The sequence below is a fragment of the Cryptosporangium japonicum genome (assembly GCF_039524755.1).
Classification (GTDB): Bacteria; Actinomycetota; Actinomycetes; order Mycobacteriales; family Cryptosporangiaceae; genus Cryptosporangium; species Cryptosporangium japonicum.
Genome location: NZ_BAAAGX010000022.1, coordinates 1 through 114,461, shown reverse-complemented (window position 1 = coordinate 114,461; position 114,461 = coordinate 1). Strand labels below are relative to the sequence as shown.

The 114,461-nt window shown below is 72.7% G+C and carries 101 protein-coding genes and 3 pseudogenes (1 of these 104 running past the window's edge); 49 read left to right on the top strand and 55 right to left on the bottom strand.

The features are described 5' to 3' along the window. The 4 genes from ABD437_RS27890 to ABD437_RS27875 all read right to left on the bottom strand — a co-directional run. Positions 1–917: the 5' portion of a glycoside hydrolase family 3 protein gene (locus ABD437_RS27890; RefSeq protein ID WP_425558264.1), read on the bottom strand. It extends 754 nt beyond the left edge of the window; the window shows 917 of its 1,671 coding nt (coding positions 1–917); its start codon is at positions 915–917; its stop codon lies beyond the left edge, outside the window. Positions 918–1,002: 85 nt separating this feature from the next. After that, positions 1,003–1,494, bottom strand: a complete 492-nt coding sequence (locus tag ABD437_RS27885; RefSeq protein ID WP_344651907.1) for a DUF3145 domain-containing protein — start codon at positions 1,492–1,494, stop codon at positions 1,003–1,005. A 111-nt stretch (positions 1,495–1,605) separates the two neighbouring features. Then, positions 1,606–2,478 (bottom strand): potassium channel family protein, encoded by an 873-nt coding sequence (locus ABD437_RS27880; RefSeq protein ID WP_344651906.1) that lies wholly within the window; start codon positions 2,476–2,478, stop codon positions 1,606–1,608. Positions 2,479–2,499: 21 nt separating this feature from the next. Then, positions 2,500–3,225, bottom strand: coding sequence for a hypothetical protein (locus ABD437_RS27875; RefSeq protein WP_344651905.1), 726 nt, complete (start codon positions 3,223–3,225; stop codon positions 2,500–2,502). A gap of 279 nt (positions 3,226–3,504) precedes the next feature. Between ABD437_RS27875 and ABD437_RS27870 the strand changes: the two genes are divergently transcribed. From ABD437_RS27870 to ABD437_RS27845, 6 genes are all read left to right on the top strand, one after another. Further along, a complete protein-coding gene (locus ABD437_RS27870; RefSeq protein ID WP_344651904.1) occupies positions 3,505–3,783 on the top strand; it encodes a hypothetical protein in 279 nt (92 codons plus the stop codon). Positions 3,784–3,864: 81 nt separating this feature from the next. After that, entirely contained in the window at positions 3,865–4,881 is a 1,017-nt protein-coding gene (locus tag ABD437_RS27865) for a LacI family DNA-binding transcriptional regulator (RefSeq protein WP_344651903.1), read from the top strand. Between the two features lie 84 nt (positions 4,882–4,965). Beyond that, positions 4,966–6,189: a sugar ABC transporter substrate-binding protein gene (locus ABD437_RS27860; RefSeq protein WP_344651902.1), complete on the top strand. Its 1,224-nt coding sequence runs from the start codon at positions 4,966–4,968 to the stop codon at positions 6,187–6,189. Further along, positions 6,182–7,051: a carbohydrate ABC transporter permease gene (locus ABD437_RS27855; RefSeq protein WP_344651901.1), complete on the top strand. Its 870-nt coding sequence runs from the start codon at positions 6,182–6,184 to the stop codon at positions 7,049–7,051. The genes ABD437_RS27860 and ABD437_RS27855 overlap by 8 nt, the downstream gene beginning before the upstream one ends. Next, positions 7,048–7,848, top strand: coding sequence for a carbohydrate ABC transporter permease (locus ABD437_RS27850; RefSeq protein WP_344651900.1), 801 nt, complete (start codon positions 7,048–7,050; stop codon positions 7,846–7,848). Before ABD437_RS27855 ends, ABD437_RS27850 begins: the two co-directional genes overlap by 4 nt. A gap of 10 nt (positions 7,849–7,858) precedes the next feature. Further along, the gene (locus tag ABD437_RS27845; protein ID WP_344651899.1) at positions 7,859–9,826 is read left to right on the top strand and encodes a glycoside hydrolase family 31 protein; all 1,968 of its coding nucleotides are present in this window, start codon (positions 7,859–7,861) and stop codon (positions 9,824–9,826) included. Here ABD437_RS27845 and ABD437_RS27840 read toward each other — a convergent pair. The 9 genes from ABD437_RS27840 to ABD437_RS27800 are packed head-to-tail and all read right to left on the bottom strand — an operon-like array spanning position 9,823 to position 20,552. Continuing rightward, on the bottom strand, positions 9,823–10,629 hold the full coding sequence (locus ABD437_RS27840; protein WP_344651898.1) for a metallophosphoesterase family protein: 807 nt from the start codon (positions 10,627–10,629) through the stop codon (positions 9,823–9,825). The genes ABD437_RS27845 and ABD437_RS27840 overlap by 4 nt on opposite strands. Positions 10,630–10,634: 5 nt before the next feature. Beyond that, positions 10,635–12,083: a rhamnulokinase gene (locus ABD437_RS27835; protein ID WP_344651897.1), complete on the bottom strand. Its 1,449-nt coding sequence runs from the start codon at positions 12,081–12,083 to the stop codon at positions 10,635–10,637. Then, positions 12,080–14,122 (bottom strand): bifunctional aldolase/short-chain dehydrogenase, encoded by a 2,043-nt coding sequence (locus ABD437_RS27830; RefSeq protein WP_425558262.1) that lies wholly within the window; start codon positions 14,120–14,122, stop codon positions 12,080–12,082. Before ABD437_RS27830 ends, ABD437_RS27835 begins: the two co-directional genes overlap by 4 nt. Further along, positions 14,110–15,279, bottom strand: a complete 1,170-nt coding sequence (gene rhaI, locus ABD437_RS27825) for an L-rhamnose isomerase (protein WP_344651895.1) — start codon at positions 15,277–15,279, stop codon at positions 14,110–14,112. The genes ABD437_RS27830 and rhaI overlap by 13 nt, the downstream gene beginning before the upstream one ends. Positions 15,280–15,291: 12 nt before the next feature. Next, a complete protein-coding gene (locus tag ABD437_RS27820) occupies positions 15,292–15,612 on the bottom strand; it encodes an L-rhamnose mutarotase (RefSeq protein ID WP_344651894.1) in 321 nt (106 codons plus the stop codon). A gap of 46 nt (positions 15,613–15,658) precedes the next feature. Continuing rightward, the gene (gene rhaS, locus ABD437_RS27815) at positions 15,659–16,732 is read right to left on the bottom strand and encodes a rhamnose ABC transporter substrate-binding protein (protein ID WP_425558261.1); all 1,074 of its coding nucleotides are present in this window, start codon (positions 16,730–16,732) and stop codon (positions 15,659–15,661) included. A gap of 30 nt (positions 16,733–16,762) precedes the next feature. Beyond that, entirely contained in the window at positions 16,763–17,797 is a 1,035-nt protein-coding gene (locus tag ABD437_RS27810) for an ABC transporter permease (protein WP_344651893.1), read from the bottom strand. Beyond that, a complete protein-coding gene (locus ABD437_RS27805) occupies positions 17,794–19,044 on the bottom strand; it encodes an ABC transporter permease (RefSeq protein ID WP_344651892.1) in 1,251 nt (416 codons plus the stop codon). Before ABD437_RS27805 ends, ABD437_RS27810 begins: the two co-directional genes overlap by 4 nt. Continuing rightward, entirely contained in the window at positions 19,041–20,552 is a 1,512-nt protein-coding gene (locus ABD437_RS27800) for a sugar ABC transporter ATP-binding protein (RefSeq protein ID WP_344651891.1), read from the bottom strand. Before ABD437_RS27800 ends, ABD437_RS27805 begins: the two co-directional genes overlap by 4 nt. A 223-nt stretch (positions 20,553–20,775) precedes the next feature. Between ABD437_RS27800 and ABD437_RS27795 the strand changes: the two genes are divergently transcribed. Both ABD437_RS27795 and ABD437_RS27790 read left to right on the top strand, forming a co-directional pair. Further along, positions 20,776–21,777: a LacI family DNA-binding transcriptional regulator gene (locus ABD437_RS27795; RefSeq protein ID WP_344651890.1), complete on the top strand. Its 1,002-nt coding sequence runs from the start codon at positions 20,776–20,778 to the stop codon at positions 21,775–21,777. A gap of 138 nt (positions 21,778–21,915) precedes the next feature. Next, a pseudogene (locus ABD437_RS27790) lies at positions 21,916–23,001 on the top strand (phosphatase PAP2 family protein); the annotation flags it as partial. 44 nt (positions 23,002–23,045) lie between these two features. On the opposite strand, the gene ABD437_RS27785 reads toward ABD437_RS27790, so the two are convergent. Both ABD437_RS27785 and ABD437_RS27780 read right to left on the bottom strand, forming a co-directional pair. Next, positions 23,046–23,783, bottom strand: a complete 738-nt coding sequence (locus ABD437_RS27785; protein WP_344651889.1) for a TetR/AcrR family transcriptional regulator — start codon at positions 23,781–23,783, stop codon at positions 23,046–23,048. Positions 23,784–23,804: 21 nt separating this feature from the next. Continuing rightward, positions 23,805–24,584: an HAD-IIA family hydrolase gene (locus tag ABD437_RS27780; RefSeq protein WP_035849806.1), complete on the bottom strand. Its 780-nt coding sequence runs from the start codon at positions 24,582–24,584 to the stop codon at positions 23,805–23,807. A gap of 33 nt (positions 24,585–24,617) precedes the next feature. Here ABD437_RS27780 and ABD437_RS27775 point away from each other — a divergent pair, with 33 nt between their 5' ends. Then, complete coding sequence (locus ABD437_RS27775) at positions 24,618–25,664, top strand: PHP domain-containing protein (protein WP_344651888.1); 1,047 nt, start codon at positions 24,618–24,620, stop codon at positions 25,662–25,664. Positions 25,665–25,666: 2 nt separating this feature from the next. On the opposite strand, the gene ABD437_RS27770 is transcribed toward ABD437_RS27775, so the two are convergent. Next, a complete protein-coding gene (locus ABD437_RS27770; protein WP_344651887.1) occupies positions 25,667–26,041 on the bottom strand; it encodes a DoxX family protein in 375 nt (124 codons plus the stop codon). A gap of 101 nt (positions 26,042–26,142) precedes the next feature. Here ABD437_RS27770 and ABD437_RS27765 point away from each other — a divergent pair, with 101 nt between their 5' ends. The 6 genes from ABD437_RS27765 (at position 26,143) to ABD437_RS27740 (ending at position 29,637) form a co-directional block, all read left to right on the top strand. Then, positions 26,143–26,358 (top strand): hypothetical protein, encoded by a 216-nt coding sequence (locus tag ABD437_RS27765; RefSeq protein ID WP_344651886.1) that lies wholly within the window; start codon positions 26,143–26,145, stop codon positions 26,356–26,358. A 45-nt stretch (positions 26,359–26,403) separates the two neighbouring features. Beyond that, positions 26,404–27,576: an XdhC family protein gene (locus ABD437_RS27760; protein ID WP_344651885.1), complete on the top strand. Its 1,173-nt coding sequence runs from the start codon at positions 26,404–26,406 to the stop codon at positions 27,574–27,576. A 111-nt stretch (positions 27,577–27,687) separates the two neighbouring features. Continuing rightward, positions 27,688–28,371: a lysophospholipid acyltransferase family protein gene (locus ABD437_RS27755; protein ID WP_344651884.1), complete on the top strand. Its 684-nt coding sequence runs from the start codon at positions 27,688–27,690 to the stop codon at positions 28,369–28,371. Next, a complete protein-coding gene (locus tag ABD437_RS27750) occupies positions 28,364–28,777 on the top strand; it encodes an STAS domain-containing protein (RefSeq protein WP_344651883.1) in 414 nt (137 codons plus the stop codon). The genes ABD437_RS27755 and ABD437_RS27750 overlap by 8 nt, the downstream gene beginning before the upstream one ends. A 21-nt stretch (positions 28,778–28,798) precedes the next feature. Then, entirely contained in the window at positions 28,799–29,299 is a 501-nt protein-coding gene (locus tag ABD437_RS27745) for a hypothetical protein (protein ID WP_344651882.1), read from the top strand. Further along, complete coding sequence (locus tag ABD437_RS27740; protein ID WP_344651881.1) at positions 29,296–29,637, top strand: DUF3817 domain-containing protein; 342 nt, start codon at positions 29,296–29,298, stop codon at positions 29,635–29,637. Before ABD437_RS27745 ends, ABD437_RS27740 begins: the two co-directional genes overlap by 4 nt. Here the strand turns inward: ABD437_RS27740 and ABD437_RS27735 are convergent. The 3 genes and pseudogenes from ABD437_RS27735 to ABD437_RS27725 all read right to left on the bottom strand — a co-directional run bounded on the left by ABD437_RS27735 (position 29,622) and on the right by ABD437_RS27725 (position 32,618). Beyond that, a pseudogene (locus ABD437_RS27735) lies at positions 29,622–31,363 on the bottom strand (bifunctional 3'-5' exonuclease/DNA polymerase). The gene ABD437_RS27740 and the pseudogene ABD437_RS27735 sit on opposite strands and share 16 nt — an antisense overlap. 48 nt (positions 31,364–31,411) lie before the next feature. Further along, the gene (locus ABD437_RS27730; protein ID WP_344651880.1) at positions 31,412–32,353 is read right to left on the bottom strand and encodes an aldo/keto reductase; all 942 of its coding nucleotides are present in this window, start codon (positions 32,351–32,353) and stop codon (positions 31,412–31,414) included. 10 nt (positions 32,354–32,363) lie between these two features. Then, the gene (locus tag ABD437_RS27725; protein ID WP_344651879.1) at positions 32,364–32,618 is read right to left on the bottom strand and encodes a DUF6158 family protein; all 255 of its coding nucleotides are present in this window, start codon (positions 32,616–32,618) and stop codon (positions 32,364–32,366) included. 243 nt (positions 32,619–32,861) lie between these two features. Here ABD437_RS27725 and ABD437_RS27720 point away from each other — a divergent pair, with 243 nt between their 5' ends. The 6 genes and pseudogenes from ABD437_RS27720 to ABD437_RS27695 all read left to right on the top strand — a co-directional run. After that, positions 32,862–33,239, top strand: coding sequence for an STAS domain-containing protein (locus ABD437_RS27720; RefSeq protein ID WP_344651878.1), 378 nt, complete (start codon positions 32,862–32,864; stop codon positions 33,237–33,239). A 10-nt stretch (positions 33,240–33,249) separates the two neighbouring features. Beyond that, positions 33,250–34,449 (top strand): phosphoglycerate dehydrogenase, encoded by a 1,200-nt coding sequence (serA, locus tag ABD437_RS27715; RefSeq protein WP_344651877.1) that lies wholly within the window; start codon positions 33,250–33,252, stop codon positions 34,447–34,449. A 47-nt stretch (positions 34,450–34,496) separates the two neighbouring features. Then, on the top strand, positions 34,497–36,461 hold the full coding sequence (locus tag ABD437_RS27710) for a SpoIIE family protein phosphatase (RefSeq protein WP_344651876.1): 1,965 nt from the start codon (positions 34,497–34,499) through the stop codon (positions 36,459–36,461). Positions 36,462–36,517: 56 nt separating this feature from the next. Continuing rightward, positions 36,518–36,964: a hypothetical protein gene (locus ABD437_RS27705; protein ID WP_344651875.1), complete on the top strand. Its 447-nt coding sequence runs from the start codon at positions 36,518–36,520 to the stop codon at positions 36,962–36,964. A 71-nt stretch (positions 36,965–37,035) separates the two neighbouring features. Beyond that, a complete protein-coding gene (secD, locus tag ABD437_RS27700; RefSeq protein WP_344651874.1) occupies positions 37,036–39,477 on the top strand; it encodes a protein translocase subunit SecD in 2,442 nt (813 codons plus the stop codon). After that, positions 39,477–40,643 (top strand): annotated as a pseudogene (locus ABD437_RS27695) (cation:proton antiporter); the annotation flags it as partial. The gene secD and the pseudogene ABD437_RS27695, both read left to right, overlap by 1 nt. A 481-nt stretch (positions 40,644–41,124) precedes the next feature. Here the strand turns inward: ABD437_RS27695 and ABD437_RS27690 are convergent. After that, positions 41,125–42,105, bottom strand: coding sequence for a pirin family protein (locus tag ABD437_RS27690; protein ID WP_344651873.1), 981 nt, complete (start codon positions 42,103–42,105; stop codon positions 41,125–41,127). A 79-nt stretch (positions 42,106–42,184) separates the two neighbouring features. On the opposite strand from ABD437_RS27690, the gene ABD437_RS27685 reads away from it, so the two are divergent. Beyond that, positions 42,185–42,709 (top strand): VanZ family protein, encoded by a 525-nt coding sequence (locus ABD437_RS27685; protein ID WP_344651872.1) that lies wholly within the window; start codon positions 42,185–42,187, stop codon positions 42,707–42,709. A 15-nt stretch (positions 42,710–42,724) separates the two neighbouring features. Here the strand turns inward: ABD437_RS27685 and ABD437_RS27680 are convergent, their stop codons facing one another. From ABD437_RS27680 to ABD437_RS27615, 14 genes are all read right to left on the bottom strand, one after another. Continuing rightward, positions 42,725–44,992 (bottom strand): bifunctional diguanylate cyclase/phosphohydrolase, encoded by a 2,268-nt coding sequence (locus tag ABD437_RS27680; RefSeq protein ID WP_344651871.1) that lies wholly within the window; start codon positions 44,990–44,992, stop codon positions 42,725–42,727. A gap of 290 nt (positions 44,993–45,282) precedes the next feature. Next, positions 45,283–46,263 (bottom strand): ROK family protein, encoded by a 981-nt coding sequence (locus ABD437_RS27675; protein WP_344651870.1) that lies wholly within the window; start codon positions 46,261–46,263, stop codon positions 45,283–45,285. 104 nt (positions 46,264–46,367) lie between these two features. Then, positions 46,368–46,757: a PPOX class F420-dependent oxidoreductase gene (locus ABD437_RS27670; RefSeq protein ID WP_344651869.1), complete on the bottom strand. Its 390-nt coding sequence runs from the start codon at positions 46,755–46,757 to the stop codon at positions 46,368–46,370. 34 nt (positions 46,758–46,791) lie between these two features. Then, positions 46,792–47,595, bottom strand: a complete 804-nt coding sequence (locus ABD437_RS27665) for a hypothetical protein (RefSeq protein ID WP_344651868.1) — start codon at positions 47,593–47,595, stop codon at positions 46,792–46,794. 2,963 nt (positions 47,596–50,558) lie between these two features. Beyond that, a complete protein-coding gene (locus tag ABD437_RS27660) occupies positions 50,559–50,957 on the bottom strand; it encodes a hypothetical protein (RefSeq protein WP_344651867.1) in 399 nt (132 codons plus the stop codon). Next, positions 50,954–51,385 (bottom strand): TadE family protein, encoded by a 432-nt coding sequence (locus tag ABD437_RS27655; RefSeq protein ID WP_344651866.1) that lies wholly within the window; start codon positions 51,383–51,385, stop codon positions 50,954–50,956. The genes ABD437_RS27660 and ABD437_RS27655 overlap by 4 nt, the downstream gene beginning before the upstream one ends. Next, on the bottom strand, positions 51,382–51,786 hold the full coding sequence (locus ABD437_RS27650; protein ID WP_344651865.1) for a TadE/TadG family type IV pilus assembly protein: 405 nt from the start codon (positions 51,784–51,786) through the stop codon (positions 51,382–51,384). Before ABD437_RS27650 ends, ABD437_RS27655 begins: the two co-directional genes overlap by 4 nt. After that, complete coding sequence (locus ABD437_RS27645) at positions 51,787–51,963, bottom strand: hypothetical protein (protein ID WP_344651864.1); 177 nt, start codon at positions 51,961–51,963, stop codon at positions 51,787–51,789. 9 nt (positions 51,964–51,972) lie between these two features. Next, positions 51,973–52,827: a type II secretion system F family protein gene (locus ABD437_RS27640; RefSeq protein WP_344651910.1), complete on the bottom strand. Its 855-nt coding sequence runs from the start codon at positions 52,825–52,827 to the stop codon at positions 51,973–51,975. Further along, on the bottom strand, positions 52,827–53,717 hold the full coding sequence (locus tag ABD437_RS27635; RefSeq protein ID WP_344651863.1) for a type II secretion system F family protein: 891 nt from the start codon (positions 53,715–53,717) through the stop codon (positions 52,827–52,829). The genes ABD437_RS27640 and ABD437_RS27635 overlap by 1 nt, the downstream gene beginning before the upstream one ends. Next, positions 53,714–55,216, bottom strand: coding sequence for a TadA family conjugal transfer-associated ATPase (locus ABD437_RS27630; protein ID WP_425558263.1), 1,503 nt, complete (start codon positions 55,214–55,216; stop codon positions 53,714–53,716). The genes ABD437_RS27635 and ABD437_RS27630 overlap by 4 nt, the downstream gene beginning before the upstream one ends. 1,180 nt (positions 55,217–56,396) lie before the next feature. After that, a complete protein-coding gene (locus ABD437_RS27625; RefSeq protein WP_344651861.1) occupies positions 56,397–57,215 on the bottom strand; it encodes a CpaE/TadZ family protein in 819 nt (272 codons plus the stop codon). After that, entirely contained in the window at positions 57,215–57,883 is a 669-nt protein-coding gene (locus tag ABD437_RS27620) for an SAF domain-containing protein (RefSeq protein ID WP_344651860.1), read from the bottom strand. The genes ABD437_RS27625 and ABD437_RS27620 overlap by 1 nt, the downstream gene beginning before the upstream one ends. Further along, the gene (locus tag ABD437_RS27615) at positions 57,880–58,482 is read right to left on the bottom strand and encodes an ATP/GTP-binding protein (protein ID WP_344651859.1); all 603 of its coding nucleotides are present in this window, start codon (positions 58,480–58,482) and stop codon (positions 57,880–57,882) included. Before ABD437_RS27615 ends, ABD437_RS27620 begins: the two co-directional genes overlap by 4 nt. Positions 58,483–58,922: 440 nt before the next feature. On the opposite strand from ABD437_RS27615, the gene ABD437_RS27610 reads away from it, so the two are divergent. Continuing rightward, positions 58,923–60,365 (top strand): glycosyl hydrolase family 28 protein, encoded by a 1,443-nt coding sequence (locus ABD437_RS27610; protein WP_344651858.1) that lies wholly within the window; start codon positions 58,923–58,925, stop codon positions 60,363–60,365. A gap of 43 nt (positions 60,366–60,408) precedes the next feature. Further along, a complete protein-coding gene (locus tag ABD437_RS27605; protein ID WP_344651857.1) occupies positions 60,409–60,735 on the top strand; it encodes a three-helix bundle dimerization domain-containing protein in 327 nt (108 codons plus the stop codon). 18 nt (positions 60,736–60,753) lie between these two features. On the opposite strand, the gene ABD437_RS27600 is transcribed toward ABD437_RS27605, so the two are convergent. Next, positions 60,754–66,180, bottom strand: coding sequence for a protein kinase domain-containing protein (locus ABD437_RS27600; RefSeq protein ID WP_344651856.1), 5,427 nt, complete (start codon positions 66,178–66,180; stop codon positions 60,754–60,756). A 168-nt stretch (positions 66,181–66,348) separates the two neighbouring features. On the opposite strand from ABD437_RS27600, the gene ABD437_RS27595 reads away from it, so the two are divergent. Beyond that, entirely contained in the window at positions 66,349–67,206 is an 858-nt protein-coding gene (locus tag ABD437_RS27595; RefSeq protein WP_344651855.1) for a 3-hydroxybutyryl-CoA dehydrogenase, read from the top strand. Here the strand turns inward: ABD437_RS27595 and ABD437_RS27590 are convergent. After that, positions 67,194–67,982 carry an SAM-dependent methyltransferase gene (locus tag ABD437_RS27590; RefSeq protein WP_344651854.1) on the bottom strand — a complete coding sequence of 263 codons (789 nt, stop codon included), beginning with the start codon at positions 67,980–67,982 and terminating at the stop codon, positions 67,194–67,196. The two genes, ABD437_RS27595 and ABD437_RS27590, sit on opposite strands and share 13 nt — an antisense overlap. 13 nt (positions 67,983–67,995) lie before the next feature. Continuing rightward, the gene (locus tag ABD437_RS27585; RefSeq protein ID WP_344651853.1) at positions 67,996–68,805 is read right to left on the bottom strand and encodes a helix-turn-helix transcriptional regulator; all 810 of its coding nucleotides are present in this window, start codon (positions 68,803–68,805) and stop codon (positions 67,996–67,998) included. A gap of 233 nt (positions 68,806–69,038) precedes the next feature. Here ABD437_RS27585 and ABD437_RS27580 point away from each other — a divergent pair, with 233 nt between their 5' ends. The 5 genes from ABD437_RS27580 to ABD437_RS27560 are packed head-to-tail and all read left to right on the top strand — an operon-like array spanning position 69,039 to position 81,834. Further along, positions 69,039–69,890: a DUF4132 domain-containing protein gene (locus ABD437_RS27580; RefSeq protein WP_344651852.1), complete on the top strand. Its 852-nt coding sequence runs from the start codon at positions 69,039–69,041 to the stop codon at positions 69,888–69,890. Next, positions 69,887–74,839 carry a hypothetical protein gene (locus tag ABD437_RS27575; protein ID WP_344651851.1) on the top strand — a complete coding sequence of 1,651 codons (4,953 nt, stop codon included), beginning with the start codon at positions 69,887–69,889 and terminating at the stop codon, positions 74,837–74,839. Before ABD437_RS27580 ends, ABD437_RS27575 begins: the two co-directional genes overlap by 4 nt. Next, a complete protein-coding gene (locus tag ABD437_RS27570; RefSeq protein WP_344651850.1) occupies positions 74,836–75,969 on the top strand; it encodes an ATP-binding protein in 1,134 nt (377 codons plus the stop codon). The genes ABD437_RS27575 and ABD437_RS27570 overlap by 4 nt, the downstream gene beginning before the upstream one ends. Then, the gene (locus ABD437_RS27565) at positions 75,956–79,498 is read left to right on the top strand and encodes a vWA domain-containing protein (RefSeq protein ID WP_344651849.1); all 3,543 of its coding nucleotides are present in this window, start codon (positions 75,956–75,958) and stop codon (positions 79,496–79,498) included. Before ABD437_RS27570 ends, ABD437_RS27565 begins: the two co-directional genes overlap by 14 nt. Then, positions 79,495–81,834, top strand: a complete 2,340-nt coding sequence (locus tag ABD437_RS27560; RefSeq protein WP_344651848.1) for a hypothetical protein — start codon at positions 79,495–79,497, stop codon at positions 81,832–81,834. Before ABD437_RS27565 ends, ABD437_RS27560 begins: the two co-directional genes overlap by 4 nt. A gap of 9 nt (positions 81,835–81,843) precedes the next feature. Here ABD437_RS27560 and ABD437_RS27555 read toward each other — a convergent pair whose 3' ends face one another. Further along, positions 81,844–83,079: an AGE family epimerase/isomerase gene (locus tag ABD437_RS27555; RefSeq protein WP_344651847.1), complete on the bottom strand. Its 1,236-nt coding sequence runs from the start codon at positions 83,077–83,079 to the stop codon at positions 81,844–81,846. A gap of 74 nt (positions 83,080–83,153) precedes the next feature. On the opposite strand from ABD437_RS27555, the gene ABD437_RS27550 reads away from it, so the two are divergent. Next, positions 83,154–83,984: an isocitrate lyase/PEP mutase family protein gene (locus ABD437_RS27550; protein WP_344651846.1), complete on the top strand. Its 831-nt coding sequence runs from the start codon at positions 83,154–83,156 to the stop codon at positions 83,982–83,984. A 150-nt stretch (positions 83,985–84,134) separates the two neighbouring features. Next, positions 84,135–84,623 carry an anthrone oxygenase family protein gene (locus ABD437_RS27545; protein ID WP_344651845.1) on the top strand — a complete coding sequence of 163 codons (489 nt, stop codon included), beginning with the start codon at positions 84,135–84,137 and terminating at the stop codon, positions 84,621–84,623. A gap of 46 nt (positions 84,624–84,669) precedes the next feature. Here ABD437_RS27545 and ABD437_RS27540 read toward each other — a convergent pair whose 3' ends face one another. Then, positions 84,670–85,011, bottom strand: a complete 342-nt coding sequence (locus tag ABD437_RS27540; RefSeq protein WP_344651844.1) for a YybH family protein — start codon at positions 85,009–85,011, stop codon at positions 84,670–84,672. Between the two features lie 70 nt (positions 85,012–85,081). Here ABD437_RS27540 and ABD437_RS27535 point away from each other — a divergent pair, with 70 nt between their 5' ends. Continuing rightward, complete coding sequence (locus ABD437_RS27535) at positions 85,082–85,984, top strand: LysR family transcriptional regulator (protein WP_344651843.1); 903 nt, start codon at positions 85,082–85,084, stop codon at positions 85,982–85,984. On the opposite strand, the gene ABD437_RS27530 is transcribed toward ABD437_RS27535, so the two are convergent. Further along, complete coding sequence (locus tag ABD437_RS27530) at positions 85,935–86,453, bottom strand: hypothetical protein (protein WP_344651842.1); 519 nt, start codon at positions 86,451–86,453, stop codon at positions 85,935–85,937. The genes ABD437_RS27535 and ABD437_RS27530 overlap by 50 nt on opposite strands. Positions 86,454–86,657: 204 nt before the next feature. Here ABD437_RS27530 and ABD437_RS27525 point away from each other — a divergent pair, with 204 nt between their 5' ends. Further along, on the top strand, positions 86,658–87,332 hold the full coding sequence (locus ABD437_RS27525; RefSeq protein ID WP_344651841.1) for a GntR family transcriptional regulator: 675 nt from the start codon (positions 86,658–86,660) through the stop codon (positions 87,330–87,332). 60 nt (positions 87,333–87,392) lie between these two features. Here ABD437_RS27525 and ABD437_RS27520 read toward each other — a convergent pair whose 3' ends face one another. Continuing rightward, positions 87,393–87,812 carry an SRPBCC family protein gene (locus ABD437_RS27520; RefSeq protein ID WP_344651840.1) on the bottom strand — a complete coding sequence of 140 codons (420 nt, stop codon included), beginning with the start codon at positions 87,810–87,812 and terminating at the stop codon, positions 87,393–87,395. 112 nt (positions 87,813–87,924) lie between these two features. Between ABD437_RS27520 and ABD437_RS27515 the strand changes: the two genes are divergently transcribed. The 3 genes from ABD437_RS27515 to ABD437_RS27505 all read left to right on the top strand — a co-directional run bounded on the left by ABD437_RS27515 (position 87,925) and on the right by ABD437_RS27505 (position 90,377). Beyond that, positions 87,925–88,560 carry a maleylpyruvate isomerase N-terminal domain-containing protein gene (locus tag ABD437_RS27515; protein ID WP_344651839.1) on the top strand — a complete coding sequence of 212 codons (636 nt, stop codon included), beginning with the start codon at positions 87,925–87,927 and terminating at the stop codon, positions 88,558–88,560. A gap of 75 nt (positions 88,561–88,635) precedes the next feature. Further along, positions 88,636–89,733 carry a sensor histidine kinase gene (locus ABD437_RS27510; protein ID WP_344651838.1) on the top strand — a complete coding sequence of 366 codons (1,098 nt, stop codon included), beginning with the start codon at positions 88,636–88,638 and terminating at the stop codon, positions 89,731–89,733. Then, positions 89,730–90,377: a response regulator transcription factor gene (locus ABD437_RS27505; protein WP_344651837.1), complete on the top strand. Its 648-nt coding sequence runs from the start codon at positions 89,730–89,732 to the stop codon at positions 90,375–90,377. The genes ABD437_RS27510 and ABD437_RS27505 overlap by 4 nt, the downstream gene beginning before the upstream one ends. Positions 90,378–90,386: 9 nt before the next feature. On the opposite strand, the gene ABD437_RS27500 is transcribed toward ABD437_RS27505, so the two are convergent. Next, positions 90,387–90,965 (bottom strand): hemerythrin domain-containing protein, encoded by a 579-nt coding sequence (locus ABD437_RS27500; RefSeq protein WP_344651836.1) that lies wholly within the window; start codon positions 90,963–90,965, stop codon positions 90,387–90,389. Between the two features lie 81 nt (positions 90,966–91,046). On the opposite strand from ABD437_RS27500, the gene ABD437_RS27495 reads away from it, so the two are divergent. Beyond that, positions 91,047–92,312, top strand: coding sequence for a M20/M25/M40 family metallo-hydrolase (locus ABD437_RS27495; RefSeq protein WP_344651835.1), 1,266 nt, complete (start codon positions 91,047–91,049; stop codon positions 92,310–92,312). Here ABD437_RS27495 and ABD437_RS27490 read toward each other — a convergent pair. From ABD437_RS27490 to ABD437_RS27470, 5 genes are read right to left on the bottom strand one after another with little or no spacing between them, the layout of a single operon-like run. Further along, positions 92,296–93,252 carry a DNA polymerase domain-containing protein gene (locus ABD437_RS27490; RefSeq protein WP_425558260.1) on the bottom strand — a complete coding sequence of 319 codons (957 nt, stop codon included), beginning with the start codon at positions 93,250–93,252 and terminating at the stop codon, positions 92,296–92,298. The two genes, ABD437_RS27495 and ABD437_RS27490, sit on opposite strands and share 17 nt — an antisense overlap. Before the next feature lies 1 nt (position 93,253). Then, positions 93,254–93,727 (bottom strand): gluconokinase, encoded by a 474-nt coding sequence (locus tag ABD437_RS27485; protein WP_344651909.1) that lies wholly within the window; start codon positions 93,725–93,727, stop codon positions 93,254–93,256. A gap of 32 nt (positions 93,728–93,759) precedes the next feature. Then, positions 93,760–94,191 carry a VOC family protein gene (locus ABD437_RS27480; protein WP_344651833.1) on the bottom strand — a complete coding sequence of 144 codons (432 nt, stop codon included), beginning with the start codon at positions 94,189–94,191 and terminating at the stop codon, positions 93,760–93,762. A gap of 9 nt (positions 94,192–94,200) precedes the next feature. Beyond that, complete coding sequence (locus ABD437_RS27475) at positions 94,201–94,641, bottom strand: helix-turn-helix domain-containing protein (RefSeq protein ID WP_344651832.1); 441 nt, start codon at positions 94,639–94,641, stop codon at positions 94,201–94,203. A gap of 36 nt (positions 94,642–94,677) precedes the next feature. Continuing rightward, positions 94,678–95,115, bottom strand: coding sequence for an HNH endonuclease (locus tag ABD437_RS27470; protein WP_344651831.1), 438 nt, complete (start codon positions 95,113–95,115; stop codon positions 94,678–94,680). Positions 95,116–95,201: 86 nt separating this feature from the next. Between ABD437_RS27470 and ABD437_RS27465 the strand changes: the two genes are divergently transcribed. After that, positions 95,202–95,651 carry a PaaI family thioesterase gene (locus tag ABD437_RS27465; protein ID WP_344651830.1) on the top strand — a complete coding sequence of 150 codons (450 nt, stop codon included), beginning with the start codon at positions 95,202–95,204 and terminating at the stop codon, positions 95,649–95,651. Positions 95,652–95,870: 219 nt separating this feature from the next. Here the strand turns inward: ABD437_RS27465 and ABD437_RS27460 are convergent, their stop codons facing one another. Continuing rightward, positions 95,871–97,556, bottom strand: a complete 1,686-nt coding sequence (locus ABD437_RS27460) for a glycosyltransferase 87 family protein (RefSeq protein WP_344651829.1) — start codon at positions 97,554–97,556, stop codon at positions 95,871–95,873. Between the two features lie 168 nt (positions 97,557–97,724). On the opposite strand from ABD437_RS27460, the gene zwf reads away from it, so the two are divergent. Continuing rightward, positions 97,725–99,215 (top strand): glucose-6-phosphate dehydrogenase, encoded by a 1,491-nt coding sequence (gene zwf / locus ABD437_RS27455; protein ID WP_344651828.1) that lies wholly within the window; start codon positions 97,725–97,727, stop codon positions 99,213–99,215. Here zwf and ABD437_RS27450 read toward each other — a convergent pair. Continuing rightward, positions 99,212–99,703 carry a metallophosphoesterase family protein gene (locus ABD437_RS27450; protein WP_344651827.1) on the bottom strand — a complete coding sequence of 164 codons (492 nt, stop codon included), beginning with the start codon at positions 99,701–99,703 and terminating at the stop codon, positions 99,212–99,214. The two genes, zwf and ABD437_RS27450, sit on opposite strands and share 4 nt — an antisense overlap. 16 nt (positions 99,704–99,719) lie before the next feature. On the opposite strand from ABD437_RS27450, the gene ABD437_RS27445 reads away from it, so the two are divergent. Beyond that, positions 99,720–100,628: an NAD-dependent epimerase/dehydratase family protein gene (locus tag ABD437_RS27445; protein WP_344651826.1), complete on the top strand. Its 909-nt coding sequence runs from the start codon at positions 99,720–99,722 to the stop codon at positions 100,626–100,628. Between the two features lie 3 nt (positions 100,629–100,631). On the opposite strand, the gene ABD437_RS27440 is transcribed toward ABD437_RS27445, so the two are convergent. Then, entirely contained in the window at positions 100,632–101,426 is a 795-nt protein-coding gene (locus ABD437_RS27440) for an SAM-dependent methyltransferase (protein ID WP_344651825.1), read from the bottom strand. A 105-nt stretch (positions 101,427–101,531) separates the two neighbouring features. Next, positions 101,532–102,335, bottom strand: a complete 804-nt coding sequence (locus ABD437_RS27435) for a DedA family protein (RefSeq protein ID WP_344651824.1) — start codon at positions 102,333–102,335, stop codon at positions 101,532–101,534. Positions 102,336–102,453: 118 nt separating this feature from the next. Between ABD437_RS27435 and ABD437_RS27430 the strand changes: the two genes are divergently transcribed. From ABD437_RS27430 to ABD437_RS27415, 4 genes are read left to right on the top strand one after another with little or no spacing between them, the layout of a single operon-like run. Next, positions 102,454–103,041, top strand: coding sequence for an NUDIX hydrolase (locus tag ABD437_RS27430; protein ID WP_344651823.1), 588 nt, complete (start codon positions 102,454–102,456; stop codon positions 103,039–103,041). Between the two features lie 9 nt (positions 103,042–103,050). Next, positions 103,051–103,368 (top strand): YciI family protein, encoded by a 318-nt coding sequence (locus ABD437_RS27425; RefSeq protein WP_344651822.1) that lies wholly within the window; start codon positions 103,051–103,053, stop codon positions 103,366–103,368. After that, a complete protein-coding gene (locus ABD437_RS27420; RefSeq protein ID WP_344651821.1) occupies positions 103,365–104,585 on the top strand; it encodes an RNA polymerase sigma factor in 1,221 nt (406 codons plus the stop codon). Before ABD437_RS27425 ends, ABD437_RS27420 begins: the two co-directional genes overlap by 4 nt. Positions 104,586–104,611: 26 nt before the next feature. Next, complete coding sequence (locus ABD437_RS27415) at positions 104,612–105,247, top strand: maleylpyruvate isomerase family mycothiol-dependent enzyme (protein WP_344651820.1); 636 nt, start codon at positions 104,612–104,614, stop codon at positions 105,245–105,247. A gap of 7 nt (positions 105,248–105,254) precedes the next feature. Here ABD437_RS27415 and ABD437_RS27410 read toward each other — a convergent pair whose 3' ends face one another. The 3 genes from ABD437_RS27410 to ABD437_RS27400 form a co-directional block, all read right to left on the bottom strand. Beyond that, positions 105,255–106,010 carry a DUF1707 SHOCT-like domain-containing protein gene (locus ABD437_RS27410; RefSeq protein WP_344651819.1) on the bottom strand — a complete coding sequence of 252 codons (756 nt, stop codon included), beginning with the start codon at positions 106,008–106,010 and terminating at the stop codon, positions 105,255–105,257. Positions 106,011–106,340: 330 nt separating this feature from the next. Then, positions 106,341–107,528, bottom strand: a complete 1,188-nt coding sequence (gene dinB, locus ABD437_RS27405; RefSeq protein WP_344651818.1) for a DNA polymerase IV — start codon at positions 107,526–107,528, stop codon at positions 106,341–106,343. A 30-nt stretch (positions 107,529–107,558) separates the two neighbouring features. Next, on the bottom strand, positions 107,559–108,431 hold the full coding sequence (locus tag ABD437_RS27400; RefSeq protein ID WP_344651817.1) for an LLM class flavin-dependent oxidoreductase: 873 nt from the start codon (positions 108,429–108,431) through the stop codon (positions 107,559–107,561). A 90-nt stretch (positions 108,432–108,521) separates the two neighbouring features. On the opposite strand from ABD437_RS27400, the gene ABD437_RS27395 reads away from it, so the two are divergent. From ABD437_RS27395 to ABD437_RS27380, 4 genes are all read left to right on the top strand, one after another. Continuing rightward, entirely contained in the window at positions 108,522–109,373 is an 852-nt protein-coding gene (locus ABD437_RS27395; protein WP_344651816.1) for an LLM class flavin-dependent oxidoreductase, read from the top strand. An 85-nt stretch (positions 109,374–109,458) separates the two neighbouring features. Continuing rightward, a complete protein-coding gene (locus ABD437_RS27390) occupies positions 109,459–109,827 on the top strand; it encodes a hypothetical protein (RefSeq protein ID WP_344651815.1) in 369 nt (122 codons plus the stop codon). A 19-nt stretch (positions 109,828–109,846) separates the two neighbouring features. Continuing rightward, positions 109,847–112,162: an alpha-1,6-glucosidase domain-containing protein gene (locus ABD437_RS27385; RefSeq protein WP_344651814.1), complete on the top strand. Its 2,316-nt coding sequence runs from the start codon at positions 109,847–109,849 to the stop codon at positions 112,160–112,162. A gap of 26 nt (positions 112,163–112,188) precedes the next feature. Beyond that, entirely contained in the window at positions 112,189–113,133 is a 945-nt protein-coding gene (locus ABD437_RS27380) for a LysR family transcriptional regulator (RefSeq protein WP_344651813.1), read from the top strand. Here the strand turns inward: ABD437_RS27380 and ABD437_RS27375 are convergent. Further along, positions 113,050–114,273 (bottom strand): MFS transporter, encoded by a 1,224-nt coding sequence (locus ABD437_RS27375; protein WP_344651812.1) that lies wholly within the window; start codon positions 114,271–114,273, stop codon positions 113,050–113,052. The genes ABD437_RS27380 and ABD437_RS27375 overlap by 84 nt on opposite strands. Positions 114,274–114,461: the final 188 nt, after the last annotated feature.

Here is a 114,461-nt window from a genome sequence, read left to right as displayed (position 1 = left end):
GCCTCGACGTCCAGGTGCCCGGACATCACGATGCGGCTCCCGGCGTCGATACCGGCCTGGAACGGGGCCAGATCGTCCTTCTCGAGCGTGGAGCGGTCCTGCCCCAGCACCGGGATCGCCTCGTGGCTGTCGACGTCGGTGTGGCCGTGGCCGGGGAAGTGCTTGAGCGCGGTGGCCACGCCCGCCTTCTGGTACCCGCGGACGGAGGCCACGACCTGACGGCTCACCAGCGCCGGGTCGGCGCCGAACGACCGGGACCCGATCACGGTGTTGCCGGGGCCGCCGATCACGTCCGCGTCCGGCGCGAAGTCGACGTCGATGCCGAGCGCCGCGAGTTCCGCGCCGGACACGGCGGCGGCCTGCTCGGTCAGCGCCGGGTCGTCGGCGGCTCCGAACGCCATCGCGGTGGGCAGCCGGGTGACCCCGTCGCGGATCCGGGTGACGGTGCCGTGTTCCTGGTCGACGCCGATCATCAGCGGGACGCCGGCGGGCAGCTCGGCGGCGGTCTTCTGCAGCCCGTCGGTGAACTTCCGCACCTGGGCCGGCGAGCCGATGTTCGACGCCGGGTTCGTGGGCGCGGTCGGGTCGTCGGAGGCGCGGCGCACCAGGATCACGCCACCGAGCCGGTACTTCGTGATGATCTCCGACGGGGTGCCGGCGCCGGTGCGGGCCCGGTTCAGCTCGCGCGTGGAGTCGCTGACCTCGTCCGGGTCGTCGCCGTAGACGAACGGCATGAGCATCTGCCCGACTAAGTCGACGTCCGCGAGCTTCGAGGCGATGGCCCGCGCCTGCGCCGCCGCGTCCCCGGAGGCGGGAGCGGCCCGCGACGGGGACGCGTCCGGCGACGACGACCGGTCACGCGTCACCCAGAGACCGCCGGCCACGAGCCCGACCACCACGACACCGGCGATCGCCAGGAACAGCGGTCGCCGGGATCCACCCCCGGGGCGGTCGAAACGGCTGGGGGCAATCCGAGCGTGACGGGCCACTGCCCCACCGTACTCAGCCCGTGCGGTGCAGCCAGGTGACCGGGGCACCGTCGCCGGCGTGACGGTACGGCTCGAGTTCGAGGTCCCACTCGGCGGCCAGGAGCTTCTCCAGGCCGTGCGCGAGCGCATCCGGGCCGGCGGCGGTGGCCAGCAGGCTACGCAGGCGGTCCTCGGACACCATGATGTCGCCGTTGGCGCTCATCGTGCTGCGGTGCACACCCCGGCCGGGGACGTGCATGATCCGCTCCCCGTCGACGCCGGGGCTGGGTTCCTCGGTGATCTCGAACCGGGTCATCGGCCACGCGCGCAGCGCGGTGGCGATCTCGCCGGCCGTCCCCGGGCTGCCGGTCCACTGGGACTCGGTACGCAGGGTCGTAGGATCGGCGTGTTGTGCCGTCCACTTCAGATTCACGGGCACGCCAAGGACCCGTGCGACAGCCCACTCCACATGCGGGCACACCGCAGGCGGGCAGGAGTGGACGTACAAAACGCCACGTGCTGACACCGGAGACCTCCCGAAGGAACGAGGTACGCCTTCCCCAACGCTCTCGTCCATCGATAGGTCGACACTCATGATGCCCTCGGGGCGGGTGTCGTGCCAAGCCGTTCTGCCCGGTCAGATGCCTAGATCATCGCGCGTCAGAGCCGGTTCTGTACCGGTTCTGCCCTTTTCGGCGTGTCGCGTGTCGTCAACTTGACCCACCACGTCGTCAAGTCGACTCTCCAAACGCTCCAACCGCTGAGACAGTTCTCTCACCGCGGAGAGCATCTCGGTGTCCCGATCGACCTCCTCCTCGACCGCGGAGGCGACCGCGGTGAACTGCCCGATGAACCAGGCCGCGATGCTGGCGGTGACGATGCCCAGGATCGCGATGCCGGCCAGCATGAGCACCGCGGCCATCGCCCGCCCCTGAGCGGTCACCGGGAACCGGTCGCCGTACCCGACCGTCGTCATCGTCGTCATCGCCCACCAGAGGGCGTCGGGGAACGTGCGGATGTTCGCGTCGGGGTTGTCGCGCTCGGCGCCGTAGACGGTCACCGCGCCCGCGAACAGGACGCCGATCGCGAGGATCGCGGTGTAGGTGCCGGTCCGCACGGCCAGGCTCTGCCGGGAGAGCCGCCCCACCATGCTGACGAGCCCCAGCAGCCGCGGCAGCACCGCGACGATCCGCAGGCCCCGGAGCGGAGGAATGAGGACGACGACCAGGTCCGGGAGATGATCCCGGACGAATCGCCCCCGTTCGGGCGCCAGCACGAAGCGGGTCAGGTACTCGACGACAAAAATGCCCCAGATCGTGACGTCGGCCCAGTGGAACCACTCCCGGGCCGACGCCGAGAGGTTCCGGTCGAGCACCGGCCAGACCAGCACGACGACGAACACCACGGAGAGCCCGAGCATGACGTCGTCGGTGCGATCGACGAAGCGCTGGTAGGCGCCACCTCGGCGGGCTCTCGTCAGCCAGCCGTCACGGGGCTCCCACCAGCGCATTCATCGAGTGTGCAAAAAAATTCAGCCCCGCGCATCAGCCGGTCGGCGCCGCGAGTACACCGCACCGCTCTCGGACTGGAAACTGGCCGTCTCCGGACCCGTGCGCTGCGGCCACCGCGGTTTGTCGTCGACCTCGCCGGGCAGGGACGCGGCCGGGATGTCCTGACGCTCGGGAACCGGCGGCAGCGCCTCGGTGGGGGTCTCCACCGGCGCCGCCGCGGCCTGCGTCTCCTTGGCCTTGCGCATCTCGGCGGCGAACTTCGCCAGCTCCGACTCCGAGGCCTTGACCTTGACCTGCGAGGCCTTCTCCAGGTTCTCGTAGAACATGCCGAGGTGGTGGGCCACCGCGCCGATCACCGCGGGCACCAGCGGCAGGATCCACTCGGTCCAGACACCCGGCGTGGCCGCCCGCGCGATGACGATCGCGGCCAGCGCGGCACCCGACCCCTTGGCCAGCGCGCGCAGGAACGCCATCGCGATCAGCACCAGCCCCGACAACCGGCTCGTGTCGGTGACGGCGAGCGCACGGGCGTCGCGTCGGCCGAGGTACATGCCGGCGAGCGCGGCGGTCACCGAGAACCCGACCGCGGCACCCCACATCGTGCTGCCGGAGACCAGCCGGATCGCCACCCCCGCGATCGCGCCGCTGCCGATGGCGATCGCACCCTGCATCCAGTCGACCTTCTGGCCCGGATACCAGTACTGCGTCTCCGCGTCGTCCCCGCGCTTCTTGACGTAACGACCCATGATCTTGTCTCCGATCCCGTCGCCACGGACCAGTAGAACCCCGAAACCCCAACCCTCGTCGCTGAGGGTGCCTATTCAATTCTGAAGAGTAGTTGTCAGAAAAGCACGAGCTGACGCCAAGTAAGTAGGGCTCACGTCCCGAAGGAACGTGAGTGAATCGGCTCGCGACCCCGCCTGATTACTCGGCGTCCCGACCTACTCAGACACCCCGATCATCCCGGCGGGCGCGCCGGTACCACCCGCACGAACTTTCGAACGCGAGTTCGATACGGTGCCTCTATGCAGCGCGAACACCCGTCAGAAAACAGTCCGGAACCGGCACGTGAATTCTGGGTGCGGGTCGCGATTGACGGTACCGCCCGAATTGTTCGGGTGGTGGCTCGTTCGCCCCAGGACGCGCTGCGCCGGTTCGGTCAGGATCTCCATCGCGGCGGGCGTCTGCAGTACTCCACCGCCGACGGCGAACTCGTTGTCGAGTGGGGCAACGTGGCCACTTTGGAGGTCGGTCCGATCGTCCGGGTCGTCCGTATCGTCGAGCGCCCGGACGGGCGGTCCTGAAACCCGACCCTTGCGCGGACGACGGTGAACGGCTTAACCTCGCCGCCATCGATACGCATCGATAGCTCCGGGGAGGTCGCGTTGAGCACGTTCACGAGCAAGGACGTCGCCCGCCTCGCCGGCGTCTCGCAGAGCACGGTCTCGTACGTGATGAGCGGCAAGCGCCCGATCTCCGACGAGACCCGCCGCCGCGTCCTCGACGCGATCGACCGCCTCACCTACGAGCCCAACGCCGGTGCCCGCGCGCTCGCCAGCCAGCGGACGACGGTCGTCGGGCTGGTGGTGCCGTTCGGGGTGGGCGTCGACACCACCGGCCTGCTGCCGTTCATCGAGACGATCGCGGGCGTCGCCCGTACCCGCGACCACGACGTGCTGCTGGTGACCGCGGACGAGGGTTCGGCGGGCATCCGGCGGCTGGCCGGCCGCTCGCTGTGCGACGCGATCATCCTGATGGACCTGCAGACCGTCGACGATCGCCTCGCGGTCGCCGCGAACGTCCGCACGCCGGTGATCCTGATCGGCGTCCCGGCCGACCCGCACGGCATGCACTGCGTCGACCTGGACTTCGCCGAGGCCGCTCGGCTCGCGGTCGGTGAGCTCGCCGCGACCGGCCACGACCGCCTGGCGCTGATCGGCCATCCGGCCGACATCGTGCACCGCGACCTGAACTACGTCCGGCGCTTCGCCGACGCCGCCCGGGCGGCGGCCGACGCGCACGGCCTGCCGCTGGAGGTCATCGCTCCGGTCGAGTGGGGCCGGGAAGCTGCCCGGGGCGCCGCGGCGCGGCTCGCGGCGATCGAGGCCCGGCGGCTGGGCGTCGTGGTCCCGGCGTCGAACACGGTTCAGCCGCTCCTGCACGCGCTGAACGCCCGTGGCCTGGTGCCCGGGCGGGACCTGTCGGTGATCGGCCTGCTCACCGACGCGGCGGCGGCGGAGGCCGAGCCGCCGGTCACGAACGTCTCGCTGGAGCCCAGGGACGTTTCCCGGCGGGCCATGGAGACGCTGTTCCGCCTGCTCGAGGACCGGACGGCGCCACCCCGGATCGACTTGATCACCCCGAAGCTCACCCGACGACAGACGGTACTGCCCGGCCCGTAGCTCTTCCCCCGGGTCGGGGCGCTCCCACGTGCCGTTCATCGATACGCATCGACGATCAACCCTCATCACGGAAGGACCCAGCTCATGGATCAGCGTCGATCGATGGTTCGCGCCGCGGCCGCACTGGCTCTGGCGCTCCCGCTCGCGCTCGCCGGGTGCGGCGGCGGAGGGAGCGGCTCGGGCGGCGACCCGACCAAGTTACGCGTCCTCGACTACTACAACAACGAACCCGACAAGGCCGTCTACACCAAGGTGCTCAACGCCTGCGCCGCCGAGAACAAGGTGACGATCCAGCGCGAGGCGGTGCCCGGCGACACCCTCATCCAGAAGGTGCTGCAGCAGAGCTCGTCCCGGACGCTGCCGGACGTCCTCATGCTCGACAACCCCGACCTGCAGCAGATCGCGGCGACCGGGGCGCTCTCCCCGCTCAGCGACTACGATCTGAAGGCCGACGGGTACGTGCCCGGCGTCGTCGCCGCGTCGACCTACAAGGACAAGCTCTACGGCCTGCAGCCGGTGACGAACACGATCGGGCTGTTCTACAACAAGGACATCCTGGCCGCGGCCGGCGTGCAGCCACCGACGACCTGGGAAGAGCTGCGTGCCGCGGCGAAGAAGCTCACCAAGGGCAAGCAGTACGGCATCGGGTTCTCCGCACCGGCCAACTACGAGGGCACCTGGCAGTTCCTGCCGTTCATGTGGTCCAACGGCGGGGACGAGAAGAACATCGCCACGCCCGAGACCGCCGCGGCCCTGCAGCTCTGGGTGGATCTGGTGAAGGACGGTTCGGCCTCGAAGTCGGTGCTGAACTGGACCCAGGCCGACGTCAACGACCAGTTCAAGGCCGGCAACGCCGCGATGATGGTCAACGGCCCGTGGCAGTTCCCGGTGCTCAACGAGGACACGAACCTGCACTACGACGTGGTGCCGATCCCGGCGCCGAAGGCCGGCGGCACCGCGGTGGCCCCGCTCGGCGGCGAGACCTGGACGGTCCCGAACACCGGCAACAAGGACAAGCAGAAGAACGCCGCGAAGATCGTCGAGTGCCTCAACAGCGACGAGAACCAGCTGCTGCTGGCCAAGGAGCGGCAGACGGTCCCGACGAAGACCTCGCTGCAGGACAAGTTCGTCGCCGACGTGCCGACCATGAAGGCGTTCAGCACGCTGGTGAAGGACGCCCGCGCGCGCACCGGTGAGCTGGGCGCCGACTGGCCGAAGGCCGCCACCAAGATCTACACGGCGGTCCAGGCCGCGTTGACCGGCGGCGCGACACCGCAGAAGGCGCTGCAGGACGCACAGAATGGTTGATTCACGTCGCCGGCACCGGGCGCTGGAAGTCCTGTTCCTGGTGCCGGCGGTGGCCTACCTGGTGCTGTTCTTCGGGTACCCGATCGTCAAGAACCTCGCGATGGGCTTCCAGGAGTACACGACCTCGACGTTCTACACCGGCGAGGCACCGTGGGTGGGGTTCGCGAACTACAGCGCGGTGATCGGCTCGTCGGTCTTCGGCCAGGCGCTGCTCAACACCGCGGTGTTCACGGTGGCGTCGATCGCCGGGCAGTTCGTGCTCGGCCTGGGGATCGCGCTGTACTTCCGGCGGCGGTTCCCGCTGTCGGGGCTGCTGCGCTCGCTGATCCTGCTGCCCTGGCTGATCCCGCTGATCGTGGCGAGCGCCATCTGGCGTTGGATCCTCGACCAGGACAACGGGGCGCTCAACCGGGTGATCCCCGGTAGCCCGGGCTGGTTGACCAGCACCTCGCTCGCGCTGATCGCCTGCATCATCGTCAACATCTGGATCGGGATCCCGTTCAACACGACGATCCTGTACGGCGGGCTGCAGGACATCCCGCCCGACCTGTACGAGGCGGCGGCGCTGGACGGTGCCACCGGCTGGCGGGCGTTCCGGTACGTCACCTGGCCGCTGTTGCGACCGGTGGTGAACGTCGTCCTGGTGCTGGGGCTGGTCTACACGATCAAGGTGCTCGACCTGATCCTCGGCCTCACCCGGGGTGGTCCGGCGAACGCCACCCAGACGCTGGCGACGCAGTCGTACCACCTGTCGTTCGTGGAGTTCGACTTCGGGCAGGGTGCGGCGCTGGGCAACATCCTGATCGCGATCTCGCTGGTGTTCGCGTTCGTCTACCTGCGCTCGGCCCGGAGGGAAGCATGAAGGGCTGGGGCTGGACGGCCGGCGGGGTGCTCATCCTGGCCGTGGTGCTGTTCCCGATCTACTGGATGGTCAACGTCTCGCTGCAGCCCTCCAGCGGGGCGGCGTTCACGCCGTGGGTGCCGGTCGAGCTGGACTTCTCCGGCTACTCCAAGGCGCTCCGCGACCAGGGCGGTCACTTGTTGACCAGCCTGATCATCTCGGTGGGCAGCGTCGTGCTCAGTCTGCTGATCGCGACGCCGGCGGCCTACGCGCTGGCCCACTTCCGGGTCCGCGGCGCCGGGATCGTGCTGCTGGGGGTTCTGCTCAGCCAGATGGTGCCGGGCATCGTCGTGGCCAACGCGCTGTACACCGCGTACAACGACCTGGGTCTGCTGAACTCGTACTTCGGCCTGATCCTCGCGGACTCCACCGCCGGTATCCCGTTCGCGATGCTCATCCTGCGCGCGTACATGGGCGCGCTGCCGCGCGAGGTGATCGAGGCCGCCTGGGTCGACGGCGCCGGACCGGTGCGGACCTTCCGGTCGATCGTGTTGCCGATGAGCCGCAACGCGCTGGTCACCGGCGCGCTCTTCACGTTCCTGTTCACCTGGGGCGACTTCCTGTTCGCGCTCACGCTCACCACGACCGAGGACGTCCGCCCGGTGACGCTCGGTCTGTACACGTACGTCGGAAGTTTCGTGAAGGACTGGAGTTCGGTGATGGCCACCGCGGTCCTCGCGTCGATCCCCGCGGTCGTGCTGCTCGTGGTCGCGCAGCGGTACGTCGCCGCCGGTACCACCGCCGGCTCGCTCAAGTAGGAGGCACACCATGGACGCACTGGAAGTCCGCTTTCAGCACGAAGTACTCCGGATCGAGCCCTGGGGAACCGACAGCGTGCGGGTGCGGTCCGCGCGGGAGCAGATTCCGGCGTCCGACGTGGGCGCGCTCCAGGACCGGCCCGAATCCGGGCCGGTCACGATCGGGGACGGCACGCTCGTCAACGGTGAACTGACCGTCACCGTCACCCTGCCCGAGGACGACGGCTACCCGTTCCCGATGGTGGCGTTCACCCGCACCTCCACCGGCGAGGAGCTCCTGGCCGAGGAGCGGGAGCACTTCTGGTGGCCGGGAGCGCGCGTGCACTACGGCAACCGGTCGGGCTCCGGTGAGCTGCACCAGCAGTTCAAGGCCTACCCCGGCGAGCGGCTCTACGGGATGGGGCAGCGCACCCACGGCCGACTCGACCACAAGGGACTCGCGCTGGACCTGGTGCAGCGCAACGCCGAGGTGTCGATCCCGTTCGTGCTGAGCAACCGCGGCTACGGTTTCCTCTGGAACAACCCGGCGGTGGGGCGGGTGGAGTTCGCCGACAACGTGACCCGGTGGACGGCCACCCAGGCGCGGGCCATCGACTACTGGATCACGGTGGGCTCACCGGCGTCGATCCTGTCCCGGTACGCCGACGCCACCGGGCACGCGCCGAAGCTGCCGTCGTGGGCGAGCGGGTTCTGGCAGTGCAAGCTGCGCTACCGCAACCAGGAGGAGCTCCTGGAGGTCGCCCGAGAGCACAAGCGCCGAGGGTTGCCGCTGGAGGTGATCGTCAGCGACTTCTTCCACTGGACGGCGATGGGCGACTACAAGTTCGACCCGGCGGAGTACCCGGACCCGGCCGCGATGATGGCCGAACTCGACGAGCTCGGCGTCCGGCTCATGGTGTCGATCTGGCCGACGATCTCGCCGCTGTCGGAGAACTACCCGAAGCTGCGTGACGAGGGGATGCTCGTCGGTACCGACCAGGGCGCGGAGTTCCACGCCACGATCCGCGACAAAGGCATGCCGGTCCCGATGCCGATCGCGTTCCACGACCCCACCAACCCGGCGACCCGCGAGTTCCTCTGGTCGGTGGCGAAGAAGAACTATTACGACCTCGGCGTCCGGGTGTGGTGGCTGGACGCGTGCGAACCCGAGCTGAACCCGGGTCACCCGGCGAACCTCGCGCTGCACGCCGGCCCCGGCGCGGAGACGATAAACGTGTACCCGCGGGACACCGCGCGGATGTTCGCCGACGGGATGGCCTCCACCGACGACCCCGAGACCGTGCTGCTGTGCCGCTCGGCCTGGGCCGGCTCGCAGAAGTACGCCGCCGCGGTGTGGTCGGGTGACATCCCCGCCACCTGGGACGCGCTGCGCCGCCAGGTGCGTGCCGGGCTGTCGATCGCGATCGCCGGCATCCCCTGGTGGACCACCGACATCGGCGGTTTCCACGGCGGTGACGCGTCCGACGAGGCCTACCGGGAGCTCATGGTCCGCTGGTTCCAGTACGGGGCGTTCTGCCCGCTGTTCCGGCTGCACGGCAACCGCGAACCCCGGATGTCGACCGGCTGGGACATGACCGGCGGGCCGAACGAGGTGTGGGAGTTCGGGGACACCGCGTACCCGATCATCAGGGACGTGATGTTCATGCGGGAGCGGCTGCGCCCGTACCTGCACGCCCAGCTGGACCGGGCGTCGTCGGAGGGGCTGCCGGCCATGCGTCCGCTCTTCGTCGACTTCCCCGACGACGCCACCGCGTGGGAGATCGACGACCAGCTGATGTTCGGACCGGACGTGCTGGTGGCACCGGTGCTGGAGGCCGGCGCCCGCTCCCGGCCGGTGTACCTGCCGGCCGGCGCGCGGTGGACCCACGCGTTCTCCGGCGAGGTGTTCGACGGCGGCACCACGATCGAGGCCGACGCCCCGCTCGAGCAGATCCCGGTCTACCTGCGCGACGGCGCCGCGGTTCCGGTGGCCGGCTAGAGGATCACCCGCGGCAGGCCGTGGGGGCGCGAGCGGGGCCGCCACTCGCGCGGGTAGCCGAGGGACACCTCCTCGAACGGCACGCCGTCGACGACGTCGCTCAGCGGAATGTGCAGGTGCCCGTAGACCACGGCCGCGGCCCGGTACCGCAGGTGCCAGTCCGCGGTCAGCGTCGTCCCGCACCACTGCGCGAACTCCGGGTAACGCAGCCGCTTGGTCGGGGCGGGGTGCAGTGGCCAGTGCGAGATCAGCACGGTCTGCCGGTCGGGCGGCAGCTCGGTGTCGAGCCGGGCCGCCGTCGCCTCGACCCGGGCCCGGCACCAGTCGCCGCGCGTCTCGTACGGGTCGGGGTGCAGTACCGCCTCGTCGGTGCAGACGACGCCGACGTCGTAGGCCTGGGCGAGGGCCTGCTCCCGGGTCTGGCCGTCGGGGCGGAACGAGTAGTCGTAGAACGTGAAGAGCGGGGCGATCGTCACGCCGTTGAACACCGGGTACGGGTCCTCGGGCGTGACGACGCCGAGCGCGCGGCACATTTCCACGAGCAGGTCGTACTTGGTGACCCCGCGCGGGGACCCGGGGTCCTTCGGCGAGGTCCAGAGCTCGTGGTTGCCCGGTACCCAGATCACTTTCGCGAACGAGAGCGTCAGCACCTTGAGGGTCCAGGCGACGTGTTCGAGCCGCTCGGCGACGTCACCGGCCACGATCAGCCAGTCGTCCTCGGCGAGCGGGCGGAGCGACCGCACGACGTCGCGGTTTTCCTTGTACCCGACGTGCAGATCGCTGACCGCGAGGAGGTTACCCACCCTCTTCAGGCTAGCCGAGCGGCGAGCGCGTCCCACTCGATGCCGGGGCGGGGGTCGTACCGCACGGTCGGCTGCGTCGCGGCGAGGAGCTCGCGGGCCGCCCCGAGGTCACGCACCAGGCCCGCGGCGCGGGCCTGGACGAGCACGTTCCCCAGCGCGGTCGCCTCCACCGGACCGGCCACCACGGGCAGGCCGGTCGCGTCCGAGGTCAGCTGGCACAGCAGCGCGTTGCGCGCGCCCCCACCCACGACGTGCACGACGTCGACGTCGTGCGACGCGAGCGTGGCCGCGTCCCGGATCGTGCGCCGGAACGCCAGCGCCAGGCTGTCGAGGATGCACCGGACGATCTCGGCCGGCGCCGACGGGACCGGCTGCCCGGTCTCCGCCGCGAAGGCCGCGATCCGCGACGGCATGTCACCGGGCGGCAGGAACCGGGCGTCGTCGACGTCGATCACCGTGCGTCCGGCCGGCACCCCGGCGGCGTCGGCGAGCAGGGTGGGGAGGTCGGAGCCCGAGCCGGCCCGCTCCCACCACCGCACCGACTCCTGCAGCAACCACAGCCCCATCACGTTGCGCAGATAGCGGACGGAACCGTCGATGCCGGCCTCGTTGGTGAAGTTGGCCGCGCGGCTCGCCTCGGTCAGCACCGGCCGGTCGAGCTCCAACCCGGCCAGGCCCCACGTGCCGCAGGAGATGTAGGCGAACCGCTCCCCCACCGCGGGCACACCGATCACCGCCGACGCGGTGTCGTGCGACGCGACCGCCACCACCGGGGCGTCGAACCCCACCTCGGCCGCGACGTCCGCACGCAACCCGCCGAGCCGGTCACCCGGCTGGCGCAGCGGTGGCAGCAGCTCCGGACGCAGGCGCAGCTCCGTCGCCAGCTCCACGTCCCACCGGCGCCGGTGGACGTCGAGCAGCTGGGTGGTCGACGCGTTGGTGACCTCGGCGCCCTGCGCCCCGGTGAGCCAGTAGCCGATCAGGTCCGGAATGAGCAGCAGCGAGCTCGCGGCCTGGTACGCGGTGCTGCTCCGGGCCGCGACCAGTTGGTACACCGTGTTGAACGGCAGGGTCTGCAGCCCGGTGCGCCGGTAGAGCGACGCCGCGCCGACCTCGGCCGCGACCGTGGCGGCCACCCCGTCGGTGCGCTCGTCGCGGTAGTGCACGGGCGCGCCGAGCAACGCGCCCTCGGCGTCGAGCAGGCCGTAGTCGACCGCCCACGAGTCGACGCCGATGCTGACCGGCGTGCCGTGGTCACGGCCGAGGAACCGGAGCCCCCGCAGGATCTCGGTGTAGAGGCCGGTCACGTTCCAGTGCAGCGTGCCCGCCAGGCGCACCGGCTCGTTGACGAACCGGTGCGCCTCGGTCAGCTCCAGGGTGCCGGGGCCGACCCGGCCGGCCACGACGCGCCCGGAGGACGCGCCGAGGTCGACCGCCGCGAACCAGGAACTCATCGCAGGAACGCCGCCGCGACGCCGGCGTCGACCGGCACGTGCAGCCCGGTCGTGTGCGTCAGCTCGCCGCCGACGAGCGCGAACGCCGCGTTGGCGACGTGTTCGGGCAGCACCTCGCGCTTGAGCAGCGTGCGCTGGGCGTAGAACTGGCCCAGCTCCTCCTCCGGCACCCCGTAGACGGCGGCCCGGGAGGCACCCCAGCCGCCGGCGAAGATCCCGGAACCGCGGACGACACCGTCGGGGTTGATGCCGTTGACGCGGATGCCGTGCTCACCGAGCTCGGCCGCGAGCAGCCGCACCTGGTGGGCCTGGTCGGCCTTGGCCGCGGAGTACGCGACGTTGTTCGGCCCGGCGAACACCGAGTTCTTCGAGGAGATGTAGAGGAGGTCGCCGCCCATGTTCTGGGCGGTCATCGTCTTCGCGGCGGCCTGGGCGACGAGGAACGACCCCTTGGCCAGGACGTCGTGGAGCAGGTCCCAGTCGGCCTCGGTGGTGTCGGCGAGCGGCTTGGAGATCGACAGGCCCGCGTTGTTGACGACCAGGTCGACGCCGCCGAACGCGAGCGCGGCGGCGTCGAAGGCGGCCCGCACCCCGGCCGCGTCGGTGACGTCGGCGGCCACCCCGATCGCCACGTCGGCGTTACCGAGCTCCGCGGCCGCGTCGGCGGCCTTGGACGCGTCCAGGTCGGCGATGACCACGCAGGCGCCCTCGGCCGCGAACCGGGCCGCGATCGCCTTGCCGATGCCGCTGGCCGCGCCGGTCACCAGCGCGATCCGGCCGACCAGCGCCTTGGGCTTCGGCGCCCGCTGGAGCTTGGCCTCCTCGAGCAGCCAGTACTCGATCCGGAACTTCTCCGACTCGTCGATCGGGGCGTAGGTGGAGATCGCCTCGGCGCCACGCATCACGTTTATCGCGTTGACGTAGAACTCCCCCGCCACCCGCGCGGTCTGCTTGTTCGCGCCGAAGCTGAACATCCCGACGCCCGGGACCAGCACGATCGCCGGGTCGGCACCGCGGATCGCCGGGCTGTCCTCGACCTTGTAGGTGTCGTAGTAGGCCTGGTAGGCCGCCCGGTACTCGGCGTGCAGCTCGGTCAGCCGGGCGGTGATCTCCTCGACCGTGGCCGTCGCCGGCAGATCCACCACGAGCGGGCGGACCTTGGTGCGCAGGAAGTGGTCCGGGCAGGACGTACCCAACGCGGCCAGCGGTGCGAGCTTCTCCCGGGAGAGGAACTCCAGCACGACGTCGCTGTCGGTGTAGTGCCCGACCTGCGGCTTGTCCGTCGACGCCAACCCCCGGACCAGCGGAGCCAGCGCGGCGGCCTTCGCCCGGCGCTCGGTCTCCGGCAGCGCCTCGAAGCCTTCCACGACGGCCCCGAACGGCTCGGGCTTTCCGTGCTCCGCGATGTAGGCGGCCGCGGTCTCGATGATCCACCGCGAGTTGGCCTCGGCCTCGTCGCTGGTGGCGCCCCAGGCGGTGATGCCGTGCCCACCCAGGACGGTGCCGATCACGTCGGGGTCGCCGTCCTTGATCGCCGCGATGTCCAGGCCGAGCTGGAACCCGGGACGCCGCCACGGCACCCAGGCGACCTTCCCGCCGAAGATCTCCGCGGTCAGCTTCTCGCCGTCCGCGGCGGTCGCGATCGCGATCCCGGAGTCCGGGTGCAGGTGGTCGACGTGCGCGGCGTCGACCAGGCCGTGCATCGCGGTGTCGATCGACGGCGCCGCCCCGCCCCGCCCGTGCAGGCAGTAGTCGAACGCGGCGACCATCTCGTCCTCGCGCTCCACCCCCGGGTAGACGCCGACCAGGCTCCTCAACCGGTCCAGGCGCAGCGCGGCCAGCCCGGGCTCCGTGAGCGTGCCCAGGTCACCGCCCGAGCCCTTCACCCACAGCAGCTCCACCGGGCCGCCGGTGACCGGGTCGACGTCGGTGCCCTTGGCCGAGGTGTTCCCGCCGGCGTAGTTGGTGTTGCGCGGATCGGCGCCGAGCCGGTTGGACCGGGCCAGCAGCGCCGCGACTGTCTCGTTCATGCTCCCCATCCAGCCTGGGTTCCGCCGACTCGCTCGGCGACGATCTTCTCGGCGTACCCGGAGCGCTTGTACGCGGCCATCGGGTCCGGGTCGAGCCCCTTCTCCTCACGCAGCGACGCCAGCAGCGGGCGCACGTCGGTGTTGTAGGCGTCCATGAACACGGCGTTCGCGCCGAGCACGTCGCCCTCGGCCTGCGCGGCGGCGAGCGCTTCGCGGTCGACGAGCAGCGCCTTGGCCGTCGCTTCCTGCACGTTCATCACCGAGCGGATCTGGCCGGGGATCTTCGGCTCGATGTTGTGGCACTGGTCGAGCATGAACGCGATCTCGTCCATCGCGCCGGGGTCGCGGTCGAAGCCGCCGCCGCGCAGCACCTCGAACAGGATGCGGAACAGCTGGAACGGGTCCGCGGCGCCGACCATCAGGTCGTCGTCGGCGTAGAAGCGGGAGTTGAAGTCGAACGCGCCGAGCTTCCCGGCCCGCAGCAGCACCGCGACGATGAACTCGATGTTCGTGCTCGGCGCGTGGTGGCCGGTGTCGACGCAGACCACGGCCTTCTCGCCGAGCGTCAGCGTGTGCGCGTAGGCGGTGCCCCAGTCGGGCACGTCGGTGGCGTAGAACGCCGGCTCGAACAGTTTGTACTCGAGCAGCATCCGCTGGTCGTCGCCGAGCCGCGCGTAGACCTCGGCCAACGCCTCGGCCAGCCGGTCCTGGCGGGCGCGGATGTCGTCCTGGCCCGGGTAGTTGATGCCGTCGGAGAACCAGAGCTTCAGGTCGCGCGACCCGGTCCGGTCCATGATGTCGACGCACTCGAGCAGGTGGTCGGTCGCCTTGCGCCGCACCGCGGGGTCCGGGTTCGTCACGCTGCCGAGCATGTAGTCGTTGTCCTGGAACACGTTCGAGTTGATCGTGCCCAGCGTGACGCCCTGGTCGGTGGCGTAGCGGGCCAGGTCGGCGTAGTCGTCGGTCTTGTCCCACGGGATGTGCAACGCGACGGTCGGGGCGGCGCCGGTGAACTTGTGCACCTGCGCGGCGTCGGCGACCTTCTCGTACGGGTCGCGCGGGACGCCGGCCTGGGGGAAGACCTTGAACCGGGTCCCGGAGTTGGCGAACGCCCACGAGGGCAGCTCGATGTGCTGGCGGTTGAGAACGTCGGTGACTCGGGACATGGCGCCGTTCTTTCAGTCGAGGTGGAACACTTCGGGGACGATCAGGAAGCCCTCATCCGGGCGGCGGCCCTCCAGGCCGAGGAAGAACGGCCCCATGTCGGCCTGCCAGCGGGCGTTGATCTCCTCACCGGCCATGCCGGCCAGCCCCGCTTCGTAGTCCTCGGTCTCCAGGTAGCCGATCAGGAGACCGTCGTCCTTGAGGAACAGTGAGTAGTTCGTCCAGCCGTGCTTCGACAACGCGGCCAACATCTCCGGCCACACCGCCGCGTGCCGTTCCCGGTATTCGTCGAGCCGGGCCGGATCGACCTGGCCCAGCAGACAGACTCGCTGCACGAAGGCTCCCCACGGGGGGCGCGACCGAGGCCGCGCCCCCGGCAACTCAGAAGTTGAATTGGTCGATGTTCTTGGCGTCGAAGACCTGGGGCGGGCCGAGGAGGATGGCGCCGTCCTTGCCGATCGTGTACTCGCCCAGCTCACCGGCCTTGAACTTCTCGCCTTCCTTACCGGTGATCTGTCCGGAGGCCAGCGCGGCGGCGGTGTACGCGCAGAGGTAGCCGAGCTTTCCCGGGTCCCAGAGCTCGAACTCCTTGACCGTGCCGTCCTTGACGTACTGACGCATCTGGTTCGGCGTGCCGAGACCGGTCAGCTGCACCTTCCCCTTGTAGGGGGACGACGACAGGTACCGGGCGGCCGCGGCGATACCGACCGTGGTCGGCGAGATGATGCCCTTGAGGTCCGGGTACGCCTGGAGCAGACCCTGCGTCTCCTGGAACGACTTCTGGTCGTCGTCGTTGCCGTAGGCGACCTTCACCAGCTGCATCCCCGGGTACTTCTTGAGTTCGTCCTTCATGAACTCGATCCAGGTGTTCTGGTTCGTCGCGTTCGGCGTGGCGGACAGGATCGCGATCTTGCCCTTCTCGCCGATCTGCTTGGCCAGCAGCTGCACCTCGGTGCGGCCCAGGTCCTCGGGGTTGGCCTGGTTGACGAACGCGTCCCGGCCGGCGACCGCGGCGTCGGAGTCGAACGTGACGACCTTGACGCCGCGCTGACGGGCCTGGGTCAGCGCCGGGACGATCGCGTTCGCGTCGTTGGCGGAGACGCAGATGCCGTCCTGGCCCTGCTGGGTCAGCGTGTTGATGTACTGCACCTGCGAGGAGGCGCTTGCGTCGGAGGGACCGACCTCCTTGTAGGTGCCCTTGAACTCGCCGACCGCCTTCTCGCCGCCCTTGTCGGACACCGTGAAGTAGGGGTTGTTCACCTGCTTGGGCAGGAACGCGATCTTCAGCCCCTCCTTGAGAGGAGCGTCGGGGTTCGCCGAGGCCGATGAGGCCGGCCCGGCCGAGGCGTTGTCGGTGGAGTCCTTGGTGGTGCCACCGCAGGCGGCCGCGGCGAGCGTCACCGCGACCAGCGCGGCGGAGAACGCAACGGTTCTCCGGGCACGGAGCAACATCATTGTCGGTCCCTTTCGGGTGGTGATGGGGGGTTAGGAGGAAAGTTTCCGGAGTCTCCAGCGCTCGCGGGCCCAGGTGACGGCGTTGGGCGCGAGCACGGAGAAGATCAGCAGCCCGCCGGTGACGAGCATCAGCGTCTCGGTCGAGACGTCGTCGAGGATCAGCGCGTTGCGCAGCACCCCCACCAGCAGCACCGCCACGAGGACGCCGGGCAGCGTGCCGCGTCCGCCGAAGATCGAGACCCCACCGAGCAGGACGGCGGCGACGACCGTGAGCTCCAGCCCGTTCGCGTTGTCGGCGCGGGCGCTGGAGAACCGGAACGTGTAGATCACCGCGGCCAGGCCGGCGAACGCTCCGGACGCGACGAACAGCCAGAACGTGATCCGCTTGACCCGGATACCGGCGAAGCGGGCCGCCTCCTTGTTCGAGCCGATCGCGTAGAGCGAGCGGCCGATCGGCGTCGCGTGCAGCACGATGCCGACGACGATCGCCAGCACGATCACCAGCACCGTCGGGTACGGGATCGGCAGGCTGCCCAGCGTCTTGGCCGGCCAGGTCGTGTAGGCGGCCGGGAAGTCCGCGACGGCCTTGTCGCCGAGCAGCACGTAGGCCATGCCGCGGTAGAGGGCGAGCGTGCCGATCGTCACCGCGAGGCTGGGCAGGCCGACGACCGTCACCAGGAAGCCGTTGAGCGCACCGGCGACCGCGCCGACCAGGATCGTCAGCGGGATGATCGTCTCGATCGACATCCCGGCGTTCCAGAGCACACCCATCAGCGCGCTGCACATGCCGAGGTTGGAGGCGATCGAGAGGTCGATCTCGCCGATCACCACGAGCAGCGTCAGGGTCAACGACAGGATCGCGATCTCGACGATGTCCAGCTGCGCGTTGGCGAGGTTGAACGAGTCGGCGAAGCCTTCGACGCCGAACGTCGCGACCAGCACCGCGAAGATCAGCAGCGCGGTGATCGCGCCTTCCCAGGACAGCAGCCGCCGCAGGGGCGAGTGCTCCGCGAAGCCCACCGGCTCCGAGGTCTCCTTCGGCGGAGGAAGAACCGTGGTGCTCATCGGGTGCCTCCCTTGGCGACATCGGCGGCGGCGTCCTCGCTCGCGCGCGCATCCGCGGCGGTGCGCGCGGCGGGCGTAGTGGTCGCGCCATCAGGGGGCGTAGTGGTCGCGCCATCAGGGGGCGTAGTGGTCGCGCCATCAGGGGGCGTAGTGGTCGCGCCATCGGCGGGCACGGCGGCGGCGCCGGTGGCGGGCGGAGCGGCGGCACCGTTGGCGGGAAGCGTCGTCGCGCCGCGGCTGGCCGAAGCGCGGAGTGCGCGTTCGGCGCGGAGAGCCAGCACCCGGTCGAGGGTGATCGCGAGGAGGAGCAGCGCACCGTCGATGGCCCGCTCCCAGAGCGCCTCGACCTTCAGCACGACGAGCGCACTGCCGATCGTCGACAACAGCAGGGCACCGAGCGCGGCACCCACGACCGTGCCGCTGCCGCCGAAGATCGCCACGCCACCGACCACGACCGCGGCGACGACGTTCAGCTCGAAGCCGGTCGCCGCGGTGGCGTCGACAGTGCCGTACCGCGCGGCCCAGAGCACACCGGCGACGCCGGAGAGCGTCCCGGTGAGCACGAACGCGACGAACAGGCGCCGGCCGACGGGGATGCCGGCCAGGCGGGCGGCGTCCGGGTTGGACCCGATCGCGTAGAGCTCGCGCCCGGAGCGGAGGTTACGCATCCCCCAGGCGGCCAGCGCGAGGAGCACCAGCGCGATCAGCGGCAGGATCGGGATGCCGAGCACCGAGCCGCTGCCGATCTTCAGGAACGCCGAGGGCATGTCGGCCGCGTTGACCTGCCGCCCCTCGGCGAGCCAGTAGTCGGCCCCGCGGAACACGTACATCGTGCCGAGCGTCACGACCAGCGCGGGGATCCGGCACACCGCCACCAGCACCCCGTTGATGACGCCGCACACCGCGCCGATCAGCGTGCCGACGACGAACGCGACCACGATCGGCACGTCGTGGTCGGCGAACAGCAGACCGGTGACGAACGCGGAGAGGCCCAGCACCGAGCCCACCGAGAGGTCGATGTTGCGGGTGACGACGACGAGCGTCTGGCCGACCGCCAGCAACCCGACGATCGCGGTGTTGAGCAGGATGTCCTTGAAGCTCTGCACCCCGATGAACCGCGGGTTGACGATCGCGGTGACGCCGAAGAGCAGGAACAGCGCGACGACGAGTCCGAGCTCCCGGGCCCGCGCCAGCCGCCCCAGCAACGCGGCCGCCGACCGCTGCCGTTCCACCACCGGTTCGCTCATGCCGCTCGCCGCCCCACGGCTGCGGACAGGACGGTCTCCTCGGTGGCGTCGGCGCGGTCGAGTTCGGCGGCGAGCCGGCCCTCCCGCATGACGAGCACCCGGTCGGCCATGCCCAGCACCTCCGGCAGCTCGGACGAGATCATCAGCACCGCGACGCCCTCGGAGGCCAGCTGGGAGAGCAGCCGGTGCACCTCGGCCTTGGTGCCCACGTCGATGCCCCGGGTGGGCTCGTCGACGATCAGCACCTTCGGGGCGGTCGCCAGCCATTTGGCCAGCACGACCTTCTGCTGGTTGCCGCCGGAGAGCACGCCCACGGCGTCGGAGAGCCGGCGGTACTTGAGCTGGAGGCGGGTGGCCCACTCCTTGGCGCGGGCCCGTTCCGCGCGGCCACCGAGCAGACCGAAGCGGGCCAGCCCGCCCAGCTGCGTCATCGTGGCGTTGCGCTCGATCGAGAGCTCCATGACCAGGCCCTGCTGGCGCCGGTCCTCGGGCACCAGCGCGAGACCGGCGTCGATCGCGGCGGTGGGGCGGTTGGGCTTGAGCGCCTTCCCGCGGACCTCGACCGCACCCGCGTCGTACCGGTCGATGCCGAACACGCACCGGGCGACCTCGCTGCGCCCCGAGCCGACCAGCCCGGCCAGCGCGACGATCTCGCCCGCCCGGACCTCGAAGGACACGTCGGTGAACACGCCTTCCCTGGTCAGCCGCGAGACCTTCAGCGCGACCTCGCCGGGCGTCGTGTCGATCTTCGGGAACAGCGCGTCGAGGTCCCGGCCGACCATCCGGCGGACGAGCTCGTCCTCGGTGACGTCGGCCAGCGGGTCGGACGAGACGAACCGGCCGTCACGCAGCACCGTGACCCGGTCGCAGAGCGCGTAGACCTCGTCCAGGCGGTGGGAGATGAAGACCAGCGCGGCACCGCTCTCCCGGAGCGTGCGCGCGACCGTGAACAGCCGCTCGACCTCACGCGACGAGAGCGCCGCGGTGGGTTCGTCCATGATGATGACGCGCGCGTTGAGCGAGAGCGCCTTCGCGATCTCGACCAGTTGCTGGTCGGCGATCGAGAGGCCGCTGGCCGGGCGGTCGGGGTCGAGCGCGACGCCGAGGCGGGCGAACAGCGCCTCCACCCCGGCACGCATGGCCTTGCGGTCGATCGCGCGGAAACGGCCGAGCGGCTGCCGGCCCATGAACACGTTCTCGGTCACCGAGAGGTCGCCGAAGAGCGTCGGCTCCTGGTAGATCACCGCGATGCCGGCGTCGCGCGCGGCGGCCGGGTCGGCGAACGTCACGTCCTCGCCGTCCAGGCGGACCACGCCGGCGTCGGGCTTGTGCACGCCCGCGAGGATGCGGACCAGGGTGGACTTGCCGGCACCGTTCTCCCCCATGAGGGCGTGCACCTCACCGGGGTAGAGGTCGAGCGAGACGCCGTCGAGCGCGCGTAACGCCCCGAACGTCTTGCCCACCCCCTCCAGGGAGAGCAGCGGCCGGGCGGGCTCGCTGTTGGTCACGGAACACGCTCCGTTGCAGGTTTTGGTCGCGACAGGAATGAATCGTTTCAACGCGGTGGCGCTGACCGTACGAGTGAGCGCCGTCACGTGTCAATGGTTTCGCCTGCGTGACATTCCTGTGACCGGGTGACACTCGGGGCGCCAAACGCCAGAATTGGTTGAGACGTTTCAAAAACCCCCCATCAGCCAGTACGCTCGCGCAGATCACCACGGGAGGCGCCAGATGGGGACGACGAGCATCCGCGAGGTCGCGGAGCGAGCCGGCGTGTCGGTCGGGACCGTCTCCAACGTGCTCAACCGCCCCGACGCGGTGGCACCGGCGACCCGCGAACGCGTCCGCCGGGCGATCGACGACCTCGGGTTCGTGCGTAACGAGTCGGCCCGCCACCTGCGTGCCGGTCGCAGCCGCACGCTCGGCCTGGTGGTCCTCGACGTCACCAACCCGTTCTTCACCGACGTCGCCCGCGGGGTCGAGGACGCCGCGAACGAGGCCGGGCTGGCGGTCATCCTCTGCAACTCCGACGAGCGTCGCGACAAGGAGCAGGCCTACCTCGACCTGCTCGAGGAGCAACGCGTCCAGGGTGTGCTGATCACGCCGGTCGATGTCGACGGCGACCGGCTGACCCGGCTGCGCCGGCGTGGCGTCCCGGTGGTGCTGCTCGACCGGCACGCCGGCGAGGGCGACTACTGCTCGGTCGCGGTGGACGACGTCCTCGGCGGTGAGTTGGCCGCCGCCCACCTGCGCGACCTCGGCCACGAGCGGATCGCCTACGTGAGCGGCCCGATGAGCCTCGCGCAGTGCGCCGACCGCTACCGGGGCGCGATCGCGGGCGGTGAGCTGGAGATCCTCGCCGGCACCGCGCTCAACGTCGCCTCCGGCCGGGACGCGGGCGAGCGGCTGCTCGGCCTGCGCAACCCCCCGACGGCCGTCTTCTGCGCGAACGACCTGCTGGCCCTGGGCGTCCTGCAGGTGATGGTGGCCCGCGGGCTGTCGGTCCCCGGCGACATCTCGATCGTCGGTTACGACGACATCGAGTTCGCCGCGGCCGCCGCGGTGCCGCTCAGTTCGGTGCGCCAGCCCCGCCATCTGCTGGGGCGCACGGCGGCCGAGTTGCTGGTCGCCGAGGCCGCCGCGGCCGAGCCGGGGCATATCCACCGCCAGGTGCGGTTCTCCCCCGAACTCGTGGTTCGGGCGTCGAGTGGACCACCCAAGGCCACCCTGTGACGAACAACATGTACTAAGCAACTTTGCAGAATCTGAAAATAAGTGCGACCGTAGCGTTGTGACCAGCAACGATGCGGGTCCTTCGGCTTCGCTTCGGAGACTACTTTGCATTGCGCAGTAGTCTCCCATGCGAAGGAGGTGGGCCCAGTGCGAAGTGACGTGGTGCAGCGCGCGTTACGCGAGGTGCCGTTGATCGCTGCGCTCTACCTCGCCTACGCCGGCGGACGGGTCATCGCCGCCGGTCACACCGGCCCCGCTTTCGACCACGCCGAGTCGGTGTGGGCGTTCGAGCGGTGGCTGCACTTACCGAGCGAGCAGGGCGTCCAGCAGGCCGCGCTGCACTGGCCCGCGCTCGTCGAGTTCTTCGGCTCCTACTACGCCGGGGTGCACTTCCCCGCGACCGTGGCCGTGCTGGTGTGGCTGTTCGCCTGGCATCCCGAGCAGTACCCGTGGTTCCGGTGGACGCTCGCGTTGCTGACCGGGTTCGCGTTGATCGGGCACGTGCTGTATCCGCTGGCGCCGCCGCGGATGCTCACCGACCACGGAATGGTCGACACCGCGCACGTGTACGGGCAGTCGGTGTACGGGCCGGTGGGCACCGGGGTGGCGAACCAGTTCGCGGCGATGCCGTCGCTGCACGTGGCGTGGGCGGTGCTGGTCGCGCTCGCGGTCGTCCGGGTGGTCCGGAGCCCGTGGCGGTGGCTCGCGGTGCTGCACCCGCTGACCACGGTGGCCGTGGTGGTCGTCACCGGCAACCACTACTGGCTCGACGGCGTCGTCGGCTGCGCGCTGCTGGTCGCGGCGCTGGCGCTCACGCGTCACCGGTCGGTCGCGGTCCCGGTGGGTCCGGTCCGCGGTGCGGGCCTCGCGGTGATGGCGGCGCTCGTCGAGAAGGCAGTGGTGGGGGTGGTTTCGGTGGTGCGGACGCACGCGTGGCCGATGGTGCGGTTCGTCGTGGTCGGCGGGGCGTCGACGTTGCTCTCGGTGGTGATCTTCGTGCCGCTGCTCGCGATCATGCCGTCCGCGGCCGCGAACACCGTGGCCGCGATCATCTCGACGCTGGCCTCCAACGAGGCGAACCGCTCGTGGGTGTTCCGCAGCGACCGCAACGGCGTCCTGCCCCGGGTGGCCGCGGCCGGCACCGTGCTGATCTCCTACGTGGCCACCACCGGTTCGCTGCTCGTGCTCGACCTCACGGTGCCGAACGCGAGCGCCGTCCTGGAACTGACCGTGATGCTGACGGCCTCCGCGGTGGCCGGCCTGGCCCGCTACGTACTGCTGGGCCTGCACATCTTCCCGGCTGCCCCGTCGGCGTCGGCCGCAACCGGCGGAGCGGTGGCGGCGGTGGCGCAGGGAGCGGGCAGCCCGGCGAGGACACAGTCGAACGCGCTGTCGATGGCCTCCTCCAGCGCACCCTGATCGCAGCGCTCCGGCGCCAGCGACATCATCGTCGCGCCGAGCGCGGCCACCGCCACCGAGGCGACCAGCCGCGGGTACGCGTCCCGCTCCGGGTCGAGCCCGGACCGGCGCGCGACGTCCTCGGCCAGTATCCGGCCGAACCCGCGGAACAGTTCGTGCGCGAGCGGCACCAGGTGCGGCTCGGAACGCAGGATGCGTGCCCGCAGCAGCGTGCGCTCGCGATGCCCGGCGTCCTTCTGCAGCCCGACCGTGCGCAACGCGGCCCGGAACGCCACCAGCGGATGCACCCCGTCGGGCTGCTCGGCCAGCGCCACGGCCAGCCGGTCCGACGGCCCGCTCAGGTCTCCCACCAGCACGTCGCGCTTGGTCGGGAAATGGTGGTGGAACGATCGCACGCTGACGCCGGCCGCCGCGGCGATCTCGTCGACGGTGGTGGCCTCGAAACCGTTCCGCGCGAACAGCTTCAGTGCGGCGTCCTCGACGACCTGGCGGTTGGCCAGCCGGCGCGCGACACGGCGGTCACCGGCCGGACGGATCGCCAGCCGCCGTTCCGAGCTTTCGCCGCGCCGCTCCATCTCGTCACCCATCGTGCCATGGGCGCACCCGGCTCAGACCTCGTCGACGAGATCCGCGACCGAGTTCAGGATGCGCGAGGGGCGGAACGGGAACCGGTTCACGTCCTCGGCGCGGGTGACCCCGGTCAGCACGAGCACGGTCTCCAACCCGGCCTCCATGCCGGCGATGACGTCGGTGTCCATCCGGTCGCCGATCATCACCGTGCTCTCGCTGTGCCCGTCGACCGCGTTGAGCGCCGAGCGCATCATCAGCGGGTTCGGCTTGCCCACGAAGTACGGCTCGACGCCGGTGGCCTTGCTGATCAGCGCGGCGACCGCGCCGGTGGCCGGCAGCGCACCCTCGTGCGACGGGCCGGTCGGGTCGGGGTTGGTCGCGATGAACCGGGCACCGCGGTCGATCAGCCGGATCGCGGTCGTGATCGCCTCGAAGCTGTAGTTCCGGGTCTCCCCCAGCACGACGTAGTCCGGATCGGCGTCGGTGAGCACGTACCCGATCTCGTGCAGCGCGGTGGTGAGACCCGCTTCGCCGACGACGTGCGCGGTGCCGCCGGGACGCTGGTCCTCCAGGAACTTCGCGGTGGCCAGCGCGGACGTCCAGATCGACTCCGCGGGCACGTTGATGCCGGCCCGCTGCAGCCGCGCCGAGAGGTCGCGCGGGGTGTAGATCGAGTTGTTCGTCAGCACCAGGTGCGGGCGGCCCTTCTCGACCAGCTTCCCGAGGAACTCCGGCGCGCCGGGCACCGGGACACCCTCGTGCACCAGGACGCCGTCCATGTCCATCAGCCAGCAGTCGATGCTCTTGCGCGAGGTCATGGTGCAAGCGTGTCACACAGGTACGGTGAGCTCGTGACGGACGCCACTCGTGACCCGGTCGCCGACCTGCGTCGGATCGCGTTCCTGCTGGAACGCGCGCACGAAGCCACCTACCGGGTGCGGGCCTTCCGCTCGGCCGCCGCGGCCGTGGAGAAGCTCGACGCGGACGAGCTCGGCGAACGCGCCACCGCCGGGACGCTCAAGAAACTGCCGGGCATCGGCGACGTCACGGCGCGGTGCGTGGCCGAGTCGCTGGCCGGCGAGGAGCCGGTGTACCTGCGCCGCCTGGAGGCCACCGCGGGAACCTCGGTCGACGAGGCCGGTGCCGAGCTGCGCGCCCTGCTGCGGGGCGACTGCCACACGCACTCCGACTGGTCCGACGGCGGTTCGCCGATCCGCGAGATGGCCGAGGCGGCGCGCTCCATCGGCCACCAGTACGTCGTCCTCACCGATCATTCGCCGCGGCTGACCGTCGCCAACGGCCTCTCGGCCGAGCGTCTGCGTAAGCAACTGGACGTCGTCGCCGAGCTGAACGAGGAGCTCGCGCCGTTCCGCATCCTCACCGGCATCGAGGTCGACATCCTCGACGACGGGTCGCTCGACCAGTCCGACGAGCTGCTGGCCCGCCTCGACGTGGTCGTGGCCAGCGTGCACTCCAAGCTGCGCGACCCGGCCGGCACGATGACCAAGCGCATGCTGGGCGCGATCGAGAACCCGCACACGGACGTGCTCGGGCACTGCACCGGGCGGCTGGTGACCGGCCGCGAGTCCACCGGCCAGGGCAAACGGCCGGAGAGCCAGTTCGACGCCGACGCGGTGTTCGCCGCGTGCGCCGAGCGGGGCGTGGCGGTGGAGATCAACTCGCGTCCGGAGCGGCTCGACCCGCCCAAGCGCCTGCTGCGCCTGGCCGTCGAGGCCGGGTGCCACTTCGCGATCGACACCGACGCCCACGCGCCGGGCCAGCTCGACTGGCAGCCCTACGGGTGCGCACGGGCGGCCCAGTGCGGCGTCGACCCGGCGCAGGTGATCAACACCTGGGACGTGGACGCCCTGCTGGCGTGGACCGGCCGCGCGCGCTGACGTCAGGCGTTCTTCGCCACCCTCAGCGCCCAGGCGATGAGCGGGGCCTGGAACGGCAGGCGGCCGTAGGCGATCGCCTTGTACCGCGTGTTCGACGTCTTGCTCGCGTCCACCGCCATCTGCACGTTGGCCGGGTAGACGCCGACGAACAACGCCGCCGACGCGAGCGCGCCGAACCGGCGGGTGCGTGGCACCGCCACCAGCGCGGCGCAGGCCAGCTCGGCCGCGCCGCTGATCGCCACCAGCGCCTCGGGGTTGGGCAACACCTTCGGGACGATGCGCGCGAACGGCTTCGGAGCGACGAAGTGGAGCACGCCTATCGTCGCGAGCCCACCGGCCAGCAGGACCGGGGACGCCGTCTTCCAGCGGGATGCCATGGACTCATGTTCGTTCATCCCCACTACCCTGCGCGAGTGGACCCGGGGGCCCCGATCCCGACGTAACTTTGAGGAAGCAACTCGTCACTGGGAGGAGTCGCGTGCAGCTCGGTCAGGACGCCGGCGGCTTGGAGAACAACCCGCGCGCCATCGTCATCATCGTGTTCGTCATCCTTGCCGGGCTCCTGCTGAACTGGTTCCAGCGCAAGTGGATGAAAGGTATGTCCTTCCGGAACCGGATCTTTTTCATCGGCGTCGGCGCGCTGATCCTCGGCGGAGTGTTCTACGGCTTCGTTTACAACGTGAACGCCGCGTAGCTTCTGCCCCCGGAACGGGTAATAGTGGTGTCGGGGTGATGGCGTATGCGTGAGGTACTCGACGATCTGTTCGGCTGGTGGAGCGCCGGTGAGTCGGTGGGCGTCGGCACCGTCGTGGCCACCTGGAAGAGCGCGCCACGACCAGCGGGGGCCTCGATGCTCGTCGGCCCCGACGGAGCCGCGGTGGGCAGCGTCTCCGGCGGGTGCGTGGAGGGCGCGGTCTACGAACGGGCCCAGGAGGCGATCGACACCGGCTCGCCCGGCCTCGAGCGCTACGGCGTCTCCGACGACGACGCGTTCGCGGTCGGCCTGACCTGCGGCGGCATCCTCGACATCTGGGTCGAGCGGGTCGACCGGGAGTCGTACCCGGAGTTCGGCGACGTGGTGGCCTCGGTGCGCGACGGTGCCCCGGTCGCGGTGGTGACGTGCGTCGCCAGCACCGCGGCGCCGACCGGTGACGACCGGGTGGGCCGCCGGCTGGTGGTCTGGCCCGACCGCGTCGCCGGTTCGCTCGGCTCCGACCGGCTCGACGAGGCGGTCGCCGACGACGTCCGCGGCCTGCTCGCGGCCGGTCGCACCACCACCGTCCACTACGGTCACGACGGCGAGCGCCGCGGTGACGACCTGACCCTGTTCGTCTCCTCGTTCGCCCCCCGGCCCCGGATGATCGTGTTCGGGGCGATCGACTTCGCCGCCGCGCTGGCCCGGATCGGCTCGTTCCTCGGCTACCGGGTGACGGTCTGCGACGCCCGGCCCGTGTTCGCCACCGCGAAACGCTTCCCGGACGCCGACGAGGTGGTCGTGGAGTGGCCGCACCGGTACCTCCGGGCCGAGGCGGACGCCGGCCGGGTGGACGAGCGGGCGGTGTTGTGTGTGCTCACCCACGATCCGAAGTTCGACGTCCCGGTACTGGAAGTAGCGCTGCGGATACCGGCCGCGTACGTCGGCGCGATGGGGTCGCGCCGCACCCACTCCGACCGGTTGCAGCGGCTCCGCGAGGCCGGACTGAGCGCGGAGGAGTCCGCGCGCCTCTCGTCGCCGATCGGGCTCGACCTCGGCGCACGCACGCCCGAGGAGACCGCGGTGAGCATCGCGGCCGAGATCGTCGCCGGCCGGTGGGGTGGTTCGGGGGCGCGGCTGTCCACCTTGAACGCGGCGATTCACCGCGATACGGACTTCCTTCATCGGGACGATGAGGAACTCTCCGTCACTCCTTGAGTGCGAAGGGTCACTATTTCCCGAAATTGGGCGCCGCCCGGCCACCACGGCCCCAAGCTCGGAGCCGTAGGGTTACCCCGAATCACTGCGGTGCCAGAGGAGGAGCTCCCCATGGCGTACGACCTGAGTAAGAAGGTCGGTGGCCCCATCCTCCACCTCGCGTTTCGTCCGTGGGTCGAAGGAAAGCAGTACGTCCCGGAGAGCGGGGCGGCCATTCTCGCCTCGAACCATCTCTCGATCATGGACTCGGTGTTCCTGCCGCTGGTCGTCAACCGGGACGTGGTTTTTGTCGCGAAACAGGAGTACTTCACCGGCACCCGGCCGATCGACCGGCTGACCGCCCGGTTCATGCGCAGCTCCGGGCAGCTGCCGGTGAACCGGGGCAACAACCGGGCCGCGCAGGAGGCGCTGGACGCGAGCCTCGGCGTCCTGAAATCCGGTGGGCTGTTCGGCATCTACCCGGAGGGCACGCGCTCTCCCGACGGGCGGCTGTACCGGGGCCGCACCGGCGTGGCGTGGCTCGCGCTGACCGCCGACGTCCCGGTCGTGCCGGTCGCGATGCTCAACACCGAGCGGGCGCTCCCGCCCGGCAGCCGGGTGCCGCGGCCGGTGAAGGTCGGCATCCGGTTCGGGCCGCCGATGACGTTCGAGGACTACAAGGGGCAGGCCGGCAAGGCGAGGGCACGGCGGGCGGTGACCGATCAGATCGTCGCCGCGATCGGCGAGCTGTCGGGCCAGGAGTACGTCCCCCACTACGCTCCGAAGCGGAACGCGGACCCCGATGCCGATGCCTGACCGACCTCGGTCGCTCTACGACCGGCACGGACGGGACGCCGTTAGAGTCGGTGCCGCCGTCACTGTCCGGAAGGAGCCCACGCTGGAGAGCACACCGTGGTCGCTCACGATCGAGCAGATCGGGAGCGAGACCGTCCTGCGCGCCAGTGGCGCACTCGACCTCGACACCGCTGGCCGGCTGCGTTCGGTGGCCACGTCCGCGCTCCGGCAGGCGCACTCCGCCCCGACCCTGACGGTCGATCTGGCCGAGGTGACGTTCCTCGACTCGACCGGGTTGGGTGTGCTGGTGACGCTGTGGCACGAGGCACGCAACGCCGGGGGCAAGTTCCAGGTGTCGCGGCCGTCCCCGGCGGCGACCCGCATCCTGGAGATCACCGGGGTGGACGCACTCTTCGACCTCACGTAGGCATTCGAGTAGCCTTCGGGTGTGCGGTCGCTTCTACTCTCCCGGCGGTGGCTGGTGCGCCACGCCGTGGCGATCGTGCTGATCGGGGCCTGTCTCGGCCTCGCCTGGTGGCAGTGGGGGCGCGCGCATTCGCTCAGCGGCACCGCCCAGAACCTCGGCTACGCACTGCAGTGGCCGGCGTTCGCCGCGTTCGTCGCGTACGCCTGGTACCGCATGCTCCGTCTCGAACTGCACCCCCCCGCCGACGCCACCCGTGCGGGCACGGTGACGACCACGGCCGGAGCTCCGCGAGCCGGCGACGGCGACGGCGACGAGCGTGCCGGTGGGCCGGTCGGGACCGCGGGTGGCGTGGCCCGGAGCGGTGGGGCGCCGCGGACGGTGCCGGTGCGGCGGCACTACCGCCCGCAGGCCGCGGAGAGCGCCGACCCCGCCGACGAGCAGCTGGCCGCCTACAACGCGTACCTCGCGTCCCTGAACCCCCCGTCGAACCGTGCACCGAAGACCGAGGAGACCTCCCCGTGAATCCTGGAGTGAAAGCGGCCCTGACCCGCTTCCGGATCGCCGCTTACGTCGTGGGTGTGGGCCTGCTGGTGCTGGTGCTGGTGGCGATGCCGCTGAAGTACGTCGGCGACACCCCCGAGGTGAGCTCGATCGTCAGCCCGATCCACGGCTTCCTCTACATGGTCTACCTCGGTGTGACGCTCGACCTGGCCATGCGGCTGCGCTGGCCGGCGCTGAAGATCATCGGGGTGATGCTGGCCGGCACCATCCCGTTCCTGTCGTTCGTCATCGAGCGCCGGGTGCACCGCCGGGCCGTCGCCGAGCTCGCGGCGCGGGACGGCGTTCACGCGTCGGCGTAGGAGCGGACGACCGCGACGTCGAGCGGGAACCGCACCGGCGTCGCTCCGAACAGCAGCTGGCGGGCCTCGTCGGCGGCGGCCAGCACCGCGGCGCGGACGTCGTCGGCCATCGCCTCGGGGCAGTGCACGACGACCTCGTCGTGCACGAAGAACACCAGCTGGGCGCCGGTGACCTCGGTGGGCCGCAACCGCCGCCGTAGCCCCACCAGCCAGATCAGCGCCCACTCGGCGGCCGTGGCCTGCACGAGGAAGTTCCGCGTGAACCGCCCCCGGGCGGCCCGCCGCGCCTGGTCCGCCGCCCCCGGGTCGCCGTCGTCCCCGCCGCCCGCGGTGTCGTCGACGGGTGCGGCCTCACCGGTGGGGGAACCCTCGCCGGTGGGGGAACCCTCGCCGCCCACCGCGGAGAGCCAGGACCGACCCGGTGGTGGGCAGGTGCGGCCGAGCCGGGAACGCACCAGCCGACCCTCCTCACCGGCACGGGCGGCGGCGTCGACCGCGGCCAGCGCGTCGGGGAAGCGGCGGCGCAGCACGTGGGCCAACCGGCCGCCCTCACCGCTGGTCTGCCCGTAGAGCGCGCCGAGCATCCCGAGCTTCGCCCGGGCCCGGTCGTGGTCGAACGCGTCGGCGGCCAGCGCGGTGTAGAGGTCGCCGGCGGCGGCGAACTCGGCCAGCCGCCGATCTCCGGACAGCGCGGCCAGCACCGGGGCTCCAGCGCCGACGCGTCGGCGGCGACGAACACGTGGCCCGGATCGGCCACCACGGCCTGACGCACCGCCTTGGGCAACTGGAGCGCCGCACCGCCGCGGGTGGCCCACCGCCCGGAGACGACGCCACCGGCCACGTACTCCGGCCGCATCCGCCCGCCCGACACCCAGGTGTCCTGCCAGCTCCAGCCGTGGGCGGCGAAGATCCGGGACAGTTCCTTGTACGCGAGGATCGGCGCGACGGCCGGATGGTCGACCCGCTTGAGCACCCAGGAGCGGGTGGACGGGATCTGGATGCCGACCCGCCCGAACGCGCGCACGACGTCGGCCGGGGCGTCGGGGTTGACTCTCGTTCCGCCGAACGCGGCACGCACGTCGGCCGCGAGTTCGTGCAGGCGCGCCGGGAGATCACCGGGGAGCGGCCGGGCTCCGAGCATCGACTCCAGCAGCGCGTCGTGCCGCTCGGCCGACCACGGCAGGCCGTCGTGCCCCATCTCGGCGGCGGCCAGCGCACCGGCGGATTCGGCCGCGACCAGGAGCCGGAACCGGTCGGGGTGTTCCACCGCGGCGATCCGGCGCAGCTGAGCGCGGTAGACCTCGGCCAGCACCTCGATGGAGCCGGTGGCCTCGACGGTGGCCTCGACGTCGGCCGCGAACAGCACCGGCTGGGTGTCGCGCGGGCGCGGTGGCCGGTCGGGCGGGACCGGCAGGCCGCGGGCCCTGGCCAGCGCGGCGGCCAGCGACCGGGGTTCACCCCAGTGACCCTCGTAGCCGACGAGGAGCGACTCGACCAGTTCGACGTCGTGGCACCGCTCGACCCGGACGCCGGCCGCCAGCAGCGCCGGGTAGACCGCCGCGGTGGTGGGCCAGAGCCAGCGCGGCCTCTCCGCGGCCTCGTGCGCGGCGACCGCACCGGCCAGCGCGGCCGCGTCGGCGCACCACCGCACGGGGCCGGTGACCTGGCCGGCGGTATCGATCTCCGCCAGCCAGCCGCCACCGCCCCACCCCGGAACCAACCCCATCACCACAGCGCCGATGATCCCCCGACCCACCGACAATTCCGCCGACCCTCAGGCGGGCACGAGTTCGTCGATGGCGGCCAGCTCCGCGGGCGACGGGACCCACTCCCCCGCCGCCGCGTTCGCCCGTACCTGCTCGGCGCTGGTGGCGCCGGCGATCACCGAGCCGCAGCCGGGTTGCGCGGCGAGCCCGCCGATCGCGATCTCGAGCAGCGAGCGCCCGGCCTCCGCGCCCCACTTCGCGAGCGCCTCGACCCGGTCGAGCTTCTCCTCGGTGACGTAGCCGTCGCGCCCGGCCAGCCGCGAGTTCTCCGGCACCGGCCGGCCCCGGCGCACCTTGCCGGTGAGCAGCCCGTTGGCCAGCGGGAAGTACGGCAGCACCCCGACGCCGTAGTGCCGGGCCGCCGGCACCACCTCGCGCTCGACGTCGCGCTCCAGCAGCGACCAGTGGTTCTGCGCCGAGACGAACGGCACCGTGCCGAGCTCGCGGGCGACGTGCGCGGCCTCCGCGAGCTGCCACCCGGTGAAGTTCGAGTGACCGAGGTAACGGACCTTGCCCGCGCGCACGAGCTCGTCGAGCGCGGTGAGCGTCTCGCTGATCGGCGTCGCCGGGTCGGGGGTGTGCAGTTGCAGCAGGTCGATGTGGTCGGTGCGCAGCCGGCGCAGCGATTCCTCGACCGCACGCCGGACGTAGGCGCGGCCACCCTTGGCGCCGGCGGCGGGCCCGTAGCCCATGTCGGTGCTCCGGTGCCCGAACTTGGTCGCGAGCACCACCTCGTCGCGACGACCGGCCAGCACCTCGCCCAGCACCGACTCGGACGCACCGCGGCCCCCGTAGGTGTCGGCGGTGTCGAGCAGCGTGACCCCGGCGTCGAGGGCCGCGTCGACCACTTCGCGGGTGCGTGCGACGTCCAGCCGGCCACCGAAGTTGTTGCAGCCGAGCCCGACCGCGGACACCAGCAGACCGGAGTTCCCCAGCGGTAGATAGCGCATGTTGTGAAGGCTAGGTCCGTGCGCGGGCGCCGGAGCGGAGTCGCCCGGGGTCCACCTCGCGCTGGGGGAAGCGCCGGAGGTACTCGCCTTCCAGCTCGGCGGTCCGCGCGGTGTGGGCGTCGAGCGCGTCGTCCGAACCGTGGCGGAGCGTCTCGTGGCGGGTTTCGTGCAGGCGCAGCAACTCCCGCAGCAGGTCGTCGTCGGCCAGCTGGTCGGGCCCGACACCGGTGGCGCCCGCGCCCCGCGCTTCGCCGCTGATCGTCATCGTCTCTCCCCTGATCTCGAGTGCACGAGGGCTTACCCGGGACGTCGACGGCTACGCGTTGTGATCTCGCCCAAAACTCCCTGCCGCGAGGCCGGTCACGTCGTGCGCCGTGGCCGCCACTACGATGACCGGGAGTCACGCCCCCGCATGACTCCCGGGTCGAGCAGACGGCCTCCACGCGTTGAGCGACGCGGTCGGTTCACGGTGTCCACGTCACCGCGTCCGCCGCAGGAGGACCCCCGCATGGACAATCGCACTTCTCGCAACAGTTACCTCGCCCCGGAGACCCGGGTCGCGTGCGCCGTGGCGCCCGGCCTGGTCACGATCACGCTCAACGGCGAGATCGACCTCCTCGTCATCGAGTCGCTCGACCAGGCCCTCGCCACCGCCGGTGAGGCCCAGCCCGCCGACGTCGTCGTCGACCTCGGCGGTGTGACGTTCATCGGCTCGCAGGCGCTGAGCTTCCTCGTCCGGTTGCACCACCTGACCGCCGAACAGGGCCGTTTGACCACGTTGCACAACGTTCCGCCGATGGTGCGCAAGGCGATGGTCACCGTCGGTCTGGACCTTCTGTTCGCGCTCGAAGAGGGCGGGATTTCGGGTCCGCGCGGAAGCGAGTGACAATAGGGCCATGCTCAAGGCCCTGCTGCTGGAGAACCTGCACCCCCACGCCGAGGCGATCCTCGGTGCGGCCGGCGTCGAGGTCGACGCCCGGTCCGGCGCCCTCGACGAGTCCGAGCTGATCGACGCGCTGTCCGGCGTCCACCTGCTCGGCATCCGTTCGAAGACGCAGGTCACCGAGCAGGTCCTCGAGAAGGCCCCCGAACTGCTGGCGGTCGGCGCGTTCTGCATCGGCACCAACCAGATCGACCTGGTCTCCGCGGCCGGGCGCGGTGTCGCGGTGTTCAACGCGCCGTTCTCCAACACCCGCAGCGTGGTCGAGCTCGCGCTGGCCGAGATCATCGCGCTCACCCGTCGTCTCACCGAGAAGAACAACTCGCTGCACGAGGGCGTCTGGGACAAGTCGGCCGAAGGTAGCCACGAGGTGCGCGGGCGTCGCCTGGGCATCGTCGGGTACGGCAACATCGGCAGCCAGCTCTCGGTCGTCGCCGAGGCCCTGGGCATGTCGGTCGGGTTCTTCGACACGGCCGACAAGCTCGCGCTGGGCAACGCTCGCCGCTACACCAGCCTCGACGACCTGCTCGACTGGGCCGACGTCGTCACGCTGCACGTGGACGGGCGCTCGGGCAACGCCGGGCTGTTCGGCGAGGCGCAGTTCGCGCGGATGCGGCCGGGGGCGATCTTCCTCAACCTGTCCCGCGGCTTCCTGGTCGACATGGAGGCGCTGCGCGCGCACATGGTCAGCGGTCACCTGGCCGGCGCGGCCGTCGACGTGTTCCCGGAGGAGCCGAAGAAGCGCGGCGACGAGTTCCACTCCGAGCTGCGCGGCCTGCCGAACGTCATCCTCACCCCGCACATCGGCGGCTCCACCGAGGAGGCGCAGGAGGACATCGGCCGGTTCGTCGCCGGCAAGCTGCGCAGCTTCCTGGAGACCGGCAGCACGACGCTGAGCGTCAACCTGCCGCCGCTCAACCTCGAGCAGAACCCGGGCACCCACCGGCTGGCGCACCTGCACCGCAACACGCCGGGCGTGCTGGCCACCGTCAACCGGATCCTGGCCGAGCACGGCGTCAACATCGAGGGCCAGTTGCTGAACACGCGCGGCGAGCTGGGGTACGTCGTCACCGACATCCCCGGCGCGCTCTCCGACGACGTGCTCGCGGCGCTCGAGTCGATGCCGGAAACGGTGTGCCTGCGCCAGCTAGGCTGACGCACCGGTCTCGACGGACGGGGGCCTTCGCGGACGGAGCGACAGGGGTGAAGCTCGCTAGGCGGGCCTTGCTGCGGCGCACGCTGCAGGGCCGACGACGGATCTGGATCGCCGGTCGCGGCCGGTGGCTCGTGGCTGCCCTGCTGCCGCTCGCCGCCGGGCTGGTCATCCTCAGCACGCCCACCGGCGACGTGATGCCGGCGTTCCTGTTCCTGTTCGCGGTGATCGGCGCGACGGTGATCGGCGGCCGTGGCCCCGGCGTGCTCGCGGCCGTCGTCGCCACCGCCGCGCTCGCGGTCTCGTTCGCGCTGCGCGAATCGGCCGTGGAGCAGGACGGCCGGTGGGTGTGGGCGGTGGTCTTCTTCGGGCTGACCGTCGCGGCGGTGGCGTGGGTCGACAACCTGTTGAGCGACGCCGCCCGCCGCGCCACCGCACTCCTGGACCCGCTGGTGGAGGCGGCTCCGGCGGGCATCGCGCTGTTCGACCGCGACCTGCGGTTCGTGCGGGCGAACTCGGCGTTGGCCGGGCTGACCGGGCGCCCGGCCGCGGACCACCTCGGCCGCGCGGTCACCGACGTGCTCCCGGACGCGCCGGCCGAGCTGATCGAGCGCCTGGGCGCCGTGGTCACCTCCGGTGCGCTGGTACGCCACGAACCGCTGGAGATCACCGCGCGGTCGGGTGCGGTACGGCAGGTCGCGGTCGACGCGTTCCCGGTGCGGCTGTCCCGCGAGGGCCCGATCACCGGGGTCGGCGCGGTGCTCACCGACGTCACCGAACGCAACCGGCTCGAGCTGCTCGAGCGCGAGGCCGAGCAGCTGCAGGCCACGGCCAGGGTGACGCACCGGCTGCTGGAGTCGCAGCGCATCGCGCAGCTGGCCGGCTTCGAGATCAGCGTCTCCGAACCGCGGCACGTGTGGTCGCGTGAACTGTGCGCGCTGATGGGGCGGGACGCGCCGCCGGCGACCGACGCGGAGGCCGTCGCCCACCTCCACCCCGACGAGCTGGAACGTGTGCTCGCGGTGCAGAGCCGGGCGCTGGTCACCGGCCTGCCGTTCACGCTCGAGACCCGGATGGTCCGCACCGACGGCTCGGTGCGTGACGTGCTCGTGCACGCCGAAGCCGTCCGCGCCGGCGACGACCCGGACGCCGCGGTCGTCGGGCTCTGGGGGGTGGCCCAGGACGTGACCGACGCCAAAGCCGCCGAGGACGAGTTGGAGGCGGCCCAGGGTGAGCTGGTCGCCGCCCAGCAGGACGTCGCCGAGGCCCGCGAGGAGATCGAGGCCGAACGTCTGCTGCTGGAGCTGTTCCAGCGGGCGATGCTGCCGGCCGAGCTGCCCGACGTCCCCGGCGGGGACATGAAGGCCGACTACCTCGCGGTCGCCGACCGGATCGACGTCGGCGGCGACTGGTACGACGCGTTCGGGCTGCCCGACGGCCGGATCGCGCTGTCGATCGGTGACGTCGTCGGGCACGACCAGCAGGCCGCCGCGATCATGGGCCAGGTCAGGGCGATCAACCGCGGCTACATGCTGGAACACCCCGACCCGGGTTCGGTGCTCAGCCGGTTGAACCGGCTGATGGTGGTCGCGTACCCGAGCGGGACGCTGGTCAGCGCCGTGGTCTTCCTCTACGACCCGGGCACCGGGCAGCTCGACTGGTCGAACGCCGGGCACCCGTTCCCGCTGCTGGCGGCGCCCGAGGTGAGCGTGTTGAAGAGCGCGGACCCGATCCTCGGCGCCGCGGTCGGCCGCACCTACACCACGCACACGGTGACGATGCCCGAGGGCAGCACGCTGCTGTCGTACACCGACGGGCTGATCGAACGGCGCAACGTCGACCTCGACCTGGGTCAGGAGAAGCTGGTCGGGACGCTGTCGCGGATCGTCGCGGCGAACGGTCCGGTCTCGGCCCAGTCGGTGATCGACCAGGTCACCGCCGGTATGACGGCGTCCGAGACGCTCGAGGACGACGTGTGCGTGCTGGCGCTCCAGCGTCTCACGGACACCGATTGACCGATTCCTCACGTAAGGTGGGGTCACCGCCGGCTCTGAGAGGACGTCCTCGACCGATGACGCACGCCCCGCGACCGCTCCGTCGTGCGCGGCGGGCCGGAGCCCGGTTCGCGCTGGCGCTCTGCGCCGCGGTGCTCGCGGCGGTGGGGCTGGGGGGCGCGGCGGCGCCGGCGTTCGGAGCGTCCCCGGGTGCGGCCAATAGCGGCAGTGCCGTCGGGTACGGCGCGACGCCGACGCCCGCGACGGCGCGGGCGGTGGGGAACGGGGCGGTCAGCGGAGCGGCGAACCGGGTTCGGCCGAACAGTCAGCCCGAGAACTCCAAGCCGGTCCAGGCCGCGGTGCACCGCGGTCAGATCGACGTGCTGCCGGTCGCGGTCACCGACGCGCGGCTCGGCCTGATCGTGCCGATGCTCCTCGCCGGTCGGGCCCTGGCCAGCGCACCCAGCCGGGCTCCGCCGGCTCCGGCCGGCCTTCCCGACACCCGCGCACCACCCTCCTCCTGACGACGTCGAGCCGTCCGGCCCGCGCCGCCTGAGCTGCGCGCCGGTTCCCGCCCTTGTCCGGAGGACCACCCATGACACGCGCCACCCTGGCGCGCGCGGTTTTCGCGTGCGCCATCGTCGCCGTCTCGATCTACCTGACCGTCACGTCCAGCCCGCGGCTGGGGCTCGACCTGCGCGGCGGCACCCAGATCGTGCTGGAGACCAGCGACACCTCGACCACCAAGGCCAACGCCGAAGCCACCGACCGCACGGTGGAGGTGCTCCGCCGACGCATCGACGCGCTCGGCGTCACCGAACCGACGATCACCCGATCCGGCGAGAACCGGATCATCGTCGAGCTCCCCGGGGTGCAGGACCCGGCGGAAGCGGCCGCGGTCATCGGCCGCACCGCCCAGCTCACCGTCCGCCCGGTGCTCGGGTACGACGAATCCGCCCGGCCCACCCCGGGCGCTACCCCGAGCGGCGGTTCCGCGTCGCCGACTCCCAGCGGTAGTCCGGCGGCGACGCCGACTCCCAGTGGCAGCCCGGCCGCGACCCCGGCTCCCAGTGGCAGCCCGGCGGCGACGCCGGACGTGAAGGCGCCTCCGGCGGATCCCGGGAAGGAGATCACGCTCACCGACGACTCGGGGATCCCGCTGAAGCTCGGCGCCGCCGCCCTCACCGGTGAGGGCATCGCCAACGCGGCCGCGAACTTCGACGCCACCAGCGGTCTGGGCTGGTTCGTCACCGTCGACTTCCGGGGGGCCGGCGAACAGGCCTGGGAGACCGTCACCGGCAAGGCGGCCTGCTCGCCGTCGGGCGACCCGACCCGCCGCGTCGCGATCGTCCTCGACCAGGAGATCGTCTCCGCACCCCAGGTCGGCGAGGACGTGCGCTGCAACGTCGGCATCACCGGCGGCTCCACCCAGATCACCGGCCAGTTCTCCAAGGCCGAGGCCAACGACCTGGCGCTGCTGGTGAAGGCCGGCGCCCTCCCGGTGCCGGTGGAGACCGTCGAGCAGCGCACGGTCGGCCCGACCCTGGGCGCCACCGCGATCCGCGCGAGCGCCGAGGCCGCCATCCTCGGGGTGGCCCTCACCATCGGCTTCCTGCTCCTGGTCTACCGGCTCTCCGGCCTGGTCGCCGCGATCGCGCTGGCCGGCTACGGCGTGCTCTCCTACGGTGCGCTCACCGCGCTCGGCGCGACGCTGACGCTCCCAGGCCTCGCGGGCTTCGTCCTCGCGATCGGCATGGCCATCGACGGGTGCGTGCTGATCTTCGAGCGATCACGGGAGGACTTTGTCGGCGGGGTGTCCAAGCGCGGCCTGCCCGCCGCGGTGAGCAGCGGGTTCAAGAACGCGTTCTCGGCGATCGCCGACTCGAACGTCACCACGCTTCTCGCCGCCGGCCTGCTGTTCTTCCTGGCGTCGGGCCCGGTGCGTGGCTTCGGCGTGACGCTCTCGCTCGGTGTGCTGGCCTCCATGGTCAGCGCGCTGTTGTTCACGCGCGTGCTGATGGAGCTGCTCGTCTCGTCGGGGTGGGTCCGGCGGCACCCGAGCTGGACCGGGTTGTCCGGACCGGGCCGCGTGCAGCGGTGGATCACCAGCCGCAATTTCCACCTGATGCGGCACCGCCGGGTGTTCCTGTCGGTGTCGGCCGTGCTCGTCGTGCTCGCGTTCGCGGGCATCGGGCTCCGCGGGCTGAACCTCGGCGTCGAGTTCACCGGCGGCCGGCTGATGGAGTACACGACCACGCAGTCGATCTCGATCGGCGATGCGCGCGAGGCCGTCGCCGACGCCGGTTTCCCGCGTGCGGTGGTGGTGGAGTCCGGCGATTCCGACGTCAGCGTCCGCACCGAGAAGATCACCGACGCGGAGGAGCAGCAGATCCGCGCCGCGCTCGCCGAGGCGTCTGGCGGCTCGGTGGAGCGCATCCGGGACGAGCAGATCGGACCGTCACTCGGCGACGAGCTGCGTACCAAGGCCCTGATCGGGTTGGCGGTCGCGCTGCTCGCTCAGGCCGCGTACCTGGTGATCAGGTTCCGGTGGACGTTCGCGATCTCCTCGGTGCTCGCGCTGCTGCACGACGTCGTCATCGTGGTGGGTCTGTTCGCCTGGCTCGGGAAGAGCCTGGACGGGGTGTTCCTCGCGGCGCTGCTCACGGTCATCGGTTACTCGGTGAACGACTCCGTGGTCATCTTCGACCGTGTCCGGGAACGCTGGCGCGGCGCCAACCGCCAGACCCCGTTCGCGGACGTGGCCAACGAGGCCGTGCTGCAGACCGTGCCCCGCACCGTGAACACCGGTCTCGGCGCGCTGTTCATCCTCGGTGCGCTGGCCTTCCTGGGTGGTGACTCGCTCACCGACTTCGCGATCGCGCTGCTGGCCGGCGTGATCGTCGGCACGCTGTCGTCCGCGGTGACCGCCACACCGCTCGCGGTGGTGCTGGAGAAGCGGTGGCCGGGGCGCATCCGCGGTAACGGCTCGTCCGCGAAGAGGCCGCCGGTGAAGGCGGGTTCCGGAGCGGTGGTCTGATGCACATCGGAGAGATCCTGCTCGCGCTCGGCGGCGCGTTCCTGGCCGCCGGGATTCTCGCCCGGCTCGGCGCCAAGATCGGGCTGCCGACGATTCCGCTGTTCATCCTGGCCGGGGTCCTGCTCGGCCCGCACACACCGGGTCTCGCGCTGGTCTCCGACCCGGGGTACTTCGAGCTGCTGTCCAAGCTCGGACTGGTGTTCCTGCTGTTCTACCTCGGGCTCGAATTCCACCTGGACGACCTGATCAACGGCGGGCGGCGGCTCGTCGCGGCCGGGATCGGGTATCTGGTGCTGAACATCGGCGGTGGGCTGGCGTTCGGGTTCGCGCTCGGCTGGGGAACACGCGAGGCGTTCGTGCTGGCCGGTGTCGTCGGTATCTCGTCCTCGGCGATCGTGTCCAAACTGCTCATCGAACTCGGCCGGCTCCGCAATCCGGAGTCGCGGCTGATCCTCGGCATCATCGTGGTCGAGGACGTGTTCCTGGCGTTCTACCTGGCGGCGCTGCAGCCGGTTCTGGGCGACGCCACGAGCCCCGGCGCGGCGCTCGTCGAGTTCGGAATCGCGTTCGTCTTCCTCGTCGCGCTGTTCGGGCTGGCACGGTGGGGTTCCCGGCTCGTCTCACGTCTGCTGGACGTGCGTGCCGACGAGCTGCTCGTCGTGATGTTCGTGGGGCTCGCGGTCGTGGTGGCGGGGGCCGCCGAGGAACTCGGGGTCTCCGACGCGATCGGCGCGTTCATGATCGGCCTGGTGATCGGGTCGACGCCGCACGCGAAGCGGGTCACGACGCTGGTGCACCCGCTGCGTGACGCGTTCGCCGCGATCTTCTTCTTCACGTTCGGGTTGACGATCGACCCCGGCGACGTCGTGTCGGTGGGGGTGCCGATCGCGATCGCGGTGGTGCTCACGATCGTGCTGAACGCGATCGCCGGGCTCGGCGCGGCCCGGCTGTACGGGTTCGACCGGCGGGCCGGCACGAACGTCGCGGTGACCGTGCTGACCCGGGGCGAGTTCTCGATCGTGCTGGGCACGCTGGCGATCGGCGCGGGGCTCGACGCCAGGGTGGCCGCGTTCGCGGCCGGGTACGTGCTGGTGCTGGCGATCATCGGGCCGCTGGCGGTGGTGCGGACGGAGTGGTTGTCGCGCCTCGTTCCCACTCGGATCCTCCCGGCCCCGACCGGCCCACCACCGGACCGGCCCGAGGACAGCTCGGACGCCGACGCGGACGGGCCCGACAACCCCGGGCCGGCCGGGGGCCGGGCCGACAACCCCGGGCCGGGCTCGGAGCGGGCCGACAGCCGTGGGCCGGGCGCGGAGCGGGCCGACAACCCCGGGCCGGACGCGGAACGGGCCGACAGCCGTGGGCCGGGCGCGGGCTTGGCTGGGCCGGGCTCGGGTTCGGCTGGGCCGGGCTCGGGTTCGGCTGGGCCGGGCTCGGATGGGCCGGGCTCGGGCGCGGATGGGCCGGGCTCGGGCGCGGATGGGCCGGGCTCGGGCGCGGATGGGCCGGGCTCGGGTTCGGGCTTGGATGCTGTTCCGGGGCCGCGGGGTGCGGATGCCGATGAGGAGGCGAGTACCGCTTCTCGGTAGGTGGGCGCTGACGACGAGGCCCCGGATCGCGCGGTGCGATCCGGGGCCTCGGTGCGTACTACTCCGTCTCGCCGGAGACACCACCGTGAGCAGCGGGGATGCTGCCGAGCCGACCGGCCCGGAAGTCCTCGAAGGCCTGCACGACCTCGGCCCGGGTGTTCATCACGAACGGCCCGGACATCGCCACCGGCTCCCGGATCGGCTGCCCACCGAGCAGCACGACGTCGAGGCTGGGATGCCGCGAATCCTGCTTCGGATCGGCCGCGACCGTGATCGTGTCGCCGTCCTCGAGCACCGCGAGCTGCCCGGTACGGATCGGGCGCTGCTTCGCCCCGACGGTGCCGTCACCCCCCAGCACGTACACCAGCGCGTTGAAATCCGGACGCCACGGCACGGTGACCGACGCGCCCGGGCTCAGCGTGGCGTGCACGATCGTGATCGGCGTGTGGGTGGAGCCGGGCCCGGCGTGTCCGTCGAGTTCACCGGCGATCACCCGCAGCAGCGCACCACCGTCGTCGCTGCTGAGCAACGCCACCTTGCTCCCCCGGATGTCCTGGTACCGGGGCTGGGCGAACTTCAGCGTCTTCGGCAGGTTCACCCACAGCTGCAGACCGTGGAACAACCCCCCGCTGGCTACGATGTGTTCCGGGGGCGTTTCGATGTGCAGGATGCCCCCACCAGCGGTCATCCACTGCGTGTCGCCGTTGGTGATCAGCCCGCCGCCGCCGTTGGAGTCCTGGTGGGCCATCTCGCCGTCGATCATGTAGGTGACGGTCTCGAAACCCCGGTGCGGGTGCCACGGCGTGCCCTTGGGTTCCCCGGCGCCGTACTCGACCTCACCCATCTGGTCCATGTGGATGAACGGGTCGAGCGCGCGGAGGTCCACACCGGCGAAGGCCCGCCGGACCGGGAAGCCTTCACCCTCGTAGCCCTGCGGCGCGGTGGTCACGCTGGTCACGAGTCGTGGGCGGTCCACGGCGGGGTCGATCGGCGTGATCCTCGGTAGGACCAGCGGGTTCTCGACGGTGACTGCGGGCATCGGGAGCCTCCCTCGGGTTGTTTCCCACCCTCAATGTAGATGACGTGTCAACGATTCCCGCTGTGGCACGATGCGACGCGTGATCGGGGCAGCGTGGGGCGGCGTGGTGGCCGTGGCGTTCCTGGCTCTGATCCCGGCGGCCGGGGTGGCGATCGCGCTCGCGCGCCGGCGGGGCGGGCCGCACCCGTGGCGGTACTCGTTCGCCGAGGTGGGGATGGTGGTCGGTACCGCGCCCTGGCTGTGGATGATCCTGACACCCCGCGGCTCCGGGCGCTCGGTGGAGGCCGTTCCGATCGTCGGACTGATATATCAATTGAGTGGTAGTCCGGCCGTCGCGGTCGAACAGATTGGCGGCAACCTGCTGGTGTTCGCGGCGTTCGGCGTCTGCGCCCCGTTGCGCTGGTCGCTCCGGGTGCGGACGGTGGCCGCGCTCGCGTGCACGGCTTCGGTGGTCGTGGAGCTCGCCCAGTACGCACTGTCGATCGGCCGGGTGACGAGCGTCGACGACGTCCTGCTCAACACCGCGGGCGCCACGCTGGCCGCGTCCGGCGTCCGCCTGCTGTCGGTGCTCCTGAAGCGCCGCCAGGCGCGCGCAGTTGCCTGAACCTGGAGCCCGCGCTCAGAGGGGCAGTGGGTCGTCGATCAGGTCTTGATCGAGAAGGGCCAGGAACGCGTCGACGACTATCGGGTCGAACTGGGTGCCTCGGGCGCGTTCGATCTCGTCGCGGGCCGAGCGGGCGTCCAGCGCCGGCGCGTAGGGGCGGTCCACGCGCATCGCCGCCCAGCTGTCGCAGACCGCGATGATCCGCGCGCCGAGCGGGATGTCCTCCCCCTTGATGCCCTCGGGGTACCCGAGCCCGTCCCACCGCTCGTGGTGCGCCGCGACCAGCGGAGCGAGCGCCGCGTGCCCGCCGACGCCGCGCAACAGCCGCGCCCCCTCCTCGGGGTGGCAGCGCAACGCTCCCCACTCGGCGTCGGTGAGCGGATCGGTCTTGCGCAGGATCGCCGCGCCGACACCGAACTTCCCGATGTCGTGCAGCCGCCCGGCCGCGACGACCTGGCGCAGCTCGATGTGGTCGAGTGCCAGGTACCCCCCGACCAGCAGGCACCAGCGCGCCACCGCGGTGCTGTGTTCGTGGTCGCTGAGCACCCGGTCGACCCGGTCGGCGAGCCAGGCCAGCTCGGGAGGGACGTCGACGTCGTCGGCGAGCGTGCGACGGTCGGCCCGCCCGGCCACCACGACCCGGTCGCCCCCGCGTTCCTTGGCGTCGTTGAGCGCCCGGTCGGCGTCGCGCACCAGCCGGTCCATGTCCAGCGTCGGCTCGTCGTCGTCCTCGGCGAGCGTCGCCTGCCCGGTGGCGGTGGCGACGCCGAACGACGCGGTCACGGCCACCGACGCGCCGCTCCCGACGACGATCGACGTCCGGCGCAGTGCCTGCCGGAACCGCTCCGCAACCTCCATCGCCGCTTCCTCGTCGGTCTGCGGCAGCAGGCAGGCGAACTCTTCGACGCCGTAGCGGGCCAGCACGTCACCCGGCCGCGCGGCGATGCGCAGCCGGTCGGCGACCTGCACCAGCACCGCGTCGCCGGCGGCCCAGTCGTGCTGCTCGCCGATGCCGGCGAACGAGTCGAGATGGGCGAGGATCAGCGCGGCCCGCCCGTTGCCGTGCAGCGCCCGACGGGCCTCCACGCCCAGCAGCGCCTGGAAGAACGGGCGGTTGTAGAGGCCGGTGAGCCCGTCGGTGACCGCGGTGCGCCGCTGTTCCTGCAGCGCTTCGTCGAGTTGCTTGGCCAGCCGGGTGCGTTCGCGTGTCGTCAGCGCCTGGCGGGCGAGCAGACCGGCGAGGACCAACGCGGTGACGCCGAGCCACACTGTGTCGACCTTCTGGTTGCGGATCTGGTCCACACCGACGAGTAGCGCGACGACGAGTCCGGAGATGAGGACCGCACCGAAGGCGCGGTCGTGGTCGAACCGTTCCATGGGTGGTTCCACGTCCGGGTGCCGGATCGCGGCCAGACCTCCGAGGGTGAGAAAGACGGCCTGCGTCTGCCAACCGAGGTTCAGCAGGCTGGTGTCGCTGAACGAGTTGCCGGCGTCCGCGAACGCGTAACCGGCGTCGGCGACGATGCCGACCCCGAACCCGATCACCGTGAGCAGGATCGAACACGGGACGCCGCGGTGCCCGGACAGGCCGGCGCCGATCAGCGCGAGGACGAACAGCAGGCCGACGGCCGGGTACGCGAGGTCGACGAGGACGTCGGGATTCACCGGGTCGGCGCCGCTGAGCAGGCGCCACCCGATCGAACCGACCGCGAGCACGACCAGCGCCGCGTCGAGCAGGGCCCGCGCGCGCCAGAGTTTCCTGGTCTCGACGAAACCGATCCAGGCGGCGGGTACCAGCGCCGCGTAGGCGACCGTGTAGGCGACGTCGGAAACCGGCAGCGATTTGTCCGTGTCGACGGCGGCGGTGAGCCGGTCGTCGGCCAGCCACACGCCCCAGACGCTCCAGACCACTTCGCCGACCAGCCAGCAGACGTGCGAGACGGCGAGCCACGTCCAGATCTTCCGGATCCGGCCGGTGCTGGCCCGTACCGCGAAGACACCGGCGACGGCGGCCGCGCCGATCGGTAACAGGTACAGCGCATCGGTGACCAGCGGTGCGGCCCACGAGTCGGAGGCGAACACCGCGAACACCTGGTACAGCACCAGCCAGGCCAAACCGCAGGCGGCGGACGCCCGGCACAGCTCGTCGCGGCAGACCGCCCGGCGGTGGGCGGAGAACGCGGCCGCACGGCGCCGGTCCTCTTCCCGGTCCTCGGCAGCCCCGGGGAGCGCGCCGTCGTGGTTGACCGCACGTTTGTCGCCGGAGCCGGGCGAGAAAGTCACGACTTCCCGAGCGTTGCGGCGAAAGTGCCCTGATGGCAGCCGCGCGCGTCGACGCGACCGTCGAGAACGGACTGTCGTACGCGAGAGCACCCGAACACGGCTACACCATGGCAGATACGCGGGCATCCGTACCGCCCCGTAGAGGCCCCAAATCCGCTCTGCGACGAAGTGCCCCCGGCCTGAGGGCCTAATGGGGGACACGAGGGCACCATTCGGTCGTACCCGAGCGGAGGAGGATCCCGGTCGTCGGACCGAATCGGACAGTGGGCCGATCCCCGCCGTCCGGCGCGTTACTGGCGCGTGCGGGCGAGGTCGGCGGCGCCGATCAAGCCGGCGTCCGAACCCAGGCGCGCGGGTTCGATGCTGGCCTCCTGCCGGTACCCGCGCCCGGGGAGGCTGCGGCGGAACTCGTCGCGTGCCGGTTCGAGCAGCAGTTCGACGCTCTCGCTGTCGGGCGGTGCGGCCACCCCGGCCAGCGCCGCGACCAGTCCCCCGCCGATCACCACGCGCCCCGGGTCGAGCACCGAGGCCACCGTGGCGATCCCGGTACCGAGCCAGCGTCCCAGCTTCTCCACCATCTCGACGGCAGTCGGGTCGCCCTCCCGCGCCGCCGCCACCACGACCCGGTACCCGATCTCGTCGACGTCGCCGCCGCTCTTGGTCAGCAGCGGCTCGGCCGCACCCACGCCGGCTTTCACGAGCTCCCTGGCCTCACGGGCCAGCGCCGCCCCGGACGCGTACATCTGCCAGCACCCCCGGTTGCCGCAGCCGCACAGCAGCCCACCGGGCACGACCGGAATGTGCCCGTACTCCGCCGCGACCCCGAACCGGCCCCGGTACGGACGCCCGTCGACGACGAACCCGCCGCCGAGCCCGGTGCCGATCACGCAGCTGACCAGGCTGGTCTCCCCCACCCCGGCGCCGAACCGGATCTCGGCCCAGGCCGCCGCGCTGCCGGAGTTCTCGACCACCACCGGAATCGCGAGCGACCGCTCGAGCTCGGCGCCGATCGGCAGGTCGGCCCAGCCGGCCAGCGACGAGAACAACACGGTCGACCGGTCCCGGTCGACGAAGCCCGCGACACCCAGACCGACCGCCGAGAGCGTGTAACCGCCCCGAAAAGCATTCACCAGCGCCCGGACGCAGGGCACCAGGTCGGCGGGGCGCGGCGGAGTGGGCACGGTCTGCCGGATCAGCACCCGGCCATCGGTGTCGACCAGGCCGGCCGCGATACGGGCGCCGCCGACGTCGACCCCAACGACCAGACCCATGCGTCTCCTTCGTTCGCGCCGTCACCCGCCACCTTCACGTCTTCGTCCGGTGGTGGCCACCCGGACACGCCGGGGTGCTCCCAGCATGCCGAACGCGCGCCCGTTCAGACCCGGCGGGATCCTTTCTGCGTGCCGAGGCCCCAGCTGAGGATCCAGCGCGGACGGATGCGGATGAGCTCGCCGCTGACGTACGAGTTCGCGGGTGGCTGATCGGTCAGCGCCTCGGCGTCGCCCCGGATCTCGATGCCCCGGACCCGCCAGGGGTGCACCGACGCGATGTCGTCGACGACGAACGCGACCCCGCTGTTGCGCTGCACGTTCCGGAACTTCCGGCTCGCACCGAGATTGAAGCCGCTGATGTCGATCGCGCCGGTCTCGTCGTCGACCGTGAACGCGACCGGGTTGTTCTGCGGCCGGCCGTCGGCGTCGACGGTCGCCAGCCGACCGAGTCGTTGGCCGGCCAGGTACTCACGTTCCGCCTCGTCAAAGATCATGCCGACGATCGTGCGAGGTGAAGTTCGCTTGAGGTCAAGGGTGCTTCGGTACGAGCGCGGAGTCGACGAACAACTCCGCGAGGCTCCCCAGCCGCGTGGGCGAGAGTCGCGCCGCGAGCAGCTCCGGCTCCCTGACGCCGAGGAAAGCCGCCGACATCGCGCCGTCCCCGGTGATGTCGAGTGGCCATCGCCCCAGGTCACCGCGGATCGACGCGACGACGCCGACCCCGCACCGGCCGGTGGTGGTCAACTCGGCGTCCAACTCACCGAGCGCGATCGTCTCCTCCAGGTCGGGATCGGCCGCGAGCAGCACGGTCGGCACCCACTCGTCGTCCTCGACGTCGTCCTTCGCGGCGTGGCGACCGGGCGCGTCGGGCTCCAACCCCAGCGCCTGCGACACCCGGCGACGCATCCGCCCGATGCCGTCGGCGATGCTGGCGACCGGCTCGATCCGGCCGTCGCCGATCATCGCGAGGTTGTCGGCCTGCTCGGTGTCGAGGCCCGCGACGAGGATCTCCAGGTCGTCGCTCCAGGGATTGCCCGCGAGCTCCGCGCCGACGTGCCGGAGCAGGTCGTCCGCGCGCCAGGCGTCGCCGGTGAGCGTGAGGACGCCGAGCCGCTCGACGTCGAGCAGCAACGCGGCCGCGCCGCGGGTGCCCACGGTGACCAGCATCGGGAGCGGGGCGGGCACCCCGGTGGTGTCGGGCAGTTCGGCGTCGGCCGGAAGTTCCCAGGAGAGCTCTCCGCCGGTCCAGGGCTCGGGCGGGTTCGGGCACGGCCGGTCGAGAACGAGGCGGACCACGCCGCGCTCGACCCAGGCCCCGGTGACGTCGGGCATCGTGTCGGCGTCCCGGTCGGCCAGGGCCGTGGAGAGGGCACGCAGAGCCGTGTCGAGTCGCTGGTTGGCGTCCGGTTTGGCGGCGGGCGGGGGTTCGATCGAGCTACGCGGCCGGGGTGGCGCGGCGACGAACCCGTCCCGGGCGATCGTGGGGGTCTTCTTCCGGGTGGGAGGGGTCTTGGTGCCGCGGTGACGCCGGTGACGGCCGACGACGGCTTCCTGACGCCGGGTGCGTGCGAGCAGGAGCGCGGCGAGCAGGCCGGCCCCGGCGAGGGGAACCCCGATCGGCAGCAGCGGCGAGAGTTCTTCGCTGTGGGAGGTGGGTTGGGTCCGCGGATCGCCGTTCTGGTGGGGGGCAGGGGTGGACGCGTCGGAGTCCGGCCTCGGGGTGTTGGTGGGAGCTTGCTCGGGCGGTGCTGCGGTGCCCGGGGCTGCGGTGCCCGGGGCTGCGGTACCCGGGGCTGCGATACCCGGCGCGGGGGTGGCCGGGGCGGGGGTGCCTGGGGCTGCGGTGCCTGGGGCTGCGGTGCCTGGTGCGCCTTCGCCAGGGGCGGGTAGGCCTGGCCGATCCGGGTTTGGGGTGGTTGTGCCCGGTGCGCTCGGGCCTGGTGTGCTTGGGGCGGCGGTGCTCGGCTTCGGCAGCGCGGGGTTGCCCGGCGCGGGGTTGCCCGGCGCGGGGTTGCCCGGCGCAGAGTTGCCCGGCGCAGAGTTGCCCGGCGCAGAGTTACTCGGGGCCGCGGTGCCTGGTGCACCCTCGCCGGGTGCGGGCCGGCCCGGCCGATCCGGGTTGGGCGTGGGCCTTCCCGGGGCGCCCGTGCCCGGCGCCTCGGTGCGCGGCGCCCCAGCGCCCGGCGTGGGTGCGGACGGCGCAGGCGTGCCAGGGGCGGGCGCGCCAGGGGCGGGCGTGCGCGGCGCGGGAGTGCTGGGCGCAGCCGAACCTGGTGCTCCGGGGCCCGGAGCAGGCCGGGTGGTCGAAGGTGCGCTGGGCGCAGGGACAGTCGGGGCCGCAGTACCCGGTGCCCCTTGCCCCGGCGCAGGCGTACGCGGCCCAGGTGCGGGCGCACTCGGCCGAGGCGCACTCGGCGTGGGCACGCCAGGCGCAGGCGTGCCAGGCGCAGGCGTGCCAGGCGCAGGCGTGCCAGGCGCGGGTGCGCTGGGCCCAGGCATGCCAGGCGCGGGTGCGCTGGACCCAGGCGCGGGTGCGCTGGGCGCGGGAGCCGTGGGCGGAGCAGTGCCCGGCGCTCCCTGCCCGGGCGCAGGTGTACGCGGCCCAGGCGAAGCCGGCGCAGATGCACTCGGCGCAGGCGCGCTCGGCGCGGGGGCCGAAGGCGCCGGCGTGCGCGGCGCGGGAGTTGAAGGCGCAGCCGCACTCGGCGCGGGAGCGGACGGTGCAGCCGTTCCCGGCGCCCCCTGGCCCGGCGCAGAAGTACGCGGCCCGGGCGAAGTCGGCGGGGATGCGCTGGGGGCAGGCGTGCTCGGCGCGGGCTTGGTTGGAGGGATTGATGGAGCTGGTGTGCGGGGAGATGGGGTGCTTGGTGTTGGGGCGGAAGGCGCGGGCGGGGCCGGGTTACCGGGGGCCGGGGTGGAGGGCGTGGCTGGGTTCGTGGGGGCGGCGGCGACGCGGCCGGTGGCGTGGTTGTCGGAGCCTCGGTCCTGCGCACCGGGCGGTAGCTGGATCCGCTGGCCGGGCCGGATCTCGTCCGGATCCGCGAGCCCGCTGCCGGTCGCCAGCTCCGGATACCGATCCGGGTCACCGAGGAACCGCTCGGCCACGTCGGACAACTGGTCCCCGGGCGCTACGACGTAGCTGTCGCCCGCCTTCTGCACCGGCCCGGCCGCGTACTGCGACGCGCCCCGGTCATGCGCCTCGGCCGGCAACACGATCCGCTGCCCCGGCCGGATCTGGTCCGCATCGGACAGTCCGCTCGAACGGGCCAGTTCGGGATACCGATCCGGGTCACCGAGGAACCGCGCGGCCACGTCGGCCAACCGATCCCCCGGTGCGACCACATACGTGCTCCCCCCGGCCGCCACCGGCCGAACCGCGCTCCCCGGCACACCACCGTTCTCCCCCACGAACACCACCGTGCGCACCGGCAACGGCGGCACCGTGTGGTACGCACCCTCCCGCGCCCCACTCTCGTGGAACCCACCCGGCCGCACTCCGCCCTCACGGAACGCACCCGCCTGAGCCCCACCCTCGCGGAACCCACCCGCCTGAGCCCCACCCTCGCGGAACCCACCCTCGTCGACGGCACCGGCTCGGGGCGCACCGGAATCACCCCCCGCCTCCCGGCCGCCTACCGAGCCGGGCGCACCCGCTCGATCCTCACCGCTCCAGCCCGCCTCGGTGGCCCCCACCTCGTGAACCGCCGCCCCGTGGGTCGCGCCGGCATCGCGCGGGGAAGCCGAGGACCACGGCGCGGTGCCCGCGTAGCTCGTCACCACCGGAGCGGTCCCGATCGAGGCGGGCAGCGTCGCCGCACCGGCCACCGCCGACGAGCTCCCGATCAGCGCGACCGCCGCGATCAGCGTCGCCGCTATCCGTTGTTGGGTTCGTAAGCCCGGCAACCGGGGCGCCGGCCGGCGTCGTACCGCCGCGGGCACCTCCACCAGCACCGACAGGGCGAACGTGACCCACCCGGCCCAGCCCACCACGGTCAGCGCGCGCAGGAACAGCGTTCCGTCGTCGGGTGAGGTCAGTGCCTGGCCGGCCTCGGCCAGCGACGGCACGTGGTCGGGCAGCGGGTTGCCGCCGAGCACCGCCAGCAGCACCGGCACGCCGACCAGCGCGCCCACCAGCACCGCCAGCGCCACCAGACCGGACAGCACCTGCCGCGCCCGGCCGGGACCGCCCGCCCGACCGGGACCGCCCGCCCGACCGGGACCGCCCGCCCGACCGGGACCGCCCGCCCGGCCGGGACGCCGGGCCGTGGACGTGGAGCTCATCGACGCCTCCTCCTTCACTCGGTGCGCAGTACTGCCGTGGCCCGGCCGGTGACCCGGATCGTGGTGATCCCGATCAGGCTGAGCATCGCGGTGTCGCGGGTGATCGTGACCTCGACGGTGACGGCCTTTCCGTCCTCGCCCACCACCGCCGTGCCGGGCACGCCGGCGGCGGCGAGGTACTCGCGCGCGGCCTGGCTCGCCAACTCGGGGTCGAGCTGTTTCTCGCCGCCCGGGATCGCCGTGCCGCCGTCGATTCCCTGCCCGGCGGCGCGGGCCGCTTCGGCGGCGATGTTGTCGGCACGCTGCATCGCTCGCAGCCGCGCGCCACCGTCGGCGACCATCCCGATCAGGATCAGCACCCCGGCGAGCGCGATCGCCAAGAAGACGCTGACCCTCCCCCGGTCGTCGTTCACGATCGGCTCCGGTACACGTCCAGCGGGCTGGTGAACGTCGCCGACAGGGTCCGGTTGCCGGGCAGGCCGGGGATCGCGATGTCGGAGAACGCCACCGAGCAGGAGACGGTCGCGGTGACGGCGGCCGCCTGCCCGACCGGTCGGGCGAACTGGCTGGTGTCGACGGTGATCGTCACCGGGTCGCAGTGCAGGCCCTGGGCGTCGAGCACGCTCTTCGCGGCGTCGTTCCCGCGGGCCTGGGCGGTGCCGGCCGTCCGGGAGATCGACGCCGCCCTGGCCGCGTCGTGCGCGGCGCCCTCGATCGCGGTCTGGGCGACGGTCTGCCGCCCGATCACCGCCGCCACCGCGATCAGCAGCAGGAACGCCGGCACGAGGATCGCGAACTCCACCGCGATCGACCCGCGCTCCCCGTCCGGGCGGGGCGTCACGGCGCCGCGTCCCCGTCGTCGGTCGTGAACCGCTCGACCTCACCGCGCGCGGTCTCGGTGACCGTGAACGTGAAACCGGGGATCAGCGAGATCGCCTGGCCGGTGACGGTCGTCGTCACCTGCTCGCCGTCGCGGCGCACGTCGACCCGGCCGGCGTCGAGCCAGTCGCCGGCCCGGGACAGGAAACGGTGCCCCCGGTCCTCGCCGGCGCCCGCGGGAGCGCCGGCGACACGCTCGGCGGTCGCGGCCTCCTGCGCCGCCGAGAGCGCGACCGAACGGGCCATGAACACCGCCGCGACCTGGATCGACGCGAACAACGCCAGCAGCACGGCCGGGGCCAGGATCGCCAGCTCCACCGGCGACGATCCCCGCTCCCCCCGGACCCGGCGGAAAGCACGCATCTACGGAGCCGAGTTCATCGCGTTGTTGGCCTTCGTCGTCGCCCACGCCACGACCGCGGCCGCCAGCACCGCGAGCCCCGCGATGATGATCGACGTCGGCACCGGGCCGTCGCCGCGGTCGCGCTCCCGCGTCAGCTCCTGCACCCGTAGACACAGCGCCACGTACAGCTTGATCATGCGACTCCCTCAGATGCGGGTCATGAACGGATAGAGCACGAAGAGGACGAGTACGAACACCAGCGCCGCACCCGGGATGTCGAGCCGGGACGTGATCGACTCGGCCTTCGCGAGGTCGGTGGTGCGGATCTGGTCGCGCAGCGAGTCGGCCTGCTCGCGCAGCGTCTGTTGCACCTGGGCACCTTCGGTGCCGGACGACTGCATGATCGCGCCGACGTCCCCCAGCTCGGCGACGCCGATCTCCTGGCTCATCAGGCGCAGCTCGGCCCACGGGAAGCGCATCTGCAGCTGCGCACGGAGCAGGGCCTCGCGGATCCGCTGGAAGACCCAGCCGTCGCACACCGTGGCGGCCTGCTCCAGCGCCTGCACCGGCCCGTGGGCGGCCGCGAGCTGCAGCGCGACCAGGTCCAGATAGGTGCACACGGCCCGGACGAACTCGGCGCGCGCGCTCGCGGCCTTCTCCACGACGTCCCGGTGGGCGACGACCACGAACAACACCGCGAACACCAGCCCGGCCGCCACCGGGATCGTCACCGGCAGCCGGATGCCGGCCGCGGCGAAGATGAAGCCGGCCACCGGTGGCGTCGCGAGCCCGATCAGTGCGGAGAGCAGCAGCGAGAGCAGGTACTGCTCACGCGTGCGCCCGAGCAACGCCAGGTCACGCGAGGGAACGCGGATCCGGCGCGCCACTCCGGACAACAGCGACGTCGACGATCCGGCGGAGTCGGTCGGCGACTCGTGCAGCCGACGCAACGCCGGACCGAGCGCGGGCACGGCCGGCAGCGCCTCGCGCACCAGCAGGAACGCGCCGCCGCCGACGGCCGCGCCGCCCAGCACCGCGGCCGGTAACTGCCAGGTCGCGATCACTGGTCACCGTCCGACGGCACCGACAGGAACCGGGGCGCCCGCGGCGGCAGGCTCATCGCACGCACCCACGCCAGCAACGCGACGAAGACGCCACCGAGCCCGGCCATCACGAGCTGCCCGGTGGTGGTTCCGTACGGCGCCATGTAGTCCGGCCGGCTCGCCCCGTAGACCAGCACGAGCACCGTCAGACCGGTGAGGAAACGCACCGCGAACCGGGGCTGCGTCCGCTTCGCCTCCACCTCACGCCGCGTGGCCACTTCGGCCGCCGCCGCGGACGCGATCGAGTTGAGGACGTCACCGAGGTGCTCGCCGCGGTCGGACAGGTGCAGGATCAGCGCGGCCACGACCTGGTCGCAGACCGGGTCGGCGATCTCGTCGGCGAACCGGAGCATCGCGATCCGCCCGTTCCAGCCGGCCTGCAGCCGGGCGGCGAGCGTGCTGATCTCGGTGGAGATCGCGGCCGGCGCGGTCGCGGTGGACGACACGATCGCCTGCTGCAACCCCACCCCGGTCGCGGAGATGTCCTTGAGCCGTCGCGTCCACTCGCCGACCGCCTCGATCCGCTGGATCGCCCGCTTCTCGCTGTTGCCGACCGTGAACAGCCACGGCACACCGGGCACGGCCACCGCCGCCAGCAGCCCGGCGATCGGCATCCGGGTGAACAGCCACCCGAGCACCCCCGCGGCCAGCGAACCGAGCAGCAAAGCCCGGCGTATCCGCCGGTCGTGCGCGTTCAACCCGGCGCCGTTCCACACCCGCCTCCACCACAACACCGACGACGACGTCGGGCGCGGCGGCCGCGCGGTGCCGACCAGCGCGAACACGCCGAGCACGACGCCTCCGACCACGAGCGCACCGCCGATGCCGGCGATCAGCCGCAGGTTCACACCATCACCCCCGCCGTGGTCGTCGGAACCCGGTTGAGCAGGCTGTCCAGCGGCTGGCGCCAGGCCCCGTGCCCGGCCTCGATCCACCCGGCCAGCGCGCGGGCGTCGTAACCGACACGCAGGAGTTGATCGCGGATGCGGCCCGGCAGGTGCTTGGGCACACCCCGGCCGTCCACGCCGGGGCCGAACACGGTCGTGGTCGCGACCCGGTCGGCCATCACCCCGTCCACTTCCTCGATGTGCGAGACGAACCGGTGCTTGCGTCCTCCGATCGGCGTCTCGTCCTGCACGGTGACGTAGACGACCAGGTCGAGGGCGTTGCCGGCCATGCGCCGGGCCAGCTCGACGGTCATGTCCTTGCCGTGCGAGAGCGAGAGCTCGATGATCCGCTCGGTGACCGCCTGCGGGGTGCGGGCGTGGATCGTGCACATCGACCCGCGTGAGGTCGTCATCGCCTGCAGCATCGGCACGATCTCGCGGGAACGCACCTCACCGACGATCACCCGCAGCACACCCAGGCGCAGCGACAGCGGGATCAGGTCGGCGATCGTCACCTCACCGGCCGGACGCCCGGCCAGGTCACGCTCGCCGTGGCCTTCGCGGGCCTCGAAGCTCATCGCCCACGGGTGGCGCGGCGAGGCGTGCAGGCCCAGTTCGCGGGACTCCTCGAGGACGACGAACGCCTCCTGCCGCGGGATCTCGGCCGCCAGGGCACGCAGCAGCGTCGTCTTTCCCGCGCCGGCCAGGCCCGCGACCATGATGTTCAGGCCCGCGCGCATCGCCGCCGAGAGGAACTCGCCCATCAGCGGGTCGATCATCTCCGACAGGTCACCGCGCCCACCGGCCAGGTCCGGCAGCGTCACGTCCAACGTGGAGTGGCGCCGGATCACCGCGTACGGGCGGTGCGAGACCTGGTAGACGGCGGCCAGCCGGGACCCGTCGGGGAGCTGGAGGTCCAGCACCGGACGGGAGGTGGAGAGCGAGCGCTCGGTGGACCCCGCGCGGCGGGCCGCGGTCTGGAGGATCTCGACCATCTCGTCGTCGGACTCGGCGATCGGGTGGCCGGACTCCACCGCGCCGGAGCGGCGGGTGATACGGACGCGGTCGCAGCCGAGGATGTGGACCTCCTCGATCGTCGGGTCGGCGAGCAGGGCCTGCAGCCGCCCGAGCCCGACGAGGTCGGCGACCACCGCGTCGAGCAGCGCCCGTTCGTCGCCGGCTCCGAGCGGCACGCCCGCCCGCCGCTGGGCGTCGACCCACTCGGCGACCTGCTGACCGGCGACCCGGTCCCGCTCCCGGCGGCGATCGTCGTCGGCGGCCTCGGGGTGGTTACGCAGCCACATCGACAGGCGTTCGCTGATCTGACGCCCCAGCAGGCGCACCGCGGAGTAGTCGACCGCGGTGACCGGCGCCGCGTGACGCGGCCCGCCCTGCAGGTGTGGCGGCGGTGGTGGCAGCCGGCGCGGCGAGGGTTCGACCACCGAGGGCGGCAGGAACATCACCTCGGGCTCGCCCGCCCCGCCCCCGAGCTCAGCCGCCCGCCCCGCGCCCCGAGCCGGCCCGGTTCCCGCCGGGCCACCGACGTGCGGTCCGCCCCGCCCGACCCCGTCACCCCGCGCCCCGTGCCCACTCGGGCCGGTCACCCCGGGCGCAGTTCCACGCGGCACGTCCCCGCCCGGCGCGGTCGCCCGCGGTGCTTCGCCGCGTAGTTGGTCACCGGTACGCGGAGCGGCGGCGCCGAACGGGTCTCCGTGTGGTGCGGGTGCGTCGGCTGGGGGCGGTGTGGTCAGTGGTTGCGTGTTGCCGGCTTCGAGCGCACCGCGCGGAGGAGGGTCGCGGTCGACGCGGAAGGCCTCGGACGGGCGGCGGGGCGTGGGAGGCAGCGCTGAGTGCAGCGCGCTCGAAGGCATACCCGCCGCGGACGGCCCCGACGGAGAGGGAGGCGGCGGCACCGAATACCCCGCGGCCACCGACCCCACCCGAGCAGCTCCGGCGTAGCCGGCCGGCCCCGCCCCTCCCCCCGACGACCCATCCGGCGGCACCCCACCCACCGACGATCCACCCGCGGACACCCCACCCGCGGACACCCCACCCACCGACGATCCACCCGCGGACAACCCACCCGCGGACAACCCGCCCGCAGACGGTCCGCCCAGAAGCGATCCGTCCCACGGCGGCCCACCCAACGGCGGCTCGCCGAGCTCCGCCCCACCGGCAACGAGTCCCCCCGAAACCGGGCGGTCCGCCGGGCGGTGCGGGACCGACTCGCCGAGCCCAGCCGCCCCGCGGAGCCCCGCAGAACCACCGGCGCCCCGAACGTCACCGGACCCGACGGCGTCCGAGCGGCCCGAACCACCGAACCCCGCCGCATCCGCGCCCGCCGGAAACACCGTAGTGCCGGGCGACACCCGCACCGGACCACCCGAAACCGGCCTGCCCTCCGCCCCCGGCGAACCCCCACCCTCCGGCGAACGCGAAACCCCACGCCCCGAGGGACCGAAAAACCCACCGTCCGGCGGCCCGAAAAACCCACCCTCCGGCGGCTGCGGAGACCCAGGCGCGGGCGGCCGCGGAAACTCCGTCGCCGACGGACGCGGAAACCCCGTCGCCGGCGGCGGAGCGTCGTACTCCTCGATCGGCACCGCCAGCGGATCCACCGGCGCGGCGCCCTCGTCGGCGTCAGCCACCGGTGCCCACCGCCCTCCGCACCGCCCGGCGCGGCACCTGCTCACGGTGGTCGGCGATCAACGCCCGTACCCGCCCCTCGGCCCCGGCCGCGGCACGCAGCAGCGGGCGGGACAGGCGCACGTCCCCTCCGAACCCGAGCACGTCAGCGGTCCGCCGGTCGTCCGGCAACGTCGCCACCACGGGCGCGCCGAGCTGCCCGGACACCTCCGACGCCGAGTACGGCCCGGCCCCGGTCAGCACCAGCCCGAGCGAGGACAGGCTGGCCGTCCGCTCGTTGAGCTGGGCGCGGATCGCCGACAGCGTCGGCACCGCCGCCGACACCGAGGGCAGCGTGGGACGCACGACGAGCAGCACCGCGTCGGCCGCCCAGAGCAGTGGCCACGGAGTGGCCGGCGCGGCCAACCGGCCACAGTCGACGATCACGTCGAACGGCGGGTCGCCGAACTCCAGCTGGGCGAAGAAGCCCGCGAACCGGTTCCACAGCGGCGCCAACGTGCCGGACTGCGCCGGGTCGGTCAGCCCGGCCAGCAGCAGACGCTGCCGCGCGGGCGGGGCGAGGTCGACGAGCTGGGCCCAGAATTCGCTCTCCAGCCGGTCGTTGGCCCCGGAGTGACGCAGATCGGCCACGGCCAGCGGCATCAGACCGCGGCCGCCTTCGATCTGTCCCTGCAGGTAGCCGGCGAGCACCGAGCCGCCGGAGGGGTCGCATTCGGCCAGTACCGTCCGCGCGGCCCAGGAGAACGTGAAGGCCAACCCGGCCGTCGTGACGCCCGGCGAGCCCTTCGCGGACGCGAGCGCGATGAGCGCCATCAGCGCGTCCCGGTGAGCACGACACCGAGCCGCTCGGATCCGGCCAGCTCGACCACCTCGGCCGCGTCGGCGGAGGACACCGCGACGTACACGACCGTGCGCTCCTGGTTCTCCCGCCGCGGCGAGGCCCCGACGACGGTCGCCGTGAACGTCTCCGCGGACGAGGACGACGACGAGGACGACGACGAGTTCGGCGCCGCCAACGCCACCAACCGCACCTTGTCCCCGGGGCGCAGCTGCGACGCCGGCATCTGTTCCGGCTTCAGCCCGATACCCACCTGCTGCTGGCCCGGCCCGACCAGTTCCTCGTCGGTGAGCTGGGCCGCGGTGAGCAGGGTGCCGGGGACCAGCGAGACCTTGGCCCGCTTGCCGACGACGGACCCCCGCTGGGACGCCGCCAGCGGGGTCAGCCCGGACGCGCTGTTGACCTGGACCACGGCGAGGTCGGCGTCGGTGATCGTCGCACCCGCCGCCACCGGTCGGGCCACGGCCAGGAAGTCGCCGGTGCGGGTGGCGGCGTAGAACGCGAACGCCGCCAGCAGCCCGCCGATCGCGACCAGGGCCACGGCGAGGCCGAGGTGCCCCGTGCGCACCCGCCGCTGGCCGACCACGCGGGGCGCCGGCACCGGCCCGGACGTGACCGGAGTCTGCGTCGCGGTGTGGCTCACTGCGTCACCACCTGTAGTTCGTCGATCCGGATCGTGGTCGTGGTCTCGCGGGTCTGCGGGATCTGGCCGGTCTGGCCGCCGCCGGTCCAGGTGACGACCCAGTCGGTCGTGCCGGTGACCGTGTACGTGCCGGCCCGCGCGTAGCGGTAGCCACAGTTCGGTGAGGCTTTGTTGCCGTACGACGCGAGGTAGGGCGTGCCCGGGTTGTCACAGACGACCTGTTTGCCGTCGCCCATGTTCCAGGTGATGCGGGTGGCCACCGCGGTAGCCGTCACGGTCAGGCCGGGTACGGCGGCGGTGGCGGTGAACGGGCCCCAGGTCTGCGGTGTCACCGCGGTCCAGAGCCAGACCGGCAGCCCCACCAGGCCGGAGCCGCCCGGGTCGGGGGCCACGCCGATCTGCGGGCCCTTGATCGGGATCGTCGCGAACTCGCGCAGCGCGACCTGCTGAGCGTTCTCGGCCTCGGCCGGCTGCCCTTCGGCGGGCGGGCAGAACGCGGGGTTGTTGCAGGCCCGCTCGACCGGGCCGCGCGGCCCGGGGTTCTCCGGAGCCGGCGGACGGGGCCGCGGACGTGTTCCTCCGGGCCGCTCGGCGCTCACCGAGCAGTCCTCACCGGGCGGGCAGGTGGCCCCGCCGGAGGGAGGAGGCTCGGCCGCCGCGGGTACACCGAAGGCCAAAGCCGCAACGAGCACGGCCAGAGCCAAACCCGCACGCATCGGAACGCCCCTCTCACCCCGGGTAAGTACGCCGCGTGACCCATAGCGCATCGTCACCACGGAAATACGGGGAGGATGGTTCAGCCCCGCCGATGACATTCTTGGCACCCGATCGCCGAAGTGCGCAGTAGACATACAGCGACTCAAACTGGACAGGCGACGGGCGGATACACCCTTCGGTGGATCAGGCTCCCCCGGCGAACACGACGCCGTTCGCATCTGGATACTCGGGCCCACCCGCGAGATGGGCGCTCCGGCCAGTCCTCGATGCCCGAACCGTCCACCGCCATCACCGCGCGTTCCGCCCCTCGTTCCCCAGAGGCATGAACTACTTACGACGCATCATCGTCGCGGTGGCTCTGCTGGCCGGCGCGATGGCCATCGGACCCCAGCCGGCGAGCGCCGCCACGGTCGTCACCTATCCCGCACCGGCGGGCGCACCGGGTACCGGCCAGTACTCGGTCTCGGTGGCGGGCCGGCCGTCCTTCGTCCACCCCACCGGCCTGGGCGCCTTCACGAACTTCTCGTTCGGCGGCGGGCCGGTCACCGTGACGGTCACGACCAGCAAGGATTCCCGGACGCCGGTGCTGCGCCCGCGGGACGCCGCGGTCGGGGTCACCCGGTTGGCGCCGCGGACGTTCCGGTTCACGATCCCGGTGGCCGGCTCCTACAGCTTCGAGATCGATCCGGACACCGACGGTTACCCGCCGCTGTTCCTGTTCGCGAACCCGCTGGAGTCCAACCCGCCGACCGGCGACACGGCCACCACGAAGTACGTCGGCCCCGGCTACTGGACCGTCGACTCGTCCGGGCAGATCGTCCCCGGCTCCACCGGGGTCGCCGGTACCTACTCGGTGGCGCCCGGAACCCGTCTCTACCTGGCCGGTGGCGCGATCCTGCGCGGCAAGATCCGGATCGGCTCGGACAGCGACGGCGGTGCCGGCGCCGACGGCACCGCGGTCACCGGCCGGGGCATCGTGGACTCCACCGCCGTCGTCGACCACGGCCGCCCGCTGCGGATCAACAACTCCACCGGGGTGACGATCGACGGCCCGATCTTCCTCGGCCAGAAGCACTGGGGCGTGGTGGCCCGCAAGTCCCAGCAGGTCACGCTGCGCAACATCAAGGTGATCAACTGGCGGGACGACGACGACACCGGCACGCCCGACGGCATCGACGTCGTCGCGTCCAGCAACGTCGAGGTCGACGGGGCGTTCGTGCGCAGCTACGACGACGGCATCGCGATCAAGAGCAGCATGTCCGACGACACCTGGACGGGCCCGACCAGCCAGGTCTACGTCCACGACTCGGTGGTCTTCAACGGGCGGGCCGGCAACGGCCTGGAGATCGGACGCGAGAGCGGCGCCTCGATCAGCGGCATCTTCTACGAGGACGTCGACATCATCCACAAGCTGGCGCGCAGCGACCCCTACGCCCGCGACGCGATCTCGATCTTCGTGCGCGACGACGGTGACGTGCGCGACGTCAACTACACCGACGTCCGCGTCGAGGAGTGCCAGGAGCGGTACCTGGGCTTCCAGGTGACCGGGACCGGGTCACTGACCGGGGTGGACGTCGACTACGTGACGTTCGCCGGTGCGCCCCAGGCACTACCGACGGTGATCACCGGCAACCCGAACGGCGTGCTCGACGACGTCGCCTTCCGTGGTTTGCGGTTCAACGGCGGGTCGACGCTGGTGACGCGGGCGTCCCAGCTGAACTACCTGACGAACCAGTACGCCACCCGGGTCACGTTCCGTCCGTGAAATGTTCACCGAATGGTCGCGCCGGGCGGGTACGCGCAGATCCATGACGACACCAACGCCGTTCGACGACACCGACCGCGTTCTCGACCGGATCACCGACCGGTTCGACGAGCGCTACGACGGGGAGGTCCCCCGGGAGAAGATCGAGCAGGAGGTCCACGAGACCTACGACGAACTGGCCGCCGACGCGAAGGTCGACACGATGCTGCCCGCGCTCACCGAGCACGAGGTCGGCGACCGGCTGGCCGAGGAGGTCGGCCGCCCGGCGCCGCTGGCCGACGACCCCGCCGAGGGCGGACCCCAGGTCCGTGCGGGCGCGTCGAACCCGGAGACGGAGACCGGTCTGGGTCGTCCGGTCGGTCCGACCTGAGACGGCACCGGCGGACGCTCAGGCCGAGTCCTGCGCGTCCGCCGGAAGCGTCCGGTTGCCGACCACCACCCGGTCGCGCCCGCCCCGCTTCGCCGCGTACAACGCCTCGTCCGCGGAGCCCAGCAACGCCGACAGGTCCGTCCCCGCCGCGCTGTACACGCCGACGCTCACCGTGATCGGGAGCGGCCCGGTGTCGGTCTCCACCGGCCGCTCACGCACCGCGGCGTGCAGCCCGCTCGCCACCCGGGCCGCCCGTTCCGCCGCCGCGCCGCCCAGCACCACCGCGAACTCCTCGCCGCCGTACCGGCCGAGCGCGGCCGCCGTTCCGGCCGGTCCGCTCTGCGCGAGCCCGGTGCCGAGCCAGCCGCCCGAGTCGAGCACCCGCTTGAGCCGCGCGGCGACCTCGGCGATCACCTGGTCGCCGACGCCGTGCCCGTACCCGTCGTTGACCTGCTTGAAGTGGTCGATGTCGACCATGATCGCGGCGGTGGGCCCGCCGGCCTCGACGATCGCACCGGCCTCCTCGTAGAAGTGGCGCCGGTTGGCCACGCCGGTCAGCCCGTCGAGCGTCGCGAGCCGCGTGACCTCCTGGAACAGCAGCGCGTTCTGGTACGCGGTCATGCCGTGCGTGGCCAGCGCCTCGGCCAGGCCGAGGTGGCTGTCGCGGAACGCGTCCTCGCCGTCCGCGGCCAGCAGCACGACGCCGATCCGGGCCGGTGGGTTCTCCGCGATCGTCAGCGGCACCACCAGCAGGCTCGACGGTCCGTCGATCGGCACGACGAGCGGGCTGTCGACGGTGAGCAGCAGCTTCAGCGTCGCCAGGTTGACCTGCTCGAACCCGGCCTCGCCGGAGAGCCGCAGCGTCCCGTCGGCGTCCCGCTCCACCAGCCAGGACACGTCGCCGGGGAGCATCGCCCGCAGTGCGTTGTGGATGCGCATCAGCACCATCGCCGGGTCCAGCGTCCCCGACACGCTCGTCATCGCGATCCGCAGCAGGTCAGCGGTCTTCTGCTCCTGCTGCACGGCGCGGACGCCGGCCGCGAGCTCGGCCGCCCTGGCCGTCTCCAGCGCCGCCGCCACGTGGGTGCAGATCGCGGTGAGGATGCCGGCGTCCTTGGGCCGGAACACCCCGGTCGCGACCCGGCTGTCCAGGTAGACGACGCCGAGCAGGTGGCCGTCGAGCTCCAGTGGGGCCACCACCACGCTGCGCAGCCCGTACTCGAGCACGCTGCCGGAACCCAGCGCCGCACCGTCCTCCGGGCCGGTGATCACGAGCTCGTGGCGGGTCATCCGCACCCGGTCGACGAGCGTCGTCGCGTACCCGCCCGGCTCGGGCAGGTCCTCCTTGCGTGCGTCGCGCCCCAGCCACAGCTCGAGCCGCCCGGTCTCGTCGTCCATCAGGAACAGCAGGCCCCGTTCGGCCCGCAGGATCTTGATCGACTCGTCCAGCCCGACCCGGGCCAGCCCCAGCAGGTCCAGCTCACCGGCGGCGGCCTTGCTGACCTGCTCCAGCGCGGCCAGCCGCTCGCGGTCGGCGGCCGAGCGCGAGATGTCCCAGTCGGGGTCGTAGGTGCCCACCGGGGACTCGCCGGCCAACTCGAACTCCAGCCGCACCCAGTCCGAGCGGTGCGGCCACCCGTGTTCGGTGGCCAGGTCGATCGCGTCGCGCGCCGCCCGCCGCGCCGCACCGGGATCGCCCAGCGCCATCAGCGCCCGCGCGCGCACCCGCGCCGCCTCGTACTCGGCCAGCGCCGACGAGGCCGCCCGGATCGGACCGGCCGCCGCCAGCGCGGCCTCCAGCGCGGCCGCCGGGTCGCCCTCCAGCCGGGTGAGCTCGGCCTTGGCCACGAGGGCGTGCGCCTGCAAACTGCGCCCGCGTGCGGCGGTGGCCAGGTCGGCCACGGCCCGCCGCGCCGCGTCGAGCTTCTCGTCCCGCATTCCGACGCCCTGCGCGTCGCCACCTTCGGCGCGGCGGCGGTGCCGGTCACGCCGACACTGCTCGAGCCGTCCGTAGGCCTGATAGACGTAGACCGTCCGCTGGATCGGCAGGAGCTCGTCGGGTTGGAGCCCCATCCGGGCGAACCCGGCCAGCGTGGCGTCGAAGCGTTCACCGACGTCGCCGGACTCCACCGCGACCTGGGTCTCGGTCATCACGGTGTTGACCCGCAGCCCGGACACGTCGCCCTCGCGCGCGGCGACCAGTTCGCGCAGCTGGGCGAGTTGCTCGTTGGCGTCGGTGAGCCGGCCGCACGCCGCGGTGACCGCCGCACCGACCAGCGCGAACGCGGGATCGTCCTCGTCGCTGAGCGTCAGGCGCTGGGCGCCGCCGCGGTACGCGGCCAGCGCGGTCACCACGTCGCCCCGGACCAGGCGCTGCCAGCAGAACACCGCGGTGCCGTTGAGGTAGAGGAACAGGTCGAGCCACTGGCCGCGTTCACCGAGCAGCGCGGCGGCCCGGTCGGGCGCGTTGTCGCCGATCAGGTACCGGGCGTCCTGCTCCTGCAGCGCGGTCTGCGCGGTCAGCTGCGGCTGGCCGAGCGCGTCGGCGGCCTGGTGGGCGCGGGCGAAGAGCCGACGCGCGATCCGGCGGCGGCCGGTGGCGGCGCTCGCCATCCCGAGCAGCCCGAACACCCCGACGTACTCCGGTGTGGGCCCGATCCGGGCGACCGGCAGCAGCGCCCGCAGCGCGTAGGTGGGCACCTGACGGGGACGCATGCCGAACTGGGCGCTGTTGGCCAGCCCGACCAGCGCCCTGGCGACCAGGCGGTACCGTTCGCGCTCCGGCCCGCTGGCGGTGCCGGGGCTGCGCCCCCGACGCATCCGGGTGACCGCGACGAGCGCCGACAGGCCGCTGGAGAGCGCGAGCGCGGTGCGGTTGCGCGGCAGCGGGTGGCCCAGCACCGACAGCGCCCAGCCGAACGCGTGGTCGGCCGCGGTCGGGTCCCACCGGCTCAGGTGCACCTGCCCGACGTCGATCAGCAGGCGGCCGCGGTCCAGCGGGTCGTCGGCCCGGTCGACGGCCGAACCGAGCCGGTCCAGCGCCTCGGCGTACCGGCCGCTCTGGTGCAGCGCGAGGCCGATCAGCTCGTCGAAGCGGTACGGGAGTGGCAGCCGGTAGGTGGTGGCGACCCGTTCGGCCTCGTCGGCGTAGCCCACCGCGTCGATCGGCGAGTAGTCGGCCAGCGCCTGCCTGGCGGCGTCGGCGCACGCCTGCACCACCGCGCCGGGGTTGCGCTCGACCTGGCCGTTCATCCGGTGGCGGGCCACCGAGTAGATCCGGCCGGGGTCGACCGGGCCGGCGTGGTCGCGCGGGGTGAGCAGTTCGGCCGCGGCCTGGTGCACCGCGCGCAGGTACGTCCGGTCGGCTCCGCGCAGCAGCGCGCGCCGGATGCCGGAGTGCACGAAGCCGTAGTCGCCGCCGCCGCGCCGCTCGACGACACGCAGCCGGCCGGCCTCGTCCAGCGTGACGCGCACGTCCTCGGCCGACGCTCCGCTGACCGCGCTGAGCATGGCCGGGTCGAACCGGACGCCGAGCGCGGCGGCCACGACCAGGATCGTGCGGACCGGCGCGCTGAGCTGCTCGAGGCGCCCGATCAGGAACGCGACGACGTCGGTGGGCAGACGGACGCTGGCCAGACCGTCCAGATCGACCATCCAGCGGCCCCAGGAGGGCCGGATCAGTCCGCCCTCGACCGCGGCCCGGAAGTACTGAAGTACCGCCAGCGGGTTGCCGTCCGCGGCGGTGGCGATGCGCTCGGCGAACTCCCGGCCCAGGTCCATCCGGCCGGACAGCCGCTCGACGAGCTCGGCGACGGCCGTGGGGTGCAGCGGACCGAGGAGGATCCGTTCGTCGACGAGGGTCTGCATCTCCGCCGACGCGATCAGGCTGGTCGCGTTGGCCACGCCGCGGGAGGTCGCCAGGACGAACACCGGGTTGCCCGCGCGCTCGGCCAGGATCTGGGCGAGCACCCGGGCGCTGGCGGAGTCCAGCACGTGGGCGTCCTCGACCCGGATGAGCAGCCCGCCGGCGCACCGGGCGAGCTCGCTGAGGAACGTCGCGACCGCGGCCGGGAACTGGTGCTGCCCGGATTCGTCGGCCGCCGGTTCGGGCAGCCGGAGCAGCCCGGTCAGCGCCGGGGACAGCGGCTGCAGGAGCGTCACCACCGGATCGGCCGCCGTGGCCAGCCAGTGGTGGACCTCCGCCCTGGCCCCGTCGGGTAATCGCTCGACGGTCCGGACGTACTGGTCGACCGCGGTGCGCAGCCCGGCGAGCGGCGCCGCGCCGTCGGTGGCCCTGGCGGTGAGGATCACCGGGCCCGGCCGGCCGTTGGCCCTGGCCCGCACCTCGACGACGAGCTGCTCGGCCAGCCGGGACTTGCCGATACCGGGCGCGCCTTCGAGCACGACCAGCGACGCGGTTCCGGCCGACGTGCGCCGCCAGTAGCCGAGCAGGGCGGCGAGCTCGCGTTCCCGGCCGACGAGCGGCAGCGGCGAGCGCGCGTCGATGCCGGCGGGCACCACGCCGGCCGGTGGCGGCACGGCGTCGGGCAGCAGGCGCCGCAGCTCGTCGGCGACGGCGAGGGCACCCGGGTAACGGTCGTCGGGGTCCTTGGCCAGGAGCCGGCCGAGCACCGAGAGGAACCCGACGGACAGGTCCGACCGGAACATCCGCGGGTCCGGCGGAGCCGTGGTGGCATGCAGGTGCATCAGCTCGCCGATGTCGGTGGCGAGGAACGGCGGCCGGCCGGTGACGCACTCGTAGAGCACGACGCCGAGCGAGTACAGGTCGGACCGGCCGTCGACCGGGCGGTGCAGCAGCCCGCACTGTTCCGGTGAGGTGTAGGTCAGCGTGCCGGCGATCGCCCCGGACGGGCGGATGCCCAGGCCCGGTGCGTCGCCGCCGGCCGCGGCCGGGCCGAAGTCGATGAGGCCGAAGTCGACGAGCATCGGGCGGCCGTCCGAGCGCACCATGATGTTGTGCGGCTTGACGTCCCGGTGGACCAGACCGACGCGGTGCGCGGCGGCGAGCGCGTCGGCCACCGCGGCGCCCAGTACCGCGGTGGACGCCTGGTCGAGCCACCCGCCGTGCAGCACCTCGGCCAGCGAGCGGCCCTCGACCAGCTCCATCACGAGGTAGGGGCGGCCGTCGACCTCGCCGACGGCGTGCACCCGGACGACCCCGGGGTGGTCGACGCAGGCCAGCACGGCGGCTTCGCGGCGGAACTTGTGCCGCGCCTCGTCGCCGACGCTCGCGGCCAGGCCGAGGACCTTGACGGCGTACTGCTGGATCGATTCGACGTCGGGCCCGTCGCGTCGCGCCCGGTAGACGACGGTGTCGTTGCCCCGACCTATTTCGCCGAGAAGGACAAGGCCGGGTATGCGCGGTGCGCCGTCGGACGCCCGCGAGCCCGTGGACCGGTCACCGATCACGTCGGGCACGCTCACGAACCCACCCATCGGCCCCACTCGTCGCCGTGCCGGTGCCGCAGGATCCCGATTCCGCAGCGGTGCGGCATCAGTAGCGGCGAGTTACGAGAGTACACGGCCCAACGAGTTGATGACGGTGTTACCGCATAGCCGTGGTAGGTCTTGAGACAACGGGAAGGAGCAGACATGAGCACGATCGAGCGGGTGGGCGTCGTCGGTGCCGGCCTGATGGGTTCGGGTATCGCGGAGGTTAGCGCACGTGCCGGCCTCGACGTCACGGTCGTGGAGGTCGACGCCGGGGCGCTGGATGCCGGACGGCGTCGAATCGGGCACTCGTTCGATCGAGGTGTCAAAGCGGGCAAGATTTCGGCCGCGGACCGCGACGCCGCGGTGGCGCGCATCCGCTTCACGACCACGCTCGACGACCTGGCCGACCGGGACCTCGTGGTCGAGGCCGTCGCCGAGGTCGAGGCGCTGAAGCTCGACGTCTTCGCCCAGCTGGACAAGATCGTCACCCGGCCGGACGCGATCTTCGCGTCCAACACCTCGTCGATCCCGATCATGAAGCTGGCGATGGCCACCGGCCGTCCGACGCAGGTCATCGGCGTGCACTTCTTCAACCCGGCGCCGGTGCTCAAACTGGTCGAGATCATCCCGTCGCTGCTGTCGTCGGACGAGACGCGGGCGCGGGTGGAGGAACTGGCCACCGACCGGCTCGGCAAGACCGTCGTGCGGTCCCAGGACCGGGCCGGGTTCGTGGTGAACGCGCTGCTGATCCCCTACCTCCTCTCGGCGATCCGGATGTTCGAGTCGGGTTTCGCGTCGGCCGACGACATCGACAACGGCATGGTGCTCGGCGCCAACCACCCGATGGGGCCGCTGCGGCTGATCGACCTGATCGGTCTGGACACCACCAAGTCGGTCGCCGAGTCGATGTACGAGGAGTTCAAGGAGCCGCTGTACTCCCCGCCGCCGCTGCTGCTGCGCATGGTCGACGCCGGCCTGCTGGGCAAGAAGTCCGGACGCGGCTTCTACTCGTACTGAACCTTCGCGACCGCACCGAAGATGGCGGACGGGTCGGGGGAGCCGTCGGCCCGCCAGTGGGAGACCGGGACGAGCCCGGGGTCGACCAGCGGGTGGCCGTGGAAGAACGCGGTCACCTGCCGGGAGTCCCGCAACGTGACCGGGGTGGCGGTGCGGGCGTAGACCGCGAGCCCGTCCGCCGACTCCGGGGGCGGCGCCTGGTCGACGACGACGTGCGACAGCGCGAGATGGCTGCCGGACACCAGCGGCGCCAGGTACTCGCCGAGGATCCGGCGGGGGTCGTCGGCGTCCGGCACGAAGTGCAGCACCGAGATCGCCAGCACCGCGATCGGCTCGGCCGGGTCCAGGAGCGTCGCCTGGCCGCGCACGGATCCGGGCTCGCGCAGGTCGGCGTGGACGATCTCGGCGTTGGGCTGGCCGGCCAGCAGGCGCCGGCTGGTCTCCACGGCGATCGGCTCGACGTCGACGTAGACCACGCGCGCGCCCGGATCACGCGCGTGGGCGATCTCGTGGACGTTGCCCGCGGTCGGGATGCCCGAGCCGAGGTCGAGGAACTGGCGTACGCCCTGGTCGAGCAGGTAGCCGATGACGCGACGCAGGAACGCCCGGTTCTCTCTGGCGTTGTCGCGGGCGTCGGGGGCGACCGAGAGCAGCCCCTCCGCGGCGGCTCGATCGGCCGCGAAGTTGTGGGAACCGCCGAGGAAGTAGTCGTACATCCGGGCCGCGTTCGGCTGCTCGGTGCCACCGAGAGCACGCGCCGCATCAGGAACGGACATGCGTCCCAGGCTCTCAGAGCAACCGTGCGATTCGCTGCCGATCGTCCGAAGTGGCGGGTATCTGGACCACGAGCAGCAGGTCGGGAAACTCCACCGGGCGCAGCCGGTAGAGGTCGAGCGTCAGCCGACCGGCGTCGGGGTGGTCGAGTTCGAGTGTCGTCGGCCGGTACTCGCGCACCAGGTAGTCCGGCCACCACTCGCGGAACTCCGGGCTCGCCGCGAGCAGAGCGTCGACGAGATCGGTGAACCGCGGATCCTCCGGGCGCTGCCCGACCGACGTGCGGAACTGACTGAGGAGCGCGCGCGCCGAGGGAACCCAGCACCGCTGGCGGGCCCGGTTGACCGGGTCGGTGAACATCATCCACACCGCGTTGCGCCGGTCCGGCGGCTGCGTCGCCGGGTCGTGGCGCACCCGGGCGTACGCCTCGTTCCAGACGACGTAGTCGTAATGCTGGTCGTAGACCACGGCCGGGTTCGGAGCCGCGTTGTCGACCAGGCGCTGCAACCGCGGAGCGGCGTCGCGGCCGGGCGTGGTCGTGCGTGGCGGCGCCAGCCCGGCCAGCGACCGCAGGTGGCGGTGCCGGTCGGGGTCGAGCTGCAGCGCACGGGCCAGCGCGTCGATGACCTGGCCGGACGCCACGATCGGACGGCCCTGTTCGAGCCACGTGTACCAGGTGCTGGAGACGCCGGAGAGCTCGGCGACCTCCTCCCGTCGCAGCCCCGGCGTGCGACGGCGTCCGCCGCCCTCCGGAAGCCCGACGTCGGCCGGCTGCAGCCGGGCCCGCTGGGCGCGCAGGAACGCGCCGAGTCCGCGTCGGTCCATCTCCCACCCCGTTGCCTAGCAGGATCGCCACCAGGCTGAGCGCCCTCGATCGGGCTACCGTCGCGGTCCAGGGTAGACAGAGGGCGCACCCTCGTCGGCCCGCCCGAGCGCCGGTTCCCCGGCCACCCGACGGGTCGGGGAACCGGCCTTTCTGGGATGTTGTCGCCCTCGCCGCAAGAACTGTCGGACCGCGTCGCTAGCCTCCAGCGCATTCCGAGTGGAGGGGTGACTGGATGGGCTGGTTAGCGGTCTCGGGCGGGTACGAGGTGACGCTCGACGGCGACACGCTCGTGTGCCGGAACGCGGCGGGCAAGACGCTGCGTTCGGTGCCGAAAGCGGTCCGGGAGGATCCGGTCACGGTCGGTCTCCGGCAGCTCACCGAGTGGCTGAAACGGCACGAAACCCAGTGCCGGGCCGACGTCGAGCGGTGGATGGTCCGCTCGCTCCCGGTTCCCGCCGCGCTGCTGGCCGAGGTCTGGGCCGACGACGTCTGGGCGGCCGCCGCACGCAACCTCGTCGTCACCACGCCCGACGGAGCCCAGGTGGGCTTCCTGCGCGACGCGAGCGAGAAGGGCGTCGGCATCGTCGACCTCGACGGCGACACCGTCCGCCTCGACGCCGACCAGTTGCTCATCCCCCACCCGGTCCTGCTCGACGACATCGACGACCTGCGCGAGTTCGCGGCCGATCTCGAGTTCACCCAATCGATCGACCAGCTGTTCCGTGAGGTCTGGGCCCGCCCGGCCGAGCTCGATCCGGCGGCCACCCGCATCTCCGCCTACGCCGGCGGCCGCTACGCGGAGCTGCGTCACCTCACGGCCAGGGCCGCGCAGGCCGGTTTCCGGGTCCGCGGCGGTTTCGCGGTCTGCCGTGTGTTCGAGAACGACGCGGTGGTCGAGGCGCGCTCGTGGGTCGGCGCCGACGATCCCTACTACGAGACCGAAACCGGCGACCTGATCTTCACCCGGCCCGACGGGGTCGCGCTGCCGCTCGGCGAGGTCGGCCCGGTCGCCTGGTCCGAAGGCCACCGGATGGCCGCCGCCCTGTACGCCGGCCGCGTCGTGGAGAAGGAGGAGGCGGCGTGAGCGTCGACGTCCAACTCGCCCGTTCGTACCAGCACCCGGTGCTCGACGGGCGCACCGTCGTCCGGCTCGTGCCGGCCACCCTGGCCGAGGCCGAAGACCTCTCGATGGAGTTCCTCGGGTTCTCCGCGCCGCTGCGCTCGGCCGAGGTGGGCACGGTCGCGCGCCAGGCGCTCGGCTTCCCGGCCTGGGCGCTGGTCAACGACCCCGCCAACGGGCACCACGCGCTCGCGCTGGTGAAGGAGATCGAGCGGCTCGCGCGCATCGCGAAGTCACGCGTCGGCCCGGCGAAGGAAGGCTTCGACGAACTGGGGCGCCGTCTCGGTGCCGCCGTTCCGCACTTCCTGCCGACGTACTACGAGGAGGCCGGGCGGGCGTTCATCGCGGCCGACAGCCCGAGCTACGGCGCGATGATGTTCGGCAAGGCCAGGGAGGCCGAGCAGACGTACGCGCTGGCCGTCGACGACGAGCGCGAACACGCCGTGTTCCTGGAGTTCGCGCTGGCCGGCGCGCTCACCGTCAAAGCGCTCACGACGCACGCGCGGGCACTGGCGGTACGCAGCGAGCCGGCCGAGGCCTACTCGCGGTTCCGGCGTCTGTGCGTGGAGCGCACGCTCGGTGGCCTGGCCCCGTACGCCGGCATGGCCGCCGATCTGCGTCGCCTCGCGAAGGCCGCCGGTATCGACCAGGCCGAGGCCGACGCCGACGTGCTGCGTGAACTCCTCTCGGCGCCGACGCTGCAGAAGGCTCCGGAGCCGTTCTGGAAGGCCTACCGCGCGGCGCTGGTGCGGCTCGCGGCCGACGAGCCGGCGGTCCGCGGCCGGCTCCTCACGTTCTTCCCCGAGCACATGGGCATGACGGAGTGGCTGGAGACGCTGGCGGCGGCCGGCGCCACCGAGGCGCTGACCGAACCGGCCGGCACCGTCGATCCGGCCGCCGAGCCCACCGACGGCGTCGCCGGCTGGTTCGAGCGCGCCGCCAAGCACCGCGATTCGCGCTACTGGCGGGCGTCCCGGCGCTCCGCCGCGCTCTACGCGCTGCTGGAGCGGGCCGCGCCGCGGCTGGCGGCCGACGGAGTCGCGCTGCGCATCGAGCTCGACTGGCAGTCCGATCTGGACCTCTACGACACGGCGCTGGCGCTGGGCCTGCCGGTGGCCGACCCGAGCGACGGGTTCCAGGTCAACGTCGACCAGTGGCTCGAGGACGACCGGGACGGTCGCCGCGACCTCGCCGCGTTCGCCGCCGACCCGCGGTTCCTGCCCTCGCTGGTCCAGGCCGTGGAGAGCGCGCTGCCCCGGCGGCCCTCCCCGGCGCGGGTCGAGAAGGTGCTCGCCGCGGCGGGGCTGCGCGTCGCGGTCGCCCACTTCCTCGACGATCTCGCCGAGCAGATCGTGCACCAGGGCCTGCCGACGCTGGAGGCTCAGCTCCAGCGGCTCGACAAGGTGGTGGACGCCCGGCTGCTCGCGCTCAACCCGGCCGCCGCCGAACGCATCCGGGCGCACGATCTGGCGCCGGTGCTCGGCCGCACGCTCCGGTCGGGCCTCGTCGACGAGTACGGGTGGCCCGCGCTGGAGGAGTACGTCGCCTCCTCGGTGCCGGCACCGCGCTCCGACGACGAGGAGCACCAGGTCGTGCAGGTCGTCCAGTGGCCGCACCTGGTCCTGCGGCACGGTCTGCAGGCCGCGGTGCTCGACGGTTCCGGTGTGGTGCTCGAACACCACCTGCGCATCCCGGCCGACGAGCGCAGCTACCTGTGGCTGACGGCGTTCCGCTACGTCGACGGCCAGTTGCTGGTCTCCTGGGACACCGGGCCGAACCGCTCGGCGTACTGGAGCGGCACCCCGTCGGACGTGCTGACCGGGCTGCCGTTCGAGGCCTGGTACCAGCACGATCAGTCGCTGCCGCTGCCCGATGGGGGCCGCACCAGCGGCGGCCGGCCGTTGCGCGCCGGTGACCGGTCCCAGCACCGGTACGACCGGGTCTTCAGCGACGGCGTGTCCTACTGGGCCGTCGATGACGAAACGCTCGTCGAGTACGACCCGGCCACCGGTGAGCGTGGCCGCGCGTCGATGCCGGCGTTCTTCGAGGCCGGCGCGGTCGACGGCGAGCGGATCGAGGTGGCGAGGAGCGTGCTGCGGCCGTTCCCGGGCGCCTCGCCGTTCGGGCAGGCGGACGGGCTGGTCGGCTGGCGGCTGCGCACCGCGGCCGACGGTGCGTCGGTCGGCACCGGTATCGACGGGCGCACGGTCCGGCTGCCCGCAGGCGACGAGGGCACGCTGGTCAACGCGATCCGGTTCCCGGGTTCCGACGCGGTCTACGGCCTCGTCCAGCGGGAACAGTGGCGGGAGAACACGCTGACGATCGTCAGCGAGGACGGGTTCGTGGTGTCGCGGGTGGGCATCGGCGCGCGGCGCGACACGTTCGCCGCCGGTACTCCGCTGGTGCCGCGGGCCGGCGGCTGGTACCACCTGCGTCCGCGTGATCCCGCCGGGTCGGCGGCGCTGCGTGCGGTCACCGACGAGCAGGCCGCGACGCTGCTCGCGGCCGCGTCCCGTGACCACGCCGCGGCCGCTGCCGCCGAGGACGCCGCCGCAACGGTCGCCGCGCGCCGCGCGGTGGCCATGAGTGCGGTCGCCCCGGGGATCGCTACCAGCGCCGTCGCTTCGGGCGCCGTCGCTACCAGCGCCGTCGCTTCGGGCGCCGTCGCTACCGGCGCGGGCGCTACCGGCGCGGTCGCTACCGGCGCGGTCGCTACCGGCGCGGGCGCTTCGGGCGCGGTCGCTTCGGGCGCGGGCGCGGTGGGGGGTGAGGATGGTGCGGCGGGGGCCGACGGGGCGGCGCTTCCGGCGGCGGTGGCCGCGGTGTTGCCGGAGGTCACCCATCCGGAGTTGATCGCCGGGCTGGTCGGCGTCGTCGCCAAGGCCGCCGAGCGGGCCGCGCTGCTGGCCGAGATGAGCGCGGGCCTCGCGGCGGTCGCGGCCCCGACCGCGGCCCCGGTCGCACCGGAACGCCTGGCCGGGCCCCCGGACGGGCCCCTCATGGACGGGCTGACGCTGCTGATCCCGCGGTGCTACGACCGCGGCGGCGAAGCCACGCGCCTTCTCACCACGGTGGCCCGCGCCCTGGTCGACGGCGTCGAACCCCCACCGGGCAGCCTCGACGGCGACCACGACTGGTTCCACGCCCTGCGGGTGTTCCCGGCCGCGCTCTACCGGTCGGTCTCCCCGCTGTACCGGTCGCTCACGCTGTCGGTCGCGCGCGCCGAACGCGACGCGCTGCTGGACTTCGCCGAGCTGATCGCCGACAGCGGTCTGCTGGCCCCCGGCAGCGCGCTGCGCCGCATCCACGGCGCGTCCGACACCGCACCGTCCCCCCAGCGGCTGCAGAAGGTCGGCAACGGCTTCGTCCTGCGCCTCAACGACGACGAGGAGCACGGCAACCCTCCGGTGTGGACCTTGGACCTGCTGGAGTTCCAGCCCGACGGCGAGTTCGGAACGATCCCGGGGCTCACCGACCCGTTCTGGTTCCCGCTGCTGGCCGGCTTCGACGAGGAACTCGTACGGTCCTTCGTCGCGACGGCTCGGGAGCGTGGCCCGATCGAGTGGCGTCCGGAGCTGGTCGACCGGCTGTCACAGGCCGCCGGCCTCGCGCGGTCCGAGGCGCTGCTACTGCTCTACGGCCTGATCAAACCCGGCGTCCCGGTGCGCGACGCCGCCACCGAGATCGGCGTCCCGCCGGCCGCGCTCGACGTGGTCGACGACAGCTGGGAGCACGGCCGCGAGCACCGCGCGGCGCTGGTGGGCGCGCTGCTGCCCACCGATCCCCGGCGGATCTTCGACGACGGCCCGGACTTCGCCGGGGTCGCCGACTGGTTCCGGGTGCAGGGTCGCCGCGCGCCGATCGCCGACTCCGTGCTCGTCGCCGCCCACCAGGCGAGGCTGTCCTGGCGGCCGCGTGCGCTGACGATGCTCAACGCGATCCGGTCGGCGGAGTCCTGCCCCTGGCTGGCGCCGACGCCACGCGACGCGTCCGGACAGATCGACCGCACCGCACCGGCCGTGCGCGGCCCCGACCCGGACGACATCGTCCCGGCGCTGGCGTCGTACCTGCCCTGGCTGGCCTATCACCTGCCGGCCGACGACGACTTCCGGCAAGCGCTCCCGGTGGCGCTGCGGACGTACCGCGCCCGGCTCGGCGAACCCGAGTACGAGGTGGCGCTGCAGTACCTCGACGAGGAGCAGTGGGCGGCGCTGGCCCACCACCTCGGCGCGACACCGGTCGACCGGACCACTCCGACCGAGGACCGGGTCGAGCTGGGGCCGTTCGTGACGCCCGACCTGGCCGACGGGCGGCGGGTCCGGGTGCGTCCGGGGATGCTGTCCGGGCCGGACGATCCGGCACTGCGTGCGTTCGAGGCGGTGGAGAGCGAGCTGGCCGAGATCCGCGCGCTCCGCGTCCTGCTGTCCGACTGGCTTCCCCGCCTGCTGGAGGGCGCGGCGGCGGTCGATCCGGCGGCCGGTGCGCCGCAGGTCCCGCCGGCCGAGCTGGTCACCGAGGCCGCGTCGGTCCTCTCGCTCAGTGAGGACGCGGCCACCGTCTACCTCCAGCTGCTGGCGCTGCCCGACCCCACGGACAAGAACGTCGCCCGGTGGACCGGATGGAAGCCGGCCCGGTTGAAGAAGGCCAGGGCCGAGCTGGCGGCCACACCGCTGGTCACCGAAGCCAAGCGGGCGCGGGCCGGCCGCACGCTGTTCCTGCCCGGCGGGTGGTTGGCCCTGAAGGCGCCGCGGCTACCGGTCGAGACGTGGAAACTGCCGCTCCACAGCGACCCCGACCGCGGCGCCCTCGTGCCGCTGACGCCGATCCCCGAGCTGTTCGCCGCCGCGTGGGCACGGGTCCGCCGCGGCGACGAGCCACGCTTCGACGAACTACGCACCGGAAGGCGCCGATGAGCATCGACACCGTCCCCACCCGCCAGGTCGACCCGGCCGAGGCCACGTACGCCGGGGAGCTCGAGTTCCTGGCCCGGTTCGACACCGGCCCCCGGCCGCCGGGCTGGCGGCTCACGCCCCGCGCGGTCGTGACGTTCGTGCTGGGCAGCGACGGCCAGGAGCTCCGGGCAGGCGCCGAGCGGCTCGTCGTCAGCCCGAAGTTCGTCGGTGACCGGGCGCTGGTGGAGCGGTGCGTCGTGACGCTGGCCGGTGAGCGCGGCCTGCTGCTCGTCGGCGAGCCGGGCACCGCGAAGTCGATGCTCTCCGAACTGCTCGCCGCGGCGGTGAGCGGTACCAGCGAGCTGGTCGTCCAGGGCACGGCAGGCACCACCGAGGACCACTTCCGGTACGGCTGGAACTACGCGTTGCTGCTGGCCACCGGGCCGTCGCCGGACGCGCTGGTGCCCTCGCCGGTGCTCTCGGCGATGCGAACCGGTGCGGTCGGGCGGGTGGAGGAGCTCACCCGGTGTTTGCCCGAGGTGCAGGACGCGCTGGTCTCGATCCTCTCCGACCGGCGGATCGCGGTGCCGGAGCTGACCGGCACCCCGTACGCCACCGCGGCGGCCGCGCCCGGTTTCACGATCATCGCCACCGCGAACATCCGCGACCGGGGCGTCTCGGAGATGTCGGCCGCGCTCAAACGGCGATTCAACGTGGAGACGGTCGGTCCGATCCCGACGCTCGCGGACGAGATCGCGCTGGTGAAGAGCCGGGCGACGACGTCGGTCGCGCGGTCGGGTGCCGCGTTCGGCGTCGACGACGCGGTGCTGGAAGCGTTGGTGACCGCCTTCCGGGACCTGCGTACCGGCGAGTCGGTGGAGGGCTGGGAGGTGCAGCGCCCCTCCACGGTGATGAGCACCGCCGAGGCGGTGGCGGTGGCGACGTCGCTGGCTCTCGCGGCGGCGTACTTCCCGGGCGACCGGGACGTGCTCTCGCTCCTGCCGGGCCATCTGCGTGGCGTGGCCGCGAAGGACGACCCGGCCGACGCCGCCACGCTGCTCGGCTACTGGGACGGTGCCGTCCGCCGCCGGGCGGAGGACGGCTCGCGGTTGTGGCGTCAGCTCTGGGAACTACGCCATGCCGTCGGCTGACGGGGCCGATCCGGCGGTCGTCGTCGAGGAACTCGCCGGTCGGGAGGTGCCGTTCCTGATCGGGGTGCGGCACCACTCGCCGGCGCTGGCCGCGGTGGTGCCGGCGCTGCTCGACGCGGCGCGGCCGGACGTCGTGCTGGTGGAGCTGCCGGCCGAGTTCGCCCCGTGGCTGCCGTGGCTGGCCGATCCGGCGACGGTCGCGCCGGTCGCGCTGGCCGGGAGCGACGGCGCGGACGGCACGCTGGCCTTCTACCCGTTCGCTGACTTCTCCCCGGAGTTGGCCGCGATCCGCTGGGCCGCCGAGCACGGGGTCCCGGTGATCCCGTGCGACCTGCCGCTGTCCGACCGGGCCTGGAGCCGCCGCGGAGCCGAGCCGGGCGCTGCCGAGCCGGGCGCTCCGGGGCCGGGCGCTCTGGGGCCGGGCGGGGCTGAGGTGGGTGTGGGCCTGGGTGGGGCGTGGCCGTCGATGGCGGAGGCGCTGCGGGCGGGGAACACCGGGCGGGTCGACGACGACCTGTGGGACCGGGCCGTCGAGGCCAGGGCCCCGGGCTCCACCCCCGAGGCGGTGCGCCGCGCCGCCCTGCTGGTGGGCTGGGCCCTCCGCACCGACGCCCTCCGCGACGGCGGCATCGACCCGGTCGACCTCCGGCGCGAAGCCTGCATGCGCCAGAACGTCGCCGACGCCGTGGCGTCCGCCCGCGCCGACGGCCGCGAGGGCCGGATAGCGGCGGTGATCGGCGCCTTCCACGCCCCCGCCCTGACGGATCTCCCCGCCGCCGGAATCCCGAGCCCGTCGCGCACGAGCGAGATCGTCACGTCGCTCGTGCCGTACACGTTCGCGCTGCTCGACGAGCGCTCCGGCTACCCGGCCGGCATCCGCGACCCGCAGTGGCAACAGAGCGTCCTCACCGCGGGCGGCGACGCCGAAGCGATCCGGGACGCCGCGGTCGCCGCCCTGGTGGGCATCACCGCGCGGATCCGGGCCGCCGGGCACCCCGCCGGCCCGGGCGAGGCCGGGGAAGCCGTGCGCCTGGCCGCCGGGCTGGCCGACCTCCGCGGCCTCCCCGCCCCCGGCCGCGGCGAACTCGTCGAGGCCGTGCAGAGCGTCCTGGCCCAGGGTGAACTCCTCGGCCGGGGGCGCGTCGTCGCCACCGCGATGGAGCACGTCCTGGTCGGCGACCGACGGGGTCGCGTCGCGCCCGCCGCTCCCCGCTCCGGTCTGCGTACCGCCGTCGAACGCGACCTCGCCGCGCTCCGCCTCCCGGGCGCCGGCGAGACCGGCCGCGACGTCCGGCTGGACCCGCTGCGCTCCGATCTGGACCGCCGCCGCGAGGTGACCCTGCGGCGCCTCGACGTCTGCCGCGTGCCGTACGCGTCGGAGACCGAGGTCACCGGCGTCGGCGGCGGCGACGGCCTCACCACCCGCTGGCAGGTCGGCTGGACCCCCTCCACCGAGGCCGCCCTGGACGTCGCCGGCATCCAGGGCGTGACGCTGGCCCAGGCCGCCGAAGGTGCGCTCCGCCTCCGTCAGCGCCGTCACGTCGACGCCGGCGGTCCCACCGCGGGTGAAGCGGTCGCGCTGCTCGCGTCCGCGGCCGAATGCGGGCTGGTCCGCGCGGCGGCGGAGCACCTCACCGTGCTCGCCGCGATCGCACCGGCGGCCGGCACGCTGCCGGAGCTGCTCAGCGCGCTGGCGGCACTCGACCGGATGCGGCTGGGGCACGTTCCCGGGTTGCCCGCCGCCGCACTGCCGCAGCTCGGTGACGTCACCGCGGTGGCCGCCGACATCGAGGCCGCCGCCGTCCGGCAGCTCGACGGTCTGGCCGGCTCCACCGACGTGGCGGACGCCCACGCGCTGGCCGCCCTGGCCCAGCGCAACGACTTCGGGCTCCGGCTCGTCGACGCGCTGAAGCGGCTCTCCGCCGACGGTGCGCCGCTGATCGCGGCCGCGGCGGGCGCCACCCAGGTGCTGCTCGGCGTCGAGCCGCCCGAGTGGCTCGGCCGGCGGGTGGCGTCCTGGTTGGACGGCGCCACCGACCCGGGCCGGCGGCGCGCGCTCCAGGGGCGGCTCACCGGCCTGCTGGCGGCGTCCGGCCCCTTGCTGGAGACCGGCGGCGCGGTGTTCGAGGGTCTTTTCGACCGTGTCGAGTCGTTCGCCGATCAGGAGTTCCTGGTCCGTCTCCCGGCGCTGCGTGGCGGCTTCGCGGTGCTCAGCCCGGCCGCGCGCGACCGTCTCCTCACCACCGTCGCCGACCGGCTCGGCGATCCCCACGCCGACGTCGGTGCCGTCGCCGACCCCCAGGCGCTCCTGCACCACCTCCTGGCCGACCGGTCCGCCCGGGAGGCCCTGCTCCGGCTGGGCCTGCCGGTGCCCACCGCTCCCACGCCCGGCACCACGGTTCCGGCCACGGCGGCGCCGGCCCGCCCGGCGGGCGAGCTCGCGACCGTCGACCGGTGGCGGTTGATCCTCGGACGGCCCGGCGTTCAGGGCGCGCAGGGCCGGCGGTACGCCGCCGCGCTCGACGAGCTGTACGGCGCCGGTCGCGGCGAAGGCGCCCAGGCCGACGCCGACGCCCGCGCCGGCCGGGGCGCGTCCTACCCCACCGTGCGGGAGTGGTCGGAGGAGCTCGCCGCGCTGTTCGGGCCCGGCGTCCGCGAGGAGGTACTCGGCCGGGCCGTGGAGGCCGGGCGCACCGACGCGGCGCTCGAACTCGACCCGGCCTCGGCCCGGCCGTCGGTCGAGCTGCTGCAGACCGTGCTCTCGCTGGTCGGCGGGGTACCCGAAGCCACGCTCGCCCAGCTGCGGCCGTTGGTGGCCCGGCTGGTGGCCGAGCTCACCGCGCAGCTCGCCACCCGCATTCGCCCCGCCCTCACCGGGCTGGCGTCGCCGCGGCCCACCTACCGCCCGGGCGGCCCGCTCGACCTGGCGCGGACGCTCCGCGCCAACCTCGCGACCACGCATCGCTCCGCCGACGGTCGCGTCACGCTCGTCCCGGAACGTCCGGTGTTCCGCACCCGCGCGCGACGCAGCGTCGACTGGCGTCTGGTGCTCGTCGTCGACGTGTCCGGGTCGATGGAGGCCTCGGTGGTGTGGTCGGCGCTGACCGCGTCGGTGCTCGCCGGTGTGCCCGCGCTGACCACGCATTTCGTGGCGTTCTCCACCGAGGTCATCGACCTGTCCGACCGGGTCGACGACCCGCTCGGCCTGCTGCTCGAAGTCCGGGTCGGCGGCGGCACGCACATCGCGGCCGGGCTGCGTCACGCCCGGTCGCTGGTCACGGTTCCGAGCCGCACGCTGGTCGCGGTCGTGAGCGACTTCGAGGAGGGGTACGGCGTGGGAGGTCTGCTGGCCGAGGTGCGTGCGCTCGCCGAGTCGGGGTGCACGTTGCTCGGCTGCGCCAGCCTGGACGACGCCGGCAAGCCGCGGTACTCGGTGCCGATCGCGCAGCGGCTGGTCGCGGCGGGCATGCCGGTGGCCGCGCTGAGCCCGTTGGAGCTCGCGCGCTGGGTCGGGGAGCACGTGCGATGAGCGCGCTGTTGCCGCCGGTCGACGGCGTGGTTCTGGCCGACGCGGTCGACGCGCTGCCCGGGCGGCTCCGGAAGCGGCTCGACGGGGCGGTGGCGAAGGTAGCGTCCTACGAGATCAGCGTCGACGGCCCGGAGTGGACGGTGCGGATCGACGACTCGACCGTGGTGACGCTCCGCACGGTTGATGGTGCCGTGCGCACGTCCGACGACGCCCGCTGCACGTGTCTGCTGGCCCCGGCCTGCCTGCACCGAGCCGCCACCCTGGCCGCCGCCCCCACCGCCGAGGCGGCCGACGAGGCCGCGAGCGACCCGCCGACGGCCGAGGCAGTCGCGGCCCGGCCGGACGCGGCGGCCGCGGGTCCGGTCCGGCCCGCCGCCGGGGCTGACCCGGACGGCACCGGCGCTGCCCCGGCCGACCTCGACGGGGCTGCTGCCGCTGGGCCCGCCCCGGTCCCGACCGGCGCCGCCGACCCGACGAAGAAAGGCGCCACCGCAGCCCGCCCGGAGCGGGACGGCGGGGTTGATCCGGCGCGGCCGGCGGCGGGGCGGGCCGGTGTTGCCAGGTCGGCCCGGCCCGCTGCGGCTGCGGCTGCGCGTGATGCGGCGGAGAGCGGTCGGGCGGAGAGCGGTCGGGCGCTGAACGCGGCGCAGGTCGTGGCGGTGGACGGGGTGTGGAGCGCGGCGGGGGCGGTGCTCGCGGCCGGTGTCACGGGTAGCGGTGCCGTGCTGCGAGCGGCACTGCTCCGCGCGGCGCACGAGGCCCGCGCTCACGGGCTCCACCACCTGGCCGCCGGGGCACGTCAGGTGGCCGCGCACCTGCACGACGCCCGCACCGCCGCACCGCAGTACCGCCTGGCGACCCTCGCCGACGACCTCCGCGAACTGCTGCTCCTGGCCCACCGTCTGCGTGGCCCGGCGATCCCCGCCGAGGACGTCCCCTCGCTGCTGGGCACCGCCCGCCGCGAGTACACGCCCCGGGGCAGCCTGCGGCTCCACGGACTCTGCACGGTGCCGGTTCTGGCCCGCTCCGGCCACGCCGGAACCGCCACCTACGCCGCCGACCGCGACGGCGTCCTCTGGCTGGTGGCCGACATCTACCCCGGCGACGCCCAGCGCGCCGCGACCACCGTGGACGCCGCGATCCCGGTGGGCGAGGGCGCGCTCAGTCACCGGCAGCTCGCCCGGACCGGTCTGCTGGTCACCGGCGCCACCGCCAGTGCGTCCCGGCAACTGGGCGCCGGACGGGGCGTGCGCGCGGTGCGAGCCGGCGGGGTCTCCTGGACGGAGGGTCCGCTCGCCGCGCTCTGGGACACTCCGGTCGAGTCGCAGCTGGACCGGGCCTTCGCCGCCCTGCGACTACCCGTGCAGGACCGCCCCACCGGCGACGACCTGCTGTTCCTCCGGGTCGAACCGATCGCACCCGGTGATGGCGGCGTGGTGGCACTGACCGCCGACGACCGCGTGGTCACGCTCGTAGCGGCCCTCGACCACCCGGCCCTGGCCTACCGCGACAACCTGCGCGTATTAGCCGCCGCCGCAGGCGTCCCCCTCCTCCTGATCGGCCGCCCCGACCCCGCCCACCCCGGCCACGTCCAAGCCCTCGCCCTAGCTCCCGCCCCATCCCCGGCCGAAGCTCACCCTGCGACCCCGGCCAAAGCTCACCCTGCGACCCCGACCGAAGCTCACCCTGCGACCCCGACCGACGCCACCACCCCGGCCCCACCCCAAGCCCGGACCGACGCCACACCCCCGGCCGACCCCACCACCCCGACCCCAGACCCGACGCAGGTGCCGGACGGCTCGCGAACCAGCCACGCGCCCCACACCACGCAAGTCACCGACGAGCCCGTGTCCCCCGCGCTTCGACTGCCGGCGGACTGGGGTGGCCACGCCGACCTCGGCTACGACCGCCTCCACCCCAGCATGATCACCGCCAACCGCAGCGCTCCGCCGCCCGACGAGACCTCCGCCGCCGCGCCACCACCGACCGGCACCACCACCGAGCCGCCACCGGCCCGCGTCGACCCGGCGCTGGAGCTCCTGCGGCGCCACCTCGACCGCGCCGTCGACGGGGGGCGTGCCGTCCACGCGTTGGCCCGGTCCGACCAGCACGTGTTGCGCCGTGCCCGGTGGGACACCGGCGCGGATCTGCTCGCCGCACTGGAAGCCGCCGCCCGCCCGGGTACCCGTGACGTCTTCGGCCGCCTCGCCGACGACGACGGCCGGCGCTTCGTCCTGGCCTGGCTGGCGGCCGCCGTCTACGAACAGACGGCGGCCTGGACCCTCAGCCGAGCAGCGTGGTCGCCCGACCCCGACGCCTGGGAAGCCCCGAAGTGAACCCCGCGCTCAACCCCTCGCCAACGCGGTCGCCATTGACGGCGCCAACGGCAGCTGCGGAATGAGCGTGGCCTGCACCGCGTGGTACGCGTCCGGTTTTCCGCTCCACACCGACGTCGAGGGGGCGTTGTGCTCGTCCAACTCGTGCCGCCACGACCCGTTCCGCCGGTCGATGAGGTACTGCTCGGCGTAGTCCCACCACTGCTGGTACGGCGCCTCGTACCTGGCCTCCCCGGTAGCGATCCACAGCGCGGCGGCGGCGTTCGTGGCCTCGTTCACCACCCAGTGCAAGCGGTCGCGGACGACGGGCTGCCCGGACCAGTCCGTGGTGTAGACGAACCCGTCCGCTCCGTCGGTGGCCCACCCGTCGGCCACGGCCCGGTCGAACAACGAGACCGCGCCCGCGCGCAGGTCGTCGGCCGACGAGGCAGTGGCCAGGTGGAGCACGAGCCGGGACCATTCCAGACCGTGCCCGATCGTGGCGCCGTACGGCTGGAACTGGTGGCGCGGCTGGTCACGGTGGTACTCGAGCAGCGGGTTCCAGGCCTCGTCGAAGTGCTCGGGAATGCGCCACTCGTTCCCGGACGCCCAGTCCAGCACGCGCCGGGTGATCCGGTCGGCCCGCGCCTGCCACACCAGGTCACCGGTGACGTCGGCGGCGGCGAGGTAGGCCTCGACCGTGTGCATGTTGGCGTTGACGCCGCGGTACGGGTCGAGCGTCGAGAACTCCCGGTTCCAGGAGTCGACGACCATGCCGTCGTCCTCGCGCCAGAACCACTGTTCGTTGACGGCCAGCGCGTCGGTGAGCAGGGCCTCGGCGCCGGGCCGGCCCGCGGCCGCCGCGGACGAGGCGGCGAGGATCACGAACGAGTGGGGGTAGGCGGCCTTGGCGTCGTCGACCGGTCCGTCGGCCGAGATCGACGCGAACCAGCCGTCGTTCTCCCGGTCGCGGAAGTTCTCGGTCAACGCGCGGACACCGTGGTCGGTGAGTTCCGCGGCTCCCGGCCGCCCGAGCAGCGTCGCCAGCGCGAACACGTGCGTCATGCGGCAGGTGATCCACAGCTCGAGCGGATGGTCCGCGTCGAGCGTGCCGTCGTCGGTGAGCCACCCGAATCCCAGCGGGTGCTTCGACCGCTCGGCGAAGTCGAACAAACGGTCGCGCTCGGCGTCCAGCCAGGCCCGGTGCTCGGCGGAGTCGATTCCGCTCTCGCCACCGGGCCGCGCCGCCCGAATCTGCTCGGCCACTCCCGGACCACCCTTCTTCGAGGTCAGCGTTCCGCGGAAAGCCTCGCACACGGTCCGGGCGCTAGGTTCTTCGCATGACTGAGCAGACGCAGACGACCCAGGCCGCGAAGGCGCGGCATTTCCTCGAACTGCACCGCAGCGAGCGTCCGCTGCTGTTCCCGAACCCGTGGGACGTCGGGTCGGCGGTCCTGCTCGCGTCGCTGGGGTTCAAGGCGCTGGCCACGACGAGCAGCGGGCACGCGGCCACGCTGGGGCGGCTCGACGGGGAGGTCACGCGCGAGGAGGCGCTCGCGCACGCCGCCGCGCTGTCCGCGGCCACCGAGCTGCCGGTCGCGGCCGACTTCGAGAACGGTTTCGCCGACGCGCCCGAGGGGGTGGCCGAGGCGGTGACGGCGGCGGTCGGCACCGGGCTGGCCGGCCTCTCGGTCGAGGACGCCACCGGGCGCGACGGCGCCCCGATCTACGACCTCGGTCTGGCCGCCGAGCGCGTCGCCGCCGCGGCGAGTGCGGCCCACGCCGGGCCGGTGCGGCTGGTGCTCACCGCCCGGGCCGAGAACTACCTGTACGGCCGCACCGATCTCGCCGACACGATCGCCCGGTTGCAGGCCTACCAGGAGGCGGGTGCGGACGTGCTCTACGCGCCCGGGCTGGCCACCGCCGAGGACATCCGCGCGGTGGTGACGTCCGTCGACCGGCCGGTCAACGTGCTGGCCCGTCCGTCCGGGCCCACCGTGGCCGAACTGGCCGAGCTCGGGGTCAGCCGCGTCTCGGTCGGCGGCAGCTTCGCGTTCGCGGCGCTCAAAGCCGCCGTCGACGCGGCCACCGAGTTCCGCGACCAGGGCACCTTCGGCTTCCTCGCCGCCGCCCGGGACGGCTCCGCCGCCGCCCAGAAAGCCTTCGGCTGACGCCGAGAAAGCCAACCGAGCGCGGCCGGGACCGCGTCCGGCGCACCGTGGACGCTCGCGCATGGGCGTGAGCTGCGCGGCGATGGTCGGCGACCCCCGGCCGGCCGTTCACTGGAGACCATCACGGTCCACGGTGCACGGAGGCAGACGATGTTGCTCAGGAACGTCACACTGATCACCGCGACGACGGCGTCCGGTCTCGCGGCCGGCTTGTTCTACTCGTTCGCCATCGCGGTCATGCCCGGCTTGCGCCAGGCCGACGACAGAACGTTCGTCGACGCCATGCAGCGGATCAACGTCGCGATCCTGAACGGGTGGTTCGCGTTCAGTTTCGGCGGCGCGCTGCTGTTCACCGTGCTCGCCGCGGTCGTCGAGTGGCGGGCGGGCACGCACGCGGTGGCGCTGTGGATCGCGGTGGCCGTCGTGCTCTACGTCGCGACGCTGCTGATCACGTTCGCGATCAACGTGCCGCTCAACGACCAGCTCGACCGCGCGGGCGACCCGGCACGCATCACCGACGTCGCCGCGGTCCGCGCCGCGTTCGAAACGTCCTGGGTGCGCTGGAACGTGGTCCGCGCGGTGCTCTCCACGGCCAGCTTCGTCACCCTGGTCTACGCGCTGACCAAGCGTACGGCCTAGGCCCTGTCCTGCAAGCCTCGCTGCGAACGAGACTTACCGGACAGGCCTAGGCTTCCGGCCGGTCGAGGATGCGCAGCCAGGTTCCGTCGGGCTGGCGGCGGGCCACCTGGGCGCGGCCGCCGGTGCCGTCGGCGGGGCGGGTGGCGGTTAGCGCGAGGTCGCCGAAGTACAGCGTCGGCAGCGGCTCTTCGACGTTCATCTCCGGCATCATCGGCGCGGCCTTCTCGAACAGGGCCCGGATCGCCTCCCGCCCGACGGTGGTCGATCCGGCCGGGTACCCGAGCACCGCGTCGGGTTCGTACAGCGCGGCGATGCCGTCGGCGTCGTTCGCGTTGCACCGTTCGACGAACAGCCGGGCCAGGTCCTCGGGGGTGGCAGCGGTAGTCATGTCTCCACCGTGCCGCGCCGCTAGCCAGACGTCAAAGAGCAGTTACTTCTCGGTTCTAGAATCATCAGTTATGGAACTTCGTCAGCTCGTGTACTTCCTCGCGGTCGTCGACACCGGCAGTTTCACCCGGGCCGCCGAGCAGGTGCGGGTCGCCCAGCCCGGAGTGAGCGCGCAGGTCCGCCGGCTCGAACGGGAGCTCGGTCATCCGCTCCTCGACCGTTCGGGCCGGTCGGTTCGTCTCACCGAGGTCGGCGCCGCGGTCGTTCCGTACGCGCGGGCGGCGCTCGCCGCGGTGGACGCGGCCCGGGGCGCCGTCGACGAGCTCACCGGCCTGCTCCGCGGCCGGGTCTCGCTCGGAATGATCACGTCCTGCGGTCCGCTGGGGCTGCCGGGCATCCTCGCCGAGTTCCACCGCCGGTATCCGGCGGTGGAGATCACGCTGACCGAGGACGGTTCCGACGAGCTCACGCTCGCTCTCCACGCCGGCACGCTCGACGCGGCGATCATCGGCCTCCCGGCCACCGCCCCGCCGGGGCTCGCCACCCAGCTCGTCACCGACGAACCGCTGGTCGGCGCCGTCGCGGCCGGCCATCCACTGGCCGGGCGCGACCGGGTGGCGCTGGCCGAACTCCGCGACCAGCCGCTGATCAGCCTGCCGGGCGGCACCGGCATCCGCTCGCGCCTCGAGGACGCGTGCGCGGCCGCCGGGTTCGCGCCGAGCATCGCGTTCGAGGCCAGCGACCCGTTCCTCCTCGCCGACCTGGCCGCTCGCGGGCTCGGGCTCGCCGTCCTGCCCGCGTCGGTCGTCACGCCGCCGCCGGACGGCGTCCGTCCGATCACGATCGTCGAGCCGGCACTGCGTGGTCAGCTCGCGCTCGCCTGGCGGGCGTCCGGGCCCACGAACCCCGCGGCGGCGGCGTTCGTCACCCACGCCCGCGAAGCTCTCGCGCACCGTTCCGGAAGTACCGGTTAGCCTCCGGGCGGAACATCAGCGTGAGCCCCACCAGCACCGCGGCGACGTGCAGGGCCCTGATCGCGATCGTCAGCGCGAGCAGCAGCCCGCCCTCGCTGAGCGCGTCGACGAGCGAGTGACCGTCGGCCAGCCAGCCGACCGGCTCCGCCAGGAGCGACAGCATCCCGAACACGCCCAGCCCCACGGCCAGCGTGAGACGCGCCCAGTTCCGCCCCCGCCAGAACCGCGCGACGACGAGCAGCACGATCGCGTACACCGCCGACCGCACCCCGAGGCCGGCGGCGAGTGATCCGCTGGTCAGGCCGGGCACCTCGCCCAGACCCCACGCCACCGCCGTACCCAGGGCCTCGACGGCCCCGGCGGCGACGGCCACCGCCCAGGCCACGGCGGCCGCGCGCACCACCGGCGGTGGCGGCTGCGCACCCGGCGTCGCACCGGAAACAGTTCGAAGCAGGGTCTGTTGCACCATCACGCACCTCGTTGATCGGCAAAGCGGTCGGTCGATCCGGCCTGCACCGAGCGTGCGCCTTATCCCTCCGACCAGCGTCCCGCCGAGGTATCGAATACCTCTACCCCCGAGGTATGGGGTCGCTCGTACCCAATCCGATGGTCGCGTCTGATTCGGAATCCGGGATAGTAGAGAGCATGCGCCCGGATGCTCGCAAGGAATGCGATGGTTGAACCCACCGGATCGCTGTCGAAGCCGGAATCCCTCTCCCGGCAGATCTATGCCACTCTCCGCGAGGGCATTATCCGAGGCCAGTACACACAGGGCTCCCGCCTGGCCGAACAACGCCTGGCCGAGGAACTCGCGGTGTCGCGGGTGCCGTTGCGCGAGGCGGTGCCGCTGCTCGAGCGGGACGGGTTCGTCCGGACGCTGCCGCGGCGGGGCACGGTGGTGTCCACGTGGTCGGTCGCGGCCGCCGACGACCTGTTCGACCTGCGTCTCTACCTCGAGGTCGGCGCGGCCGTCTACGCGGCACGCAAGGTCGCCGCCGGCGCCGACACCGCACCGCTGGCGGCCGCGCTGGAACGCACCAGGGCCGACGCCACGGACGGTGACGCCTACCGGGTGGCCCAGGCCAGGGCCGGGTTCCACGACGCGATCGTCGAGCTCACCGGAAATGCGTTGATGACGACGTTGATGCGCCCGGTGTCCGGACGAATGACCTGGTTGTTCCACCTCACCGCCGAACCCGACTCCCCCGATCCCGCACGCGGCAACGGGCAACTCTTTCGTGCGGTCACCTCGGGAAATGAACGAATGGCCGAGGCCGTGGCCTATGCGCGTATCGAGTGCGACCGGCGGGATTCACTCGCCGCACTGCGGCGAATCGGAGTCGAATAACGTCGACGCATTTCAACGCCTCATTTCGCACCATAAATTTGCTCGAAACCCCTATCCATCTCACCGAGCGAGATGTGGGTATCCGGTTTCGAGATAGGCCTTCAAACTCGACAGCACGAACGGCCACCCGGCGCTCACGGCGGCGACCTGGTCGGTGGGCAGATCCTCGTGCGTGAGCGTGAGCCGCACCCGGGGCCCCACCGGCTCGAGATCGAACGTCACGCGCGACACCCGCGCCGGGTCGTGCTCCTCACCCGCGCGGGCCCAGCTGTGCGTCAGGCGCCGTGGCGGGTCGATCTCCAGCACCTCACCCACCGTGTCGGCCCCGCCGTCGGTGACCCGGCGGTGTTCCCAGCGCTCACCCGTCGTCCAACTGGAGACGTTGCGGTGTCCCCAGTACCGGGCCGTGCGCGCGGGGTCGATCAGCGCGTTCCAGATGCGGCCCGGACTCGCGGTGATCGCGGTGACGTAGATCAGCACGGGGCGAGTGTCCCGTCGCCCGTGCCGTCGCCGTGGGGAGGCTCCCCAGGCTCAGCCTGACGTTCGAAAAAGGCCTCCGCCGAAACGGGGATCAGCACGTACAGTGCCGCCCATGGAACCCGTCACCGGTGACGACGTGTCCCTCGGCGTCAACCTGCTCCGGAGAGCCTTCGCGGACGTACCCGACAGCGCCTGGCGCGTTCCCGCCGGAAGCCTGCGCTGGAACTGCTGGGAGACGCTGGAGCACCTCGTCGACGACCTGTTCACCTACGCGATCCAGGTCGCCGCGTCGAACCCGCCCCGGGACGACCTGGTGCCGTTCGACTACCACTCCGCCCGCGACGGCGGTCCGGCCAACAGCCTGTTCCTCCAGGCCAACGCGGGCACCGCGGGGCTGCTGCAGGCGCTCGAGGTGTGCGGGGTCTTCCTCGCGACCTCCGTGCGTGACGCTCCGCCCGACCGGCGCGCCCACCACAGCTTCGGGCTCTCCGACCCGGAGGGGTTCGCCGCGATGGGGGTGGTGGAGACGCTCGTGCACGGCGAGGACCTGGCCCGCGGCCTCCAACGCCCCTGGGAGCCACCGGCCGACCTGTGCGCACGCGCCCTGCACCGGTTGTTCCCCGACGCTCCGCCGGAGAACGAGCCCTGGCCGACGCTGCTCTGGGCCACCGGCCGCGGCTCGCTGCCCGGCCACCCCGACCGCGAGGACGGCTGGCGCTGGGACGCGCGCCCCGCGGACGAGCGCTGAGCATCGACCAAGGTCTATCCACAGCTCGCCACTCGGACGCGGCGAAGCGTCACACCTCCCGCCTACGGTGAACCCATGCGATGGCGGTCGGACCTCGGGCTCGCGGTGCTGTCGGTGGTCGTCGGCCTGTTCTTCCTGGCCGACGAGCAACCGGAGCGCCCGGTGCTCGACGTGCTCGTCGGCCTGCTCGCGGTCGCCGCGGTGCTGGTCGCCCGGCGCCGCTGGACGGTGCCGATCGCGGTCGGGCTCGTCCCGCTGATGATCGTTTCCACGCTCTCGATGGGGCCGGCCGCGGTGGTGCTCGCGGTGGTCGCCCGGCACCGCCGCTGGCCCACCACGCTCGCCGTGGTCGGCCTGCACCTGTTCCTGCTGATCGGGGCGTTCACGGCCGTGGCCAGCCACGATCCGGAGTACCCGGTCGCGATCGTCGCGGTGGTGGCGATCGACGCCGCCGTCGTCGCCAGCGGCAAGCTCGTGCGCTCGCAGCAGCTGCTGGTGGAGTCCTGGCGGGTCCGGGCCCGGGAGGCCGAGGAGGGTCAGCGCCTGCGCGTCGAGGAGGCCAGGCACGCCGAGCGGGAACGCATCGCCCGCGAGATGCACGACGTGCTCGCCCACCGCATCTCGCTGCTGGCCGTCCACGCCGGGGCGCTGGAGGTCCGCCGGTCCGCACCCGCGGAGGAACGACGGGCCGCCGGGGTGATCCGGGAGTCGGCCTACGCGGCCCTGGAGGATCTGCGCGAGGTGATCGGCCTGCTCCGCAACGACGACACCGAGGCCGACCGTCCACAGCCGACGCTGGCCGACGTCCCGTCGCTCGTCGAGCAGTCCCGCGAGGCCGGCACGGCCGTGACGCTCGAACGGCCGGAGTTCACCGCCGCCGCGGAGGGCGCCGGGCGGCACGTCTACCGGGTGGTTCAGGAAGGGCTGACGAACGCACGGAAACACGCGCCCGGCGCACCGGTCCGGGTGGTCCTCGCCGAGCGGAACGGCGGCCTGGCGGTGGAGATCACGAACCCGTTCGGCGCGGCGAACGGTGCGCCGCTGCCGGGCGCGGGCAGTGGGTTGATCGGCCTGGGCGAACGCATGGAGCTTCTCGGCGGCACGCTCGAGCACGGCCGCACCTCCTCGGGCGAGTTCCGTCTGTGCGCGTGGGTGCCGGAGCGTGCGCCGTGACCGTCTCGGTGCTCATCGTGGACGACGACGCGCTGGTCCGCGCCGGTCTGGAGATGATGCTGGGCCAGTTCGACGACCTGACCGTCGTCGGCGCGGTCGGTGACGGCGCCGACGTGCTGCCCGCCGTCAACCGCCTGCACCCCGACGTCGTACTGATGGACATCCGGATGCCGCTGATCGACGGGCTGACCGCGACCGAGCAGCTCCGCGCGCGGCGTCATCCGCCCGAGGTGATCGTGCTGACCACGTTCGACACCGATCGGCACATCCGCCGGGCGATGCGTGCGGGCGCGAGCGGGTTCCTGCTCAAGCACACGCCCCCGGAGCAGATCGCCCGCTCGATCCGGCAGGTCGCCGCCGGGGAACCGATGCTGTCGCCGGCCGTGGTGCGGCGGGTGATGGCGTTCGCCGCGGAACCGGAGCGCGACCCGCGGCGCGACGAGGCCCAGCGGTTGCTCGCGCGCCTCACCGACGGCGAGCGTGCGGTGGCGGCGCTGGTCGGGCTGGGCCGCACGAACAGCGAGATCGGGCGGGAGCTGCTGATGAGCACGGCCACCGTGAAGGCCTACATGACCCGGATACTCACCAAGCTCGAGCTCACCAACCGCGTCCAGGTGGCGCTGGTGGTGCACGACGCCGGTTAACGCGGGAGCTCAGTGGGAGCTGAAGGCGCCTCGGACGGCGTCGCGGACCCGCTCGACGATCGCGGCGACCGCGCCCGGCGCGGCGGCGGGCTGCGGATGCCGCGGTGCGGCGGCCTCGGCCACCCGCAGCGCGTGCCCCATCCGCCGCCGCTCGTCGAGGTCCAGCCGCTCGCGCACCACCGGGAACTCCTCCAGCTCCTCGTGGTCGGCGTGCGCGATGATCTCCACCGCCAGCCGGGTGAACCGGCGGTCGAACTCGGGCGACGCCGGATCGAGCCGGTCGAGCTCGGCCAGCAGCTCGGTGCCGTGCCGCTCCTGCCCCAGCAGCGCGGTCACGTCCAGCCGGGCCTCCGCCGAGGTGGCCGCCGGGCCGTCGTCCGACGGATCCGGCACGAGTTCACGCATGCGTGGATGCAGCACCTCCTGCTCCGCGGTCTCGTGCACGGTGATCAGCCGGCGCAGGTCGGCGAACGCCGCCGCCTTCGCGGGCCCGTGCGCGCCGGCCACTTCACGCAGCCCGGCCCGGATCTGCGCGTGCTGGTTGAGCAGGAAGTCGACCGCTTCGAGGTCGAGGTCGTGAGCAGTCATGGACACGGAATTCCCGGGGATAAAAGCCGTAAAACGCCCAGCACGGGCATGAACTGACCGACCTCGTCAATACCCACGGCCATGGACCTCGTCGACGATCTGGCCCGGCTGGTGGCCATCCCCTCGGTGGCGTTCCCCGGCTTCCCCCCCGAACCGGTGCACCACGCCGCGGAACTCACCGCCGACCTGCTGCGGACATCGGGCGTGCCGCACGTCGAGCTGCTGCCGATCCCGGGCCAGCCCCCGACCGTCGTCGGCCGGATCCCGCCTCCGCGCGGCGCCCCGACCGTGCTCCTCTACGCCCACTACGACGTCCAGCCGCCGGGCGACCTCACGGCGTGGACCTCGCCGCCGTTCGAGCCCACCCGGCGCGAGAATGCGCTGCACGGGCGCGGCACCGCCGACGACAAGGGCAACCTCGCGATGCACCTCGGCGCGATCCGGGCCTGGTCGGGCCGTCCGCCGGTCGGGGTGACGGTCCTCGTCGAAGGCCAGGAGGAGTACGGCTCCGGGCTCGCCGCCGCGCTCGACGCCGTCCCGGCCGAGTTCCTCGACGCCGACGTCGCGGTGATCGCCGACACCGGCAACGTCCGCCCGGGTGTCCCGACGCTCGGGCTCTCGCTGCGTGGCCTGGCCGAGGTCGACGTCGAGGTGCGCACGATGGAGCGCCCCGTGCACAGCGGAGGCTTCGGTGGCCTCGCCCCCGACGCGTTGCTGGCGCTGGTGCGCGTGCTCGACGGCCTGCTGGACGAGCGGGGCGCGGTCGCCGTGCCCGGCCTGATCACCGAGGACTGGCCCGACCGCACGCCGATCGTGGTCCCCGGCGTGCGCGCACCGCAGCTCAGCGACGATCCGCGGCGCCTGTACGCCGCGCCGGCGCTCACCGTCGTCGGCCTGGACGCCACCCCGGTCCGGGACGCGATGAACGTCGTCCCGCCGCTCGCCCGGGCCCGGATCAGCGTCCGGCTCGCCCCCGGTCAGGACCCGGTGGCCGCCCAGGATGCCCTGGTGACGCACCTGGAGCGGCAGCGCCCGTTCGGCGCGCCGGTCACCGTCACCCGCCGGGCCGTCAGCGGTGGCGTGCGCACGGCCGCGAACGGTCCCGCGGCCCGCGCGGCGACGGCCGCGCTCAGCGATGCCTGGGCACGCCCGACGATCCTCGCCGCCGACGGCGGGTCGGTGCCGTTCGCGGGTGCACTGCAGCGGGTGCCGCACCCGCCGGAGGTGCTGCTGTTCGGTGTCCAGGACGCCGAGAGCGGCCTGCACGGCCCGGACGAGCGTGTCCTCCTCGACGAGCTGGTTCGGGGCGTCACCGCCGAAGCCGACCTGCTCAGGCGGTTGGCTTAGCGCCCTTCTCGGCGGCACGCTTGCGTCGTTTGCCCTCGTGCATCGCCTGCACGCGGGCGATCGGGATCGTGTGCCCCTCGGCGATCAGGTCGGCGGGCAGGGCGTACGGCGCCGGCATCGCCTCCGCCCACGGGTCGCGCTCCCCCAGCTGCGCCACCGCGGTACGCAGCGTGAAGTCCCCCGGCACGACCGCTTCCAGGTCGTCCCACGCCACCGGGAACGACACCGGGACACCGGGCCGGATGCGCGGGCTGTACACCGACACGACGGTCGCGCCACCGGCCCGGGTGGAGTCGAGGAACACCTTGTCACCGCGGTCCTCGCGGATGAACGCGGTCGTGGCCAGGTCCGGGTCGAGCCGCGCGGCCCGGGCCGCCAGCGCCCTGGTCGCGGCGGCGACGTCCTCGGGCCCCGACGAACCGTCGAGCGGGACGAAGATGTGCAGCCCTTTCGCCCCACTGGTCTTCACCGCACCGGACAGGCCCAGGTCCACCAACGCCCGACGCACCAGCAGCGCGGCCGCCGCGGCGACGGAGAACGGGCGGCCCTCCGGCGGGTCGATGTCCATGATCAGGTGCGTCGGGGTGGTCCAGTGCCCCGCACGCACCAGCGCCGGGTGGTACTCGATCGCCCGCTGGTTGGCCAGCCAGAGCAGCGTCCTGCGGTCGTTGGCCAGCGCGTACGAGATCTGCCGGTGGGACGACTCGGCCCAGTGCGCCACCGTCGGCACCCACTCCGGCGTGTACTTCGGGACGTTCTTCTGCATGAACGGCTGCTGGCCCGGCCGCACCCGGATCACCGAGAGCGGCCGGTTCTGCAGGTGCGTGATCATCCGCTCGTGCAGGGCGTCGACGTACTCGACCAGGTCACGCTTGGTCGCGTCGGCGCCGTCGAAGAGCGGCTGGTCGAGGTTGGTGAGCGAAACCCCGTCGAGCTCCATGTCATCCATTCAAGCGGCGCAGCGCGTCGTCCACGATCTCTTCGGGCGTCTGCGTGCCGTCGATCGGCGCGCCGGCCTCGTCCGGCTCCAACGGCTGCAGCGTGGCGAACTGCGAGTCGACGAGCGTCGCCGGCATGAAGTGGCCTTTTCGCTCGGACACCCGCTTGACGATCGTCTCCCGATCGACGTCGACGTGGAGGAACCAGACGTCCGGAGCGCCCTGCCGCAACCGGTCCCGGTAGCTGCGCTTCAGCGACGAGCACGGGATCACGCCGCCGTCGGCGGCGTGATCCCCCAGCCAGTCGGCGATCTTGGCCAGCCAGGGCCACCGGTCCTCGTCGGTCAACGGGTGACCGGCGGTCATCTTGTCGATGTTGGCCTGGGGATGCAGGTCGTCACCCTCGGCGAAGTCGACGCCCAACCGTTCCGACAGAAGCTTCCCGACCGTGCTCTTACCACAGCCGGTGACACCCATGACTACGACGAGGTTACGCACGGAAAGGAAAGTTACCCGAAGTCGGCCGGGCTGAACGCTTTGTGCTCGACGAGCACCATCCAATTGCCGGAGTTGTCGCGGGCGACCGCCTCGATGCCGTAGGGGCGCTCCTCGGGTTCCTGGATGAACTCGACGCCCTTCGCGCGCAGGTCCTCGTAGGTCTTGCGGCAGTCGTCGACGTTCAGACCGAGGCCGTGCATGCCGCCCTCGTCGAGCGCGCGGTTGATCGCCGCGACCATGTCGGGTGAGTGCGGCGGGCCGGGCTCGGTGAGGTGGACGGCGAGCTCGGGCTGGCTCGGGTGGCTCACCGTGCACCACCGGTAGGAGCCGTCGGCGAGCGTGATGTCGGCGTTCTCCACGAAGCCCAGCACGTCGATGTAGAAGGCCTTGGACGCGTCGACATCCTTCACGAATACGCTGGTGATGGCGATGTTGGTGATCATGGGACCAAGCTAGGAGCCGTCGGTGCCCGCGCGCTTCTCCTGGCTTGCGGAGGTCTCGGCCAGTCCCCACATGAAGACGAAGCACCCCGGGATGCGGGGCGCGCCGGTGGCCGCCCAGCGGCGCTGGAACTCGCTCGGTGTCTCCCCCACGATCTCCCGGAACCGGCTGGAGAACGACCCGAGGCTGGCGAAGCCGACCGCGGTGCACACCTCGGTGACGGTGAGGTTCGTGGCGCGCAGCAGGTCCTGCGCACGCTCCACGCGACGGCGGGAGACGTACGCGGCCGGGGTGATGCCGTACGTCGCGGCGAACATCCGCGCGAAGTGGTACTTGCTCAGGCCGGCCACCGCCGCGAGCCCCTCGAGGTCGAGGGGCTCGCGGTAGTGCCGGTCGGCGTGATCGCGGGCCCGGCGCAGGTGCACGAGCAGGTCACCGGGGGCGCGCGTCACGTTTCGAGCGTAGAGCCCCACCCCTCCGGGGGCCCGTCAGATGCCCAACGCGGCCCAGGTGGGCGCGGCCGGGGCGAACCGCAGCGGCATCCGGGCCTCGGCCGGGGTGCGGTCGCCCTTGCGGTGGTTGCACGCTCCGCAGGCCGCGACCGTGTTCGACCAGCTGTTGGCGCCACCGCGCGACCGCGGCAGGACGTGGTCGACCGTGGACGCCGGGCGTCCGCAGTAGGCGCAGCACCGATCGTCACGCACCAGCACCCCCGGGCGCGACCAGCCCGGGCCGCGGCTGTGCCGCCACCGCGTCACCACGTAGGTGACCAGCCGTACCACCCGCGGCGCGGGGTAGCTACCCACCAGACGCCCCGGGTGCGCTTCGTGCACCTCGGCGACCCGGCGGACCAGCATCCGCACGGCGTGCCGGAAACTGACCCGGTGCAGCGGGCCGAGATCGGCGTTCAGAACGAGCACGTCCACCGGGGCTCCTTTCCGGGATAGGGAAGAACGGAAACAACGGTAGGCAGCGGGGATAACCCCCGACAATTCAATTACCGTCGTCCTCCATGACCGTGAGCATCCAGGAACGCCTCTATCCCGACCTGCCGTGCTTCGGCTGCGGCCACGGGAACGAGAAGGGCCTCAAGCTGCGCAGTTACCCGGCCGACGGGTACGTCACCGCGCAGTTCACGCCCTGGCCCGAACACGACAACGGCCTCGGGTTCCTCAACGGCGGAATCATTTCGACGGTGCTCGACTGCCACAGCGCGGCGGCGGTGATGCTCGAAGCGGAGCGGCAGGGCTGGCCACCGCTGCCGGGAGTGCCGTTGTCGTACGTGACGGCCGGGCTCGACGTGCGATATCTGCGGCCGGCGCCGCTGAAAGAGACCGTCGAACTGCGTGCGGTCGTCACGTCGGCGACCGAACCGCAGATCACGGCGGACGTGGAGCTGATCTGGGACGGCAAGGTCCGCGCCACCGCCGCCGCACTCTGGAAACGCTGGCGCCCGCGGTGAGGAACGCCGGGATCGCGCCCACCGAGACCCGGGCTCGACACGTCCGCGCCGCCGCCGGCCCCGGACGCCGCGCAGCTGGGCGACGACTGGCGGAACCGGATCCCGGCCCGGCTCGCCGGGCTGTTCGGCCCGCGGGTGCCGATTCCCGCCGACGCACCGCCGTTCGACGAACTCGTCGCCGCGACCGGCCGCCGGCCCCGATGATTGCGGCGGTTCTCGTCACGCGGTGACCGGACGGACCCCGGCCGGTTCGAGGTCCGGAGCGGAGCGGGAGCGCACCAGCAGCGGGAGGAACAGCACCGCGGCCACCGCGGTCAGGCCCTGGGCGTCGATCACGAGGTGCCAGAAGGCCGGATGGGCGGTCCCGGCACGCAGCCCGGACGCACCGATCGACGGCAGGCTCACGGTGAGCAGCACCGCCCACGCGATCGACAGCCCGTACCGGCGCGCCGCCACCAGCGCCGCGAGCGGCAGGAACAGCCACACCAGGTGATGCACCCAGGAGATCGGGGAGACCGCGACCGACAGCGCCGCCAACACCCCCACCGCGCCCAGCCGGTGGCCGGCCCGCTCCAACGTCCACGCGCCGTACGTCCCGACGAGGACGAGCACCACCGCCGACGCGAGCCAGAGCAGCGACACCGCCGGCAGGCCGCTGCGCAGCAGCATGCCGCGCACCGACTGGTTCCCGACGACGTCGTTGGCGCCGAACCGGTCGCTGTCCCAGAGCGCCCGCCAGAGGTACTCCTCCGCGCTCGGCCAGAGCAGCAGCAGCCCGGCGACGGTGGCGCCGGCCGCCACCCCGACCGCGACCAGGAAGGCACGCCACTGGCGGGTCACCAGCAGCCACGGCAGGAACACCGCCGGGGTCAGCTTCACCGCGATCGCCGCGCCCAGGCCGGCTCCCGAGCGTCGGCGCAGCAGGTCGGCGGCGACCAGCAGCACCAGGAACAGCCCGACCTGCCCGAACCGCAGATGGCTGCGGACCGGCGCCGAGACCAGCAGCAACGCCAACGTCACCGGCAACCCGATCCGGTCGACGACCGGCCGCATCCCGAGCCGGGCCACGCCCACCATCGCGGCCAGCGACGCCACCACCCAGAGCACCTGCAGCAGCCCCAGCGGCACCCGCGACAGCGGCTCGCTGAGCACGGCCGCGAACGGCGGGTAGGTGAACGGCATGTCGAACACCGTGCGGAACTCGTAGACGTCGGATCCGGTCCCGGCGGACGAACCCGCGCCGTAGTAGACGAGCAGGTCCTTCATCCGGTCGTCGCCGGACACCGTGAACAGCGGCACCACCGGCACCAGCGCCGCCGCGGCAGGCAGCGCCCAGGCCCACGGCGAGGACGGCACCCGCGGGCTCGGGGCGACGTCGGGAACCACCACCCAGCGGCTCACCACCAGGGCACCGACGCCGAAGGCCCAGCCGGCGACGACGTCGGTCAGCCAGTGCACCTCCAGCGCCACCCGGCTGAGCCCGACGAGCAGCGCCACGACCGCGACCAGCAGGGACCCGACGCGGTGCCGGAATTCCCGCGCGAGCAGACCCCAGCCCAGCACCGCGGCCATCGCGTGACCGGACGAGAACGACACCGTGCCGCCGCCGGGCCCCGGGCGTGCGAGCGTCACGAACGTGACCGCTTCCAGCGTCTGCGCGGCCGCGAGGATCACGATCGGCACCACCGCGCTGCGCCACGACGCCCCGCCGGCCCGGCGTACCAGCGCCACGACGACGAGCACCGGGTACAGCACCGCACCGGACCCGAGCTGGGTCACCAGCGCGGCCGGCCCGTCGGCCCCGGTCAGCGCCCGTGCCGCGGCCAGGTCCGGGCCCAGCGGCGAACCGGCGAACGCCAGCGCCGTGGTGACGAGCAACACGACGACGCTCGCCAGGAAAGTCACCCCGGGTAACGTCCGCAAGAAGGTCGGCACGGAGAGCAGCCTCCCAGGCGATCCGGTGTTGTGTTCAACCGAACGCGCCAGTCGTCCGTGGTTCACAACGCAGGAATACGTTCAACGCACCTATCGATTGCATCGATAAAGAGACGACGCCGGAGAGGTTCAAAGACGATGGACATCGGTCCGCAGTACTCGAACGACCGGAGCGCGCCGCCGTCGACGCTGGTGATCTTCGGCGCGTCGGGTGACCTGACCCGGCGCAAGCTGATCCCGGCGGTCGCGAGCCTCGCCCGTCACGGACGGTTGCCGAAGGAGTTCGCGCTGGTGGGCGTCGCGCGGACGCCGATGAGCGACGACGAGTTCGCGGCCTCCATCCGCGCCGACAACGGCCTCGGCGACCTGGCCGGCGGCGGCCTACGCTACGTCTCCGGCGGCTACGACGACCCCGAGACGTACAAGAACCTCGCGACGCTGCTCGACGAGCTCGACCAGCAGCGCGGCACCCGGGGCAACCACCTGTTCTACCTCTCGACGCCGCCGCAGGCGTTCACCCCGATCATCAACGGGCTGGCCGGCGCGGGCCTCAACCGGGCCCGCACCGAGGACGGCTTCGCCCGGCTGGTCATCGAGAAGCCGTACGGCACCGACCTGAACAGCGCCCGGCAGCTGGACGCGACCGTGCACAGCGCGTTCGAGGAGCCGCAGGTCTTCCGCATCGATCACTACCTGGGCAAGGACACCGTCCAGAACGTCCTCGCGCTGCGGTTCGCGAACTCGATCTTCCAGCCCATCTGGGACCGGTCGTGGGTCGACTCGGTGCAGATCACGGTGGCCGAGACGCTCGGCGTCGGCACGCGCGGCAGTTTCTACGAGACCGCGGGCGCGATGCGTGACATCGTGCAGAACCACGTGCTCCAGGTGCTCGCGCTGGCGCTGATGGAGCCGCCGGCCTCGTTCGGCGCCGAGGCGCTGCGCAACGAGAAGGTCAAGCTGCTCCAGGCGATCCGGCTGCCCACCGACCGGGACGTCGCGGACGTGGCGGTCCGGGGCCAGTACACCCGGGGCGGCACCCGCGCGGAGCTGATGCCCGGTTACCGCGAGGAGGAGGGCGTCGACCCGCTCTCGCGCACCGAGACCTACGCCGCGCTCCGGCTCGACGTCGACAACTGGCGTTGGGCGGGCGTGCCGTTCTACGTCCGCACCGGCAAGCGGCTGCCGGCCCGGGTCACCGAGGTCGCGCTCACGTTCCAGCGTCCCCCGCACCTGCCGATCCCCGGTAACCAGCTCACCGAACTCGAGGCCGACGCGCTGATCCTGCGCATCCAGCCCAACGAGGGCATTTCCCTGCGGTTCGGCGCGAAGGTGCCGGGCCACTCGTTCCGGGTGCGTACCGCGAGCATGGACTTCTCGTACGACCAGACGTTCCAGGAAGAGTCGCCCGAGGCCTATGAGCGGCTCATCCTGGACGCCCTGCTCGGCGACGCGACGCTGTTCATCCGCACCGACGAGGTCGAGCAGTGCTGGCGCATCGTCGACCCGATCATCGAGCACTGGGCGAACGACAAGAGCCCGATCCCGACGTACGAGGCCGCGTCCTGGGGCCCGTCGGACGCCGATCGCCTGATCGGGCGGCACGGACGCAGCTGGCGCAACCCGGCTTAGATCCGGTGGAGCTCGACGTCGCCTAGGTGCCCGGAACGGATCGTCGCCGTCATGAACGTCTTGTACGGCTGGCGGCGGCGGTCCGTGGGTGAGCCGGGGTTGAGCAGCCGCAGCCCGTTCGGCGCCGTGGTGTCCCACGGGATGTGCGAGTGCCCGAAAACGAGCACGTCGGTGTCCGGGTAGGCGGCCTCGCAGCGCCGCTCCCGTCCGCCCGCCGCGCCGGTCTCGTGCACCACCGCGAGCCGCACGCCGTCGACGTCGACCCGCGCCACCTCCGGCAGCCGGGAGCGGAGCGCGGGCCCGTCGTTGTTGCCGTACACGCCGACGAGCCGCGCGCTCCGCTCCTCCAGCGTGTCCAGGAGCGCGGCGTCGACCCAGTCGCCGGCGTGGATCACCAGGTCAGCGGCGTCGACGGCGTCCCAGAGGACGGATGGGATGTCCCGGGCGCGTTTCGGCACGTGCGTATCGGCCATGATCACGAGGCGCATTCCTAGGGGGTAACACATGAGGATTCTGGTAACCGGCGCGCGAGGCAAAGTCGGTGTCGCCGCGGTCGCCGCACTGGTCGCCGCGGGGCACGACGTCACCGCGTCGGACCTGACGCCACCGAACTTCAACCGGCCCGCGCCGGACGCCGCTCCGGTCGACCGGGTGCCGTACGTGGCCGCCGATCTGGGGTCCGCCGGCGACGCGTACGCGCTGGTCGGCGGCTTCAGCGCCGGGGAGGGTCCGAAGGGCGGCCGCTACGACGCCGTGGTGCACGCGGCCGCGATCCCGGCGCCGGGCAGCCACGCTCCCGCGACGGTCTTCACCAACAACATCGGTGCGCTGTTCAACGTCGTCGAGGCCTGTGTGCGCTGGGGGGTGCCCCGCCTGGTGAACATCTCCAGCGAGACCGCCACCGGCTTCCACTTCGCCGAGCGTCCGTCCTACCCGCGATACCTGCCACTGGACGAAGAGCACCCGTGCACACCGCACGACCCCTACGGGCTCTCGAAGTTCTTCGGTGAGCAGCTGTGCGACGCGGCGGTGCAGCGGTCGGACGTCAAGATCCTGTCGCTGCGCCCCACCTGGGTGCAGAACGACGCCAGCTACCCGCTGAACCTCGCACCCATGCTCGAGGACCCGGACGCGCCGAGCCTCACCGGCTGGTCGTACGTCGACGCCGACGACCTCGGCGACGCGATAGTGCTCGCCGCCGAGTCGGACGTGCCCGGGCACGAGGTGCTCTACATCGCCGCCGAGGACACGATCGGCGGCCGCGACCTGCACGCGACCTGGCGCGCGGTGTACCCCGACGCGCCGACCGAGCTGCGGCCGGTCGCGCGCCCCGACGCCAGCGGGATCGACTGCACCAAGGCCGAACGGCTTCTCGGCTGGCGTCCGAAGCGGAGCTGGCGCGACAAGTTCTGACGCTCAGCGGCGCGCGACGGCTCCGTAGCCGGGCGCCTGCTCACCCGGCGTGTCGGCGGGGACCCGGTCCAGCGCGTCCGGCCGCCAGCGGTGGGTGAGCGTGACGCCCGGCTCCACCAGCTCCAGCCCGTCGAAGAACCGGGTGAACTCGTCCTTCGTCCGGGCCCGCAGCGTCATGCCCTGCGCCTTGTACATCGCCTCGGTCTTCTTGGTCTCCTCCGGCTGGAACTCGCCGGTGAGGTGCGACATCGCCAGGTACGAGCCGGGCGGCAACGCGTCCACCAGGCGCTTGACCACGCCGTAGGCGTCGTCCTCGTCGTCCAGGAAGTGCCCGATCGCGAGCAGCAGCAGGCCCACCGGCCGGCTGAAGTCGAGGGTGATCCGCGCGTGCGCGAGGATCGTCTCCGGGTCACGGATGTCGGCGTCGACGTAGCTGGTGGTGCCGCCGACCAGCAGCGCGCGGGCGTGGACGAGCACGATCGGGTCATTGTCGACGTAGACCACGCGGGCGGCCGGGTTGATGCCCTGCGCGACCTCGTGCACGTTCGGAGCGGTGGGCAGCCCGGTGCCGACGTCGAGGAACTGGTCGATGCCCACCTCTCCGGCCAGGAACGTCACGACCCGGCGCAGGTAGTCGCGGTTCGCGAGCGGGCCGATCTCGCCGGCGGGGTTCGCCCGGATCGCGTCGGCGACCTGGCGGTCGGCGGCGAAGTTGTCCTTGCCGCCGAGTAACGCGTCGTACACCCGGGCCGGATGCGGCGTACCGGTGTCCAACTGCGCGCTGGTGTCAGCATCCATGGTCGAGCAGGGTAGCCGACCGTCCACTTCGGCCGGCGACGTGCCGGGCGTGGTCGGCCGGACCGGGCGTGTCCACCCGCAGGCCGACCACTCGGCGAAGACCCTTCACGAGCCGGGCCGCTGCCGTTTCTGATGTGCGTTCTGCGCGCGTGCAGCTTGGACTCCGAGGGCGACGGCGATGCCCACCGAGATCCACACCGCGTAACGATCGATCAGGAGAACGACGTCGACGGCCTCTTGGCCGAGCCCGTAGCCCAGACCGGCGATCAACCCGGTCATGAGTCCGGAGCCCAGCGCGTCGGCCAGCACGAACGCGGGGAGCGACATCCCGGACAGGCCCGCCAGCAGAAAGGTGGGGATCGAGGGCACGCCCGGCACCGAGGCGGCGGCGACGAGGACGAATTTGCCCCAGACCGGCCAGGAACGCAGTCGCGGCACGAGCCGCTGGGCCCGCTCGGTCGGCACGAGGAATCGCACGCCCTTCTCGCCCCAGCGGCGCCCCGCCCACCAGTACAGCCAGTCGAACTTGATCTTCCCGACGATCCCGGCGAGCACGACCACCCACAGGTCCGCCTGCCCGATCCGCGCGAACGCGGCGCCCGCGCCGATCGCCGACGAGCTGCCCGTCACGGCGGCGAGGGCGACCGGATGCGAGCTCAGCAGCAGTGGGCGCAGCGGCAGCGAGGCGACCGACAGCAGGAACGCGGCGGCCATCGCGCCGATCAGCACCTTGTCCGCTCGCGCCATCGGGCTGCCCCACGGCCGCAGCTCGCGCCACTGTTGTTTCGCGGCTTCGACCTCCTCGGGGCTGGCGGTGCGTCCCCACCGGGATCGGCGCGTCGGTTCCGCGGCCGTCTCCCCGGACGGGATCGGCGTGTCCCCCTCGTCGGGTCCGGTGGTCCTGGTCATCTCTTCTCCTCAGCTCGGGATGGCACCCGGTCGCACCGCGTGCGTCGGACGCTACGACCTGCCCCGCGAGCAGCACCCCCCGGGCCGTCCACATCGGTTGACGTACTGTCGAGACATCATGGATGTGGACGCGGTACTCGCGAACGTTCGCGCCTTCCGCCCGACCCCGCTGCCGGCCGAGGGGTTCCGGCGGGCCGCGGTCGCGTTGGCCGTGGCCGGTGACCGGCCGGCCATCTGGCTCACCCGGCGCACGTCGGAACTCCGCGCGCACCCCGGCCAGTTCGCGTTGCCCGGCGGCCGGCTCGACCCGGGTGAGGACGCCGTGGACGCCGCCCGGCGCGAGCTCGGCGAGGAGCTGGGCGTCGTCGCGGACCGGTCGAGCCTGGTCGGCACGCTCGACGACTACGCGACCCGGTCCGGGTACGTGATCACGCCGGTCGTGTTCGCGCTCGGCGAGGTGCCGCCACCGGTGCCGAACCCGGCCGAGGTCGCCGAGGTGTACACGATCCCGCTGGCCGACCTCGACGTCGAACCGCGTTACCTGCGCATCCCCGAGTCCGAGCACCCGGTGATCCAGCTGCCGCTGGTGGGTAGTTTGATCCACGCGCCGACGGCCGCGGTGCTCTACCAGTTCCGCGAGGTGGCGCTGCACGGACGCGCCACCCCGGTGGCGCACCTCGAACAGCCCGTTTTCGCCTGGCGATAGGTGGTCACGATGAAGTACGTCCTGCTGATCGCCGGCGACGAGACCGCCGCCGAGCACGCGAACGACGGCTGCGGCGGCTGGGACACCGAGATGCTCGCCCGCGGTGTGCTCGTCGGCGGCGCCGGTCTGCACCCGCCGGCCGACGCGACCACCGTGCGCGTCCGGGGCGGCGAAACGCTCCTGACCGACGGTCCGTTCGCGGAGAGCCGCGAACAGATCGGTGGGTTCTGCCTGATCGAGTGCGCCGACCTGGACGAGGCGCTGGAGATCGCCTCGAAACACCCCGCGGCGACGTACGGCTCCATCGAGGTGCGGCCGCTCCGGTGACCGCGGAAGCCGTCGAGCGGGCGTTCCGGACGGAGTGGGGGCAGATCGTCGCCACGGTGATCCGGATGACCGGCGACTGGGAGCTCGCCGAGGAGGCCGCCCAGGACGCGTTCGCCCAGGCGCTCGAGCGGTGGCCCGCCGAGGGGGTGCCGCGTAACCCGGGCGCGTGGCTGACCACGACGGCACGCAATCGCGCGGTCGACCGGCTGCGGCGGGAGGCCGTCGGCGCGGCCAAGCTCCGGGACGTGGCGAGGGAGCCGGTCGGCGAACCCGAGGTGCACGACGTGGCCGACGACCGGCTGCGGCTGATGTTCACCTGCTGCCACCCGGCGCTCGCCCTGGACGCCCGGGTGGCGCTGACGCTGCGGACGCTCGCCGGGCTGTCGGTGGCCGAGATCGCGCGGGCCTTCCTCACCTCGGAGGCCGCGCTCGCCAAGCGTCTGGTCCGGGCCCGGCAGAAGATCAAGCACGCCGGCATCCCGTACCGCGTGCCGCCCGCCGATCTCCTGCCGTCGCGGACACCGGCCGTCCTCGCGGTGCTGTATCTGCTGTTCACCGAGGGGTACGCGGCCACGGCGGGGGCCGAGCTCGTGCGCCGACCGCTGACCGGCGAGGCGATCCGGCTGGCCCGGCTGCTGCACGAGCTGATGCCCGACGAACCCGAGGCCACCGGGCTGCTGGCCCTGATGCTCTTCCACGACGCCCGCTCGTCGGCGCGGGTGGACGCCGACGGCGAGCTGGTGCCGCTGGACGAACAGGACCGCACGGCCTGGGACGGCGCGCGGATCGCCGAGGCCGACCGCCTCCTCGCGACCGCTGGTGGCGCCGGGCCCTACGTCGTCCAGGCGGCGATCGCGGCCTGCCACGCGACGGCGCCGACCGCGGCGGACACGGACTGGCGGCAGATCGCCGTGCTCTACGGAACGCTGCGGAAACTCGTGCCGTCGCCGGTCGTCGCGCTCAACCAGGCCGTCGCGGTCGGCCTGGCGTACGGCCCGGAGGTCGGGCTCGCGCTGGTCGAGGAACTCCGCACCGCGCTCGCGGACTATCCGCTCTTCCCGGCCGTCCGGGCCGACTTCCTGCGGCGCCTGGGCCGCACGACCGAGGCCGCCGACGCCTACCGCGCGGCGATCGAGGCCGCCACCACCGAACCGGAGCGGAGATTTCTGCGGCGTCGCCTGTCCTCGGTGGGCGGTGGCCGTTCGTCGGTGGAGTGAACACCGCACTCCGAGAGGACCACCCGATGATCCGCACCCTCATCGCCGATCAACGCGTACAGCTCGCCGACGCCCTCGCGACGCTCCCCGACGCGAGCTGGGACGCCCCGACGCTCTGCGACGGCTGGCGTGTCCGCGAGGTGATCGCGCACGTGGCGATGGAGTTCCGCTACCCCGTCGGTCGCTTTCTCTGGCACTTCGCGCTGGCCGGCTTCAACTTCCACCGGCTGAACGACCGCCGGGCCGCCGCCGACGCCGCCGCGCTCTCCAGCGCCGAGCTGACCGCGTCGATCCGCGACAACGTCCACCACCCGTGGAAGCCCCCGGGCACCGGGTACGCCTCGACGCTCACGCACGAGACCGTGCACGCGCTCGACGTCATGGTGCCGCTCGGGGTGCACTGGCCGGTACCGGAACCGACCGTGCGCACGGTGCTGGACGCCTGGGACGTCGAGCACGGCCAGAAGTACTTCGGCGTCGATCTGACCGGCGTGCGGCTGTGCGCCGACGACCTCGACTGGAGCGTCGGCGACGGCGAGCCGCTCTCCGGCCACGCCACCGATCTGCTCCTGGTGCTGGGCGGCCGGAAACTCCCGGCCGGCCGCCTCTCCGGTGGACCAGCCCCACGCTTCAGTCGGACGCCGAGCGCGCGCCGGGCTTAGGCCTGGCCTAGTCGTCGAGGTAGCGGCGGTTGCGTTTCTCGGCTTTGAGGCGCTTGCGTTCCAGGCGGCGGCGTTCGATCTCGGCCTTCGGCGGTTTGCGCTTCACGTCGACGCCGCCCCAGAACGACAGGCCGGTGACGATGATGACCGGGGCGCCGGGCGCGCCGGGGCCGGTCGCGTTGTCGTCGAAGCCACCCATGATGCCGACGCCGTTGACGTGCACGGTGGCGTTCTCCGGCACGGTGATGTCGATGCCGCCCATGATCGCCACCGCGCGGATCGTCACCGTGGCGCTGGTGAACACGGCCTCGCGGAGGTCCACCTCGCCGCCGCCCCAGAAGGCGATGCACTCGAACTTCTCGGGGACGGTCCAGGGGCCGGTGCGCTTGAAGCCGCTCATCACCGCGGCCGCCCAGGTGGAGGGTGGGAGCACCGGGTGCCCGGGGGTGAACGTCGCCGGTTCCGGGGTGAACTCCGCGCGCGGCATCGGGATGTCGCGGGTGAGCGGGATCAGCTCGCCGTAGGTGCGGGCCGAGTACACCTGGGCGAGGCGCGCGTCGAGTTCGTGGAGGTCGATGCGGCCCTCGGTGGCGGCCTCGTGCAGGGCCGCGGCCACGCGTTCACGGTCCGTGTTGGACGCTCGCATCTCCGCCCGCTCCGGCGCGCCCGGGCCCGAGGTGGGAGCCGAGGACACCACCGCGTCGGCACTCGGCGTCTCCGGGAAGACCGGCGCCGCCGGAGCCAACGGCTCGGCAGCCGACACCTCCGGAGCAGCGGGCGCCGGAGCAGCGGGCGCCGGAGCAGCGGGCGCCGGAGCAGCGGGTGCCGGCGGGGCCACCGGCGCGGCCGAGGCTTCCGGCGCCGGCGAGGCTTCCGGCGCCGGCGAGCCGGCGGACAGCGGCGGGGCTACCGGCGGCGGGGCTACCGGCGGCGGGGCTATGGGCGGCGGGGGCGGCGACGGCGGCGCCGAGAGCCGTCCGGAGGTCGGGTCGTTATCCGGGCGCGAGGTGGGTTCCGGAAGCGTGGCCACACACTGAGAATAGGCCCGAGGACAACGGATTCCCCGCCCCGCCCTCGATTCCTCGCCCACGGCTCAGTCCGGCAGCAGCGGCACCGTGAAACCTTCACCGCGCCCCAGCAGCGTGCCCCGCGTCACCGCGGCCGACCCGAACCGCTCCCGGACCGCGTCGAGCGCCGAATCCAGCCCTCCCTCGTCGGGGCCGTCGAGCGGCAGCATCAGCTGCTCCCCCTGCGAATCGAGGTTCCCGACCGCGACCCCGATCAACGTGATGCCCCGCTCGGCGATCAGCGGCGACGCCGCCGCGAGCAGCTCACGCGCGGCCTCCAGCAACACCGCGGTGGCCGACGTCGGCCGGGTGAGCGTGTGCGAGCGGGTGGCGCGCGTGTAGTCGTCGAAGCGCAGCCGCAACGTCACGGTGCGCCCGGCCCGCGACGCCTTGCGCATCCGGCGCCCCACCCGGTCCACCAGCCCGGCCAGCGCGGCCTGCAGATCGGCGCCGGTGTGCGGGCCGCGCCCGAGCGCCCGCTGCGCGCCCATCGAACGCCGACGGCGCCCCACGACCACCGGCCGCGGGTCGTGGTTGTGCGCGAGCGCGTGCAGGTGCCGCCCGGCGTGCTGCCCGAGCACCGACACGAGGTACGCCTCGCCGAGCCGCGCCACCTGCCCGACCGTGACGATCCGGCGCGCACGCAGCTTCGCCGACGTCACCGTGCCGACGCCCCAGAGCCGCTCCACCGGCAACTCGTGCAGGAACTCCAGCTCGCGGCCCGGCTCCACGACGAGCAACCCGTCGGGCTTGGCGACGCCGCTGGCGACCTTCGCGAGGAACTTGGTGCGCGCGACGCCGACGGTGATCGCGAGCCCGACCCGCTCGCGGACCGCGACACGCAGGCCCGCCGCGATGTCGGCCGGCGAACCGCTCACTTTGCGCAGACCGCCGACGTCGAGGAACGCTTCGTCGATGGACAGCCCCTCGACCAGCGGTGTGGTGTCGCGGAACACGTCGAACACGGCCTTGCTGGCCGCGCTGTAGGCGCCCATCCGCGGTGGGACGACGATGGCCTGCGGGCAGAGCGCCCGGGCCATCCGCCCACCCATCGCGGTGCGGACGCCGCAGGCCTTCGCCTCGTAGCTGGCGGCGAGCACGACCCCGCCGCCGACGATCACCGGGCGCCCGCGCAGGCGTGGATCGTCCCGCTGCTCGACCGACGCGTAGAACGCGTCGAGATCGGCATGCAGGATGCTCGCCTCCGAGGACACCCAGCGATCATCGCACAGGCGTTCGAAAAATCATCCAACCAGCGGACGAACTTCCTGGGCGACGAACCGGACGTAGCCTTCCAGGTCGGGCTCGTCGGCCGGCGGCTGGAAGATCATCGTGTCCGCGCCGGCCTCGGCGTACTTGGCCGCCTCGGCGGCGAACTCCTCGGCGCCGCCGGCGACGCCCAGCCCCGAGGCCGGGTCGTACTTCCAGAAGTCGAGCTCGGCACGCAGACGCTCCGGCGCGTCCGGACCCGTCACCGCGACGCCCATGTACACGATCGTGTGCGGGTCGGTCCGCCCGGCCGCGGTCCGCGCGTTCCGGACCAGCTCGACCGCGGCACGCACGTCGGAGACGTTCTTCTGGCTGTCGAGGATCGTGCCGTCGGCGTGCTCCCCGGCCAGCTTCAGCGTCTTCGGCCCGACCGCGCCGACCAGGATCGGCGGCGCCTGCTCCGGCGGGTAGTCGAGCTTGACCCGGTCCAGGTTCACGTACCGGCCGTCGACGCTGAGCTCCTCGCCGCGCAGCAGCGTGCGCATCGCGTCGACGTTCTCGCGGAGCAGGGTCAACGGCGAGGACGCGCGCGCTCCGACCTGGCCCATCCAGTCCTGGACGCCGTGGCCGAAGCCCGGCAGGAACCGGCCGGGGAACATGCGCTCGAGGGTGGCCACCTCCAGCGTGGCCAGGACCGGGTTGCGGAACGGGACGGGCATCAGGCCGATGCCGACACGCAGCCGCTCGGTCGCCGACAGTGCCGCCGCGGCGCCGGCGATACCGCTCTGCCAGAAGCAGTCCTCCCAGAGCCAGAGCTCTTCGAGACCGGCGTCGTCGGCCGCACGGGCCACCGCGCGCAGCCGCTCCGGAGGTACTTGCGGACGAAAGACGACGCCAAGTGTTGTCATGACCCGTTCCTACCCCGCGACCCGACCCACTTGCTAACCGGGGACTGTCTCCGTATCTTACCGGGGACATCCCCCGCTTAGGAGGCGACCGTGTTCGGCGTCTGGCTGCCCTCCACTCCGTTCCTCACCTCGACCATTGACGAGCAGCGCCGAGCGTTCGCGCGCATCGAGGCGCTCGGTTACCACTCGCTCTGGACCGGCGAACCGGCGCCGGCCGCGGCCACCGTCGCACCGGCCCGCGAGATCTTCAGCCACCACGCGGTCGCCCTCGCCGCCACCGAGCGGCTGGTCGTCGGCAGCGGCATCGCGAACGTGGCGGCACGCGTCCCGGCGGCGATGCGCGGCGGCGCCGTCACGCTCGCCGAGGCCTTTCCCGGCCGGTATGTGCTCGGGCTCGGCGGCGCGAGCGGCCCGACCGCGCTCCGGGCCTACCTCGACGAGTTCGACGCGGTTCCGCTGCGGCCGGACGTGCGCTACCCCCGGGTGCTCGCGGCGCTCGGGCCGATCGCCCTCCGGCTGGCCGCCGAACGCGCGGACGGGGTCCACCCGTTCCTGCAGCCGGTGGCGCACACCCGGCTCGCCCGGGAGGCGGTCGGGCCGGACGCGCTGGTGATTCCGCACCAGGCCGCGGTGCTGGAGACCGACCCGGACGCCGCCCGCGCGCGCCTCCGCGCGGTCTTCGCGCGGATGCCCGCCGCCGACAACCCGTACGTCCGCAGCTACCGGCGGCTCGGGTACGGCGACGACGATCTGGTCGCGGGGTACCGCGACCGGCCGGTCGACGACCTGCTCGCCCGGGGCGACGAGGCCGCGATCGCGGCCCGGCTGCGCGCGCAGCTCGAGGCGGGCGCCGACGAGGTGCTCGTGCAGCCGTTCGCCGGGTCGCTCGCCGACGTGCTCCGGGCGCTCGAACGCCTGGCCGGGGAACTGTTCGGGCGGTAACACCCCCGGGGTCGGCGGATGGACGGACCGTCGCCGGGACGGAACGCAGGCTGGAACGACCCCCGTTCCGGTCCCTGGAGTAGCCATGAACAACCAGTCGGCGCTGGCCGCCGCGCTCCTGTACAAGCCGCGCGAGCACAAACCCGCGTACGTACTCTGGGCCGCGGCCCTCGTCGGCCTGCAGGCGACGGTGTTCGCGCTGTCGGCGCTGCTGCACGTGACCGAGCGCGATCCGGCCACCGCCGCGGCGCTCGGCCTCGGTGTGGTGGGTGCCGCGCTGACCGCCGTCGGGCTGCTCCGCGCCAACCGGGTCGCGTACGTGATGGCCGCGGCGTACGCGCTCGTCGGCGCGGCGCTGGCGGCCGTGTTCGAGCACCGCCCGTCGGTCGCCGCGATCGTGGTGCTGATCCTGCTCGGCACGACCAGCTCCCGGAAATACTTCTTCCGCCGCTGAACGGGTAGCACCGAGGTTGATGGACGTCGACCTCACGCGCGCCGCCGCCCGCTGGATCTCCGCCGACCGGATCGTCTGGAGACCGGCTGACCGCGTCCGCCTGCACACCGCGCCCCGCGGCGGGCTGGCCGTCACCGGCGGCCGCGTCACCGGCGGCACCGCCGTCGACCTGTTGCCCGGCCTGCGCGTGCCCGACCTGCCGGTCCGTGAGCTGCTCACCGGCCAACTGGTCGTCGCCGCGTACGACGCCGACGACGAACTCGTCGACGCGACCGGCGTGCAGATCGCCGGCGTGCTCGACGACCTGTACGCGGGGGCGGCGACACGCACGCTCGGCCCGGTCTGGCGCGACGGCGTCCCGACGCTCGCGCTGTGGGCTCCGACCGCGACGGACGTCGTCCTGTGGATGGAGGACGGCACCCGCCCGATGCGCCGGGACGGCGACGGCGTCTGGACCGTGACCGGGGAGCCCGGCTGGAAGGACCGCGACTACCTGTTCGAGGTCGAGGTGTTCGTCCCGGAGACCGGGCGGGTGGAACGCAACCGGGTGACCGATCCGTACTCGATCGGTCTAGCGGTCAACTCGACCCGCAGCCGCCTGGTCGACCTCGGTGGCTGGACCGGCGTCCCGTCACCGCCCGGCCCCGACCAGGCGATCTACGAGCTGCACGTCCGTGACTTCTCGATCGGCGACGCGTCGGTGCCGGCCGAGCACCGCGGGACGTACCGCGCGTTCACCCACCCCGACTCGGTCGGCATGACCCACCTGGCCCGGCTGGCCCGCGCCGGGCTCACCACGGTGCACCTGCTGCCGGTGGCGGACTTCTCGTCGGTGGACGACGTGCGCACGACCGGCCCCGGCGACCTCACCGGTTTCGCGCCCGACAGCGACGCGCAACAGGAACGCGTCACCGCGGTCGCGGACGACGACGGCTTCAACTGGGGCTACGACCCGCTGCACTGGACGGTGCCGGAGGGCTCGTACGCCGTCGACCCCGACGCCCGCACCGACGAGGTGCGCGCGATGGTCGACGCGCTGCACCGCGTCGGGCTGCGTGTCGTGCTGGACGTGGTCTACAACCACACCGCCAGCGCCGGGCAGGCCGGCACCAACAGCCTCGACCGGATAGTGCCCGGCTACTACCACCGTCTCGACGACGCCGGCGCCGTGTACACGTCGACGTGCTGCCCGAACACGGCCACCGAGCACACGATGGCCGGCAAGCTGCTGATCGACTCGGTGCTCACCTGGGCGCGCGGTTACGGCGTCGACGGGTTCCGGTTCGACCTCATGGGCCACCACCCGCGTGCGCTGATGGTGGAGCTCCGGGAGCGCTACGACGGGCTCCTCTACGGCGAGGGCTGGGATTTCGGCGAGGTCGCCGGCAACGCGCTGTTCGTCAACGCCTCGCAGGCGAACATGGTGGGCACCGGGATCAGCACGTTCGACGACTCGCTGCGTGACGCTGCCCGTGGCGGTTCCCCGTTCGACGACGACCCGCGCGTCCAGGGTTTCGCCAGCGGCCTCGGCACCGATCCGAACGGGGTGTCCCCGTGGTCCCGGGACCAGCTGTACGCGCTGCAGGACCGGATCCAGGGCGGCCTGACGAACCCCGACGCCGTCACCTACGTCGACGCGCACGACAACCTCACGCTCTACGACGCGCTCACCTACAAACTGCCGCCGACGACGAGCATGGCCGACCGGATCCGCATGAACACGGTGGCGCTGGCGCTGACCGCGTTCGGGCGGGGGCTGACGTTCTGGCACGCCGGGGTCGAGTCGCTGCGCAGCAAGTCGTTCGACGCCGACAGCTACAACTCCGGCGACTGGTTCAACGTCTACGACCCGACCGGTCGCACGCACGGCTTCGGTCGCGGGCTGCCGCCGGCCGCGAAGAACGCCGAGTGGTGGAAGTACGCGCGCCCGCTGCTCGCCGACGCGTCGCTGCGTCCGACGGCGGCGGACGTCGAAGCCGCGACCGCGTCGGCGGAGACGCTGTTGCGGTTGCGCGCGTCGACACCGCTGTTCGGGCGGCCGGGCACCGGCACGGTCTCGTTCCCGGCCTCGGCGCCGGGGGTGATCGTGATGATGATCGACGACCGGGCAGGTTCCACCGGGACGGCGCTCGTGGTCGTGTTCAACGCGACGCCGTTCCCGACGACGCAGTTCGTGCCCGCGGCCGCCGGAGCGGAGTTCGCGCTGCACCCGGTGCAGGCCGCCGGGCCGGACCCGGTGGTGCGCACCGCCTCGTTCGTGGCCGGTTCGGGCGCGTTCACGGTGCCCGCCCGAACCGCGGCCGTCTTCGTCGCCGACGCCGGTAGGCGCAGCTGATTCCGCGCGGCTGACATAGTCGGCGCATGGAGCTGCGTCACCTGGAGTTCTTCGTCGCGGTCGCGGAGGAGCAGAGCTTCACGAAGGCGTCCACGCGTCTGCGGATCGTGCAGTCCGGGGTGTCGTCGGCGATCAAGGCGCTGGAGAAGGACCTGGGGGCGGCCCTGTTCGACCGCTCCGGACGCCGGGTCGAGCTCACCGACGCCGGCGCGGCGTTTCTGCCCCGGGCACGCGCGACCCTGGACGCCGCCCGCGACGCCCGCGAAGCCGTGCAGGAGGTGCGTGGCGGTATCCGGGGCACGCTGCGGATCGGCACGCTGACCGCGATCGACCTCATCGACCTGCCCGCGCTGCTGGCCGACTACCACCGCCGCTACCCGGCCGTGCAACTGCGCCTCAGCGCGGCGGCGGCCGGATCGGTGGGCCTCCTCGACGCGCTCACCGAGGGGAAACTCGACGTCACGTTCGTGTCGATGCCCGGGGCCACACCGCCCGGGTTCGTGCTCCGGGATCTCGCCGACGCTCCGATGGACCTCGTCGTGCCGGCCGGGCATCCGCTCGCCACCCGCGACTCGGTGCGGCTCACGGACTTCGCCGACGAGCCGTTCGTCGACTTCCCGGTCGGTTACGGCAACCGCGCGGTGACCGATCGCGCGTTCGCCGCGGCCGGGTTGGAGCGCTCGGTGTCGATCGAGATCGTGAACATCGGCACCGGCGCCGACTTCGTGCGTCACGGCATGGGGGTGGCGCTGCTCCCCCGGTTCCTGATCCCCCGGCGGAGCGACCTGCGGTCCCTGCCGGTGACGGGCGCGGACGTGCGCTGGCCCCTGTCGGCCGCCACGTCCACGCTCCGCCGCCCCAGCGCCGCCACGCGGGCGTTCCTGGCCCTACTTCCCCAGCACGCTCCCCGCGGTGGTCAGCAGGCGGCGGGGGAAGTCGACGCCGTGCAGCCGGGCACCGGCGGCCAGTAGGGCGAGCAGCGCGCCGGTGAACCAGTACATGGCGGTGGTGGCGTCGACGAACTGCGTGGTGACGCCCAGGGCCAGCGACGGCACGATCAGCCCCAGGTACGCGATCAGGAACAGGCCGGCCAGCGCTTCCCCGCGGGCGGCCGGAGCGGCCGAGGCGACCACGGCTCCGATCGCCGACTTGAAGACCACGCCGCCGCCCGCACCGGCGAGCGCGCCGCCGATCAGGAAGCCGACGAGGCTCTCGGTGGCCATGCCCGCGACCAGCACCAGCAACCCGATCGCCTCGATCCCGACGCCGAGCGCGAACCGCGACGCGGGGCGCAGCCCGCTGGTGAGCGTCTGGGCCGCGGCGGCGGCACCGAACACCACGAAGACGACGACACCGGCGAGCAACCGGCTCGGGTGATGCAGCGTCCCGGCGACGAAGCCCGGCGCGAGCGAGTTGAACAGCCCGAAGACCGCGAACGCGGTGAATGCGGTGGTGCCGGCCGCGAGGTACGCCCGCCGGTCGGCGCCGTTCACCCCGATCCGCTGCGGACGCCACGCCGGCCGCTCCGACGTCAGGTCGACGGTCTCCTTGGTGGATCCGACCGCGACGATCGCCAGCACCAGCAGCACCGCGAACAACAGGTACGGCGTCCGCAGCGGTGAGGGCAGGTACTGCGCCAGGGCACCGGACACCAGCGGGCCGACGCCGAGACCACCGATGTTCGCCGCGGTCGACACCATCTCGAACCGCCCGGTGCCGTCGCCGGGCCGGCTCAGCGCGTGGAGCTCGGCCAGGTACGCGGTGGCGGTCGCGGTGATCATGCCGACGCCGAGCCCTGACACGAACCGGGCGAGCAGCAGCTCGGGAAGCCCGGTGGAGAACAGGAAGATCAGCGCGGCGAGGAGCTCGAGCCCCAGGGCCGGGAGCAGGACGCGCTTGCGCCCCACCCAGTCGGAGACGTGCCCCGCGAGCAGGAGGCTGACGACGACGCCGACCGCGTACGTCGCGAAGACCACGGTGACAAGGAACGACGAGAAACCGTCCTGACGCTGGTACAGGACGTAGAGCGGGGTCGGCACGGTGGAGAACGCCATGGCGGTGAGGAACGCGCCGGCGATGAGCCAGAAGCCGAGGTTGTGCCTGGTACGCATGGTTCGAGCGTGCGTCGGAGTCGGCATCTCGTCCAACGACAGTTAGAGCTCGGACCCATCTCTCCCAGAGATAGGCCTGGACACAAAAAATGCCGCTACCCCTAAGGGCAGCGGCATTTTCTGAAGGAAAGTCCGGCGGCGTCCTACTCTCCCACACCATCACCAGTGCAGTACCATCGGCGCTGAGG

Coding starts and splice junctions, on each gene's coding strand:
- ABD437_RS27670 (WP_344651869.1), bottom strand. CDS start 46,757: ATGATCTTTGACGAGGCGGAACGTGAGTACCTGGCCGGCCAACGACTC.
- ABD437_RS27850 (WP_344651900.1), top strand. CDS start 7,048: ATGAAGGGCTGGGGCTGGACGGCCGGCGGGGTGCTCATCCTGGCCGTG.
- ABD437_RS27530 (WP_344651842.1), bottom strand. CDS start 86,453: ATGGTGCAACAGACCCTGCTTCGAACTGTTTCCGGTGCGACGCCGGGT.
- ABD437_RS27415 (WP_344651820.1), top strand. CDS start 104,612: ATGATCCGCACCCTCATCGCCGATCAACGCGTACAGCTCGCCGACGCC.
- ABD437_RS27780 (WP_035849806.1), bottom strand. CDS start 24,584: ATGACCTCGCGCAAGAGCATCGACTGCTGGCTGATGGACATGGACGGC.
- ABD437_RS27875 (WP_344651905.1), bottom strand. CDS start 3,225: ATGGGTCGTTACGTCAAGAAGCGCGGGGACGACGCGGAGACGCAGTAC.
- ABD437_RS27545 (WP_344651845.1), top strand. CDS start 84,135: ATGTTGCTCAGGAACGTCACACTGATCACCGCGACGACGGCGTCCGGT.
- ABD437_RS27690 (WP_344651873.1), bottom strand. CDS start 42,105: ATGCCCGCAGTCACCGTCGAGAACCCGCTGGTCCTACCGAGGATCACG.
- ABD437_RS27485 (WP_344651909.1), bottom strand. CDS start 93,727: ATGGGTGTCACCGGCTGTGGTAAGAGCACGGTCGGGAAGCTTCTGTCG.
- ABD437_RS27565 (WP_344651849.1), top strand. CDS start 75,956: ATGCCGTCGGCTGACGGGGCCGATCCGGCGGTCGTCGTCGAGGAACTC.
- ABD437_RS27610 (WP_344651858.1), top strand. CDS start 58,923: ATGAACTACTTACGACGCATCATCGTCGCGGTGGCTCTGCTGGCCGGC.
- ABD437_RS27760 (WP_344651885.1), top strand. CDS start 26,404: ATGCGTGAGGTACTCGACGATCTGTTCGGCTGGTGGAGCGCCGGTGAG.
- ABD437_RS27515 (WP_344651839.1), top strand. CDS start 87,925: ATGGAACCCGTCACCGGTGACGACGTGTCCCTCGGCGTCAACCTGCTC.
- ABD437_RS27795 (WP_344651890.1), top strand. CDS start 20,776: ATGGGGACGACGAGCATCCGCGAGGTCGCGGAGCGAGCCGGCGTGTCG.
- ABD437_RS27500 (WP_344651836.1), bottom strand. CDS start 90,965: ATGACTGCTCACGACCTCGACCTCGAAGCGGTCGACTTCCTGCTCAAC.
- rhaI (WP_344651895.1), bottom strand. CDS start 15,279: ATGTCCCGAGTCACCGACGTTCTCAACCGCCAGCACATCGAGCTGCCC.
- ABD437_RS27495 (WP_344651835.1), top strand. CDS start 91,047: ATGGACCTCGTCGACGATCTGGCCCGGCTGGTGGCCATCCCCTCGGTG.
- ABD437_RS27425 (WP_344651822.1), top strand. CDS start 103,051: ATGAAGTACGTCCTGCTGATCGCCGGCGACGAGACCGCCGCCGAGCAC.
- ABD437_RS27855 (WP_344651901.1), top strand. CDS start 6,182: ATGGTTGATTCACGTCGCCGGCACCGGGCGCTGGAAGTCCTGTTCCTG.
- ABD437_RS27560 (WP_344651848.1), top strand. CDS start 79,495: ATGAGCGCGCTGTTGCCGCCGGTCGACGGCGTGGTTCTGGCCGACGCG.
- ABD437_RS27590 (WP_344651854.1), bottom strand. CDS start 67,982: ATGTCCGTTCCTGATGCGGCGCGTGCTCTCGGTGGCACCGAGCAGCCG.
- ABD437_RS27770 (WP_344651887.1), bottom strand. CDS start 26,041: ATGGCATCCCGCTGGAAGACGGCGTCCCCGGTCCTGCTGGCCGGTGGG.
- ABD437_RS27375 (WP_344651812.1), bottom strand. CDS start 114,273: ATGCGTACCAGGCACAACCTCGGCTTCTGGCTCATCGCCGGCGCGTTC.
- ABD437_RS27860 (WP_344651902.1), top strand. CDS start 4,966: ATGGATCAGCGTCGATCGATGGTTCGCGCCGCGGCCGCACTGGCTCTG.
- ABD437_RS27845 (WP_344651899.1), top strand. CDS start 7,859: ATGGACGCACTGGAAGTCCGCTTTCAGCACGAAGTACTCCGGATCGAG.
- ABD437_RS27570 (WP_344651850.1), top strand. CDS start 74,836: ATGAGCATCGACACCGTCCCCACCCGCCAGGTCGACCCGGCCGAGGCC.
- ABD437_RS27650 (WP_344651865.1), bottom strand. CDS start 51,786: ATGCGTGCTTTCCGCCGGGTCCGGGGGGAGCGGGGATCGTCGCCGGTG.
- ABD437_RS27450 (WP_344651827.1), bottom strand. CDS start 99,703: ATGCGCCTCGTGATCATGGCCGATACGCACGTGCCGAAACGCGCCCGG.
- ABD437_RS27630 (WP_425558263.1), bottom strand. CDS start 55,216: ATGTTCCTGCCGCCCTCGGTGGTCGAACCCTCGCCGCGCCGGCTGCCA.
- secD (WP_344651874.1), top strand. CDS start 37,036: ATGACACGCGCCACCCTGGCGCGCGCGGTTTTCGCGTGCGCCATCGTC.
- ABD437_RS27785 (WP_344651889.1), bottom strand. CDS start 23,783: ATGGGTGACGAGATGGAGCGGCGCGGCGAAAGCTCGGAACGGCGGCTG.
- ABD437_RS27440 (WP_344651825.1), bottom strand. CDS start 101,426: ATGGATGCTGACACCAGCGCGCAGTTGGACACCGGTACGCCGCATCCG.
- ABD437_RS27750 (WP_344651883.1), top strand. CDS start 28,364: ATGCCTGACCGACCTCGGTCGCTCTACGACCGGCACGGACGGGACGCC.
- ABD437_RS27870 (WP_344651904.1), top strand. CDS start 3,505: ATGCAGCGCGAACACCCGTCAGAAAACAGTCCGGAACCGGCACGTGAA.
- ABD437_RS27645 (WP_344651864.1), bottom strand. CDS start 51,963: ATGATCAAGCTGTACGTGGCGCTGTGTCTACGGGTGCAGGAGCTGACG.
- ABD437_RS27380 (WP_344651813.1), top strand. CDS start 112,189: ATGGAGCTGCGTCACCTGGAGTTCTTCGTCGCGGTCGCGGAGGAGCAG.
- ABD437_RS27490 (WP_425558260.1), bottom strand. CDS start 93,252: ATGGAGCTCGACGGGGTTTCGCTCACCAACCTCGACCAGCCGCTCTTC.
- ABD437_RS27465 (WP_344651830.1), top strand. CDS start 95,202: ATGACCGTGAGCATCCAGGAACGCCTCTATCCCGACCTGCCGTGCTTC.
- ABD437_RS27445 (WP_344651826.1), top strand. CDS start 99,720: ATGAGGATTCTGGTAACCGGCGCGCGAGGCAAAGTCGGTGTCGCCGCG.
- ABD437_RS27835 (WP_344651897.1), bottom strand. CDS start 12,083: ATGAGTTCCTGGTTCGCGGCGGTCGACCTCGGCGCGTCCTCCGGGCGC.
- ABD437_RS27880 (WP_344651906.1), bottom strand. CDS start 2,478: ATGCGCTGGTGGGAGCCCCGTGACGGCTGGCTGACGAGAGCCCGCCGA.
- ABD437_RS27720 (WP_344651878.1), top strand. CDS start 32,862: ATGGACAATCGCACTTCTCGCAACAGTTACCTCGCCCCGGAGACCCGG.
- ABD437_RS27510 (WP_344651838.1), top strand. CDS start 88,636: ATGCGATGGCGGTCGGACCTCGGGCTCGCGGTGCTGTCGGTGGTCGTC.
- ABD437_RS27430 (WP_344651823.1), top strand. CDS start 102,454: ATGGATGTGGACGCGGTACTCGCGAACGTTCGCGCCTTCCGCCCGACC.
- ABD437_RS27830 (WP_425558262.1), bottom strand. CDS start 14,122: ATGGGGAGCATGAACGAGACAGTCGCGGCGCTGCTGGCCCGGTCCAAC.
- ABD437_RS27390 (WP_344651815.1), top strand. CDS start 109,459: ATGAACAACCAGTCGGCGCTGGCCGCCGCGCTCCTGTACAAGCCGCGC.
- ABD437_RS27755 (WP_344651884.1), top strand. CDS start 27,688: ATGGCGTACGACCTGAGTAAGAAGGTCGGTGGCCCCATCCTCCACCTC.
- ABD437_RS27480 (WP_344651833.1), bottom strand. CDS start 94,191: ATGATCACCAACATCGCCATCACCAGCGTATTCGTGAAGGATGTCGAC.
- ABD437_RS27805 (WP_344651892.1), bottom strand. CDS start 19,044: ATGAGCGAACCGGTGGTGGAACGGCAGCGGTCGGCGGCCGCGTTGCTG.
- ABD437_RS27665 (WP_344651868.1), bottom strand. CDS start 47,595: ATGCCCGACGTCACCGGGGCCTGGGTCGAGCGCGGCGTGGTCCGCCTC.
- ABD437_RS27605 (WP_344651857.1), top strand. CDS start 60,409: ATGACGACACCAACGCCGTTCGACGACACCGACCGCGTTCTCGACCGG.
- ABD437_RS27540 (WP_344651844.1), bottom strand. CDS start 85,011: ATGACTACCGCTGCCACCCCCGAGGACCTGGCCCGGCTGTTCGTCGAA.
- zwf (WP_344651828.1), top strand. CDS start 97,725: ATGGACATCGGTCCGCAGTACTCGAACGACCGGAGCGCGCCGCCGTCG.
- ABD437_RS27705 (WP_344651875.1), top strand. CDS start 36,518: ATGACGCACGCCCCGCGACCGCTCCGTCGTGCGCGGCGGGCCGGAGCC.
- ABD437_RS27675 (WP_344651870.1), bottom strand. CDS start 46,263: ATGGGTCTGGTCGTTGGGGTCGACGTCGGCGGCGCCCGTATCGCGGCC.
- ABD437_RS27525 (WP_344651841.1), top strand. CDS start 86,658: ATGGTTGAACCCACCGGATCGCTGTCGAAGCCGGAATCCCTCTCCCGG.
- ABD437_RS27585 (WP_344651853.1), bottom strand. CDS start 68,805: ATGGACCGACGCGGACTCGGCGCGTTCCTGCGCGCCCAGCGGGCCCGG.
- ABD437_RS27725 (WP_344651879.1), bottom strand. CDS start 32,618: ATGACGATCAGCGGCGAAGCGCGGGGCGCGGGCGCCACCGGTGTCGGG.
- ABD437_RS27385 (WP_344651814.1), top strand. CDS start 109,847: ATGGACGTCGACCTCACGCGCGCCGCCGCCCGCTGGATCTCCGCCGAC.
- serA (WP_344651877.1), top strand. CDS start 33,250: ATGCTCAAGGCCCTGCTGCTGGAGAACCTGCACCCCCACGCCGAGGCG.
- ABD437_RS27810 (WP_344651893.1), bottom strand. CDS start 17,797: ATGAGCACCACGGTTCTTCCTCCGCCGAAGGAGACCTCGGAGCCGGTG.
- ABD437_RS27625 (WP_344651861.1), bottom strand. CDS start 57,215: ATGGCGCTCATCGCGCTCGCGTCCGCGAAGGGCTCGCCGGGCGTCACG.
- ABD437_RS27550 (WP_344651846.1), top strand. CDS start 83,154: ATGACTGAGCAGACGCAGACGACCCAGGCCGCGAAGGCGCGGCATTTC.
- ABD437_RS27595 (WP_344651855.1), top strand. CDS start 66,349: ATGAGCACGATCGAGCGGGTGGGCGTCGTCGGTGCCGGCCTGATGGGT.
- ABD437_RS27435 (WP_344651824.1), bottom strand. CDS start 102,335: ATGACCAGGACCACCGGACCCGACGAGGGGGACACGCCGATCCCGTCC.
- rhaS (WP_425558261.1), bottom strand. CDS start 16,732: ATGATGTTGCTCCGTGCCCGGAGAACCGTTGCGTTCTCCGCCGCGCTG.
- ABD437_RS27400 (WP_344651817.1), bottom strand. CDS start 108,431: ATGACAACACTTGGCGTCGTCTTTCGTCCGCAAGTACCTCCGGAGCGG.
- ABD437_RS27730 (WP_344651880.1), bottom strand. CDS start 32,353: ATGCGCTATCTACCGCTGGGGAACTCCGGTCTGCTGGTGTCCGCGGTC.
- ABD437_RS27580 (WP_344651852.1), top strand. CDS start 69,039: ATGGGCTGGTTAGCGGTCTCGGGCGGGTACGAGGTGACGCTCGACGGC.
- ABD437_RS27535 (WP_344651843.1), top strand. CDS start 85,082: ATGGAACTTCGTCAGCTCGTGTACTTCCTCGCGGTCGTCGACACCGGC.